This is a genomic window from Arthrobacter sp. 05T444, from assembly GCF_056395905.1.
On sequence record NZ_JBFTKK010000004.1, the window covers coordinates 1 to 112584 of the forward strand.

Sequence of the window (112584 nt, forward strand, 5' to 3'; positions counted from 1 at the left end):
AGGAGGTTCTTGGTCTGCTGGTAGTGGTCCAGCATCATGGCGTGGTTTTCACGTCCGATGCCGGAGGACTTGTAGCCGCCGAACGCGGCGCCGGCCGGGTAGGCGTGGTAGTTGTTGACCCACACGCGGCCGGCCTGGATCTCGCGGCCAGCGCGGTAGGCGACGTTGCCGTTGCGGGACCAGACGCCGGCGCCGAGCCCGTAGAGGGTGTCGTTGGCGATGCCCATGGCGTCGTTGTAGTCGCTGAAGCGTGTCACGGAAACGACGGGGCCGAAGATTTCCTCCTGGAAGATCCGCATTTTGTTGTGGCCTTCGAAGATGGTGGGCTGGACGTAGAAGCCGCCGGCCAGGTCACCGTCGAGTTCCGTCTGGTTCCCGCCGGCGAGGACCTTGGCGCCCTCCTGCTTTCCGATGTCGATGTAGGAAAGGATTTTCTCCATCTGGCCTGTCGAGGCCTGGGCGCCGATCTGGGTTTCGGTGTCCAGCGGGTTGCCCTGGATGATCTTCTGGGTCCGGGCCACGGCGTCGGCCATGAAGGAGTCGTAGATGCCTTCCTGAACCAGCGCGCGGGAGGGACTGCTGCAGACTTCACCCTGGTTGAACGCGTACAGGGTGAACCCCTCGAGCGCCTTGTCGTAGAAAGCGTCATTGGACTCGGCGACGTCGTTGAAGAAGATGTTGGGGCTCTTGCCGCCCAGCTCCAGCGTGACCGGGATCAGGTTGGCGCTGGCGTACTGGCTGATCAGCCGGCCGGTGGTGGTCTCCCCGGTGAAGGCGATCTTGCGGATCCGCGGGCTGGACGCCAGCGGTTTACCCACCTCCGCACCGAATCCGTTGACGATGTTCAGAAGTCCCGCGGGAAGCAGGTCGGCGATGAGTTCGGCGAGGACCAGGATGGAAGCCGGCGTATTCGAAGCGGGCTTGAGGACAACCGCGTTGCCGGCAGCGAGGGCCGGCGCCATTTTCCAGACGGCCATGAGGATGGGGAAGTTCCAAGGGATGATCTGGCCCACCACCCCGAGGGGCTCGTGGAAGTGGTATGCGGTGGTGTCCTCGTCGAGCTGTGACAGCCCGCCTTCCTGGGCGCGGACGGCGGAGGCGAAGTAGCGGAAGTGGTCGGCGGCGAGGGGGATGTCCGCATTCAGGGTTTCGCGGATCGGCTTGCCGTTATCCCAGGTTTCGGCAACGGCCAGCAACTCCAGGTTCGCGTCGATCCGGTCGGCAATTTTGTTCAGGACAGCGGCGCGTTCGGCGGCCGAAGCCTTGCCCCACGCCGGGGCGGCCTTGTGGGCTGCGTCCAGTGCCAGCTCTACGTCCGCTGCTGCGCCGCGGGCCACCTCCGTGAATTGCTTGCCGTTCACGGGTGAGACGTTCTCGATGTATTGGCCGGTAGTGGGAGCCACCCATTCGCCGCCGATCCAGTTCTCGTAGCGGTCCTTGAACTGGACCTTGGATCCTTCTTGGCCGGGCTGTACATAAACAGTCATGGTTACTCCTCTGGAAAATCAGACGTCTTCGTCCTGCCCCCACGCTAGGGGACCAGAGGTTGCGACCAGGCTGCAAGGGCGCCTGACGGCTGCTATTCAGACCGCCATAAAGGGGCAAAACGCAAGCGAACGACGGCGGGAAGTCCCGCCGTCGTTCGCTTGCGTTTTGCGTTACTGACCGTCCGTGATGAACCGGGGTCAGGCTTGGGACTTTTCGGTGAGGATGGACCGGTAAATTCCAGTATGGTCCAGGTCGCCGTCACCTGCCGCGATCATGACTTCGAACGCATCCCGGACGCTTGTGGAGAGCGGCAGCTCCAGGCCGGCGTCCTTCGCAATCTCCGCAATGAAGCTGAGGTCCTTGAGCTGGTTTTTCGCGGATCCTCCGCCTTCAAAGTCCGCGTGGATCCAGCGTCCTCCCTTTTGCCGGAGCACCTCTGAGTTGGCCAATCCGCCCGCCAGGATGGATTGCACCTTCTGGAGGTCAAGGCCGGTGGTGGCGGCCAGGGCCATCGCTTCGGCCAGGGCCGTGACAGTGGCGGCGACAACGATCTGGTTGCACGCCTTCACTGTTGACCCCGCGCCGGTCTTGCCGAACAGGACCACCGTGGAACTGTAGAGCTCGAAGAGCGGCGTAAGGCGGCCCACGACGTCCGGTGGGCCTCCGACCATCGTGCTCAGACGCCCCTCCTCCGCCCCGATGGTTCCGCCGCTGAGGGGTGCGTCGAGGACGGTCAGTCCGTAATCGCGCCGGCAATCCTCGGCAAACTCTGCGACTGCCACCGGCGACACGGTCCCGTGAACCACCAGGACCGGGCTCCCTATTCCGGCAGCCTGCCATCCAGCCAGCAGGCCGTTCTCCCCAGGGAGGAGGGCCGCCACCTGGGGCAGGTCAGGCAACACTGTGAGGACCACCTCGGCGGCGGCCTCCGCCGGGGAATCCGCGACCCTCCCGCCGGAAATGACTCTGGCCTTGGCTGCCGTGCGGTTCCAGAGCGTCAGCGGAACGCCGCCGCTGAGGATGTTCCGGGCGATCGGTGCCCCCATCGGCCCGGTGCCGCACAGCGAGACGGAAAACGGGAAGCCGGGCAACTGCTTCTGGGTGTTGGTCGGTGTCGTCATGTGGCTTAGAAGGGGATGAGTCCGGCGAGGGCGGGCAGGAAGGTGCTGAACCACGGGACGGCGGCAAGCACAAGCAGCCCCAGGAAGACCGCGATGAGGTAGGGCCAGAAGTGTTTGAGGCTCTTTTCCACGGTTTCGTGTGCGGTTGCACAGGCGACGTAGAAGCCGACTCCCGCCGGTGGGGCGAATGAGCCGATGCCCATGGAAATGATCAGCACCATGGCGTACTGCACCGGGTTGACGCCGAAGTCGGTAGCGATCGGCAGGAGCAGCGGCGCGAAGATCAGGACCGCCGGAAGGCCCTCGAGCAGCTGGCCCATGATGATCAGCAGCACAACGGTGAACAGCATGAACAGCACGGGTGAGTCACCAAGGCCGGACATGAGGTCATGGATCTGCTGGGAGACGCCGGCGAGGGCAAGCGTCTGGGCGAGCGGGGACGCGGCGGCGATGATGAACAGGACCATGCCCGCCGTCGTTGTCGTTTCCCGCAGGGTGTCGCCGAGGAGTTTCTTGCTGCCGCGCCGGTAGGCGGCGGCGAGGATGAAGGCGTAGGCGACGGCCACAGAGGACACCTCGGTGGGTGTCGCGAAGCCACTCAGGATTCCGACCACCATGCCGACAGGGAGCAGGAGGGTGGGAATGGCGAAGAACGTCGCCGATCCCCGTGCGCGCCAGGTGGCCTTGGGGCTGGCGACGCCGCCCTGCTTGCGGGCCCGGAAGAATACGAGACCCATGACCACGAGGGCCAGGAAGGCTGCGGGAACGAATCCGGCCAGGAACAGGGTGGTGGTGGAGATGGTGGTGATGGATCCAAGGATGAGGAGCACAATGCTCGGCGGAATGGTTTCGCCCATGATAGCCGAGGCGGAGAGCACAGCGACGACCTCGCCGCGGGGGTACTTGCGTTCCTCGAGCATGCCGCGCATCGTGGTGCCCACGGCGGCAACGTCCGCCACCTTGGAGCCGGAGATGCCGGAGAAGATGTACATGGTCACGACGACCACCTGAAGCAGGCCGCCGCGCAGGTGCCCGATGAGCGCGTCGACGAGTTTGGCCAGCGGAAGCGTAAGGCCGGCGGAGTTCATGACTGTGCCGGCGAGGATGAAGAACGGGATTGCCAGGAGAACGAAGCCCTTGGCCCCTGACGCCATCCCGATCGGGATGGCACTGACCTCGGAGATGCCGCCAAGGTAGAGGTAGATGCCGGACGCCAGCGCCAGGACGAACGCAATCGGCAGGCCAAGAAACAGCAGAACAAAGAGCGCAACGAGCACGACGGCGAGGAGGGCGTTGGGTGAAACGTAGTAGAAAAGGGGCTGGGACACCAGCACGGCTGCGGCCAGGATTGCTGTAATGCCGGCGGCCACGAGAACGGTGCGGCGTTCCTGCCGCCAGAGTTTCAGGACAGCGAACCAGGCGATGAGCACCATGCCGATCGAGAAGGGCAGCGAGACCCAGAAGACCGGCAGCTGAAGGATCGGCGTCTTCTCTTCGACCTGCTGGACGAGAGTCGGCACGAACAGCGCAAACGCTCCCGCGCTCATGACGAAGACGAGGCAGTCGACGAGGGCTGCCAGATACGGCTTCCAGCTCGCCGGCAGGCGCATGATGAGCGCCTGGACGGACATGTGCGCACCCTTGGGATACGCGATGGCACCGCCGATGAAGGCGATGGTCAGCAGGGCGATTTCAGATACTTCCTGGGTCCAGAGCACCGAATCACCGGTGACCACCCGGACCGTGATGTTCAGCAGGATGACGACGAGCTCGGCGAGGATCGCCGCGCCCACAATCCCTTCCAGGGTCTTGTCGAGCCAGACGGCCCCGCTCCAGCGCGGTGCGACGTGCCCGTGGTGGAGGATTTCTTCCGCGTCAGACGGAAGGACCTCTTCGAGTTCCCTGGGGGCGAGTGTGTGTTCCATGTTCTTCCAGACTGTCAACGTTGAGAGCGGGGGTGTTCGGCTGAGGACCGGAGCGCGGGAAGCGCTCCGGCCCTCAAATGCTGTTACTTGGCGGCGGCAATCGCCTGATCGAAGAATTCCTTGCCGATGAGCTCGGAGAACACCGGGTAGAGGCTCTTGGAGACTTCCTTGAACTGCTCCAGCCCCGCGGCGGAGGGCTCGTTGGCCTTCATGCCCTTGGCTGTGAGTTCTGCCAGCTGCTTCTCGGACTGTTCCTTGTCGTAACCGGTCTTGAACGTCGCCGTCTCAGTCGAGGCATCGGAGAGGGCCTTCTTCTGCTCTTCGGTCAGGGAGTCCCATTTCTTGGAGGAAAGAGCGAGGACCCAGGCATCGTTGATGTGGTGCGTCAGCGAAACGTACTTCTGCACCTCGGAGAACTTGTTGGTCCAGGGCACCTCGATCGGGTTTTCCTGGCCGTCGATCGTTCCTGTCTGCAGGCCCGTGAAGACCTCGGAGAACGCCATCGTCGTAGGACTCGCGCCCAGCTTCCCGAAGAAGTCAGTCCACAGCGGGTTGCCGGGGACGCGGATTTTCAGGCCCTTGAGGTCGGACGGCTGTTCAATGGGCCGCTCGGAGTTGGTGATCTGCCGGCCGGTCCGGGTGAGGAAGGACAGCGCGACCGTGTTCTTCTCTTTGAGCTTTTCCTTGAGGACGTCGCCGGGCTTCCCCGTCAGGAACGCCGCTTCCTCAGCCGTGTCGTCGAAGAGGTAGGGGATGCTGATCGCGTTCATTTCCGGCACCACGGACGCATACACGGAGGTCGAGAGGATCAGTGCGTCCAGTGAACCGCCCTGCAGCCTGGTGACTGCCGCGTTCTGGTCTCCGCTGAAGCTCGTTCCGTTGGGAACGACCGTGACCACGACCGAGCCGTTGGATGTCTTCTTCACCTGGTCGGCGAAGTGCTGGGCGGAAACGCCGACGGAGGAGGTGAGCGGATCCGGGATGGAGAGCTGGATCTTCGCCACGGGCCCGCCCCCGCCGGGCGCTCCGGAAGCGCAACCGGCGAGGAGCGAGGCGGCAAGGGTGCATGCCAGTACTCCGGTGAGGGCGCGGGTCTTGGATTTCATGTGATGCCTTTCTTCATTGGAAGGAGTCTGGTTCCAGACGCGTGAAACGACATCGTCATCTCCTGGCCGCGCCCGGATGGTAGAGCAGAGGGGTCAGACGCTGACGGCGGCGTCCGCTACGAGCGCTTCGGTCTCGCGGCGCAGCTCAAGGGCCTGGGACAGCGATTCGTCCATGATGACGTCTTCCCACCGGACAGTTGCGCCCTTGGCGATGTCGGCACGGAGTTCCACGTGGTGGGCGAGGGCCACCGGCAGGGCGCCAATGGCTACGGAGTGTTTAGCGGAGACAAGCTTGCCCCACACCGTGAAGCCGCCTTCGCCGTCGAGGAACTCGCCTGCCTTGAGATCCTTCTTGGCGGTCGCAACGACGTCGCCGAAGAACCCGACCGGGGAACCCGTCGCGATGCCGCGAAGGGCCGCGTTGGCGATGGACATATTCAGTTCGAGGCCCACGTAGTGGTACGGGCGGTACAGCGCTGCGTACTGGCCGGTCGGGTCCGGGTGCCACGGGTATTCATTGAAGCAGCCGGAAACGTACCCGTTGGTGGCCTTGACGACGACGAACACGCCCTCCTGGGTGTTGTGGCTGATCCAGCTGCCGTCGCGGTTGACGCTGGACATGACGTCAACGCTTCCCTCGTGGGCCAGGGCTCCGCCGACGTCGGCCGGGCGGCAGATCGTGGCGATTTCCTCCACGTCACCCGGTGTGAACGACAGCCCGTTGTCAGACGGGGTGAGGCCGGCGCCGTTGGCGACGGCAGCCATCTCGATGGAGGCCTTGGTGCCGTCGCGGAACGAGGTGTGCATGTAGGGATTCAGCTGCCCGGAGTCGGTGAGCTCCTTGGAGAACTCCCAGTTCTCCCAGACGTTGTCCGGGTTCATCTCGTGATAGTGCTCAAGGTACTTTGCTCCCTTGCCTGCACACACGACGTCGAAGCCACTGGTCCGTGCCCAGTCGACGAGTTCCATGATGAGGGCCGGCTGGTCACCGTAGGCCATCGAGTAGACCACACCGGCTTCTTCTGCGCGCTTGGCCAGGGCCGGACCGGCCAGGGCGTCTGCCTCAACGGTGACCATGATGATGTGCTTCTTCGTTTCAATGGCGCGCAGTGCGTGCTTCACCCCGACGATGGGGTTTCCCGTTGCCTCGACGATGACGTCGATGTCGACTTCAAACAATTCATCCGCATTGGCAACGATCGTGGTCGAGCGGTTCTTCAGTGCCGTGGCGATGTCAGGGGCGATCTGGTCCTGGGGCCACCCGACCAGCTCAAATGCGCCTTCAGCGCGCTTCACATTGATGTCGGCGATCGCGACGACGTGGATGCCCGGGATGTTGTTTGCCTGGGCCAGGTACATGGTGCCGTAGCGGCCAGCTCCGATGAGTCCGACTCGAACCGGGCGGCCCTGCTGCTCACGGTCGCTAAGAAGTTTGTGGAGGTTCATGGGGATCTCTCTGGTTGACGTTTCGCGCCGGAGAGGAGCTCTCCACCTCAGGTGGAGCAACTTCTTCGTCGCAGGTTGAGCTGTTTTCGGGACCGAGTGGAACCGGTACCACTTTTGTACCAGTCAGTGTTAGGCTGTGTCAACAGTCACAACGGAACGCAGTCGAAGGTTCCTCCGGCAAGGATCACGGGGCGGATGAACAACCCTCAGTGACCTGCAGCCGCTAGAGGACCTCAAGGAGGAGAAGTGAAGAAGGCCCCAACTATTCGCGATGTCGCAGCGGCGGCGGGAGTATCGGTCTCCGTAGTGTCCCGGGTGCTGAATCCCGAATCTGGGCCCGTCGCGCCGGCGAAGCGCGAACAAGTGTTGCGCGTGATCGGGGATCTTGGCTATCGGCCGCGGGCCGCTGCACGTGAGCTCAGTGCCGGCCACGCCCTCACCGTTGGGCTTGTGGTTGCGGATCTGGCCAACCCCTTCTTCGCTCAACTTGCCGACCGCGTCGTGTGGGAAGCCCGCAGCCATGGGGTGCAGGTGGTGGTTATGACCACCCAGGAAGACCCCCACCTTGAGGCCGAATCCTTGGACACACTGCTGGACCGCTCCGTGGGCGGCGTCATCGCCACCCCGACTGGAGGGAACATCGAGAAGTGGGAACGGCTGCGGGACCTGGGCGTAAACGTCGTTTTCGTCGACCGCACCATCGCGGAACTTGAGGATGTGGACGTCGTCAGCATCGAGAACTCCGACTCAGCCCGCCGCGCCACCGAGCACCTCATCGCCCTCGGCCATACGCGCATCGGCCTCATAACCGGCCCCGCCAGCACGTCGACCGGCCGCGCGCGGATCCACGGCTACCGGACAGCCCACGAAAACGCCTCGATCACGGTCGATCCCATGCTGGTCCGGGACGTGCCGTTCCGCGGGGACGGAGGTGGCGACGCCGTAGGGTCCCTCCTGGCGCTTCCGGACAGTCCCACTGGACTCATCGTGGCGAACACCGCCCAGGTGCAAAGCTCGGTCCGGCGCCTCGTTCAGGTCGGCGTGCGGATACCCGATGACCTGTCGGTCATCGTCTTCGACGACAATCCGTGGACCGAACTGACGAACCCACCGCTGAGCGCGATCCGGCAGCCCATCGACATGCTCGCGGTGCATTCCCTCGAACTCGTCCTCGGACGGATGCAGGGCCGGCTCCCGGCCGGCGCCCGAACCATCGAGGTCAAGGCGGACTTCGTGCCGCGCAACAGCTGTGCCCCACTCATCCGGTCCGTCGCAAGTTAAGGAAACCCCCATGCCCGTCATTGTTACTGCTGTGTTCACGCCGAACGAAGGCGCGTTCGACCACGTCGTCGCGGCCCTCTCCCCCGCCATCGCCGAGGTGCACGACGAACCAGGCTGCCTGCTGTACGCCATCCATGAGGACCCGAACGGCCAGATCCTCATGATTGAAAAATGGGAAACCGCGGAGCTGCTCGACGCCCACGGCGAAGGGGATGCCGTCAAGCGCCTCAACGCTTCGCTCGAGGGGCTCCTGAAGGAGCCGGTAGAAGTGACGCGCCTGGCACCGATCGCGGCCGGAACCGAGCACCAAGGGGCCCTCTAAGTGAGCCCCGTCAGCGTTGTCATGGGAGTCTCGGGCGCAGGAAAGAACTGTCCGTAAGAAAAAGTCACCGGAAACAAATGGCCAGAGGACGACGGCGGGAATTCCCGCCGTCGTCCTCTGGCCTTTTGCTTCGCTGCAGGGAAGTGATGCCCTCCCTTGCACCGTGCCAGCCGCTGGTGTGGTGAACCTCACCAGCGATCCGCTTGAGACGTCAGCGCTCCGCCGTGCATGATGAAAAGGAAGGGCTGAGAGCACGATTTCCCAGCCTGCATAGCCCTGACCCTCGCTCCTGCGGGAAGAGGAGGCAGTGGCTTAGAAGCAAAATTAAACCCAATCTGGTGGACGCAACGAGGCCAAACCAGTGAGCTCGCCGAGCTGAACAAGGTCTCTGAGCGTTCATGGATTGACCCGTTCCGGGTTTCGCGCTGATGCGAAAGCCCGACCGAATTTATGAATGAAGGCACCGAATAATGACGTTCGAAACCACTGACTCTGTAACGCTGAAGATCTGGGACCGGTCAGCACTGGACCACACCCTGGAAAAGGCCGTGCACGACCTGTCGGCAAGGGCCAACGCCCCCAAGCACAGCATCGCGGTCACCTGCAGCGGACCCAACACCTTCACTGTCAGCCTGAACCGCAACGCGGCCCAGGGCGCCGCTCTCTAGGAAGCTCCGCGACCAAACGCCAGAGGACGGCGGCGGGCCCCCCGCCGCCGTCCTCTGGCGTTTGCGTTACTTCCGGTCAGGCGTCCGAGTGCTCGGCGAGAATGCCGTCGATCTGGCCGGCGGCCTCCTTCATGCCTTCTTCCATGCCCATCTCGACCATCTTGTCCATCTGCTCCTCGGACTCGAACCTGGACTTCACGGTCATGCGGGTACGCCCGCCGATGTCCTCGAGCGTGACGGCCGCATGGGTGGTCCCCATGGCTTCGACGGGCGCGCCGTTGTCGTCGGCAAAGCCGTCGTCGAATTCGAGGCGGTGGGGTGCCTCGATGACGGTGATGCGCCACCAGCCGCGGGCCTTCTCGCCGTCGAGCCCGGTCATGTAGTACGCCGCTTCTCCGCCGGGAGAGAACTCGTGCTTCTCGAATGTGGCCGGCCAGGTGGGCGGACCCCACCAGCGCTCGAGCTGCCGCGGGTCTTCCCATATCTGCCAGACGCGTTCGACGCCGGCGTCGAACTCGGCAACGAGGATAAAGCTGAGCGTCTCGGGACTCTTGGTGGAACTGATAACCGTCATTGCGGAACCCTTCCTAATCTTCAGCGAGAATGTCCGCGATCCGCCCGGCGCGCTGCCGCCAGATCGCCTCGTACTCATCAAGCAGCCGCCGGGCTCTCTGCAGGCCTTCGTGATTGCCCCGCACGATCTGCTGCCTTCCGCGCTTCTCCTTGGTGACCAGGGACGCGCGCTCCAACACGGCCACATGCTTTTGAACGGCGGCGAAACTCATGGCGTAGAGGCCCGCCAGGCCGGACACCGAATACTCCCCCACCGCTACACGGCGCAGGATGTCCCGGCGGGTGCCATCCGCGAACGCCTGGAAAAGGCGGTCGAGTCCGGCCTCACTCATCTGATCTACAACCATTTGGTTGTAGAATATGCCCGCGGTGGAGGGGTGTCAATGGGCAGGCCCTGTTAACGTATGAGGGCGACGGCGGAGATTCCCGCCGTCGTCCTCATGCGTTTTCTTTGACCGGCGTGCCGCCTTAACGCTTGACGGCGTCCAGCTTCAGCATCTTGGCGATGACGCCGTCCAGCTCGGAGTCGTCGAAGATCTTCTTCCAGTCGTCCTTGATGATGGTGTCCTTGCCGTACTGGATGGCGATTTCGCACGCCTCGGAGAACGGGTTGGAGCCGCGGAGGGCGTTGGTCAGGGCGATCTGCACGTGGCCGAACAGCATGGCCTTGGCGGCTTCCTCCGGAACCCCGGCCGTGTGCACGGTCTCGTGCAGCGCCTCGTTGAGCAGCGTGCCGATCATGCAGGCCACGGTCTCCACGAGGGTGGGCTCGAGGATGGCGAGCTGCTTCACGGTGACCCAGTGCACGTCGATGACGGGGGCGTAGATCGTACGGATGACGGCCTCGGCCGAATCGCGGGTCGCGGCCGGCGTGTCCTCGTCGATCGCGGCAACCACGTTCTGCGGGGCGCCCTCGCCGCCGAAGGTGTCGGCCCATTCTTCCTTGGTGGTGCGCTCCAGGAACACGGACGGGTGGCACGGGTGCGCGACCGCCTGGACGACGTCGTCGCGCTTGGCCAGCAGCCCGGCGTAGGCGGCGGCCGGGTCCAGGGTGAGCAGGATCGCGCCGGCCTTCATCTGGGGCACCACGCCTTCGGACACGATGCCCAGAACGGTGTCCGGGACGGCGAGGATGACCACGTCGGCGCCCTGGACGGCGTCGTCGGTGGAGGTGATGTCACGGCCTTCGGCGCGGACGCGGTCCTGGCCCGCAGGGGAGTTCTCGCTGTAGAAGACGGTGTGGGCGCTCTTCTGGAGGTTCCGGGAAACGCGCATCCCCATTTTGCCACCGGCTCCGATGACGGCGACGGTCAATTGTTCTGCTGACATTTCACTTGCTCCTTAGAAAATCGATGCTTTGCTGGGTCCACTGGTTTTCGAGGCGGATGGTTTCCGCCTCGGAGTCCTGCCACGGCAGCCAGTGTTCGACGATCTGGTTGATGTTTCTTTCTTTGGGCTGAAACTTCCCGGCCATGTAGTCATAGTCGAGAAGGCCTTCGCCGAGGGCCGCGCCGGAGTACGTGAAGCCGACCCAGCCCTCCTTGCGGCTGAACGCAAAGTCTTTGATGTGCATGTTGAGGACGTAAGGCGCGACGGCGTCAATCACCTCACGCGGCAGCTCCAGCGCCGCGACTGTGTTGGCCGGGTCGCTGCAGATGCCCAAGTACGGACTGTCCACGCGGCGGATCACGTCCAGGATGCGGGAGGTGGGTACCTGCTCGTAGGTTTCCACGGCGATCTTCACCCCGGCTGCCTCGAATTCCGGCAGGACCTCGGTGAAGATTGCTGCCGCCTCGTCCGCCGTCGGGGTGTGGCCCGGGACGTTGAACATGGTCCGCAGCAGCGGCGACCCGAGGATCCCGGCGATGTGCAGGAACTTGCGCAGGTGCTCCGGTCGGATGCCCTTGGTGCCCAGTTCCAGCGCGACGCCAAGGCGGTCCGCGGTGGCACGCACGTCCTTGAGTTCCGGGTCCGTCATGGATTCCAGCGGGGCGTAGTCGCAGATCTGGAACAGTTCCACGCCCAGGGCCGCGGTCCGCTCGAGCGCCTGGTGGATACTGAGCGGCTCAGAGACCTTGTCCGAGAGCTGCCAGAAGAAGGCGTAGCTGCTCAGGCCTATTGTTGAGCCCGGGCCTATGCGGCTCATGCCGCCACCTTCTTCGCGGTGAGCCGTGCCGCGGCCTCATCCAGGATGGTCTTGAGTGCTTTCGGGTCGTGGGCGAAGCGGCCCAGGAAGAGGCCAGCGACCGCGGAGTCCAGCTGGCCGATCAGGCCGGGCCCGGCGCTGCCGCCGTAGATGACCCGGCTGTCGGCCTGTCCGGACAGGGAACGCAGGTGGGCGTCCAGCCCGCCTATTACGGCGCTGATGTACTGCGGGGTGGCAGGTTCCGGGGCGCCGATGGCCCATTGCGGCTCGTACGCCACGATGGTCCGGCTGGCGGGACCGAGGGACTGCGCCCGGTTCAGGGCGGCGTCGATCTCTGCGCTGCAGCGGGTGACGGCTTCCTCCACGGAGCCCTGCTGCAGCTCGCCGACGCACAGCACGGGGGTGAGGCGGTTGCGGTAGGCCGCCGCGGCCTTGAGCCCGATGACCGTGTCGTCCTCGCCGAAGATCCTGCGGCGTTCGGCATGGCCCACCTCTGCGTACCGGCCGCCGAGTTCAGCAACGGTCTTGCCGCCGACCTCGCCGGTGTAGGGCCCTTCATCTTCCCAGAAGATGTCCTGGGCGCCTGCGGCTGCTCCGGCGGTCCCGAGGATCCGGGCCGCTTCGGGCAGTACCGGCAGCGTGGGCAGCACGAACAGCTCGATGTCGCCGCTCTGGACCGCCGGGTGCGCGAACGCGATGGTGGCCACCTCGCGGCAGTATTCGAGGGTGCGTTCGTAGCCGAAGTACATTTTCAGGCTGACGCCGATGATGGCTTTGGGAGGTGCTGTTCCTACGGCGCTGGCCGAAGGATTCTTAGCAGGAAGTGACACCTTCGTAGTCCTTAATCAGGGTGACCTTTTCGGCCGAGGCGGAGGTCTCGTCAAAGGTGTAGGTGAGCCATTCGCGGGCGAGCCGGCGGGCGAGTTCCAGTCCGACGACGCGCTGGCCGAAGGTGAGGACCTGGGCGTTGTTGCTCAGGACGGAGCGTTCCACCGAGAAGCTGTCGTGCGCGGTGACGGCGCGGACACCGGGGACCTTGTTCGCCGCGATGGCCACGCCAAGGCCCGTGCCGCAGACGAGCAGGGCACGGTCGGCCTTGCCGGCTGCGATGAGTTCGGCGGCGGCGATGGCCACGGACGGGTAGGGGGTGTGGCTGGTGGCATCCACCCCGACGTCGGTCACGGATTCGACCAGCTCGGAGGCCTCCAGGTCAGCCTTCAGGGCTTCCTTGTATTCGAATCCAGCGTCGTCGGCTCCGATGACCAGGCGCAGTTTGGCGCTCATGCGTTCTCCTTAATGGTTGTCTGTTCGATGAGGGTGTTGTGTATTGCCCGGACGACCAGTGCCATGGACACCGCTCCGGCGTCCGGCGTGCCAAGGCTCTTCTCGGCGTGCGGGCGGGCTCGGCCCATGAGGGGCAGCAGCCGGGCGGTGTCTTCTGCGGCCTGCTGCGCAACGGTGGCGGCGGCGCCCCAGGCATCGGTGAGGGACTGCCCGGCATTTACGCCGGCTGCCAGTGCGTCGCGGAACGGGACAAGGACATCCACCAGGGTCTTGTCCCCGGGCTTGGCCTTGCCGAAGTCCATGATCGCGGCCGCGGCGCCGGCGACTCCGGCGGCGACAGCTCCGGCGTCGGGCGCGTTGCTGTCTCCGATCGCGTCACCGACGGCCTGCAGGGCCATGCCCCAGAGGGCTCCCGAGGTGCCGCCGGCTTTGTCGGCCCAGGCGTCCGCGGCGAAGTGCAGCGTGGTGGCTGCCCCGGCACCGCGGGCGACGGCGTCGCGGGCTCCGTCAACAGCGGCGCGGACGCCGCGTTCCATGCCGATGCCGTGGTCGCCGTCGCCGGCGATGGCGTCGATCCGGCCCAGTTCATCGGCGTTGGCGTCCACCACGTCCTTCGCGGCGCCGAGCGCGGCGAGGATCCGCACGGCGCCGGCGCGGGACTCCGCGGTTGCGTCAGGGATGGAGAGTTTGACGTCGGCCAGCTCGCCGCCGTCGGACGCCTCCAAGACTTCGGCCATGACTGCGCCGCGGCGGAAGGCCGGGGCGTCCGCGGGGGCGTTCCAGAGTGACTCGAGTTCGTCGTCGAGCCAGAACAGGGTCAGGGAGGTGCCGGCCATGTCGAAGCTGGTGACCAGTTCGCCCACCTGCGGGTCCACGGCCTCCAGGCCCGCTTCGGCCAGAAGCTGGGCGACGCGGCGGTAGACGACGAACAGCTCTTCGTACTTGACGCTGCCCAGGCCGTTGAGGATGGGGACCACGCGGCGCTTACCGGCCGCGGTGCCTGCAGTGGCTGCGTCGGTGGCGCCGTCGGGGATTTCGGTGAGGAGCTTGGCGACCAGCAGTTCGGCGAGGTCATCCGCCGTCGGGATGTCCGTTTCGCCGATGCCCGGCTCGCCGTGGATGCCCATGCCGACGGCCATGCGGCCCTCGGGGACGGAGAACAGCGGGTGGTCGGCGCCGGGAAGGGTGCAGCCGGTGAAGGCCACCCCAAAGGAGCGGGTGCGGTCGTTGGCGCGCTCGGCGATTTCCATGATCCGGTCCATGGTGTAGCCGGCCTCGGCGGCCGCAGCGGCCACCTTGAACACGGTCAGGTCCCCGGCGATGCCGCGGCGCTTGGCGCGTTCGGCCAGCGGAGCGGAGGAGACGTCGTCGGTGACCGCGATGCTGCGGCAGTCGATGCCCTCCTTGCGGAGGCGTTCCTGGGCCTGGGTGAAATGCAGGACGTCGCCGGCGTAGTTGCCGTAGCCCAGCAGCACGCCTGCGCCGTTGTTCGCGGCCTTGGCCACGTTATAGACCTGCTGCGCGGAGGGCGAAGCGAACAGGTTGCCCATGGCCGCGCCGTGGGCCAGACCCTGGCCGACGAGCCCGGCGAAGGCCGGGTAATGGCCGGAGCCGCCGCCGATCACCAGCGCCACGGTGTCCGGGGTGCTCTTCGTGTTGCGGACCACGCCGCCGGAGACGCGCTTCACCCAGCGGCCGTGGGAGGCGACAAAGCCTTCGATCATTTCGTCAGCGAAGGCTGCTGGTTCATTGAACAGGCGGGTCATGGAAAGCTCCTGAAGTGATTGCTCGCCCCGGTGATTGAGCCTGTCGAAATCGGTCTCGACAGGCTCGACCACCGGTTAGTTGAATAATTGCGATTACGGCGTGCTTACGGCTCGGCGTGGTGTCCGGCTCCCGCAGGGTCCAGGGCCTCGGCCGGGATTCCGTCGCTGACCTTGCCGGAGCGGCTCAGCACCAACATCAGGATCGCGGAGAGGAGCATGAAGCCGCCCACCACGAACATCGGTACCGTGTAGCCGCCGGTCCAGTCCTTGAGCCAGCCCGTGATGTAGCCGGCACTGAAGCCCGCCAGGTTGCCCACGGTGTTGATGAGGGCGATGCCTGCCGCGGCTGCGGCGCCGGTCAGGAACTGGGTGGGCACGGTCCAGAAGTTGGGCAGTGCCGCGAAGATGGACATCGCCGTGATGGTGATGACGGCGATGGTGGCGGCGGGTGAACCGGCGAACAGCGCCAGCGGGATGCTCAGCCCGCCGATAAGGGCGGGAAGCGCGATGTGCCAGGTCCTGACGCCGCGCTTGGTGGCGTCCTTGGACCAGAAGTAGAGGGCAGCCGCGGCCGGCAGGTACGGGATCGCGGTGATGAGGCCCTTCTGGAGCACGTCGAACTTAGTGCCGTAGAGGCCTTCGAAGCCGGCGATGATGGTGGGCAGGAAGAAACCGAGGGCGTACAGGCCGTAGATGAAGCCGAAGTAGATAGCGGCGAGCATCCAGACCCGGCCGTTGCCGAAGACAGTGCGGACGCTGACGTGCTTGTTGCTGGCGGCGGTTTCCTTCTTTTCCTTCTGCAGGGCGCCGGTGAGCCAGGTCTTCTCGTCCTGGGTCAGCCACTTGGCCTTGGCCGGGGAATCGGCCAGGTAGAACCAGGCGATGACGCCGATGATAATGGCGGGGATGGCGACACCAAAGAACATGACGCGCCAGCCGGCGAGGCCGAAGAGGCCGTGCTGCTGGATAAGGAGGCCGGCAAGCGGGGCGCCGATAACCGTGGTCAGCGGCTGGGCCAGGTAGAAGAGGGCCAGAATCTTGCTGCGGTGCCGGGAGGGAACCCAGAGGCTGAGGAAGAGGATGGCGCCGGGGAAGAACCCGGCCTCGGCAACGCCAAGAATGAAGCGGAGGATGTAGAGGTGCTCGACGCCGCCCACCCAGGTGAAGAGCAGGGAGACGATGCCCCAGCTGACCATGATGCGGGCGAGCCAGCGGCGGGCACCGAACTTGTGAAGGGCCAGGTTGCTGGGGATCTCCAGCAGGATGTAGCCGATGAAGAAGACGCCGGAGGCGAAACCGAACTGCGCGGCTGAAAGGGCCAGATCCGTGTTCATGCCGTTGGGACCGGCGAAGGAGATGGCCGTGCGGTCCAGATAGTTGATGAAGAACATGAGGGCGACAAACGGCACCAGCCGGATCGCCACTTTTCTGATTGCAGATCTTTCGACCACTGATTGGGTGGTGTCCACATTGACTCCTAGATGTTGGTCTCCCGGCAGCTTCCTGCACTGGATGCCGTTGGGATGTGTCTCAATGCCTAGTTGCGGGAAGCTGGCCGGTATCCGACTAGGCGAGTGATTAAAACCATAGAGCTATTTTGAGAATTGGTCAACCGGTTGACGTGTTGTGGTTTTCGCTTGTTCTTGGCCTTTGCGGTCACGCCTGGTTGCTACGCTTTGACTGTGTCCGCAAACTCCGCCGCCTCGACGGCAAAAATCAGTGCCGCGCTAGGTTCCATGGAGCAGGGCTCGGTAGTGTCCGAGGTCGCTGAACGCCTGCTGGCACATTTCACCAGCGGTGAGATCGCCCCCGGTACGCGGCTCCCGGCAGAACGAACCCTGGCAGCTTCTCTCGGCGTGGGCCGCTCTGCAGTCCGCGAGGCCCTTGCGGCTCTCGAGATCCTGGGAATCGTCATTGTCCGGCCAGGTTCCGGAACCTACCTCCGCGACGGCGTCTCCGAGCTGCTCCCCCGCACCCTCAGCTGGGGTCTGATGCTGGGCGCTCCACGGACGCGCGAACTGGTGGAGCTTCGCAGTGGACTCGAAGTCCAGGCCGTTCAGCTCGCGTCACAGCGGATCACCGATGAAGCACTGGACCGCATGCAGGCCAATCTGGACACTATGGAGCACAACCTGGAGGACCTGCGGGCTTTTGTTGAAGCGGACGCCGCCTTCCACCGCGAGATTGCGACCAGTTCGGGCAACCAGGTCCTTGAGGAGCTCCTCCAAAGCATCCGTTCGCTGCTGCGCATCTGGGTGGACCGCGCCCTGACTGACGAAGGGCACGCGGCCGCGGCTTTGGCCGAGCACACCGCGATCTTCCGCGCGCTGCAGTCCCGGGATGAGGCCGCCGTCACGGCAACCATGCGCTCCCATATGGATACCGCGGCCAAGCGTCTTTTGGCCGGCTACGACGCCGACCGGGCTGAGACCGGAGAGTAGCTCACCCCTACCGCCAAGGCGGGCTACCTTGGGGCGTCCAACTGACGTCTGAGCTCGCAGGAGCCTCATCAAGTGATCGAGCAACACAGACGACGGCGGGCAAGTCCCGCCGTCGTCCGTAGTGTGCCATCCGCGGCAAGGCGCCGCCAGCGAGGTAAGCCGCGAGCGCCGCTAGCTCTGGCCTGAAGACACTGCCGCAGCGAAGGCGGTGATGTCGGCAGCGGCGGCGCTGTTGTCGAAGTCAACCTGGCGGGCATCCTGCCATTGGCAGGAGTTGGCCTGCGCCCCGGCCCAGAAGGTTTCCCAGTTGGCCAGCTTCCATTCGTCCCTCGGGTAGCCCCTGTGTATCAGCCGCTGGCGGAGTGCTTCACCGGCGAGCCTGACATTCACCACCACCAGGTCCGCCGCGGGCCAGTTGTGGCGTACCCGGACCTTGGACAGGTAGTCCTTGTCTGCAAAGAACTTCCCGAAGGGCGCGTCCAGGACCACCGAGTTGCCGGCCATGAGGTTGTCCCGCGTAAGGTCCAGGATGGACTCATACTCAAGGGGCATGATGACGTTCTGGTAGAACTCGTTATTGTCCCGTTCGTTGGGGTCCGAGTTGTTGAGTGTCAGCAGCAACTCGGTGAAACGGATGGTGGCAGTGTCCTTGTCTATGTACGCCGCCCCGTACCGCTGGGCAATGAGCCGGCTGACACTGGACTTTCCGGAGCCAGCCGGGCCGATCACAAAGAACACTTTGGGGGTGGTGGTTTTCAACTGCCTGTTCTTCCTTGAACCTGGGAACCGTGATCATTGCCGGGGCTAGACCCGGGTGACGGCGCGGCGGTCTTTGACGAATATGCCGTATGACAGTGCTCCGACGATCAGCAGCGCGCCACCGATGAGGAACACCAGCGTGTAGTTGCCGCCGGTCTCGTTCAGGATGTAGCCCGTGACGATCGGCGCCACAGCTGCACCGAGGAATCCGCCGAAGTTTTGGATCGCGCCCAGCGAGGCCACCTGGTTGGATTCAGCGATGTCCGCTGCCAGAGTCCACAGCACGCCAATGGGAACCTGGGCCGCGAAGTAGCCCACGGAGAGCAGCACAATCGCCAGAGCCGTGTTCTCCACATAGGCCACCGGCAGGACGGCCGCAGCCGCCAGCAGCGCGCCTCCCACAATAGGAATCTTCCGGGCCGTGATGGCGGGGATGCCGCGTTTGATCAGCTTTCCGGAGAGAATGCCGCCGGCCAGGACACCGATGATGCCGCAGAGGAAGGGCAGACCGGCTAGCCACCCGATCTGGCTCAAGCTGAAGCCGCGAGCCGTCTGAAGGTAGCTCGGCAGCCAGGTGAGGTAGACCCATACCGTGTAGAAAATGCCGAACGCGCCCAGGACCATGAACCAGGTGTTCTTCTGTTTGAGGAGTTCACCCCAGCCGGCCTGCTTCTCCTTGGGCTTTTGCTCATCCTCGAACTCCTGACCCTTGATGATGAACTGTTCCTTCATCGTGGGGTCGCGGTAGATCCGGAGCCAGACGAGCGCAATGACGACGCCGAGGGACCCGATGACAACAAACATGCCCCGCCAGCTCATGGTGAGCATGAGGAAGGTCAGCAGCGGCGGCGCAATCGCGTTGGCAATCTGTGAGCCGGTGTTAACGATTGACACGGGAAGCGCGCGCTCGGTCTTGTTGAACCATTTGTCGGCCACTTTGAGCCCCGAGGTGAAGAACGGGGATTCGGAAATGCCCAGTGCAACGCGTGCAGCGTAGAGGAAGCCGAAGGAGTTAGCCAGCGACGACAGCATGGACACAACGGACCAGAGCCCTGCTGCCCAGGCGAACATCCGCTTGGGCCCAAACTTGTCCACCAGGTAGCCGGCGGGAAGGTTCGCGATGGCGTACGGCCAGGAGAACGCGGACAGCAACAGACCCATCTGCAGGGTGTTGAGCCCGAATTCCTTGGCGATGGTGGTGTTGGCGATGCTGAGGTTGTTGCGGTCCAGGTAGTTGATGATCCCGCCGACGACGAGCAGCGCGATCAGGTACCACCTGATCTTCACGCTCTTCAGCGGCTTCGCCTCGGGCGATTCGGTTTCTGCTGAAGCTTGGCTCATGCAGCTCACTCCTTTGTGTTCTGGTTGACAGGGTGCCGGGCGGCAGTTTCTGTCGGTTTTGGGGTTGGTTGCCCGGCGTTAGCCCCGGGCGTCACTGATTGCTGTGAGGAACGTTCGCGCAGCGCGGGCGACAAGCCCGTAGTCGCCGTCGTTCTGGGCTGCTTTGGTGACAAAGCTTCCGACGCCGACAGCTGTCACGCCCGCCGCGAACCACGCGCCGACATTCTCAGGCGTCACTCCTCCGGACGGCATGATTGGAGCCTGCGGGAGGGGCGCCAGAATTGTTTTCACGTAGGCCGGGCCGCCGAGTTCGGCGGGGAACAGCTTGACGATGTCCGCCCCGGCCTCGAGCGTGTTGAGCACCTCGGTGGGGGTGAACGCGCCGCTGGCGGTGACCGCCTGGTACCGGTTGGCAGTGGCGATCATCTTGGGATTCAGCTGCGGGCTGACGAGCAGCCGCGCCCCTGCCGAAACCGAAGCATAGGCTGCTTCGGCGTCGAGCACGGTGCCGGCTCCCACAACAATTCCCTGGTCGCCGTACTTATCGGCGAGGCGTTCTATGACGCCAAGCGCACCGGGAACGGTCAGCGGGATCTCGACGGCGCGGATGCCGCCGTCGATGGCGGCCTCGGCAACCCGGTAGGCCTCGTCGGCCGAATCCAGCCTGGCGATCAGCAGGGCGCCGGTTCGGACAATGGTCTCTAGGACTTCAAATTTGTTTAACATCAATTAAGAGATTACCCCAAATATTCACAAATCCGAACAGCATGTGAAAACTTGTTAAGATAGTTTCAACGACGTCCCGAAGGAGTTCCGCGTGAGTCCCACAGCACGGCCATTGATCCCCGAGCAGCGCTACCAGGAGATCCTCCGTCTGCTCCGGCGCGAAGGCGTCCTGAGCATCCGCAGCCTCACGGACTACATGAACGTCTCCCACATGACAGTCCGGCGGGACATCACCGCCTTGGAAGATCTGGGCCAGGTGGTCTCCGTTCAGGGCGGCGTGCGCCTGGCGGAATGGACCAGCCAGGAGCCGCCCCGGGAGCGCGAATTCAGGGCACAGCTGGAACTCCCGCGCAAGCAGGCAATCGCAGAACTCGCTGCGCAGTTCGTGGAGGACGACATGGTGGTGTTCCTGGATGCGGGCACCACATGCCAGTCCGTGGTCCCCTACATTGGCGGGCGGAAGAACGTCACGGTGGTCACCAATGACTTCTACGTGGTGACGAGCCTGTTCGCCTATCCGAACATCGAGACGATCCACACCGGCGGCGTGGTGGATCCGTCCAGCGCGTCCAGCTGTGGCCGCATCGCGGCTGAGGCCATCAAGTCCATCAACATTGACCTTTTCTTCCTCAGCACCGGCACCTGGAACATGTCCCGCGGTGTCACCACGCCGTCCATGGACAAGGTGGAGGTGAAGCTCGCCGCGCTGGAGGCGTCGTCGTCGTGCTTCCTGCTGGCCGACAGCTCCAAGTTCGGCACCGTGTCTAAGTTCAACGTGGCCCCCATTGAGAAGCTGGATGCCGTGGTAACGGACGACCAGCTCCCAGGGGAGATGCAGGAGAACATCCGCGACCTGGGGGTTTCCGTGCACGTGGCGGCGCTGCGCAAGGAAGCGACAGCCTAGAACGGAGCCTACGGCGGACCCGCTGAAGCAGAGGACGACGGCGGTGCGCACTGCCGCCGTCTGGTCCGGGTTGGTACGCAGACCAATAAGGTGCCGCTGGATTTAGGCTGGCTTCCATATTATCCGGGGATTGCTCTGGATAGCATTGGGTGTCCGGACAGAGCCGTCCGGACGGACGCCAATGTCAGAAAGAAGCACATGGCCGCAGCTACAGTGGACGACATCCTGTCGGATCTCCCTCTGGGTTTCGCTAGCCTCATTCTTCGGCCCTCCCGCGCCGATTCACCAATCGAACGCTTTCTCATCGTCGACGCCGACGACGAAAAAGCCGAAGGCAGGGGCGCGTTCGTCCTGCTGATCGGGGTTCGCGGGCGCTCTGCTTTGCCGGCGCTGCGGCGCCTGCTGAAAAATCCTCCGCTCGTGCTGGCCGTCAAAGGCAGCCCCGAGGACCTGGGCGAAGCTGAAGAACTGCTCCGGGCGGCAGGAACAGGTCTCCTTCTGGTGGACCCGGCTGCGGACTGGGACCGGCTCCTGTCCATCGCGAAGGACCGGATCCAGCCACCCAGCTACCAGAGCGAAGTGCTGACCCTGCTGGAGGAAGACCTCTTCGCCATCGCCCAGACGACGGCCCGCCTGACCTCGAGCCACGTGGTCATCGAGGACGCCGCCAACAAAGTCCTGGCGTACTCGACGGTGTCCAACGACATCGACGAGCTGCGCAAGGCGTCGATTCTGGCCCGCCGCGGTCCGCGCAAATACGAACTCCTCCTCAAAGATCTTGGCGCCTACCGGGAACTGCATCGGACTCGCCTTCCTGTCAGGGTCCCGGCCAGGCCCCAGGACGGCCTGCGGGAGCGCGTCGCCATCAGCCTGTTCGCAGGCGACCGCATTATGGGGTACATCTGGCTCCAGGAAACCGGCGAAGGATTCGGAGCGGACGTTGACTATGTCCTGACCGGATCAGCCGCCCGGGCGTCAGCCGAGCTGATCCGCTACCGCAACCAGCAGTCCGTGCACATGCGCGAGGACCGGATTGCCCGCGTCCTTTCGGGGGCTGCAGAAGCGGCGGCAACCGCCCACAGCGCGAAAATTCCCGCCGACCACCCAACCGCCCTGATCCTGATAGGAATGTCAGCCGCTGAAGCACAGGCAGACGATGCAGCTCTCAAGCACGGGGAGCTGGCCAATCTCGCGTCCATCCATGCGGCTGCCTATAAACCGTCAGCCATCGTGGGACAGTTCAACGGCGACACCGCCGTGATCATCCCGGCACTTCAGTCCGCCAACGCCGAAGCCGGGCTCCGGAGCCTTGCCGAGGCCATCGTCAGGGACGCCGGGAAGCACCTGGGCATCAGTCCGTACGCGGCAGTCGGACCAATCGCGCCCGATCTTCTGTCGATTCACTCCGTGACCCGCAAAACGGAGGCATTGCTTGGCTGCATGCGGCGGTCAGGGAACGCCCCGGTGGCCACCCTGGACGAATTTGAGGTGGAGGTCCTTTTCCGCGAAGCAGTGGAAAACTTCACAGCCTCGGACTTCCGCCACCGCAGTCTCTGGGCCCTCCTGCGCGGCGATCACGAGCTCGCCGAAACCCTTCGGTCGTACTTCGAGGCGTCGCTGGATGTTGCCGAATGCGCACAGCGGATGAAGCTCCACAAGAACACTGTCTATTACAGAATCAGCAAAGTCAGCCGTGTCACCGGCCTGAACTTCAGCGATCCCCGCCATTCATTGGTCGCTCTCCTTCATATTCAGGAGTGGGCCGGCACACATAAGGAGCACGTGGCCAAGCCATGATGACAGCACTCGATTCGCCGCCTCTTGGCCTGGTACTGGATGAAATTGTCCGCCGCCACCGGCCCCGCAGTGAAGCAGGGTCACTTCCCGCAAATATCCCCCACCTGTCGTCGCTGCCGTTTGACCGTTTCGGGATTGCCGTCGCCACCGTGTCCGGGGACGTGTTCAGTGCCGGCGACGCCGATCTTCCCTTCTCGATCCAGAGCATCTCGAAGGTCTTCACGCTGGCCATGGCGCTGAGCGCCGGTGACCCCGCGGCGCTATGGTCCCGGGTCCTCCGTGAGCCGTCGGGGACGTCGTTCAACTCTCTGGTCCAGCTTGAGGTGGAGCACGGGATACCCCGGAACCCGTTCATCAACTCCGGCGCGCTCGTGGTGACCGACCACCTGATGGGGCGATACCCCGACGCCGCAGGCGAGGTCCTCCGCTTCCTCACCGATCAGGTGGGTCACCAGAGCGGAAGAAAGGGTCCTTTCATCGACGAGGTCGCCGCCAGGAGTGAGCTCTCCAACAGCAGCCGCAACCTGGCCCTCGCCCATTTTCTGAAGGATTTCGGAAACCTGCGCCGGCCCGCCGAGGCAGTTGTGGCGAACTACGTCAGACAGTGCTCCATCATGATGACCTGCGTGGAGATGGCGAAGGCCGGCCTCTTCCTCGCACAGGGCGGACGCGGAGCGTTTGGAGCTGTGGTCTCCCGGAGCGAGGCGAAGCGCATCGGCTCCGTCATGCTGACCTGCGGCATGTATGACGCGGCCGGCGAGTTTGCCTACCGCGTGGGCCTTCCGGGGAAAAGCGGCGTGGGCGGCGGGATTCTGGCGATCGTCCCCGGAGAGTGCTGCATCTGCGTCTGGAGTCCCAGGCTGGACTCCAAGGGCAATTCCCTGGCCGGAACGGCTGCCCTCGCCGACCTGTCCGACCGCACTGGGTGGTCTGTTTTCTGATTCGGCCTGATTTCCGGTCTCGATCCTGATTTTGTCTCTTCCGCTAAGGCCTGTGGGCTTCTTCGCGCCTACCCGCCGGAACCTTCCTTCCATTCTCGACAGCTCGAAAGGAACCAAATGTCCAACAATCCCACTGCCCCGGCTGGTCTGCACGAGGCCGACGGCGGCCACGCGCACGCCACCGAAAAGCTTCTCCACGCGGAGGACAAGGGCTACCACAAGAGCCTGAAGCCCCGGCAGATCCAGATGATCGCGATCGGCGGCGCCATCGGCACCGGCCTGTTCCTCGGCGCCGGCGGCCGGCTCAACGCCGCCGGCCCTCGTGGACATCACCGCCGCGGCCCTCTACATGAACTTCTTCGGCAAATACATCCCCTGGATGGCCGACGTGCCACAGTGGGCCTGGGCCCTGATGGCCCTCATCGTCGTCCTCGCCCTGAACCTCGTCTCCGTCAAGGTCTTCGGTGAAATGGAATTCTGGTTCGCCATCATCAAGGTCGCCGCCCTGGTCGCCTTCCTCCTGGTCGGCACCTACTTCGTCATCTTCGGCACCCCCGTCCCCGGCCAGGAAACCGGCTTCAGCCTCCTGTCCGATAACGGCGGCATCTTCCCCAACGGCCTGCTGCCCATGATCATCCTGATGCAGGGCGTCCTGTTCGCCTACGCCTCCATCGAACTCGTCGGCACCGCAGCCGGCGAAACCGAAAACCCCGAAAAAATCATGCCCAAGGCCATCAACTCCGTGGTCTTCCGCATCGCCGTGTTCTACGTCGGCTCCGTCATCCTGCTCGCCCTCCTGCTGCCCTACACCTCCTACCAGAAGGGCGTCAGCCCCTTCGTGACGTTCTTCGGCTCCATCGGCATCCAGGGCGTGGACGTCATCATGAACCTCGTCGTCCTCACCGCCGCGCTCTCCTCACTCAACGCCGGCCTCTACTCCACCGGCCGGATCCTGCGCTCCATGTCCGTCGCCGGCTCCGCCCCGAAATTCGCCCAACGCATGAACAAAGCCGGCGTCCCCTACGGCGGCATCGCCATCACCGCCGGCGTCTCACTCCTCGGCGTCCCACTGAACTACCTCGTCCCCACCCAAGCCTTCGAGATCGTCCTGAACGTCGCCTCCGTAGGCATCATCGTCACCTGGGCCACCATCGTCCTGTGCCAGATGCAACTCAAACGCTGGGCCGACAAAGGCTGGCTCAAACGCCCCTCCTTCCGCATGYTCGGCGCCCCCTACACCGGCTACCTCTCCCTCCTCTTCCTCCTCGGCGTCCTCATCATGGTCTTCATCGACTCCCCCCTCACCCTCCTGGTCACCCTCGTCGCCTGCGCCCTCATGGTCGCCGGCTGGTACGCCTGCCGCAAACAAATCCACGAAATCGCCGAAGCCCGCGACGGCTTCACCGGCATGTCCCCCGTCATCGCCAACCGGACGGGCGTAACTTACGACTAGCCGGGCAGCCTAATGATGTGCTGACACCGGCATCCCGCCCGCCGGCAGCCCGACGGGCAACCGTTTGCAATCACGCCGGGGCAGGCGAGCGCCAGGGCAGGCGCGGCGCTCCGGTGCATCCGGTCTCCGCCGCTGCAGACATGCACCATCTGCGGATCTCTCCGCGGACCCATCCGCGTACTGCGCCGGCTGCACACTAGTCGTCAGGCACGGCCGCCGAGTGCCGCGCCCAGACCTGATCATGCAAGCATGATCAGGGCGCATTGGAGTTCACCATGGACAACAGCTCGTTCCAGGCCCTGCAGGACAAAGTGCGGGGCCAAGTCATCACTTCTGACCACGCAGATTATGACGCCGCCCGGGCCGTGTACAACGGCATGATCGACAAACGTCCGGCAGCCATACTGCGTGTTTCGCAGGTGGCGGATGTCATGGCGGCAGTGAATTTTGCCCGAGACGAGGGCCTCGACCTCGCACTCCGCGGCGGTGGTCACAGCGCTCCCGGCTTCGGCACCTGCGACGGCGGCCTGGTGGTCGATTTCGCGGACTGCCGTGGCGTGCGCGTGGATCCGGCCGGCGCCACGGCCCGGGCCGAAGCCGGTACCACGTGGGCCGACTTCAACCACGCCACCGGCGCGTTCGGGCTCGCCACCACCGGTGGCATCATCGGTTCGACGGGCGTCGCCGGGCTGACGCTTGGCGGCGGCGTCGGTTACCTCGCAAGAAAGTACGGGCTGTCCTGCGACAACCTGAAGTCCGCTGACGTGGTCACGGCGGACGGGAAGTTCCTGGTCGCGAGCGCCACCGAGAACGACGACCTTTTCTGGGCCCTGCGCGGAGGCACCGGCAACTTCGGCGCAGTGACCTCCCTGGAGTTCAACCTGCATCCTGTTGATGTGGTCTACGGCGGCGTGGTCATTTACCTGCTGGAGCACGCCGAAGCCGTCGCCCAGCTGTACCGGGACTACATCGCCACTGCCCCCGAGGAAATGGGCCTGTTCCTCGGGTTCCACCAGGGCCCGCCGGTCCCGTTCCTGCCCGAGGAGTACCACGGGAAGCCAGTGGTGGTGCTGGTGGGCGGCTGGACTGGCCCTCACAGCGAGGGCGAGCGGCAGTGGCAGCAGTTCCTGGATGTGGCACCCGTGGCCGGCTCCTTCGTGGGGCCCATCCCCTATCCGGTGCTGAACACGCTCTTCGACCCCATGCTGCCGAAAGGCCTCCAGGCCTACTGGAAGGCCGAGTTCCTGGCCCGGCTGAGTGATGACGCCATCAGGGTCGCGCAGAAATTTGGCGAAGGCATCCCAAGCCTTCAGACCGCAAACCACTACTACCCCATTAACGGCGCCGTCCACCGCGTCGGGCAGGACGAGACCGCGTTTCCATACAGGGACGTCAACTTCGCCGTGGCCATCGCCGGGATGTGGGAGGATCCCGCCGACAACGTGGCGAACACCAAGTGGGTGCGCGACTACTATGCCGAGCTCCACCCCCTCGGTTCCGGCGCGGGCTACGTGAACTTCCTTGACGCCGACGACCAGCCACATATCGAAGAAAATTACGCGGGCAACTATGCCCGGCTCGCCCAAGTCAAGGCCAAGTACGATCCTGGCAACCTGTTCCACGTCAACCAGAACATCAAGCCGGCCGCCTGATTCCTGCCCCTGGCTCACGTGTCCGCCGAACCTGCGGGGTTTAAAAGCCTTCTGCGGCCGATCGGCCTACGATTGAGGCATCCGGGGCACGGCGGGCGACCGGCCGGCGCCGCCCGGGAATGTCGAAGGACCGGCTCATGGACGTTGTCGTCATCGAGACCCCGCAGCTCGGGGACCGCAGCTACCTGATCCATGACGGCAGCGTGGCCCTGGTGATCGACGCCCAGCGCGACACCGACCGCATCGAGGACGCCGCTCGAAGGGCCGGCGTGCGCATCACCCACGTGGCCGAAACCCACGTGCACAACGACTACCTCACCGGCGGCCTGATTCTTGCCCGCGCCCACGGCGCAAAATACCTGGTCAATGCAGAGGATTCGGTGGCGTTCGAACGGGATCCGATTGCTGATGGCCAGACCGTGCAGATCGGCGGGCTCTCACTCCGTGCCGTGGCCACCCCCGGGCACACTCACACCCACCTGTCCTACATCGTCACGACCCCTGAGGGGGAACAGGCTGTGTTCTCGGGGGGAAGCCTGCTCTACGGTTCGGTGGGACGGACCGATCTGCTGGGCCCCGCAGACACCGTCGGGCTGACGCGCGACCAGTATGCCTCGGTCCGCCGACTGGCTGATGAAGCGGGTCCCCGGGCCGGGCTGTTCCCGACGCACGGCTTCGGATCGTTCTGCTCGGCAGGACCCTCCACCGGCGCGGGCTCCTCGACCATCGGCGAACAGCTCGCCACCAACCATGCGCTGACCGACCCTGATCCGGAGCACTTTCTCGCTGAACTCATGGCCAGCCTCTCGGCCTTCCCGTCCTACTACGCGCACATGGCACCAATCAACCTGACGGGCCCCGGGCCTGCGGACCTGAGCCTGCCGGAACCTATGGATGCCGGTGAGCTGGCCGCACGGCTGTCGAACGGCGAATGGGTAGTGGACCTCCGCCGCCGCATGGCCTTCGCCAGCAGCCACCTGCGGGGTAGCGTCAGCTTCGAATACGGGTCCGGGTCGAGCTTCAGTTCGTATCTTGGCTGGGTCCTGCCCTGGGGTGAGAAGCTGACGCTCGTCGGCAGCCGGGACGATCTGAAAAACGCCGTCCGCGACCTCTCGCGGATCGGCATCGACGGCCCGGACGCCGCCGTCGGCACCGAGCCGGACGCGCTTGCTCCCGGCGCCCCCGTGGCCTCCTACCCGCGGGCCGGCTGGGCCGCCGTCGTGCATGAAAAGCCCGCCAATGAACCGGTGCTGGACGTGCGGCGCACGGACGAGTTCGCCGCGTCGCACCTCGCTGGGGCGGTGAACGTGCCGCTGCATGAGCTGCTGGCACGGCTCGGCGAGCTTCCGGCCGGGAAAATCTGGGTGCACTGCGCCACGGGATACCGCGCCGGCGTAGCGGCCAGCCTGCTGCAGAGGGCCGGGCGGGACGTGGTGCAGATCGACGCCCGGTTCCGCGATGCCGGGCCGGCGGGTGTAGCGCTGCACAAGCCCTCGCCGCACTGACGCGCACAGTCAAGGATCCACTTTTCAAAGGAGAACAATGATGGATACAGAAGGCCAAGTAGTCGTCGGCGTCGACGGCTCGGACTCCTCGATAGAGGCGCTGCGCCTCGCAGCCCGGCTTGCCCCTGCACTGGACGCCCGGGTGCACGCAGTAGCGTGCTGGGATTTCCCGCAAATGTACGCCGGCTATGTGCCGCCGGACTTCGCCGCGTTCGAGGCGGCTGCCGCCAAGACCCTGCAGGAAGCTCTCGACAAGGCCTTCGGGGCGAACGCCCCTGACGGCCTGAGCCAGGACCTGATTCGCGGCCCGGCGGCGGAAAAACTGGTGGAGGCAGGCACAGGCGCGCGCATGATGGTGGTTGGACGGCGCGGCCATGGCGGTTTCATGGGCATGCACCTGGGATCAGTCAGTTCAGCCTGTGTTTCGCACGCTGACTGCCCGGTCCTGGTGGTGCATTCCGAGCGCGGCCACCGCACCCACCATCTCTGGAAGGGTTCCAAGGGAAAGGGCGAGACAAAGGCCTAGTCCTACGGCCTGCTCAGCCGCGTCGCCGTAACGCAACGCCGCCGCAACCTCCTGCGGGGCCGGTTCGCATATGCTCAGCAGACAAGCTCAACCTGGCTCAGCGACGAACCACACGGGAGACACCTCATGACCAACTGGCGGATCAGGGATTTCCATTCAGCGGACCTGGACGGCATCCTGCATCTCTGGGAATCGCTCAAGGCCACCAACGTCGAACCCGTCTACGCGCTCTCCGAGGTGCTTGCGTCCTGCGAAAAAGACCACGCCGTCGTGGCAGTGCAGGGCGACCAGGTGGTGGGCGCCGCAGTCGGACGCGCCGCGCACGACCAGGGCTGGATCGTCTTCCTGGCCACGCTGCCCGAGTACCGCGGCCGCGGGATCGGCACCTCGCTGCTGGCCGCCGTCGAAAACCGCATGGCGCCGCACGGGCTGAACAAGCTGTCCGCCCTCATGCCCGAATCCGAAACGCGGGTGGAGGCGTTCCTGAGCCGGGGGTTCGTGCTTAAGAAGAACCTGCGCTACTTCGAACGGACCATTCCCGTCCAGCGCCAGGAGCTCGAGCCGCTCAGCCTGCTCGGCGGACGCGTCCTGGCCCGGGACCTGTGGGAGAACGTGGCCGGCATGCGGCGCGAGAAGGAACTGCTGGAGCGGCGTCTGGTCCTCCCCCTGGCCGAGGCCGACCTCGCCGATGAATACGGCGTGGTCCCGCCGCGCGCCGTCGTGCTTTTCGGCCCGCCGGGCACCGGCAAAACGACCTTTGCGAAGGCGATCGCCTCCCGGTTGGAGTGGCCGTTCGTGGAAGTGTTCCCCTCCCGGCTGGCGTCCGATCCCAAAGGCCTCGCCGGCGCGCTGCGCGAGACGTTCCTGGAGATCGCCGAGCTGGAGCACGCCGTGGTGTTCATCGACGAGGTGGAGGAGATCGCCTCCCAGCGTTCGGGTGAGCCGCCGTCGCCGCTGCAGGGTGTCACCAACGAGCTTCTCAAGATCATCCCGGCCTTCCGCGAACAGCCCGGCCGCCTGCTGGTCTGCGCCACCAACTTCATCCGCGCCCTGGACACCGCGTTCCTGCGCCACGGCCGGTTCGACTACGTGATCCCGATCGGCCTGCCGGACCGCCAGGCCCGCGAAGCCATGTGGCAGCGCTTCATTCCCGCCGCTGTGGTGGACGACGTGGACGTGGAACTCCTCGTGGACCGCACCGAAGGCTTCTCCCCCGCGGACATCGAGTACGCGGCCCGCAGCGCCTCCCAGCGTGCCCTGGAAAAAGCAGTGTACGACGACGGCGGGCTGGCGTCCGGGGGCACCGTTTCCGTCCGCGAGGCCGTCCGGAAGGGGCCGGCTACGGAGGACTACCTGGACGCGATTGGCGAGACGCGCACCACGGTGAGCCAGGAGGTCCACGAGCTGTTCCTTGAGGACATAGACGCCCTGGGCCGGGTGTAGGGGGCGAAGTGATCCTGTTCCTGACGATCCTGAGCGGGCTGGCCTGGACCGTGGTCTACGTTGACGCCATCCGGATCGGGTTCAGGGACCGGAGCTATGCCATTCCGGCAGCGGCGCTGGGGCTGAACTTCGCCTGGGAAGTCATCCATGCGTCGCATTCCGTGGCCACAGGAATCACCGCGCAAGGCGTCTTCAACATCGTCTGGGGCCTGGCCGACGTCCTGATCCTGTACACCTTCTTCAAGTTTGGCAGGTCCGAACTGCCGCCCTGGGTTTCGCAAAAGCTCTTTGTCGGATGGACCGTACTGCTCGGCATCGCGTCATTCGCCGTGCAGTGGCTCTTCGTTGTCGAATTCGGCTGGGAGGACGCCGCCCGCTACGCCGCCTTCCTCCAGAACCTCCTGATGTCCGGGCTGTTCATCGCCATGTTCGTTTCCCGGGGCGGGCCAAGGGCCCAGTCCCTGCTGATCGCCGTGGCCAAGTGGATCGGGACGCTGGCGCCCACCATCGTCTTCGGCTGGTTTGGGAATTCACCCCTGGTCCTCGGTGTCGGGGCCCTCTGCAGCGTCTTCGACCTCGTCTACATCGGCCTGCTCTGGCGCGCCGGAGTCCGGTTCGGGCCCGCTGCCGCCCTTCAGCCCTCCTGATTGTCCGGCGCGGCCGGGCTTGTCTGGAGCGGCTGGCGTCCCTGGCGTGCTCTTTGAGCCATGTCCCTAACCGCCTGCGGCATGCGGTGGCCCGGATGGGCGGCCGCGACCCCCACGAGCTGCACAGGACCGGGACGCCCCTGGAGCTGTTCTTCGACCTGACGTTTGTCATTGCCTTCGGCGTGGCCGGCAGCCAGTTCGCCCACGAGATCAGCTCCGCCATCGCCGTCGCAGCGGGCGTCGTGGTGGTGTTCGCCGGCACCGTGGCCCTTGCCGCCGCCGGGGTTTCCGTGCCCGTTGCCTGCTCGTGATTGTCCTGGCGCTGGGCGCCTCGATTGTGATTGATGAGCGCCGCGGCACCGAACGGCTCCAGGAGGCAATGGACACGCTGGAGCAGCAGGCCAAGGCACCGCACCCGTCCTCCTGAGCCTTGCTTCAGTCCCTGCGGGTCTCCACGGGCTCGACCGGCAGCGTCCCGGACGGCTCAGCCAGCGGTGCGAGCGGTTCCACTGGCTCGATTGGCTCCACTGGTTCCACTGGTTCCACTGCCTCGATTGGCTCCACTGCCGGGACAGTCTCGTAGGACAGCGTCTCGTAGTCGGTGTCGTCCGCCTCGTCCAGCATGTCGTCAAGCTCCGGCAGCAGGAACGGGTTGATGCGTTCGAGGATCTTGCGGATCTCCGGCTCGGCAACGGCCGCGTACAGCACCGGCCGGGCATCGGCGTACCGGGTGACGGGCGGTTTGTCCGGCCATTTTTCCGCCAGTGCCTGCACGCGTTCCGGCAGGGAGTTGTGCGCATTGTCCGCGATTTTCACCAGCGTGGCGTCATGGTCCTCGGCGATGAAGCGGATGCCGGCTTGGTAGTCGTCCGGGTTGTCGTGCAGCCGCTTGGTCACGCGCTCAATGATGCCCACGGCCCGGTCAGAGACGCCCATGTCCAGCAGCGCTTGCCGGGTCATGGGAGTGTCCTCGGCGATGTCGTGCAGGTACCCGGCGATCCGGATGTCGTCGTCGAAATCGGCGAGCGCATCGCCCACGGCAAGCACGTGCTCCCGGTACGGACGCTTGAGCTTGTCCTTCTGGCGGTTGTGCGCCACTTCGGCTAGGACCTTGGCGGTCTCTACGGTGAATCGTGCTTCGAGTGGTCCTTGTTCTGGCATAACCCCAGCGTACCCACTGAAGCCAACTACATGCCCGGCCAGATCCACGGCTGACGCGGCAGGGCGGCCGGGTCGAACTCCGACAGCGCGGAGTCAAGGGAGGCGCCCGGCAGACCCAGGGAATCCAGGATCGTCCGGCGGACATCATCCGCGGGAACGCCAGCCGATGCAAGGTCGGCCAGAGTGACGGCGCCGTCGCGCTTCGCCAGCCGTGCGCCGTCGGCATTCACCACCAGCGGCACATGGGCATATTCCGGCACGGGCATATTCAGGAGGAACGCAAGATATGCCTGCCGGGGCGTCGATGGCAGGAGGTCGTCACCGCGGACCACCTGATCTATGCCCTGCTCGGCATCATCCACGACCACCGCCAGATTGTAGGCGGTCACGCCGTCGTTGCGGCGCAGCACGAAGTCGTCCACAACACCGGTAAAGACGCCGTGCAGGGTGTCCTCCACTGCCCATTCGGTCACGGCCGAACGCAGGCGGACGGCGGCGGGGCGCTCCGACCGCCTGGACTCGAGTTCCGCCGTCGGGAGGTTCCGGCAGGTTCCCGGATAGGCACCCTGGGGGGCATGCGGTGCGGAGGGTGCCTCCTGGATCTCCCGGCGCGTGCAGAAACACTCATAGGTGAGCCCGGCCGCCGCGAGCCGGCTGATGGCTTCCGTGTACAGCGGCCCGCGGTCGGTTTGACGCACGACGGCGCCGTCCCAGCTCACGCCGATGGCCTCCAGATCGCTGAGCTGCTTCGCCTCCGCCCCGGCGCGGGCCCGGTCCAGGTCCTCGACGCGGAGCAGGAACCGCCGTCCGGTGGACCGGGCGAACAGCCAGGCCAACATGGCCGTCCGAAGGTTGCCCACATGCAGTTCGCCGGACGGACTGGGGGCGAAACGGCCGGCGCTACTCATGTCCTCCAGCCTATGCCGGAACACCACAAGAGCCCCTCAGCTACCGCGCACTCCCGGTGAAAGGGGGGGACTCGGTGGCTCAGGGGCTCTTGCCGTGCCGGCTCCGGGCGTCGGAACTCAGTTCCACGAAACCTTGGCACTGCTTGCGGAAAGACGATGCGTGAACAAGTGTCAATCAGCGGCGGCCTCTTTGCGGGAAGCGTCCTCCAGGGGACCGGGTGGTGTGCCGGGGGACCTGTAGCCTGCGGGTTCCGGCGGTAGCCGTCGCCTTGTTGCCACAATTTGAGCAGAAGCCATACAGTAGGCGCAACAGGCTCTCCGCGTAGTGGTCAATCTGACCAAGTTGGGAACAATCCACAGACAGGGAGTGATCAGATTGCAGCAGCTTGACGCCACGGACCGACGGATCCTCGCCGCTCTCGACAACGATCCCAGACTGCCCATCATGGTGCTGGCCCAGCGCCTTGGGCTGGCCCGCGGAACCGTGCAGTCGCGCCTGGAGCGGATGACGGCGTCGGGGGCCCTCCGGCCCAACAGCAGCCGGGTGCTCCCCGCGGCGCTTGGCCGGGGAGTTGCGGCGGCGGTCAGTGCCGAACTCGACCAGAGCCACCTCAATGAAGCCATTGCTGCCCTGCGGAAAATTCCGGAGGTGTTGGAGTGCCATGCGCCGGCCGGCGACACGGACCTGCTGATCCGGGTGGTGGCCACGAGCCCGGACGATCTGTACCGGGTTTCCGAAGAGATCCGGCTCTGCCCCGGGATAGTCCGGACCTCCACCAGCATGTTCCTGCGCGAGGTCATTCCTTACCGGACCACCGGGTTGCTGAGCGGCTGACGGCGCGCCCCCACGCGCCACGCCGATCCTGCGCAAACCATTGGACAAAACTGCGGATAATCTGCCGGTCGTGCTGCGGCGCCGACTGTAGCCTGATTCAGCATTCGCTGTAGCGGTCACAACCGGCAGCCGTTGCACCTCCATCCCAAGGTCTCCGCCAGGGTTCGGTCTCAATAAGGAACTCCATGCGCTCATTTACCCGCTCAATCGCCTCAGTGACGGGCCTCCTGGTCCTGGCTGGGCTCGTGTCGCTTCCGGCTGGCCCCTCGCTCGCCGCAACTGACCCCGCCACCGACGGACCTGCCGCACAGGAAGTGGCCGGAACCCCGCACGGGGACCACATGTACGAGTCGGCACCGGGAGTACCGATGGCCGGCATGCCCACCGGGACTGCCCTCCAGACGGAAGCCGGAGGAACGGCGGCCGCTCCCATGACGGTCAAACTTGTGACGGCCAAGCTGGCCGACAACAAGAACGCCGTATCCATGGCCGCGGCGGACCAGGCGATTGTGGCCACCAGTAACTACTGGAAGGCGATGTCCGGCGGCCGCATCTCCATGACCGTGACGAGCAGGCTGGCGGGGCACCAGTCCGCCGCCACTTCGTCCCAGTCCTACTACGACATCATCAACAAGATCACCGCCGAGCTGAAGTGGACGTACGGCGCCAACACCGCGCTGGTGGTCTTCATCCCGACCGGCACGCTCTCCTACGGCGCACTGGGCGCCGGCTACAGCAGCAACGGCAACAGCGGCCGCGTCCTGATGCCGCAGATCAGCAACTTCACCAACAGCGTGCTCACCCACGAATTCGGCCACGTGCTCGGCTCCATGCATGCGGACGCGCTGCAGTGCGGCAGCGGCATCAACGACGTCAGCACCACCAGCACCGGCCAGTTTGCCGATTCCTCCTGCTACATCCGGGAGTACGGCGACACCACCGACCTCATGGGCGCCTCCCGGTACAGCATGCCGGTGATCAGCTCACCCTTCTGGGATGCCAGGGGACTGGGCCGTGGCGACGAGGTCCGCGACCTTGGCGTGGCATCCGGGGTCAAGAGCTACACCCTGCGGCCCTGGGGCGGGACGCTCGCGAACCGGGCTGTGAAGTTCACCGATCCGGTAAGCCGCGAGGTGTACTACCTTGAGCTTCGGCAGCCCGTGGGCTATGACAGTTACCTGGCTTCCGATTACGCCGGGAACCGGGGCGTGAAAATCGTCCAGCGCGGCGGAGCAACTCCGTCGTCATCCCTGACGCTCATGCCTTCGACCATTCCGTTCAGCGGCTACTACAGCCCGAACCACGCCTGGCAGGCCGGCCGTACCTTCAGAACCCACGCCGGAACGCTGGTGACCGTCAACGCGGTGACGGCCGACTCGGCCACTGTGACCATCAACGCTGACCTAGCACTGAGGACGAAGATCCAGTTTTCCCCCGGCGACTTCAACGGCGACGGCCGGGCGGACGTGGTCTCACGGGAAGCCGACGGCTCACTGTTCCTCCTCGCGGGACAGGCCGGGAACAAAGTGGGAACTCCGGTTAAGATCGGCGTCGGCTGGAACATCTTCAACATGGTTTTGGGCAACGGCGACTTCAACGGCGACGGCAAGACGGACCTCATTGCACGCTCGTCCGACGGCGTGCTGTGGCTGTACCCCGGCACCGGAACGGGCGGCTTCCAGGCCCGAAAGCAGATCGCGAGTGGCTGGGGCAGCCTCAAGCGCATCGTTGCGGCCGGCGACTTCGACGGCGACAAGCGCCCCGACCTGCTGGCCATGCGGACCGACGGATCGTTGTGGCTGTACCCGGGCAATGGAACCGGCGGCTTCCTGCCGGCCAAGCAGGTCGGGGCAGGATGGCAGGGCTTCACGGCCCTCGCAGGGGCCGGCGGACTCCAAGGCACAGCGGGCGTGCTGGCACGCAGCGCTGACGGCACTGTATACCTCTACCCGGGCAACGGAACCGGCGGCTTCCTGCCGCGCAAGACCCTGGCCACCGGATGGGGCAGCGCTTCGGACCTGATCGGCGGCCAGGACTTCACCTCCGATGGGCGCACCGACGTCCTCACCGCGAGCAGCGCCGGCGCCCTGGCGGCGTACCCCGGAAACGGAGCCGGCGCCCTCGCACCCAAGCTGGCCATCGGAACAGCCTGGAACCGGTACACCCAGGTCTGGGAGGCAGGTGACTTCGACGGCGACGGCAAGCCCGATGTCCTGACCCGCACCTCGGACGGCGCGTTGATGCTGCAGCCCGGCAACGGCTCCGGCGGCTTCCGGCCTGCCCGGCAGGTGGGCGTCGGCTGGCAGAGTTTCACCCAGGTGGTGTCCGCGGGAAACTTCAACGGCGCCGGCGGTCCGGATCTGGTGGCGCGGAGGTCGGACGGCTCGCTGTGGCTCTACCCGAGCGACGGAAAGGGATATTTCCAGGCCGCGAAGAAGATCGGAACCGGTTGGAACGTGTTCACCCGGATTCTGGCACCCGGCGACTTCTCGGGTGACGGCCGGAGCGACATCATCGGCCAGTCGGCCGACGGAAAGCTCTGGCTCTACCCCGGCAACGGCACGGGCGGATTCCTGACCAAGAAGCAGATCGGCGTGGGGTGGGGCGGCTTCAACCAGGTGATTGCAGCGAATGACTTCACCGGTGACGGAAAGTCCGACCTGATGGCCCGCACCGCGGACGGCACCCTCTGGCTCTACCCCGGCAGCGGCGCCTCAAGTTTCCTGACCCGGAAGCAGATCGGCACGGGCTGGAACGCGTACCAGTCGCTGGCCAGCGTGGGACGTTTCGCCGGAACGGGCAAGCCGAACGTCATCACCACTTCGGCCGACGGCACCCTCTGGCTTCACACAGGCACTGGAACCGGGGGGTTCCAGAATGTCGTCCTGAACCCGCGCTGACAGATCCTCCTGAGACAGGACTGACAGTAGAGCTGAGGGTTCAACGATGACAGCCGGGCCGGCCGCGGAGGATTCCTTCCGCGGCCGGCCGCTTTTAACCCGGAAAGGCGGCCCGTCGTCAGGCCCGGCCATCTATACGGGCGGGCCGGCATTGGACTTCAGGTTCTTCATCACCAGCGTCGAGGTCAGCCGTTCCACTCCGGGAAGGACAGTCAGCTCGCTATCGTAGAAGCGCTGGTACGACGGAAGGTCCGCGGCGATCACCTTGAGCAGGTAGTCCGGGGACCCAAACAGCCGCTGTGCCTCCACGATGTTCGGGTTCTCAGCAACGCGGTTCTCGAAGATCTCCATCGTTGACTGGTCCACGGTGCGGAGCGTCACGAACACAATCGCCTCAAAACCGAGGCCGACGGCGGCCGGGTCAATGTCCGCCTTGTAGCCGCGGATCACCCCTGATGCCTCCAGATCGCGGAGCCGTCGGTGGCATGGCGCCACCGTCAGTCCCACCTTCGCCGCGAGGGCCGTGGCCGTCATGCGCCCGTCCTCTTTCAGGTGGCGCAAGATATTTCTGTCGATGTGGTCAATCACGCAAGAATCTTACGCCGAGAGCCGGGTTTTGCGCGAAATCAGGGAGCACTTATGGCGGGGATTTGCCTAGGCTTTTCCTGTAACCGCCACTCAGGAGCGCCCCATGAATCTTCAGCTATTTCTGGCCTTTGTGGCCGTCGCCACCGCCCTCGCCTGCACTCCGGGCGTGGACTGGGCCTACTCCATCACGGCGGGGCTGGGGCGCCGGAGCTTTGTGCCCGCCGTAGCCGGCCTGTGCAGCGGTTATCTACTCCACACAGTGCTCATGGTCGCCGGGCTGGCGGCTGTTCTGGCGGGTATGCCGGGAGTGCTCGGCTGGCTCACCATAGCGGGAGCGGCTTACTTGCTGTGGCTCGGAACTGCGACCATCAGGTCCTGGCGCGGTGCAAGCTTCACCGCAGGGGCCGCCGTCGGCAATCCCGGGCAGAACCAGCTCCGGACGTTCCTCCAGGGGATGGGGACCAGCGGCATCAATCCCAAGGGACTGCTGTTCTACCTGGCCCTCGTGCCGCAGTTTGTCAGCGCTGAGGCGCCTCTTCCCGTACCTGTTCAGTCGGGCCTCCTCGGCCTGACGTTCGTGCTGTTGGCCGCGATCGTCTACACCTGCGTTGCACTCCTGTCCCGGAAGCTGCTTCAGTCCCGGCCTGGTGCCGCCCGCACCGTGACCCTCGCCAGCGGCATCATCATGGTGGGCCTTGGCGCAGCACTGCTCTCCGAACAGCTGCTTCCCCTCCTTGCCAGGCTCGCCTAGTTTCCGGCCGGGCAACCACGGGACCTCAGGTCTTACGCTCCATGAACCACTCGGTGAAGGCCGTCGCCCGACCGTCGGGGCCAAGCCGTATCACCCAGAGGTTCTCATAGCTGGTCCTGTCATCGAGATAGGTGGTGCGTCCTTGCACGAAGGCGAGGTCGCCGTCGGCTCCGAGCACGGACCACTCGAACCTCCAGTCCTCGGGCTCGTCCGCAGAGGCAAGCCACCGCTCCACGATCTGCTCACTGCCCCGCCATGCGTCCGGGTCATAGGGTCTGGTCGCGTAAACGGCGTCCTCAGTGAACAGCGCCCGGATGTCGTCGGGAGCATTGCTGGTCCAAGCCGTGATGTACTTTTCCATCCACAGCGTGATTGCGTCGGTCATTTGTCCGTTGTACCGCCGCCGGCCCACGCCCACAAGAGCCAGCCCGCAACCGGCAACGCCGAGGGCCAGCCCGGCGGGCCATCGCATCAGTCCCCGCCGAACTGCTTCCATTCCTGTTCCCACAGCCTGCGCTCCTCGACGTCCTTGCGGATGACCTCGAAGGTTTCGAGCTCGGCACGCCGGCGCCGCCAGTCGCGCGGATTCAGGGACTTGCGGCCGTTGTCCAGCACCAGCAATGCGCGGTCGGTCAGCGCGTCGTTGCGCAGCGCCATGCTGGTCTTGCGCCGCCGCAGGACCTCCTTCAGTGCCTGCTGCGCATGCTCGTGGGCGCCAAGCCGGCGCAGCGAGCGCGCGCGGACCAGCAGCAGGGCGGCGGACAGGTCGTCGGCGTTGAGCAGCCCCTCGGTCCAGACCACCACCTCGTGGTCCCGCCCGAGCGTGTGGGCCAGCGCGCACCTCGCCAGGGCGGTAGGCAGCGACGGCGGCAGCATGCCCAGCGCTTCCAGCGCGGCTTCCGTCTGCCCCGTCTCCCGCAGGGAATGGGACAACGCGAGGAACACCGATTCCTCGCTGAACAGCACGGGGACCTCGATGCGCTCGGCGACTTCCACCCGGGTGACCACGCGCGTCAGGTAGCTTGCCGCGAACTGGTTCGCGTCGTCGTCGTTCTTGGTGGTGAGGCCGCGCTGCAGCAGCTCCACAGCACGGAGGTAGCCGCCCTGCTTGTGGGCGAGCAGGCCAGCCATCACGTAGCAAAGTCCCGACCAGCCAGGGTACTCACGGCCAACCGCAATCAACCGGTTGGGGTCGGTGCTGGCGAAGATGGCGTCGTAGACGGACTTGGCCGCCTTGCCGGCGAGGCGCTTGAGCCTGGGCACGGTGCCGTCCACACTGATCAGGGCCCCGCCCCGGCCGCCCAACACCCCGTGGATCAGGCCGCCGACGCCCTCGGCTATTTCCCGTGCGGGCGTCCGGACCTGGCCGGCGCCGAAGGGGGTGAGGTCGCGGGTGTCGCGGTAGATCGGTCCTGGAATCTGCCCGGCGGTCATTCCTCCATGCTAGTGGCCACGCGAATCTAGCCCGAAGCCACGCCCACCCACACGCCGATCACCCAGGTGCTCGCGGCCAGGCAGGCCAGGCCAAACTCCACGAGGATGCCCAGGCCTGTGGCTTTGAGGGCGGCCCAGCTGGTGGTCAGGGCGGTGCGGAAGTTGCGGGTGCGCTGCATCTCGCTGAGCAACAGTCCGGCGGCGAACCCCACGAACAGGCCCACGACGGGGATGATGAACATGCCCGCGATACCCAGCACGATCCCGGCCGCCACGCTCCGGTTGGGGATTCTGTGTTCCTTGAGCTTGCGTCCCGCCAGCACCGCACTGGCCGCCATGCCCGCCAGCACGAACACCATGCCGATGCTGAAAACCACCCAGCCGGTGGCGCCCTCGCCGCCCCAGATGGCCCAGGCGAGAAGGCTCAGCCCGATCACGAGGCTGCCCGGCAGCACGGGGATGACGGTGCCGGCCACGCCCACCAGGATGGCCAAGCCACACAGGACGGTCACTACGGTCTGGGCGTTCATTCCCCCAGTCTAGGGTTCCGGCTCGTCAGGGCGCTCCCTGACGAACGACGACGGCGGTGCCTCCCCAGCACGGGAGGCACCGCCGTCGGGCTTTCAGTCAGCCGTTGTCAGCTGCCGCCCTGGCAGCCGGTCAGACGGCGTCTTCCGCTGCCGCGGCAGCCACTGCAGCGGTGACGGCCGGTGCCACCCGCGGGTCCAGCGGGCTGGGCACGATGTAGTCGGCGGACAGTCCTTCCTCGGCCAGCTCGGCGATGGCGCGGGCTGCAGCAAGCTTCATGGCGGGGGTGATGCGGCGGGCGCCCGCGTCGAGGGCGCCGCGGAAGATGCCGGGGAAGGCCAGCACGTTGTTGATCTGGTTGGGGAAGTCGCTGCGGCCGGTGGCCACAACGGCGGCGTACTTGGCGGCAACCTCGGGCAGCACTTCGGGGTCCGGGTTGGACAGCGCGAAGACGATGGAGCTGTGGTTCATCAGCTTGAGGTGCTCCTCGTCCAGCTTGGAGGAGGAGACGCCGATGAAGACGTCGGCGCCGAGCAGGGCCTCACCGGGACCGCCCGCAATGCCGCGGGGGTTGCTGCGCTGCGCCATCTGGGACTTCTTGCTGGCGGGGTCCGCGGCAATATCGGCGCGCTCGGCGTTGATGACGCCGCGCGAGTCCAGCAGGACCACGTCCTTGACGCCGGCCGTGAGCAGGATTTCAGCGACGGCGATGCCAGCGGCTCCGGCGCCGGAAACCACGACGCGCAAGCCTTCGAGCTCGCGGCCGGTGACCTTCGCGGCGCCGGTCAGGGCTGCGAGGACCACGACGGCGGTGCCGTGCTGGTCATCGTGCATAACCGGGCAGTCCAGGGCCTCGATGAGCTTTTCTTCGAGTTCGAAACAGCGGGGGGCCGAGACGTCTTCGAGGTTGACGGCACCGAAGCTGGGGCGCAGGCGGACAAGCGTTTCCACGATCTCGTTCACGTCCGTGGTGTTGAGGACCAGCGGAATGGAGTCCAGCTCGCCGAACGCCTTGAACAGGGCGGACTTGCCCTCCATGACAGGAAGGGATGCGCTGGCGCCGATGTTGCCGAGGCCAAGCACGGCGGTTCCGTCGCTGACCACCACCACCAGGCGCTGGGCCCAGGTGTGGGTCTTGGCGAGATCCGGGTTGGCGTGGATGGCGCGGCTGACCTGGGCGACACCCGGTGTGTAGGCGATGGAAAGATCGCGCTTGTTGGCGAGGGGGACGGTGCTGGCGATGGAGAGCTTGCCGCTCTCGTGGGCCGCGAAGATTTCCTGCTCCGTCAGCGCTTCGGCCGCGGTGTTGTCAATGGTGGCGATCGTTTCAGTGGACACGTCGTTGTCTCCTGGGCTAGCCGTGGGCGCACGGCACAGTATGGCTCAAGCATTGGAGCTCAAGATGGTCAGGTGCGTGCTTCGCTGACGGCCCAAAGGGTGGGGGTCCGTCCGGAAGCCCGCGGGTACGGGTTGCTAGCCACTCCGGTCCTGCAATGGTAACCATTGCGCGGCCGCCTGTTTGCCAGCGGAGGGACCACTTGACGTGGTTTGCGGGGTTCTTGTGGCCTAATTCACCGAAATGGTAGCAAAAAGGGGCTACTGGTCTAGACCAGTTACGCCGTGTGGCGCATGGACCGCGGCCGCGGAACCAGCAGCGAGCACGCTTTCTTGAGGTCTTCTTCCGCCTCGAACAGCGACAACCGGCGGCAGCGCACCGACTGGACTAGACCAGTGACGGTCAGCAGCAGCACCCGCGAGACGGCTGCGTCGCCACTGGCACCGGTGACAGCCCGCTCCGACAGGGCATCGATCTCACGCAGCAGCGCCGTGGTGTCCCGGTCGTTGACGTACACGCCCTTGGTCAGGCACTGCTCCACGGCAGGCTGCATCACGCGCATATGAAAAATTTCCATCACCACACCGGACAGGGCATGGATCCGCACCGTTCCGGCACCCGGCCAGCTGCCCACCTTGAGTTCGCTCAGCTGGTGCCGGTACAGCGCCAGCATGAGGTGCGTGGCGGACGGGAAGTAGCGGTACAGCGTGCCAAGGGGAACGTTTGCCTTCGCAGCCACTTCGGACAGGGTCACAGATTTGAGGCCCTTGCGGGCGAAGCCGGCCGCGACGTCCAGGATCCGGGCATAGCGGGCCTGCTGCCGGGGCAGGGACGGAGGGGCGGCCATGGGCGGAAGATCTGGATTTAATTCAAGCATCATCAGTCCGGAGGGTTGAGATTCCTGCGGCAGCCAGGAGAGTCCCCATCCCAGTCCTGCCCGCAATTCGGACTCAACTATACGGCACTGGGGTTTGGGGCTCGCCTGCAGGCCACGGGCGTCAGGTCAGTCGACGCCCTTGATCTTGACCACGAAGACGGCGCCCAGCAGGCCGATCACGGCGGCGGCGACGTAGAGCGACACGTAGCCGCCCCAGAGCGTGACGAACGGCCAGGCGAGGGCCGGGGCGATGACCTGCGGCAGGGAGTTCGCGATGTTGATGACGCCCAGGTCCCTGCCCCGGTCCCCCGCACTGGGCAGGACCTGGGTGATGAGCGCGAAGTCCACCGCGAGGTAGGCGCCGAACCCGATCCCCAGGACGCTGGCGCCCACGATGCCGCCGGTCCACGTCGGAGCGAAGGCGAGGATCAGGGATGCCAGCGCAATGATGACCGAGGACGCGATAACCAGCGGCTTACGCTTGCCCGTGCGGTCGCTGAGCCGCCCGCCGATCACGCTCGTGATGATGACGAACACCGCGTAGAGGCCGGTCAGCACCAGCACGCCGAAGGCAGGCTCAAGCCCCGCTGTCTCCTTCAGGTGTACGGCGTCCGACAGGAAGAACAGCAGGTACAGCGTGACCATATGGTTGCCAATGTTGACCAGCAGCCGGGTGATCCATGCCCACGCGAAGTCGGGGTGGCGCAGCGGGCGGATGAAGCCGAGCAGGAAGTCTGCCCAGTTCAGCTGCGGCCTGGTTCCGGCGGGGAGCGGCGCGTCCTCATTCCTGAAGAGGTACATCACCACGCCGGCCACCAGGGCAGCTGCGCAGACCACGTAGCCGAGTGCGAAGTTTCCGCTGACGACGGCGCCAATCACCGCGCCGATGAGGATACCCACCGTCTGGCCCATTGCGGCCAGCCCTCCCACCGTGGCGCGCTGCGGCACGGGGACGCGGTCGGGAATGGCGGCGGTGATGGCGGCGTAGGCACCGTTGCAGCCAGCCTGCACCAGGCACCAAAGAATGGTCATGATGGCAACGTTGGGCGCTCCGGCCAGGCCGATCAGCGCGCTTGCCCCGAGGACAGCACCCACCAGCACCCACGGCACCCGGCGGCCGAACCGGGAGGTTGTCTTGTCACTGAAGGCACCGAAGAGCGGGTTCGCCACCAGTGACACCGCCGCCCCTGCACCGGTCACGAGGGCCAGGATGGCTTCCTTCTGGCCGGCGTCGAAATGCTCGGCCTGCTGCGCGAGGAGAACCTGGATCGGTCCGAAGAACGCGGCGTTGATGCCCAGGTTGACCAGCACCACGCCGGTCGTCCACAGCGGCCTGACCCGGGCAGTCGGCTCGGCGAGCGCCGTGGCCGCCCTTTGCCCCGCCAATCCAGGCTCGGGAACTGCACCGGGAATGTCGGACAGACTCATGGCAGGCTCCCCTTGTAACGGTTTTGATCGTGTGAAATCAGACTATCGTGGGCATCACAGACCCGCTGCTATGGCCGCGCACGCCGCTATCGAGGAGAACCACAATGACCGCTTCCCCCGCCAGCAATCCCACGGTTAGCCAGGGCCCAGCCGAACCCGCCGCCGTCAACACGGCCGACCTCTACGACGAACGCGGCGAGGAGCTGGCCTCCATCGCCCTGCAATTCCAGTCGCTCGGCGGCCGCACCCATTTCAGCGGTCCCGTCCGGACTGTCCGGTGCTTCGAGGACAACGCGCTGGTCAAATCCACCCTGGCCTCACAGGGCAACGGCGCTGTGCTGGTGGTGGACGGCAGGGGTTCGCTGCGGACGGCGCTGATGGGGGACATGATCGCGGCGAGCGCCGTGGCAAACGGCTGGGCCGGCGTCGTCATCAACGGCGCCATCCGGGACCGCGAGGCGATCGCGGAACTGCCTCTCGGCGTCAAGGCGCTGGGCAGCAACCCGCGCAAGAGCGCGAAGGCCGGCGCCGGCGAGACGGACGTGGACCTGCTGATCGACGGCGTGACCATCCGCACGGGTACCACTATCTGGTGCGACCCGGACGGCATCCTGATCGAGCGGTGATGCGTGAGATCCCGGCACTTACGAGGCGTCTGAGTGCCGGGATCTAACCTCTCGGTGAAGGGTGCGGCAAGAAAATTCAGCCAGCGGGAACAACGCGGGAAGTAATATAGTTACTGAAAGCAACTATCAATCGCGATCCCCCGTTTCTGACCCTGGAGCAGCCATGTCCAAAACCACCGCAGGACCCGCGCCCGGAGAGGCCCTGACCAAGCGCCAGACCATCACCGTCATGGTGGGGCTCATGCTCGGAATGTTCCTGTCTTCGCTGGACCAGACCATCGTGTCCACGTCCATCTACACCATCGCCAACGACCTCGACGGCCTCTCACTGCAGGCCTGGGCCACCACGGCGTACCTCATCACCTCCACGGTGAGCACGCCGCTGTACGGCAAGCTCAGCGACATCTTCGGCCGACGCCCGCTGTACCTGGCCGCGATCGTAATCTTCCTGGCCGGCTCGCTGTATGCAGGCTCGGTGCATTCCATGACCGAACTGGCCGTCGCCCGCGGCATCCAGGGCATGGGCGCCGGCGGCCTGCTGGCACTCGCGCTGACCATCATCGGCGACATCGTTGCGCTCAAGGACCGGGCCAAGTTCCAGGGCTACTTCATGTCCGTCTTCGGCATCTCCTCGGTGCTCGGCCCCGTGGTGGGCGGCGCGTTCGCCGGCTCTGCAAACATCCTCGGCTTCGACGGCTGGCGCTGGGTCTTCTTTATCAACCTCCCGATCGGCCTGGCCGCCCTGGCAGTGGTCTTCCTGTACCTGCACCTGCCGGCGAAGCACATGAAGCAGAAGATCGACTACTGGGGCGCCGCCGCCATCACCCTGGCCATCGTTCCCCTGCTGCTCGTGGCCGAACAGGGCCGCAGCTGGGGCTGGACCTCGACAAGCTCCTTCGTCTGCTACGGCCTGGGCGTCGTCGGCGTCGTCGCGTTCCTGCTGGCCGAGAAGCGCGCCGGCGACTACGCCCTCATCCCGCTCCGCCTGTTCAAGAACATCACGTTCGGACTGTCCTCGCTGCTGAACTTCATCATCGGCATCGGCATGTTCGGCGCCATCGCCATGCTCCCCATGTACCTGCAGCTGGTGAAGGGCCTCACCCCCACCGAGGCGGGCCTCATGATGATCACGTTCACGGTGGGCATCCTGTTCGGCTCCATCACTGCCGGCCGCACCATCTCGTCGTCGGGCACCTACCGGATCTTCCCCATCCTGGGCACCGCCATCCTGACGGCGGCCGCCGTCGTCATGGGCTTCTCGCTCGGCGTGGACACCGGGCTCTGGGTTCCCGGCCTGATCGCGGTGTTCTTCGGCCTGGGCCTGGGTTTCTGCATGCAGCCGCTCACCCTGGCCATGCAGGTCTCCGTCCCGCCTAAGGACATGGGCGTGGGCACCTCGTCGGCTGCGTTCTTCCGCTCCATGGGCGGCGCCGTGGGAACCGCCGTCTTCATTTCCATGCTGTTCAGCCTCGCGGCGGACAAGATCGCCACCGGCATGAAGGACGCCGTGCAGAACGCCGACTACCTCAAGGTCCTCAAGGATCCCGCCGTGGCCGCCGATCCCGCAAACGCCAAGCTTTACGAGTTCTTCAAGAACGGCGCCAGCAATGATTCCCTCAACGACACCAGCTGGCTGCACACGGCCAACCCGGTGCTCACCCGGCCCATCACCGAGGGCTTCGCCCAGTCGATCGACGCCGTCATGCTCACCGCCGCCGTGCTTACCGGGATCGCCTTCCTGATCAGCTTCGCACTGCCGAACAAGAAGCTGACGGACCCGAAGGCGGTCGCTCAGAGAGCAGGATCTGAGTCCGTGCCGGCGCACTAGCCATCTTCGGCGGGCACGCCCCGTAAACACATCGCGGGAGGCAGTCTTTTAGGCTGCCTCCCGTTGTGTTTTCCCGTCAGCACCCCGGTGAAGACGACGACGGCGGGCCGCCCCGCCGCCGTCGTCTTCTGTCCCCAAGTGGAACGGCAAGCGGTGACGTGGCACACTGTTAGGCGCGTGTGCGCCGGCCGTCTGGGCCGGTACCGCAGCCGACGACGTCCGCACCGCATTCACCCATCCCCAAACCCCCGAGGGAGAACCATGCCCACCGCCAAGGAGCAACCAACCGCCAGGATCCCGCAGCGGGTCATTTGGCTCGCGCTCGCCGGCGCCGTGGGCGGCTTCCTGTTCGGTTTCGACTCGTCCGTGGTCAACGGTGCAGTCGACGCCATGAAGGAAGAATTCGCCCTGAGCGAGGGTGTCACCGGCTTCGCCGTGGCCGTGGCCCTGCTGGGCTGCGCGGCCGGTGCGTACATGGCCGGCAAGGTGGCCGACCGCTACGGCCGGATCCCCGCCATGAAACTGGGCTCGCTCCTGTTCCTGATCAGCGCCATCGGCACCGGCTTCTGCTTCGGCGTCTGGGACCTGATCTTCTGGCGGCTCGTGGGCGGCCTGGGCATCGGCCTGGCCTCGGTGATCGCGCCGGCCTACATCTCCGAGATCTCACCGCGGCACGTTCGCGGGCGCCTCGCATCGCTCCAGCAACTGGCCATCACCACCGGCATCTTCGCCGCACTGCTGTCCGATGCACTGTTCGCCACCTCCGCCGGCGGCGCCGACCAGCCGCTCTGGCTGGGCATCGAGGCCTGGCGCTGGATGTTCCTCGCCGCCGCCGTCCCCGCAGTTGTCTACGGCGCCGTCTCCTACACGCTGCCCGAATCCCCGCGCTTCCTGGTCTTCCAGGGCAAGGAGGATCAGGCGCGCAAGGTCTTCGAATCCATCGCCCCGGATGAGGACACCGAGCGCCACCTCCGTGAAATCCGCGAAGCGATCGAGGAAGACCAGCTCGCAGGCAAGAAGGGTTCACTGCGCGGCAAGGTGTTCGGGCTGCAGGCCGTGGTCTGGATCGGCATCACGCTCTCCGTGCTGCAGCAGTTCGTGGGCATCAACGTGATCTTCTACTACTCCACCACGCTGTGGAAGGCCGTGGGCTTCCAGGAGAAGGACTCGCTGACCATCTCAGTGGCCACCTCCATCACCAACATCCTGGTGACCCTGGTGGCCATCGCCCTCGTGGACCGGATCGGCCGCCGGCCCATCCTGCTCGCCGGCTCCATCGGCATGGCGGTATCGCTGGGCGCCATGGCCCTGGCCTTCGCCTCGGCCAAGGGCACCGGTTCTGACATTTCGCTCCCCGGCGCCTGGGGCCCCGTTGCCCTCGTCGCGGCCAACGTCTTCGTGGTCAGCTTCGGCGCCTCCTGGGGCCCGCTCGTCTGGGTGCTGCTGGGCGAGATCTTCCCGTCCCGGATCCGCGCCCGCGCCCTGGGGCTGGCCGCCGCCGCCCAGTGGATCGCCAACTTCGCCATCACCCTGAGCTTCCCCATGATGGCCGCAGGCTCGCTGCCGCTGACGTACGCCATGTACGCACTGTTTGCCGCAGCATCGTTCTTCTTCGTCATGTACAAGGTGCCGGAGACGAACGGCATGTCGCTGGAACAGGCTGAGACCCTGTTTGTTCCCAAGGGGTCCGTTAAGGTCTGACCGGCTCTTGGCTCCCCCGGCATGAAACGGAAGACGCCCACGTTCCTGAGGAACGTGGGCGTCTTTTCCTATATCAGCGCGTCCCATGCCAGCGCAGACGCCTGGCTGCGGACGTCCCGCTCAGACCACGTGGGGCTCGTGGGCCGCCAGGTACCGGCGCCCGCCCAACACAACGGCGATGGCCACCACCATGGCTGCCGCTCCCGCAAAGAACGGCACCTGGGGACCGAAGTGTTCGCCCAGCTGTGCCGCGGCGAACGGGGCCAGCGCGCCGCCCATCCAGCGGACGAAGTTGTAGCCTGCCGAGGCAACCGGCCGCGGCGAGTCCGATACGCCCATCGCGAGTTCGGTGTAGATCGTGTTGTTGATTCCCAGCAGCGCACCCGAGACCACCACCAGCACCACAACCACCGGCACCGAGTGCCCGGCGGCGAGGCCCAGCCCGATCAGGTCAAGCATCAGCACGGCGAGCGTGCCGGTGAGCACCCTGGTTGCGCCGAAGCGGTTCTGGAGCACCGGCGCCACGAAAACGGAGAATACCGCGACGGCGATGCCCCAGCCAAAGAACACTCCGCCGATGCCGTACGCGTCCATGCCCAGGATGAAGGGCGTGAAGGCGAGAACCGTGAAGAAGCCGTAGTTGTAGAACAGGCCGCTGGCCGCGGTCGTCCGCAGTCCCTTGTGGCCCAGGGCGAGCAGCGGGTCACGGAGCCGTACTTTGCGTTCGGGGAGAGGCGTCTTGGGCAGCAGGGCGATGAGGGCAATGAAAGCGGCCGCCATGAGTACGGCGGTGCCGAAGAACGGTGCCCGCCACTGCCAGCCACCAAGGAACGCGCCGAGGAGCGGGCCCAGGGAGATGCCCAGCCCCAGGGCGGCCTCGTACAGGATGATCGCGGTGCCTGCACCGCCGCTGGCCACTCCCACGATGACGGCCAGCGCCGTGGCCACGAAGAGCGCGTTACCCAGGCCCCAGCCGGCGCGGAACCCGATCAGCTCACCCACACTGCCCGACGTTCCGGACAGGGAGGAAAACACCACGATGACGGCCAGGCCGGCCAGCAGGGTCCGCTTGCCGCCGATCCGCGAGGAAACGAAGCCGGTGATCAGCATGGCGACGGCGGTGACCAGGAAGTAGCTGGTGAACAGCAGCGAGACCTGGCTGGGGCTGGCATCCAGGTTCTTGGCGATGGCCGGCAGGATGGGGTCCACGAGGCCTATGCCCATGAACGCGAACACCGCCGCGAGGGCAGTGGCCCACACCGCCTTGGGCTGTTTGAGGATCGAGGCCTTTTCCGCCTCGAGCGTTTCCTGCACCGCGTTTTCCTGCACTGCGTTTTCCTGCACTGCGTTTTCCTGCACTGCCGGCAGAGTCTCTGCGCGCTGGCCGTCCATGGATGGCACTCCTAAGTGTTGGCTGTTTCAGTTCTGAAGTGAGCTGTTGATTTTGTCGATAACGGGCAGCGCGGCGGCGAGGGCCTTCCGGTCGTCCTCCGTGAGCGCCGCCAGGATCCCGGCCATGACGGCGTTGCGGCGCTCATTGGCGGAGTCGACGGCGGCACGGCCTTCCGTGGTCAGCACCACCCGGACGGCACGTGAGTCGTCCGGGTCCGCTTCGCGGCGGGCGAGGCCGGCACGTTCGAGCTTGATGACCTGTTCGGTGGCGCTGGGAACTTTCACGCCGAGGTTGCGGGCGATCTCCCCCACGCGGACGCCGTCGTCGAGCAGCATTTTGAGCGTGCTGAGCTGGGCGGCGCTGAGATCGCCGTCGGCGTCGAGGCGGCGCACGAGGTACACGCTGTGGCGCAGCGCCTCACGGAAGTCCTGGGCGAGGGTCTGCAGCTCGGTTTGTTCGCGTGTGCTCATAGTTAGGTAGCCTAATAGTTAGGCACCCTAACAGTCAAGTGCAGTTAGCCCGAACGAACACTTGGGGCCCCTGGAAGTCGCCGTCTGCCCCCTCGCGAAGACAGGGCGTACAGCCCCCGCCGCTCCGGCGGGCCGGGGATGGGGCAGCTGAGACGGGTGATACGTCGTCCTGCGCGACCAGGATGTAGGTTGGAGACGCTGATTTTGTAACCGCCACCACCCTCGCGGCGGACTTTCCAAAGGATTTTGCACATGTCTGAGCAGACAACCACTGGGCAGAGAACTGCCTCCAGCCGGGACAGCGAGCCCCACCTTTCACGCTCGCTGAGCAACCGGCACATCCAGCTGCTGGCCATCGGCGGCGCCATCGGCACCGGGCTGTTCATGGGCTCCGGCAAGACCATCTCGGTGGCAGGGCCGTCCGTGATCTTCGTATACATGATCATCGGCTTCATGCTGTTCTTCGTGATGCGGGCCATGGGCCAGCTGCTGCTGTCCAACCTCAACTACAAGTCGTTCAGCGACTTCGCCGGGGACCTCCTGGGCCCCTGGGCAGGCTTCTTCACCGGCTGGACCTACTGGTTCTGCTGGGTGGTGACCGGCGTGGCCGACGTGATCGCGATTGCCGGCTACGCCAACGAGTTGTGGCCAGGCATCCAGCTGTGGATCCCCGGCTTGGCCACCATCGTGATCCTGCTGCTGCTGAACCTGCCCACGGTTAAGACCTTCGGCGAGACCGAGTTCTGGTTCGCGCTGATCAAGATCGTGGCCATCGTGGCGCTGATCGCCGTGGGCCTGGTGATGATCTTCACCGGTTTCCAGTCCGACGCCGGCACGGCCACTTTCACGAACCTTTGGAACCACGGCGGTTTCTTCCCGCGCGAGTTCATGGGCTTCGTGGCTGGCTTCCAGATCGCGGTCTTCGCATTCGTGGGCATCGAGCTGGTGGGAACAGCCGCGGCCGAAACCAAGAACCCGGAACACAACCTGCCCCGCGCCATCAACGCTATCCCGCTGCGCGTCATGCTGTTCTATGTCGGCGCACTCGTCATCCTGATGTCCGTCACGCCGTGGACCGAGTTCCAGGCGGGCCACAGCCCGTTCATCGGCATGTTCTCGCTGGCCGGGCTGGGGATCGCGGCAACCGTAGTGAACCTCGTGGTGCTGACATCCGCCATGTCCTCGGCCAACTCCGGGATCTACTCCACCTCGCGCATGGTCTACGGGCTTGCCAACGACGGCGACGCCCCCAAGGTCTTCGGCCGTCTCTCCAGCCGCAAGGTCCCGCAGAACGCCCTGTTCCTCTCCTGCGTGCTGCTGCTCGCCGGCGTGGCACTGCTATATGCAGGCAAGGACGTGGGAGTGGCGTTTGACATGGTGACCACCGTGTCCGCCGTCTGCTTCATGTTCGTCTGGTCCATCATCCTTGCCAGCTACCTCGTGTTCCGGAAACGCCGCCCCGAACTCCACCGGGCCTCAACCTTCAAGATGCCCGGCGGCATTCCCATGGTGTGGGTGGTCTTCGCGTTCTTCGCGTTCCTGGTCTGGGCACTGACGACGCAGCCGGACACGCTCACGGCGCTGCTGGTCACGCCGATCTGGTTCGCCGTCCTTGGCGCGGCCTACGCTGTGGTCCGCCGCTCGCCGCTGCACCAGGCACGCGTGGCGGAATGGAAGGCAATGGCGGCCGCCGAGACGGCGTCAGCCAGCTAGCTCGAATTTCCGAAGGCAGGGACCGGGATCTTCGCCCCGGTCCCTGCCTTTTTTGTCGTCGTTCCAGGGCTCGAGGTTACTGGTGCCCGTACCACTCGAGTACACGCAGCGCCCTGAGCGTGTTCCACCGGCTCGGCCGTCCGTCGCCGACCTCCAGGGCGAAATGCACCCGCCCGGGATGGGTGTTCTCCAGCAGCCAGGTCCCGTCGGACCGCCGCTTCGAGCGCAGCACCCCGACCGCCTCGGCCATGCGTTCATCCGGCGGTCCCCCGACAGCCCGGAAGTACTCAAGTCCGCGGAGCACGTCGTAGAACCAGCGTGTGGGGTACGAGAACTGCAGCCAGTCCCGGTCGATCAGCTCCCCTGTGCTCTTGCGCCGGAGAAGGGCGCGCTCCAGCAGATACTCCTCGCCACGCCGCCGGGCCGCGACCGACGCCGGCGTCCCCCCGGTGGCCCGTTCATGTTCCAGAAGCCCTTCGAGTACGTTGATCGTCGTCGCGAATGACGACCGCGTGGAGCCTCGTTCCGCCTCGCAGTTCCAGCCGCCGTCGGTAAGCTGCTCACCGAGCAGGCGCGCAACCACACCGTCGACGTTCTCCCCGAAGTAGGCGCCGAGGGCGACGGCCTTGCCGTTGATGCACGGCTCCACCTCGCCTTCGAAGAACGGCTGGCCACCCTCTTCCCAGCGGCTGTTCTCCCGGACGAGCTCGACGGCGCGGCGGGACGCATCGCTGCGGGGATCCAGGCCGAGGTCGCGCAGGAGCAGCAGGCTATAGGTCGTGGCGGTCCAGGGCTGGCCATTCTCGGAGCCATCGTAGGATGACGGGAAGAACGTGCCCCCGTCCCATTGGCCGTCCTCGCCTTGCAGCTCGAGCATGCGGGCACCCCAGCCTTCTGAAGAAATGCGGGCCCGCTCGGCGAGTACATCCTCCTCCGGCGCGTCGGTGAGGTCACGCAAGACCTGCCAGCGGACCGAGGGGTCAGAGTCGAGCAGCCAGTCGAGGACCTCCATCCCCTCAACCTATGGCGTCGGACCATCCCTGGTCCAGCTTCGCCCTCTTCGAGGTCCAGTCCTGGTGATGAAGTCGCTCAAAGCCGTCAAGGAGCAGATCGAGGGCGAACTCAAACTCAAACTGGTCGTCACAGCCCTGCCCAACCACTTGGCCGTCATCGTGTGTGGCCGCCATGGCGACCTGCAATATGCTCGGATAGCGTGCAGCCATCTCCCGGTACATTGCGGCCTGCACCTCCGGGTGCATCTCGGCCTGGCCACCCGCCGCCTGGCCTGCCGGATCGTCGAACAGCTCCTGGGTAAAGCCCCACATGCGGCTGCCGAGGGCATGCATGACGTGGTGGGTGAGATCGACAGAGAAACCGCCGGCCAGGAACATCGCGATAAACGAGTCCATGTACCCAAGCACGGCCGGCGTCCTGTTGGTACGGGATTCCAGCACCGGGCGGCCCCAGGGATGCCTGAGGAGCGCCCGCCTCGCCGAGAGCACCCTCAGCTTGACCGCAGTTTTCCAGCCTGCATCGCCGACTGGAGGATCGATCTCGCCGACCAGCGTGCCCACCATCCCGTCGAGAAGTTCCTCTTTATTCGCCACGTGCTTGTACAGCGCCATGGGCACCACGCCGAGCTCCTGCGCCAGCCTGCGCATGCTGACCAGCTCGATGCCCACCTCATCGGCAAGCCGGACGGCGGCCTCCAGCACGCGGTCCCGACTCAGGGGGACCCGGCGCGCAGTCTCCATCTGCTGAGTCATGTGCGCACCTTCCCTTTGCCGTTTTCCATTGACAAGTGTACACCGTACACCTATGGTCAGGCATGAGGTGTACACCGTACACCGGGAAGCGGAGGATTCGACATGCCAACTGAAATCATCGGTGCCCCGACGCTCGTCAGGCTCCCCCGAGCCCAGTGGCCCGTGCCTGCCGGGCTGATCCTCCTCAGCCTGATCCCCGTGATTTTCGGGGCCCTGCGCCTGACCGAGTTGACGGCCGGGGCTACCATCACGCCGCAGAACGCGCGGTTTTTCGCGTCACCAGTCCCGGTGGTGACGCACATTGCGAGCGTCACCGTGTACTCCCTGCTCGGAGCGTTTCAGTTCGTTCCCTCACTGCGACGCCGGCATGGCTGGCACCGCATCGCCGGCCGCATCCTGATACCAGCCGGCCTGCTCGCCGCCCTCTCCGGCCTGTGGATGTCTGTCTTCTACGCCCTCCCGGACGGCCACACCGACGTCCCGCTCCGGCTGTTCTTCGGGACGGCAATGCTGGTGAGCATCGTCCTGGGCCTCGTCGCGATCTGGCGCCGTGACTTCGTACGGCACAGCGCCTGGATGACGCGCGCCTATGCGATCGCCGTCGGCGCGGGAACCCAAGCCCTGGTCAGCATCCCCTGGCTACTGCTGGTGGGCCCAACCGACGTTCCGACCCGCGCGGTGCTCCTGGGGGCGGGCTGGGTGATCAACGTCGCGGCGGCGGAGTACGTCATCCGTCGGCGCTCTCAGCTGTCCGCGCGGGCGTCCCGGCAGGCTGCTTAGCTTCGAACGGCTTTAGAGGCCGGCCCAGAATCCGCGGAACCCGGCCGAGGGTTGACGATCCCGTCCGCGTGCTCGGCAATCCAAGCGACCAGGGGCAGCATCAGCGAGGCAAGGTCATGGCCGCTGGCGCTGAGGCTGTAGTCGACCCGGGGAGGAATGATCGGCTGGGCGTCGCGGCGCACGAACCCGTCGCCTTCGAGGGTCTTCAGGGTTTGTGCCAGCATCTTCTCGCTGATGCCTTCGGCGCGCCGGCGCAGGTCACTCCAGCGCTGCGGCCCCTCGGACAGGGCGACCAGAATCAGGACGCCCCACTTGCTCGTGACATGGTCGAGAACAGTCCTGCTGGGACAGCCCGCGGGGAAAATACCGTCAGCAAAGGGAAATACAGGCTCGCTGACCTGGGCACTAACCTTCATGCAGGTACCTTACCTTAAAGTGCGTACTCTCTTCTGGGAAGTATCCAACCGGGCGGACGGTTTGCATCAGTGACACTCACTCCACTGGTGAAAGGCAATAAACCATGACCATCGTCGTTACCGGCGCCACCGGCCAGCTCGGCCGCCTCGTCGTCGAAGCACTTCTCAACCGCAACGTTCCCGCGGAACAGATCGTGGCCGCCGGCCGGAATCTTGCCAAGATCGCCGACTTCGCCGAGCAAGGCGTCCAGGTCCTCCCCATCGATTACAACGACGCCGATTCCCTGCATCAGGCGTTCAAGGACGCCGAGAAGGTGCTGCTGGTCTCCGGCAGCGAGGTCGGCCAGCGTATTGAGCAGCACCGGAAGGCCATCGACGCCGCCCGTGAGGCGGGCGTCGGACTGATCGCCTACACCAGCATCGCCAACGCTGACAGGACCGGCATGCAACTGGCCGCCGAACATCAGGCCACGGAACAGGCCCTCCGTGATTCGGGCCTGCCCTTCACTTTGCTCCGCAACAGCTGGTACCTGGAGAACTATACCGACCAGCTTGCCGTGCAGCTCCAGTACGGCTCCGTGCTCGGCAGCGCCGGGGATGGCAAGGTCAGCGCCGCCACCCGGGCCGACTACGCCCAGGCCGCTGCAGAGGTGCTGCTCAGGGACGACCAGGCCGGCAAGGTCTACGAGCTCGGGGGTGACGAGCCGTTTACCCTCAGCGATCTCGCCGGAGAGGTCAGCGCCGCCACGGGCACGCCGGTGAAGTACCAGGACCTGCCGGCGGAACAGTACGCGCAGGTGCTCGTCGATGCCGGGCTGCCTGAGGCCTACGCCGCCATCCTTGCGGACAGCGACCTCGGCATCGCCCGGGGCGATCTGCTCGTGACCAGCGGTGATCTGAGCTCGCTGATCGGCCGGCCCGCGACTCCCATGCGCGAGGCCGTGCAGGCAGCGGCCGGCACCGTGTCCGCCGGCTAGCGCACGACGCAAACGCACGGCGCAAACGCACGGCGCAAACGCACGACGCCGGAACTCACCTGAGCTCCGGCGTCGTGCCTTGTGCCGGTGGCTGGGTACGCCTATGCCGGCGCCGTGACGCCCTCTGCTTTGCGCTCCTCTACGAGCCCGCAGACGGCGGCGAACAGCGGGTGGTCGGCCGTCAGCCCGGTGATCTGCTCGGTCGCGTCGGCCGGCTCGGTGGAGGCCAGAATCTGACCGAGTTCCACCGCTTCGGTGTCGGCGGGGTCGTTGAAGCGCAGGGCCGCCGCGATGGCCCCAAGGAGCGCCTCCGGGACAATTCCGCGCTCCGCGAGTTCCGCGGCCGGACCAATGAACCGCTCGTTCCGGCTGAGCTTTCGCAGCGGCGCCCGCCCCACGCGGTTCACGGTGTCCGGCAGGTGCGGGTTGGAGAACCGGCCCAGGATCTTCTGGACGTAGGCTTCCTGCTCCTCGTGGTTGAACCCGTGCTTGGAAACGAGCAGCTGCTTGGTTTCGTCGAGCACTGCCCGGACATCGGCCGCCACGTCCTGGTCCGCCATGGCGTCGGAAATCTTCTCCAGTCCGGCCTCGAACCCGAAGTACGCCGCAGAGGCGTGTCCCGTGTTGACCGTGAACAGCTTGCGCTCGATGTAAGGCCCGAGTTCGTCCACAAACGTCGCCCCGGGGATGACCGGCGCGGAGCCGCCGAAGGGCGTGCGGTCGATGACCCACTCGTAGAACGTCTCCACCGTCACGTCCAGCCCCTGGCCCGCCTCCTGGTTGGGCACGATCCGGTCCACGGCGGTGTTGGCGAACACGGCCACGTCCTCCAGCGGCCCGGCGGCGTCGTCCCATGACGAGACGATCGCCTCACGCAGGATGTCCGTGGCGTTGATGGCGTTCTCGCAAGCCATCACCTGCAGCGGCGCCAGGTCGGCGGCACGGGCCGCAATCCCCTTCGCGATTGCCGGGGCCACGAACTTCAGGATGTGCGGCCCAACAGCGGTGGTGACGATATCCGCCGTCGCGATCTCCGAGATCAGCTGCTGCTCCTGCGTGCCCGAGTTGACCGCCCGGAAGTTGTCCACGGTGCGCACCGTGGGGTTCTCCCCCACCTCGTGCACGTCGTAGCTGTCCGCGGCCGCTAACTGGGAGATGAGGGCTTCCGCCACGTCCGCGAAGACCACCTCGTACCCGGCCTGGTGCAGCAGCAGCCCCACGAACCCGCGGCCGATGTTCCCGGCTCCGAAATGTACAGCCTTCACTATGCGTTGACCTTTCCGAACAGATCCAGCACTTCCTCCACTGACGTTGCGGCCTCAAGCTGCGCCACCTGCGCCTTGTTCGTGAAAACCTTCGCGATGGAGGAAAGGATGTGGAGGTGTTCGTTGTTGATGCCGGCAACGCCCACCACGAACTTGACCTGCTTGCCGTTCCAGTCGATGCCGTCCGGGTAGCGGATCACGGAAACTGCAGACTTCTTGATGTGGTCCTTGGCGGCGTTGGTGCCGTGCGGGATCGCCAGGAAGCTGCCCATGTATGTGGAAACGGATTCCTCGCGCTCGTGCATGGCGAGGATGTAGTCGTTGTCCACGGCGCCGCGCGCCAGCAGCAGCTGGCCCGCCTCGTCGATCGCGGCGTCTCGGGTTGCGGCGGAGCCGTTGAGGACCACGCTGTCAGCCACAAGGATGTCCGACGGCGGGGCGCCGGCTTCCGCGGGCATCTCGCCAGCGGCGGCGCCAGCCGCAGCAGCGGGGGCGGCGGGTGCCGCAGCATCCCCGCCGGCAGATTCCGGTGCGTTGCTGCTCTTGACCAGTTCCACGATCTCGTCGTAGCGCGGGCTGTTCATGAAGTTGTCCACGGAGTAGTGGACGGCGCTGGACGTGACGGGCTTGGCCCGCTCGGTGAGGTCCTGGTGCGTGACCACCACGTCGTAGGTGTCGTTGAGGCTGGCGATGGACGCGTTGGTGACCTTGACGCCCGGGAAGCCCGCCGCCTTGATCTTGTTCCGCAGCACGGAGGCGCCCATGGCACTGGAGCCCATGCCGGCGTCGCACGCGAACACGATGTTCTCGACGGGACGCGTCAGGACCGCGGTTCCGCCGGCGCCCGCACCCGTGAGGACGGAGGAGACGGAGCTCTTCTTGCCCTTCATGCCCTCCATGCGGCTGGTAGCGGCGCTGAGGTCGCCCTCGTCACTGTGGCGAGTGGTCTTCAGAATCACCGAGGCGACCAGGAATGACACGGTGGCGGCAAGCAGAACCGAGAGGATTACGCCCACATAGCTGTCCCTGGAGGTTTGGGCGATCACGGCGATGATGGAGCCCGGGGCCGCCGGAGCGACGAGGCCGGAGCCGGTGACTGCCAGGGTGGCGATACCCGTCATGCCACCTGCGATCGCTGCCAGGATCAGCAGCGGGCGCATCAGGACGTACGGGAAGTAGATTTCGTGGATGCCACCAAAGAAGTGGATGAGGGCGGCGCCGGGGGCTGAGGCCTTCGCCGCGCCACGGCCGAAGAACATGTAGGCAAGGAGGATGCCCAAGCCCGGACCCGGGTTGGCCTCGAGCAGGAACAGGATGGATTTGCCCTGCGCAAGCGACTGTTGGATGCCCAACGGGGTCAGCACGCCGTGGTTGATGGCGTTGTTGAGGAAGAGGACCTTGGCGGGTTCGATGAAGATGCTGGTCAGCGGCAGGAGGCCATTGTTGACCAGGAACTGGACCACATTGCCGGCGGCCGTGCTGAAGGCCTGAACCAACGGGGAAATGCCGTAGAAGCCGAGCATGGCCAGTAATGCGCCCCAAATGCCAGCGGAAAAGTTGTTCACGAGCATCTCGAAGCCGGGCCTGATCTTGCCGTCCCAGAGGGCATCGAGCTTCTTGATGGTCCAGCCGCCGAGGGGACCCATGATCATGGCGCCAATGAACATGGGGATACCGGCGCCGACGATCACGCCCATGGTGCCGATGGCGCCAACCACGCCACCGCGGACGTCGTAGACCATCTTGCCGCCGGTGTAGGCGATCAGGAGCGGCAGCAGGTAGGTGATCATGGGGCCGACAAGGCCGACGTTAGGCGCGCCCGCTGCGTTGGTGCCAAAGCCGCCAAGTTGAGGGACGGGTATCCAGCCCTTTTCAATGAAGAGCGCCGTGATGATGCCCCAGGCTATGAACGCCCCGATGTTCGGCATGATCATGCCGGACAGGAACGTCCCGAACTTCTGGACGTGAACGCGCGCACTGGTACGGGGTTTTGCAACTGTCTCTGTTGCCATGTGATTTCCTAACCGTGATCCCTGCTGCACCGCAGGATGGTCCGATATTTTCGACGACTAGCTGGTGGAACTGGTGGAGATCCTGTGGAGCCATTCGAGAAAGAGCTTGAGTTCCGAGCTGGAGAGCTGGTCTGAGTGGGATGCCTGCAGCGCCGCGTTCAGCGCTATGGCAGCCACCACCACTGAGGACTTTCCGGAATCCTCCGGGCCGGCTTCCCGGCCCTGGTCGGCGGCCACCGCGAAGATCATGGCGTCCCGGGTCATGGTGGACAGTTCGAGGTTGCGCTCCGCCACCGGTTCCGCGATCAGCATGAGCGTCACGCCTACGTTGGCGGCCAGGATGCTTCTTGCCGCTTCCCGCGGCTGGACGTTCAGCTGCCCGGCCGCGGCGGCCTTGTTCAGCATTTCCTCCATGAGGGCCTCGGCATCGGCAACGATGGACGGGCGACTCTCGGGGCGGATGTTACCGAACATGACCAGATACAGTTCCGGCTGGTTGAGCCCGAACTGCACGTGGTTGTCCCACATCCGCCGGATGTCTTCCAGCGGATGTCCGGACGGGGCGAAATCGCGTTCGCCCGCCACATATTCTTCGAATCCCGCGGCAACTACCGCGTCAAACAGGCCCTCCTTGTCACCAAAGTGGTGGTACAGGGTGGGCGCTGTAACCCCTGCCAGCTGTGTGATCTGGCGGGTTGATACGGCTGCTCCCGAGGACTTGGCCAGCAATTCGGCCGCCGCACGCAACAACCTCATCTTTGGCGGAAGCTGGCCATCGAAACTCATAACCGCTACCCTATCACCTATAGCAACGCTATATGAACTGCATCACATACAATTTTTTCAGGCACCGCACACAACATCGGACGCAGCCGTTCCGAACCGCCCGGACCAGTCCGGGCAGGGACCGGCGGGCCTGGCTACCGGCAGAGAACGAGGACCTTCAGTGCAGAACTTCCCAGGAGTTGGCGTCAGCCCAGGCCGCATCATCGGCACCGTCCGGCAGATGCCCAAGCCCATCAGCGAACCCCCGGCCAGCGAACAGCTGCCGGCCGGCACGTCCCCGGAGGACGCGACGGCGGCGCTGAAGGCAGCAGCGAATGCCGTGCACGATGAGCTCAAGGCCCGCGCAGACCACGCCACCGGAGACGGCAAAGCCGTCCTTGAAGCGACGGCCCTGATGGCCAAGGACACCATGCTGATCAAGGGCGCGGCGAAGCTGATCGCCCGTGGCATGTCCGGGCAGCGCGCAATCTGGGAATCGGGCTCATCGGTCGCGGAAATGCTCCACAATCTCGGCGGCTACATGGCGGAACGGGCAACCGACATCCTCGACGTCCGCGCCCGCATCGTGGCCCAGCTCCGCGGCGTAGCTGCCCCGGGCATTCCCACCTCAGAGTCTCCGTTCATCCTCGTGGCCGAAGATCTTGCGCCCGCCGATACCGCAACCCTGGACCCGAACAAGGTGCTCGCGCTGGTGACGGCCGGCGGCGGCCCGCAGTCACACACCGCCATCATTGCGCGTTCGCTCGGGCTGCCGGCCGTGGTGGCCGCGGTGGGCGTGGACGAACTGCCGGACGGCACCGAGGTCTATGTGGACGGCGCGGCAGGCTCCATCACCGCCAACCCTGACGATTCGCTGCGCGCTGCAGCCGAGACCTGGGCGGCCACCGCCTCCCTTCTCGCCGAGTTCAGCGGCACGGGCGCGACGGCGGACGGGCACCTGGTCCCGCTGCTCGCCAATGTGGGAGGTGCCAAGGACGCCGAGGCCGCAGCCAAGCTCGGAGCGCAGGGCGTGGGTCTGTTCCGGACCGAATTTTGTTTCCTGGAGCGCGACACCGAGCCCTCGGTTGAGGAGCAGGCTGCCGCCTACAAGGGTGTTTTTGATGCCTTCCCCGGCAAGAAGGTGGTCCTCCGAACCCTCGACGCCGGCGCTGACAAGCCGCTCCCGTTCCTGACAGACTCCACCGAGCCCAACCCGGCTCTGGGCGTCCGCGGCTACCGGACGGACTTCACCACTCCGGGCGTCCTGGAGCGCCAGCTGGAGGCGATCGCCCTCGCCGAGAAGCAGTCAGCGGCCGATGTCTGGGTCATGGCCCCGATGATTTCCACGGCCGAGGAGGCTGCCCGGTTCGCCACGATGTGCGCCGAAGCCGGAATCGAGACCCCAGGCGTGATGGTGGAGGTTCCGTCCGCCGCCCTCACCGCCGACACCATCCTGCGAGAAGTGGGCTTCGCCAGCCTGGGCACCAATGACCTCACGCAATACGCGATGGCCGCCGACCGCCAGCTCGGTCCGCTGGCCGGCCTGAACACGCCCTGGCAGCCGGCAGTACTGCGACTGGTGGGGCTGACAGTGGAAGGGGCGGCAATCGAGGGCCACAACAAGCCCGTGGGCGTCTGCGGTGAGGCAGCGGCCGACCCCGCCCTCGCCGTCGTCCTGACCGGCCTCGGCGTGACCACCCTGTCCATGACGGCCCGTTCACTGGCTGCCGTGGCCGCGGTCCTCAAGACCGTCACACTGGCCGAGGCGCAGGAGCTTGCCAAACTGGCGCTGTCCGCGCCCAGTGCCACCGAAGCGCGAGCCTGGGTACGGGAGAAGCTCCCGGTCCTCGAAGAGCTCGGCCTGTAGCCGAGGTGACTGTTCTGCCTAGGCTGTGATGCCGTCGGCGGCTGTGCTGGCCCAGTGGACAATGGCCTGGGCCACGGCCGCCGGCGCGCTGTCCTGAACCACGTGCCCGAAGCCGGGCACTTCCACAAATGTCCCCTGCGGCGCCTGGCGTGCGAGGAATTCGCACCAGGGACGGCGGGCAATGGGGTCCCTGCCGCCGCGGAGCACCAGCACGGGCTGGGTTATGCCGCACACCCTCGTGTCCAACGGGTACTCCATCATCACGGGCAGCTGCGTCAGGTACCAGCGGAGCCCGGTCTTGAAATAGTCGGTGAAGACCACAACGTTGGTGGACGGGCTTTCGCTGAACAGTGAGTCACGGGTCAGGGCAAGCGAGTGCCAGACGGCGCTCTTCCGCGCTCGATCCACCACCGGGCCCATGAGCACCACGCGGCTTACGAGGCCCGGTTCCTGGAGGGCGAGCTCCGCGGCGAACTGCGTCCCCATGGAATGGCCCACCACCACACAGGACTGGACGCCGGCGTCGGCGAGGACCGCCGCGACGAAGGCTGCATATTCGCCCACCGTCACCTGGCGGCCCGGCCGCGGCGTTTCGCTGAAACCGGGCAGGTCGAAGGAGTAGACGACGGCGCCGCGCGCCTGCCGGCCGCCCGCCAACCCGCTGCCCCCAGCCAATTCCAGGTGAAGTTTGGCCAGGTAGCGGTGCGAGACCCCGATGCCGTGGAGCAGCACGAAGACCTGAGGCCCTGCGGTCGAAGGCTCGCCCGCGCGCCCCATACCGGACGCCTGTTCCCCCATACCGGCCGCCTGTTCTGGGCCGGTTTGCCCCATGCCGGTTGCCTGTCCCGGGCCGGCCGGGGACACGTAAAGGCGGCCGGTCAGGCCGTTCGCCGTAACATCCACTCCGTCGTCCAGTTTCATCCGCTGAGCATACCCGCCGCTGGCACAGCCCGGGGCCATCGCCATGGCAGCGGTTAGGCTTCTGCCATGGCATTGATAGCTCCCAGGGTGGCGGCCGCACTTCCCGCCGAGGATGCACAGAAACTCCATCATGCGCTTGACGGCGGCACCGACATCACCGTGTTCGTGGACGGCACTGTCCACCGCCTGCCACCCGCGGCGAGGGACGCCGTCGTCGACCTCCTGGCGCGGTTCAGCCGCGGCGAGGCTGTGACGGTGAGCAGCGTGGAAGAAGTGCTCACCACGTCCCAGGCCGCGGAACTCGCCGGAATTTCCCACACGTACCTGCGGAACATGACGGACCGGGGTGAGATAGCCGTGGAATACCGCGGAACGCACCGCCGGATCCGTCTGGCGGCGATCATGGCTTGGCTGGAAGGGCAGAAGAAGCAACAGGCCGCCGCGGAACGCGCCGACGGCTCCTGACAATGTTTGCGGGACGCAAAATGACGTGCCTCCACTCCCCGGTGACGGCGTGATAAGGATCAAGCAACGATCCCGCCAAACCAGGGAATCGAGCCACTGGGCGGGGTTACTCTTTACTCGTGTTGAGATTCCGGGGGTTGCACATCGTGGCGGGCATTGCCGCCATGAGTGTGGCAGCCGTACTCGGAATGATCGTGGAACTGAACAACACGGCCATCTTCACGTCCAGCTGCGTAGCCTATGTGGCCGTCTCAATGTGGGCGGAAAGCAGGATTTCCCGGCGCCGCGGCCAGCTGCAGGGCCTGCTGCCGCAGATCCCGGACGCCACGGCGCTGGAGCACCCGCCTGAGCAGCTTGTGAAGGAACACTTCCCGGGCGAGCAGCCCGGCGGGGAGCAGCGCCCGGTGGAACAGCGGCCGCTGCTGGACGGAAATGCCGCCTGACGGCTGGATCCGACGGCTGGACGCAGGAACGGACCCGCGGCCTAGATCCGCGGCCGCGCCGCCCACCGCCGCGCTTTGAGTGCGGCGTGCAGCTCCAGCCGGACCATGCCCTTCAGCGGATCCACCCCCAGCAGCTGCCGGATCCGGCCCAGCCGGTTGTAAATGCTGCTGCGGTGCAGATGGAGCTTCTCCGCGACATCCTGCACGGAACCGTCGTTGTCGTAGAGCAGCTCAAGAACGGGCAGCAGTTCCCCGTTGCGGTCGTGGTCCTCCAGCGCCCGGAAGTTCACGGACCCCGCATCGCCCCAGACGCCGGCGCCTCCGCCGGCTGAGGCAAGGAGTTGGTAGACGCCCGTCGCCCGGCAATCCACGAGTTCCCCCAGCTGGGCGTCCACCGCCGCGGCCTGGGCGGCCACCCGCGACTGCCGGTAGGCCTCGGCGAAGTCCTTGGTCCGGGTGAAGCCCTCGCTGATTCCGAGGATGATGCGGTGCACGTGTCGGCCCGAACGTTTAGCGAGCTCCAGCTGGTAGTGGACCAGCACCTGGGCGTGGTTGGCGCGGCCCGTGGATTCCCGGAACAGCACCACGGCATGGGTTTCGGCGCCGGCACTGAACAGGGCCGCGTCCACGCCGATGGTTGCCTGCAGCGCCGCGGACCTGTGAATGAGCGTGGAGGCGATCGGATCAGGCGCCGCCCAGCCGTCGGCGTCGAGGACCGTCACCAGCTGCCAGGGGCCGCGGTCCTGCACTTCCTTCCAGCCTGCCACCGCGGCCACAGCGTTGGCCTCCCCGGCACAAGCGGCCAGGAACTCGCGTTCGCGGCTGCGCCGGAACTCGGATTCAGCCGTGTTGGAGTCCAGGAGCAGCCCGGAAAGCAGCTCAAGCTCGTTCCGGACGTCGGGCAGCTGGGTGAGAATCGCCGTCGCGCTTTCCTCCTCAAGGTCCTGCTGCACCCAGAGGTAACCGACGCGGAAACCGCGGACCATCAGCGGGACGCAGACGCGTCCCAGCATTCCCAGCTCCTGGTTGGCAGGAACCACGACGGGGCGCACCGCCGTGGCGATCCCGTGCGCGAGCTGCCACGCCTTGACGTCGACCGGCACGCGCTTGCTGAGCAGGAAGTTCACCCGGACCCGGTCGGCGTGCGACTGGTTGGAACTGTAGGCGAGCAAGAGCCCGTCCAGGTCCTCAAGCGACAGGCCGCGGCCCAGCTTCTGCGCCACGCGCTCCACGAGCTCCTCCACGTCCTGCTGCATGCAGCAAGACTACGTCCCGGAAGGCATTCCGGGCGAACGGACAGCAGGCGACACTTGACGCCCGCATGCTCGACAAACGTCTAGCCGCGGACTCCAAAAATCGCGGAAAGTCGCGGTTCTCGCTGCGGTCAGCCTCGGCTCAACCTGTCGTGTACCTCACAGCCGGATCTATTCTGGAAGCACAACTCCCCCGCAACTTCCGGCCTACAAAGCCATAGAACATGGAGCCCAGAAAATGATCATCGGTGTCCCCAAAGAGATCAAGAACAACGAATTCCGAGTCGCCATCACCGCTGCCGGCGTTCACGAGTTCCGCACCCACGGCCACACGGTCCTTCTTGAGCGCGGCGCCGGCCTGGGCTCGGGCATCACGGACGAGGAATACGCCATCGCCGGCGCCGAAATCGTCACCGACGCCGACGAGGTCTGGGCCCGCGCGGACATGGTCATGAAGGTCAAGGAACCCATCGCCGCGGAATACCACCGCTTCCGCAAGGACCTGATCCTCTTCACCTACCTCCACCTCGCCGCCGAACCTGAACTCACCGCCGAGCTCATCAACTCCGGCGTCACCGCCATCGCCTACGAGACCGTCCAGGAAGGCCGCACCCTTCCGCTGCTCGCCCCGATGTCCGAGGTCGCAGGCCGGCTCTCAGTCCAGGTCGGCGCCACCTCCCTCATGGCCCCCGCCGGCGGCAAGGGCGTGCTCCTGGGCGGCGTCCCGGGCGTCCGCCCGGCCAAGGTCGTCGTCCTCGGCGCCGGCGTGGCCGGCACCAACGCCGCCGCCATGGCCCTGGGCCTGGGCGCGGACGTCACCATCCTGGACATCAACATCAACCGACTGCGGGAACTCGATGCCCAGTACCAGGGCCGCCTGAAGACCGTCGCATCCAACAAGTACGAGATCGAAAAGTCCGTCGTCGACGCCGACCTGGTCATCGGCTCCGTCCTGATCCCCGGCGCCAAGGCCCCCAAGCTCGTCACCAACGAACTCGTCGCCCGCATGAAGCCCGGCTCCGTGCTAGTCGACATCGCCGTGGACCAGGGCGGCTGCTTCGAAGACACCCACCCCACCACGCACCAGGAACCCACGTACAAGGTCCACAACACGATCTTTTACTGCGTGGCCAACATGCCCGGCGCCGTCCCGAACACCTCCACCTACGCCCTGACCAACGTCACGCTCCGCTACGGCGTCGCCCTGGCCAATCTCGGCGTCCGTGCAGCGTTCGACCGCGATCCCGCCCTGGCCGCAGGCCTGAACATCGCCGCAGGACACGTGGCACACCACTCGGTCTCCGAGGCCCACGACCTGCCCCTGGTATCCGACTGGCACGAGCTGGTCTCCGCGTAGCCCGCCGGAGTTAGCATCGGCTGCTCCATAGCCGCCCTTTTGGACCCCCAGAACGGCAGTTACGGAGCAGCCGATCGCTGTTTAAGCCCGCCTTAAGCCAAGGCCCGGGCTTGCTCAATCAGTTTCAGCACGTCGACCGGGCCGGCCGGATCGACCGGAACCGGCAGCGGCGAGGATGCGCCGCCGTCGGAAATCTTGTCCGCAAGGATCCGGTAGAACTCCGGGTAGGCGCCGCGCTCTGTGGACAGCCGGTCGAGGTGCCCGTCGCGGCCCAGCTTCCCGGCCCACTCGGGCGCTTCGACACCGTACTCTTCGTCCAGCGGTCCCCCGCCGGCAACAATGTAGGGCTCCTGCGGGTCCACGCCGTGCTTGGTGAAGGCCCCCTCGGATCCGAGCACCCGGTAGCGGGGACCCTGCTGGGCGCACAGCATGTTCATCCAGAGGTGGCTCAGCACGCCGGACTCGTGCCGCACCGCCAGGAAGCAGTCGTCGTCCACCCTCTCGCCGGGGCGCCGCGCCAGGAGCTCCGCGTGCACCACCTCGCCCGGCCCGAAGAGCACGAGTGCCTGGTCCAGCAGGTGCGTGCCAAGGTCGAACAGGACGCCACCGCCGTCGGCCGCCGTGGCCTCCGCCTTCCAGGCCTTGGACACCTCCGGGGACCACCGCTCGAACCGGGATTCGAACCGCGTTACCTTCCCCAGTGAACCTTCAGCCAACAGCTCCTTGACGGTGAGGTAATCGCCGTCCCAGCGGCGGTTCTGGAACACTGTCAGCACCCTGCCCAGACGGGCTGCCAGTTCGATCAGTTCCTGACCCTGCCCGCTGGTCACCGCGAAGGGCTTGTCCACCACGACGTCGAGCCCCGCCTCCAGGGCGGCCTTCGCCAAGGGGTAGTGGGTGGCCGGAGGCGTCCCCAGGACCACGAGGTCAAGGTCGGCCGCCAGCGCGAGGACGGCCTCTCCGTCGGCCACTGTTTTCACACCCGGATAACGTCCCAGCGCGGCCGTCTGGCGTCCGGCATCGGACGTTGCGATAACGTCCAGCGAGTACCGGGAATTGGCCGCGATCAGCGGCGCGTGGAAGACGCTTCCGGACAGGCCGTAACCCATCACGGCGGTGCGAATGGGCTGGCCGGCGTCAGCCGGCTCGGGCCGGGAGGCCGCGGACAGGGGCGAGGAGGAGGAGTCGGTGCTCATGGTGCAACGCTACTCCGCAGGCCCCACCACACGCGTGACAAGCTGGCGCCATGACTCCTCGAGGCGCCCCGGGGAAACCCCGTGCACCCGTACCGCATGGAGCAGCCGCTCCGGATCCAGGGTAGCGCTGAGGGACACCGCCATAAGCCACGGGTCCGCGTCGAAGCCGGCGGCGCGCAGCAGATGCTCAATGTGCCGGTGCCACAGGACAGCGGCCGGCACCTCAAACCGGTTGTACGGCGAGTGGTCCGCGGCCCGGGCCAGGTCGCCGTACTCCAGGACGTAGCCGATGCGCCCGGCACCAAAGGCGATGAGCCGCTCAAGGGGCGGAGCCCCCGGGCCCAGCGGCGGCGGCCCGAACATGAAACGGCTCTGGAACTCGGCCTCGGCGGCACTGAGCAGGGTCATCATGAGCCCGGCCCTGCTGCCGAAGCGGCGGAAAACGGTCCCCTTACCCACGCCGGCGCGTTCGGCCAGCTTGTCCATCGTGAGGCCGTCCACGCCGCATTCGTCGATCAGTTCCCGGGCGGCGCAGAGGAGCAGTTCCCGGTTCCGGGCGGCATCGCTGCGTTCCTGGCCGGACCCGAAGGGGGTTCCGGAGCGGATTGGGATGAGGCTCACACAAAACATTCTAGACCGGGGAATAATATCCGGACCGTAGTCCGTTTAGTATCGGTGAAGGCCTAAGACGCCTCCAGCAACCAACCAGCCGGCGGAGCGTTCCGCGGCCTGATATCAAGGAGTTCACATGTCCAAGAGCACCGTACTCGCCCTGGTCGGCAGCCTCCGCGCCGATTCCACCAACCGCAAGCTCGCCGAGGCCATCCAGCTGAACGCCCCGGAGAACCTTGAAATCGTGATCCACGAAACCCTGGGCAACCTCCCCTTCTACAACGAGGACGTCGACGTCGAAGGCCAGGTGCCCGAAGCTGCCGCTGCCCTGCGAGCCGCAGCCAATGACGCCGACGCCCTGCTTCTGGTCACCCCGGAGCACAACGGCACCATGCCCGCCTCGCTGAAGAACGCCATTGACTGGCTGTCCCGCCCGTTCGGCGCCGGCGCCCTCGCAGGCAAGCCCACCGCCGTCGTCGGTACCGCCTTCGGCCAGTTCGGTGGCGTCTGGGCCCAGGACGAGGCCCGCAAGGCCGCCGGCATCGCCGGTGCCCGCATCCTTGAGGACGTCAAGCTGGCCGTACCCGGTTCCGTGGTCCGCTTCGCGGAGACCCACCCGAAGGACGACGCCGAGGTTGTTGAGCAGATCAAGGGCATCTTCGGCGCCCTCGCCGCTGCCGAGAAGGCCGAGGCAGCAGCCTAGTCCAGGCTCTTTCAGCAAACGCCCCCGGCACGTCACCGTTGCCGGGGGCGTTTGCCTTTCCGCTTCTCGCCCGGCATGGCAGCCCGGTTGGCGGTCCACCGGCGCAACCATTCCGTGACTGAGCTGCGGCCGAACTGTCACCGCCACTCCGTTCCCCGCCGACTTCCGCCGCCGTAACGTTGAGTTACCGGACGTACCGGAGCAGGAAGTGCGGTGCAGTCATGACGAGCAGCCAGGGCGGAAGGGCGCGTACGACGGCGTCTGCCGCCTTTTGCCTGTTGCTTCCGTTGTGGCTGGGGTCCTGCGCTGCTCCGCCGGCATTTTCCGAAAATGCCGGCGCCGGACACACCCCCGCGGCTGCGCCGGGCCCCGCGGCCCCCGCCCCCCAGCCGGCTCCGCCGCCAAGGGCGCCCGAGGACATTTCCGTTCCGGGGCTGCCCCCGAACCAGGGATCCGGCACGGAGCCGGGTTTGGGGGCCGGCTCAGGGTCCAGCGTCGGCTCAGGCACGGCAGCCGTCCCGTCGCGGGGATCTGCTGGCGGTTCACCGCCGGCCGGCACGCCGCCTGCAGCGTCGGCTCCAGCCGGGCCCGCCGAGGGACCCGCCGTCCAGGCGCAGCCCGGCGCCGGAACGCCGGAATCTCCCGCACCGTCAGCCTCGGCTGGCACGGGGACCGGAGGCACCACCGCTAACACCGGCGCCCGGCCAGGCGCCGGCGGGCCCGCGGCCAGCGTAACGGGAACAGCGGTGTACTACGTTGCCCTGGACGACGGCGGCAGTTCGGGCGTGCGGTTCGGCTGCAACGACAGCCTGGTGGCTGTCCACGATGCCGACCCCTCGATCCTGGAGCCGCTTCAGGCCGCCATGAGCCAGCTGCTGTCCGGACGCGGCGCACCGCCGCCATCAGGCCTGTACAACTCCCTGGCCGCGTCCACGCTGCAATACGTTTCCGGATACTTTGACGGCACCACGGTGGTGGTCAACCTGACCGGCTCGGTACAGCCTGGCGGCGTCTGTGACATTCCGCGGATTGAGGCCCAACTGACCCACACTGCCGTGACAGCGGTCGGCGCCATCCGGGCGGAGATCTACGTCAACGGCGTCAGCCTGGCCCAGGTCCTGAGTCTGCGCTAGCACGCGCGTCACTCCCGGGCTCTTGCCCGGGCAAACAGTGCGTCCATCTCTGCATGGCTGCGGGCTCCGGCCAGTTCCGACCAGTTGCCGTCGCCCAGGACTTCAGCGGCCACCCGGGACACCGTTGCATAAGCGGCCTTCGCGGTGTTGCCGCCGATGCTGATCCGCCGCACCCCGGCGTCGTGCAGTTCCCCGACGGAGGGTGCCCCCACACCGGCCAGGGCGTTCAGCGGTGCCGGGATCCTGCGTGAGAGCTCGTGCAGGACGTGCAGATCCGTCACGCCGGGAACGAAGATGCCGTCGGCGCCGGCGGCCAGGTACGCCGGGACCCGACGCAGGGTTTCTTCGAAGGCCCGCTCCCGAAAGCGGCCCGAGAGATAGGTGTCCGTCCGCGCGTTGATAAAGAGCCGCACACCGGACTCCTCCGCCATGGTCCTGATAATGCCGATCCGGCGGGCCTGCTCGTCCACATCTGTCAGCGGTACCCCGCCGGAATCCTCGATGTTCACGCCCACGGCCCCCGCCTCCAGCACCGCTGTGACCGTCTGTCGCAGCAGGGCATCGTCGAAGACGCCATCCGCGCCTGCGTACCCCGTTTCGATGTCTGCCGTCACCGGAAGGTCGGTGGCCGTGGCGATCCTGCCCAGCGCCGCCATGGCCAGGGCACGGGGCAGCTGGTTGCCGTCGGGAAAGCCCAGACTCCAGGAGATGGCCGAGCTTGAGGTGGCCAGCGCATGCGCTCCGGCCTCCTCCACCAGCCGTGCCGAGGCCGCGTCCCACACGTTTACCAGCACCAGGGGCACCGACCCCTCCGCATGGAGTCCTCGGAAGGCAGCTGCCTTGGCCGACTGGACAGGAACGAACTGGGGTGTGGTCATGGCTCCATTCCATGCCCTGCGCGGACGGAGGTAAAGCCCCCAGCGCCGGACAGATCTTCGGGCAACAAATGTTGCCTTCCTGGCAACACTTGGATGTATCCTAGGAACTGTGACCCACGAAACACTTGACGCCGCCGCAGCCGTCCTTCCCGCCGAAGCCATTGATGCGATTGAACGGGCGGCAACGTCCGCCCACCGCCACGATGAACTCTTCTCGGAGCGCGCAGCGAACATCAAGCAGTCGGCCGTCCGGGACGTTTTCGACATCTCGATGCGACCCGGGCTCGTCTCCCTAGCGGGCGGCAGCCCCTACCTGCAGTCCCTTCCCCTGGACAGACTCGCCAAGACGGCTGCGAGGATCATCGCCGAAGATGGACTGACAGCCCTCCAGTACGGCGGCGGCCAGGGCACGGAAGAGCTCCGCACGCAGATCTGCGAAGTCATGGCCGCTGAGGGCATCCTGGACGCCCTACCTGAGAACGTGGTGATCACCGCCGGCTCCCAGTCTGCCCAGGACGTGGCCACCAAGGTCTTCTGCGACCCGGGAGACGTCGTCCTCGTGGAGGAACCCACCTACGTGGGTGCCCTCAACACGTTCGAGGCGTACCAGGTTCAGGTTGAGGCGGTGGAAATGGACGACGACGGCCTGGTACCGGAGCTTCTCGAGGCCAGGATCGCCGCACTCCAGACCGCCGGAAAGAACATCAAGTTCCTCTACACGATCCCCAACTTCAACAATCCCTCCGGCATCACCCTGGCGCAGGAGCGGCGCCAACAGATCGTCGATATCTGCCGCCGGGCCAACATCCTGGTTCTGGAGGACAACCCGTACGGCCTGCTCCGTTTTGACGGGGAACCGCTGGAGCCGCTGCGCGCGGCCAACCCGGACGACGTCATCTACATGGGATCGTTCTCCAAGATCTTCGCGCCGGGACTGCGCATCGGCTGGGCACTCGTCCCGGCACACCTGCTGCGGCGCTACTACCTTGCCTCCGAGGCCGTAACGCTGTGCCCGCCCACACTGAACCAGATGCTGGTCTCGGCCTATCTTCGGGACTACGACTGGAAGGGCCAGATCCAGACGTACCGGGGTCTGTACGCGGAGCGCTGCCACGCCATGCTGGCAGCGCTGGAGCAGTACATGCCGGAGGGGCTTACCTGGACACGTCCCGAGGGCGGCTTCTTCGTGTGGGTCACGCTGCCGCACGGCGTGGACACCTATCCGCTGCTGCGCAAGGCGATCGACTGTGGCGTCGTGTTCATTCCGGGCGCCGCCTTCAGCCACTCGGACGAACCGTCAAACAAGCTGCGCCTGGCATTCAGTGCCGTGCCGCCCGACGCCATCGCGGAGGGTGTGCGGCGGCTCGCGCCGGTGCTGCAGGAAGCCATTGATGCGGTCGCCGGAAGGCACGCGGGAACCTGACCTGCGCTGTGTCCCGGCTGCGCTGTAGCCTGAGGATGGGCGCGGCCGGGCTGACGCAGGATGCGATGATGCGTCCCGCACCCGGACGCGGAAAATGAAGAGGAGCGGGACCATGAGCGGAATCATTGTTGTGGGCGTGGACGGTAGCGGAACCGCCCGCAAGGCTGCGGAGACAGCGAGGGACCTGGCCGTGTCGCTGGGGGCGACGCTGCACGTCGTATCGGCCTTCGACACGGACCGGACCGAGGTGTATGGCAGCGGCAGCGATAAATGGATCGTTTCGGATGCCGGCGAAGCCGAGAAGGTGGCCAAGGACGTCGCGGCAAGCCTCGCCGGCACGGACCTCAAGGTCACCTATTCGTCAGCGCGCGGCAAGCCGGCCGAAGCCCTCATCAAAGAGGCAGAACGCTTCGACGCACGGATGATTGTGGTGGGCAACCGACGCATGCGCGGCCTGGGTCGCGTGCTGGGAAGCGTGGCCAACAGCGTTGCCCACACCGCCTCCTGCGACGTCTACATCGCCAACACCTACGGCGCCGACTAGGAAACTGCTGCGTCCGGCAGGGTTCTCAGCATCCCGCTAAACCTTCAGCATGCGGCGCAGAATCTTGCCGGACGCCGACTTCGGGACAGTGTCGATGAACTCCACCCGCCGGACCTTCTTGAACGGTGCCACCGCCGCAGCAACAAAGTCCATCACGGCGGCCTCATCGAGCGATGCCCCACCCTCCCCCGGCTGACGGACGACGAAGGCCATCGGGACCTCCTGGCCGTCGGCGTCGCTTGTTCCGATCACGGCGGCGTCGGCGATGCCCGGATGCGTCAGCAGCAGCGCCTCAAGCTCTGCCGGGGCAATCTGGTAGCCCTTATATTTGATCAGCTCCTTCAGCCTGTCCACGATCGTCACCACGCCGTCGGCCCGGACGGTGGCCACGTCACCGGTGCGCAGGTAGCCATCTGCATCCAGGCATGCGTCCGTCTCCTCGGCGCGGTTGAGATACCCGAGCATGACATTGGGGCCGCGGCACAGCAGGTGGCCCGGGCCGCTGGTGCCCTCGGCCGGAATGTCGATGTCCTCGCCCGTAGCCGGGTCCACGAGCCGGCATTCCATGTTGGGTACGGTGAAGCCCACCGAACTCACGGGAACATCCGTCGCGTCCCGTGGGATCAGATGCGAGACGGGGCTCAGCTCTGTCATGCCGTAGCCCTGCAGGACGCGGCAGTGCAGGCGCTGGGCGAGTTTGGTGCCCAGTTCACCATCCAGCGGCGCCGCGCCGGACAGCATGGTGTGGACGGAGCTGAGATCGTACTCATCCACCAGCGGTTGCTTGGCCAGGGCCACCGCCACGGGCGGTGCAATAAACAGGTAGGTGCACCTGTGGTCCTGGATCATTCGGAGGAACTCGGCAAGGTCGAACCGCGGGATAGTGACCAGGCTGGCCCGTTCCCGCAGGGCAAGATTCAGCAGGACGGTCAGGCCGTAGATGTGAAAGAACGGCAGCAGCGCAAGAAGCCTGTCGTCCGGCGTGACACCCAGGAGCCCCCGGGCCTGCTGTACGTTGGCCACAAGGTTCCGGTGGCTGAGCCTCACCCCCTTGGGCCGCCCCGTGGTCCCCGATGAATACGGCAGCACGGCCACGTGGGTGGCCGGGTCAAACGTGACGTCCGGAGCCGGCGCGCCTGCGGTGAGCAGGTCACGGAGCGAAAGGTGACCTTCGGCGCCGTCGAGCACCACGAGCCGCTCGGCGGGAATCCCGGCACGCTCGGCCGCTTCCTTGGCTCCCGGAAGCAGCGCGGACACCGTGAACAGCCACGTAGCGCCGGCGTCCTGGAGCTGGAGGGTCAGTTCGTCCGCGGTGTAGAGCGAATTGACGGTGGTGATCGTGGCGCCGGCCCGGAGGAGCCCGTGGAAGACTGCCGCGAAGGCCGGAACGTTGGGGCAGAGCATCGCCGCAACACCATGCGGACCAAGCCCCTGCGCGGCCACAGCGCCCGCAACTGCATTAATCTGCCCGAGCAGCTGCCCGTAGCTTGTCTGCGCGCCGCTGACGCCGTCCACCAATGCGATGCGGTCCAGATCCCCGGCCGCAAGACCGCTGAAGAGGTAGTCGTAGATGCTTTGGTCCGGAACATCCACATCCGGGAAGGGACTTGAGAACACGCCGTATCTCCTTTGATCCGCACCCGCCTTGCCGGCGGCAGTTGGTGCCACTCTAGTACGGCCCACCCCGCGCCGGGGGACCCGGCGAAACCCGCCCGACTTGACCCGGGTCACGCGCCCTGGTGGGCAGTCTCACCCGTATTTCCGGAGGTCAGCCCCAGTTCAAACGGTAAAATTGAAGGTGCCCCCGATGGTGCGGACAAGCCAGCACCTACTACCGCCAGGGACTAAATGCTTACGCTTCAGCGACGCCAGCTCGTCGGCCACGACATCCTCCTCGCCCGCCACGGGAACCACATCTGCTCCATGCGGCTGGACCGCAGCGCGGGCCGCGTCATTGCGCTGCTGGACGACGGCTCCGTGGACAGCGCCCCAAACCTCATCTCCCCGGACCTCCGCCTGCCGGACACCCTGCAGAGTGTCATCCGCGATGACTGGAAGTTCCTGACCGCCGTGTCCGGCGGCATTGCAGCCCTGGCCGGGGTGATGATTGCCGCCGCGGTCAACCTGCCCAGCCTCGCCTCCGATCCCGCCCTGGCGCAGCTGCTGACCGCCTACCCGGCCTACTGAGGCCCGCTTACCGCCGTCTTTGCTGTTGTCGTCTTACGTTCGCGGCCGCCGGCCTCAGCCGGTGCGGACCAGCAGTTCCCTCAGCAACCACCACAATCCTGTGGTGACCCCGCCGCCAATCAGCGCACCCACAACAACCTGGGCAACGGTGTGCGCCCGCAGGACCACGCGGGACCAGCCGACGGCGGGGATCAGCAGCAGCAGCGGAATCCATGGGGCGCCCAGCATGATGACGGCGATGGCCGTCGACAGGGCGATCGCCCCTGCATGCCCGCTGATTTTCCAGAAGAGGCTGATGACGGCGAGCACCACAACCCCGCTGACAATCGCCAGAACCATGACAATCACGCTCCGCGGGGCGTGAATCGCTGTCAGCAGTCCCAGCCCGGCCAGCAGCGACACCACAGCCATGGCCAGAACCGGTGCCCGCTGCCTGCGGTCACTGACGTGGTGGTCCGTGACCTTGCCGAGCCGCACCAGCAGCAGCACGAGGGCGAACGGCAGCACGCACACAAACAGCACGGCCAGCGCTCCGAACCAGACCGTACCGGGGAACCCGGGTTCAATCGCGGGGCTGAACAGGAGCAGGAGACCCACCGTGACGGGCGGCTGGAAGGCCTCCGAGAGGAACCATGCCACACGGTTCCTGGCACGGATGCTCATGAGGTTCCGCTCTTCGTGCATGGCCGGCCCTCCGTCATCCTGTGGCCCCCGGTGACGTCAGTCTAAGGTGCCGCCAGAACGCTGTCAGTCAAGCAGCAGCGCAGGCTCTTCAAGGATCGCGGCAACGTCGGCCATGAAGCGGGCGGACAGGTCGCCGTCCACCACACGGTGGTCAAAGGACCCGCCGAGCGTGGTGATCCAGCGCGGAATGACCTCGCCGTCCAGGACCCAGGGCTTCTGCTTGATGGTTCCGAAGGCGACGATGGCCACTTCGCCCGGGTTGATGATGGGCGTGCCGGTGTCGATGCCCAGGGCGCCGATGTTGGTGATGGTGAGCGAGCCGCCCTGCATCTGGGAAGGCTGGGTCTTGCCGGCACGGGCGGTGGTGGCGAGATCGTTCAGCGCCAGCGCCAGCTCCTTGAGGGAAAGGTCCTGGGCGTTCTTGATGTTCGGGACCATCAGGCCCCGCGGCGTGGCCGCCGCGATGCCCAGGTTCATGAAGTGCTTGACCTGGATCTCGGCAGAATCGCTGCCGTCCGGGTTGTCCACCCACGTGGCGTTCACGCTGGGGTTGCGTGCTGCCGCCCAGATGACTGCCTTGGAAAGGATCAGCAGCGGGGACACCTTGATGCCCTCGAAGTCGCGGGAGGCCTTGAGTCGTTTGACGAACTCCATGGTGCGGCTAGCGTCGACGTCCACGAAGATGCTGACGTGCGGTGCGGCGAACGCGGACTCCACCATCGCCTTCGCTGTGGCCTTGCGGACGCCCTTGACCGGGATCCGCTCGATCCGCTGGTCCTGGGGCCGTCCGGACTTGCCCCAGAAGGTGTCGGCCTGGTCCAGTTCCGCGTCCCGCTGGGCCTGGTAGCTGACCAGGTCCTCCCGGGTCACCTCGCCCCGGGCGCCGGTAGGAACCACATCGGCCAGGTCGATCCCCAAGTCCCGGGCGATCTTGCGCACCGGAGGCTTGGCAAGGACCTTGTTCATCAGCCCGGTGATGGTCCCGCCGAAAGTGGGCTTGTCCGGGCCGGTGATGGATCCTGTCGAAGTCGCGGGAGCATGAGCGGTGAAGGAGCCTGTCGAAATCGCGGAACCGCGGGTCTCGAGAGGCTGGACCGTCGGAGCTGTCGAAAGCACCGGCCCGGCCTGCGGGACGGAAGCCTTCCGCGGGCGGCGCCTGACGGCATCGGCCTTCGGACCGGAGCCAACCAGCGGACCGCCGGCCAGGCCGCCGGCCGCTGCACCGCCGTCGGATACTCCCTGCCCGCCAGAAACGGCGGCGCCAGCCCCGGCGGCCGCATCCTCGGCGTCGTCCGGAAGTTTTCCGTACATGAGTGGAGCCGGCTCGGCCGCCTGCAGGGCAGGCGCCGGGACGTCGGCAGGGGTGGGGTCGCCGGAGACAGCGTCGGAAACGCTGATGATGGCTGTTCCGACGTCGATGGTCACACCTTCCGGCACCAGCAGTTCCGTGACGGTGCCGGCGAAAGGCGACGGCAGTTCCACGAGGGACTTGGCCGTCTCGATCTCGCAGAGGACATCGTTGATGGCCACAGTGTCGCCCGGCTTGACCTTCCAGGAGACGATCTCTGCCTCGGTCAGGCCCTCGCCCACGTCGGGGAGGTTGAACTTGTTAAGCGTCATGGGGTCCTCGGGTTTCGAAAGCTCAGGCTTGCCGGCCGGCGCCCGGAGGCGGCCGGAGGCGGAAACGTCAGTAGGCGAAAGCGTCAGCGGGTGACAGCGTCAGTAGGCGAAAGCCCGGTCCAGCGCCTCAAGAATGCGGTCGATGTCCGGAAGGTAATCCTCTTCCACCTTGGCCACGGGGTAGGGCATGTGGAAGCCTCCCACGCGGATGACCGGAGCCTCGAGCGAGTGGAAGGCGCGTTCACCGATCCGGGCCGCGATTTCTCCGCCGATGCCCCCGAAGGTGGGCGCCTCATGGGACACGATCAGTCGTCCGGTTTTCTTCACCGACGCTTCGATCGTGTCGAAGTCGATCGGCGAAATGGAACGGAGGTCGATGACTTCGATGCTGCGCCCGTCTTCCGCGGCGGCGTTGGCCGCCGCGAGAGCCACGGGAACCAGCGGACCGTAGACCACTACGGTGGCGTCGGTGCCTTCCCGCACAACGTGCGCCTTGAAGGGGTCCTCGGCGAGGCCTGCCGTCTGGGTGTCCACCTCACCCTTGAGCCAATAGCGGCGCTTGGGTTCGAAGACGATCACAGGGTCCTGGCAGTCCACGGCCTGCTGGATCATCCAGTAGGCGTCATGCGGATTGGAGGGGGTGATGATGCGGATTCCGGCGGTGTGCGCGAACAGCGCCTCCGGCGACTCCGAGTGGTGCTCGATCGAGCCGATGCCGCCGCCGTAGGGGATGCGGATGACGACAGGGACGGTCAGGTTCCCGTTGCTGCGTGAGTGCATCTTGGCGAGCTGTGTGGTGATCTGGTTGAAGCCGGGGAACACGAAACCGTCGAACTGGATCTCGCAGACGGGCAGGTAACCGCGCAGGGCCAGGCCGATCGCGGTGCCGATGATGCCGGATTCCGCCAGCGGGGTGTCCACCACGCGGTCGGCACCGAACTCGCCGATCAGGCCGTCGGTGACGCGGTAGACGCCGCCTAGCGGCCCGATGTCCTCGCCCATCAGCAGGGTCTTGGGGTTGTTGCTGAGAGTGGCGCGCAGGCCCTCGTTGATGGCCTTGGCAATGGTCATGGTGGTCATCAGTGGCCAGCCCCTTCTGCGGCGTCCTCGCTGGCGAATCCGGCGGTGTATTCCTCGAACCAGGCCAGTTCCTCGGCTACGAGCGGGTGGGCCTCCACGTAGGTATTGGCGAAGGCAGTCCTGATGTCCGGGGTCTCGGAATCGTACGTGGACTTGCGGATGTAAGCGGCGAGTTCGTCGCCGTCAGCCGCGACCTTCGCGAAGAAGGAGTCATCGGCCATGTCCTCGGAGCGAAGGTATTTCTCGAGTCGCTCCAGTGGGTCCTTGGCCCGCCACAGCGCTTCCTCGGAGGACTCCCGGTACTTGGTGGGGTCGTCCGCTGTGGTGTGGGCGCCGACGCGGTAGGTAAAGGCCTCGATCAGCACCGGGCCGTTGCCCTGGCGCGCATGCTCGAGGGCCCATTCGGTGACGGCGTGCACGGCGATGACGTCGTTGCCGTCCACGCGGATGCCCGGGAAGCCGTAACCCTTGGCACGGTTGGACAGCGGGATCCGCGTCTGCACCGCAGTGGGCACTGAGATGGCCCAGTGGTTGTTTTGGCAGAAGAAAACCACCGGCGCTTTATAGGAGGAGGCAAACACCATGGATTCGTGGACGTCGCCCTCGGAACTGGCACCGTCGCCGAAATAGACCATGACGGCGGCCTTAGGTTCAGCCGGCTGGGAGTCAGCCAGGCCGTTCGCCTCTGCCAACCGCTGGTCGCGCTGGATTCCCATGGCGTATCCCACGGCGTGCGGCGTCTGCGCAGCCAGGACCAGCGTGTACAAGTGGAAGTTGGTGTCCTTGGGGTTCCAGCCGCCGTTGGAGATGCCGCGGAACTGCCGCAAAAGCTCCGCCAGGTCCACGTTCCGCGTGAGGGCAACACCGTGCTCGCGGTACGTGGGGAAGATGTAGTCCTGCGGCTGGCTCGCGCGTCCAGACCCGATCTGCGCGGCCTCCTGCCCCGTCAGCGGAACCCAAAGGGCCAGCTGGCCCTGGCGCTGCAGGGCCGTGGCCTCCTGGTCAAAGCGCCGGATGGCCGCCATGTCGGCATAGAAGCCGCGAAGCTTTTCGGCGTCCAGCCTTTCGGCGTACTCGGAGAATACGGAGTCCGTCCCGAGTGTGCCGTCCGGCCCAAGCAGCTGGACCATTTCGGTCCGGGGCTCGCCCAAGGCAGCCTCGGCTTCGGCCTCTAGCTGGTCGTCCACCTCGGTTCCGTCGAACTCGGTGGAGGGCAGATGTGTGGCGCCCATGCCGTCTCCTTGCTTGCCGCATCCGGATGCGTTGCAATGTCGCTGGGATATATGCCGCATCGGGAATGCATTCCGGATGCGGCATATATTTTTGGCTTACTGTTCCTTACTTTATCCGGCGTAGGTAGGCCCGGACGTTTGTTAAGCGCTAGGAACGCCGTGGCGGTTTTGTATAGATTGCACAGAGTTCCAAGAAGCGGGTGTTTGCCTCGGGCTCGCCGATGCTGACTCGTACGCCCTCGGTGCCGAAAGCGCGCACGGAAAGCGCCCGTTCCCCCGCCAACTGGGAGAATTCAGCACTGTTCTCGCCCAGATCCAGCCACACGAAGTTCCCCTGGGCTTCCGGCACAAACCAGCCCAGGGCTCGCAGACCGGCCGTCACACGGTCCCGCTCATCCACGAGGCTTTGTACCCTTTCTACAACCTGGTCGAAATTCTGCAACGACACCACCGCGGCCTGCTCGGCGATCTGGGACACCGCGAAGGGGGTGGCAGCGACCCGCAGGTGCTGGGTCAGCTCAGGCTGCGAAATGCTGTAGCCGACGCGCAGGCCCGCGAGTCCGTGCGCCTTGGAGAAGGTCCTGAGCACCACGACGTTGGGGTATTTCCGGTACATCCGGATCCCGTCCACGGCGTTCTCCGCCCGGACGAACTCCTGGTAAGCCTCGTCGATGACCACCAGGACATCTGAGGGAACGGCGTTGATGAAGCGCTCGGTTTCCTCAGCCGTCAGGATGGGACCGGTGGGGTTGTTCGGTGTGCAGAGCAGGATCACCTTGGTGCGCACCGTGACGGCCGCGGCCATGGCATCGAGATCGTGCCTGCCATCCGCCGTGAGGGGAATCCGGACGCTCTCGGCACCTGCCAGACCTACACAGATGGGATAGGCCTCAAACGACCGCCAGGCGTAGATGACTTCGTCGGCCTTGCCGTCGTCGTTCTGGCCCGCAAAAGTGGTCAGCAACTGGTTAAGGGCGCCGAGGCTGCCCGCGCCGGTGACGATGTCCTCGGCGGGCACGTCCAGGAATTCGGCGAGCGCGGTCCGGAGCTTCGTGCTGAGCGGGTCCGGGTAGCGGTTGAAGTCGGTCTGGGCCGCAATGGCCTCGACGACGGCCGGAATGGGCGGCAACGGGTTTTCGTTGGACGACAGTTTGTAGCTGGCCAGCCCGTCGACGGCGACGGGCGGCTTGCCTGCGGCGTAGCGGGGCAGCCGGTCAACTACCGGTCTCGGCCTGACGCCGCCCGCCATGGTCTCTGATGAAGTCATGCCAACTAGCCTACTTCGCCCTTTCTGTGACCCGGCTCCGGCCGGACCCGGGGCACCGTCCGGACCCCAGTCCTGCGACCCGAGGCGGAGGGTCTCCGCCCGCGGACCCGTTCCAAGCTCGATGTGACAGCATGGGCGCATGCGATCTTTCATCGTGCGGGTGCTCATCAACGGACTGGCGCTGTGGATTGCCAGCTGGATTCTGCCCGGACTGGACATCTCCACTGCGGCCACCACCGAGGCCGTGGCCAAGACGGGTGTCAGCCAGGGCACCAACGCCATCGGCATCATCCTGGCCTACCTGTTCATTGGGCTGATTTTCGGCGTGGTCAACGCCTTCGTCCGGCCCGTCATCAGCTTCCTGTCCCTGCCCATCACCATCCTCACGCTCGGGCTGTTCACGATCGTGATCAATGCGGCCATGCTGTACCTGACGTCCTGGATCAGCAGCTACACGCCGGTGCATTTCACGATTGACTCCTTCTTCTGGACGGCCGTGCTGGCGGCGATCGTCATCACCATCATTTCCCTGGTGGCCGACAGGATCCCCGGGGCGCGCCGCCGGTAAAAGCGCAATGACAGGGGTTCATCGGCCGCCGGTGGGCCGGATGTCCGCTTGCCTGGGCAATCGCCGGTCCACGTACCGCCGTGTGGCTACCGGCGCTTGCGGTGCGCGGACCAGCTGGAAGCGAGTGGCGGTTGCCGCTCCGCCGGCGCCCACGACGCCCGCAAGCGCGGCGGTGGACGCCACGAGCGACGCGTCGCCGCTCTCCGAGATGGCCCTGGCGCCGGCTTCATAGTTGGCCAGTCTGTGGCCCGGTCCCAGACCGGGCTCCTCCCCCAGAGGCGTCAGCACCCGGTTTTGGACTGTCACCGTAACGCGGTCCCGCGTGTCGGGGCTGGGCACCCCGTCCGCTCCCGGAACCCAGTCCTGACGATGTTCGAGATGCAGCGTGCTAATGCCCGGCTCGGGGTTGATGCCGCCTACCGGTGATCCTGCCGTCAGCACGTACTTGAGGTCATATTCCGCGAGGAAAGCCTTATCTTGGCTGAGGTTCATGGCGTGAATTCCGCCCTGGCTGTAGCCGACGGCCACGACTTGGGCACCAGCCTCCGCGCCGGCCTGCCGCAGCGCGTCCCGGATCGCGGCCCCCGTGTGTTCAGAGCCATACCCCAGGCCTTCGGCGATGCCGTACTCGTCGAAGGGGTTGGAACCGCCTGCGGCACCCGGCTGCGTGCCGGGAATGATGACGATGAAAGCCTCGTGACCGCCCTGTTCCGTCCGGATGATCTCGATCTTGCCGAGGCCGTCCTCATCCACGGTCTCGGCCCTGACCAGAAGGCCGGCAGGCGAAGCGTCAAGGGTGATCGCCGACGTGGATGCTGCTGTTGCAGTGACAGGGCGAGGCCTGAGTTGCGGCATCACACCGCCGGCAAGCATGCGGATGACATCGGGGACGCCGGATCCCTTCATCCCGGTGGCCGCCGCCATAGTGACGGCTCCGAGGAGGGCCGGAGAATTCACCCCCAATAGGGCAAGGAGGACCGCGTAGTTGCCCGCCACCTCCTCCATGCTGTCCCGGTTCAGCAGCCTGCTAAAGTCCGCGCGGAGGGGATCGCCCAGGCCTCCGAGATGCAGATCCATTATTTGAGCCGGCAGGAGCCTCAGCGCATCGATGCCGGAGCGGAGGCTGGCCAGGCTTCGCTGTTCGGCGGCTTCATAGTCGCGCTTGCACGCCTGAACCTGGCTGGCGATGTCCTGCAGTTCCTCGCGCACGGCCGCGACGGCACGCCGTCCTTCCCAGACGCCCGTGACTGCTTCCATCCCGCTGGACGGCGAATCATTCTGGTACGGGCCCAGTGCCGTCCAGACCCTATGCGCATCCAGTTCCACGGCAGCCAGATCCCGGGCAAGGGCGTTGAGCTCGGTCGCCCCTGCCGAGAGTTCCTCGAGTTGGAACGCGATTCCGCCTGCACCGCCGCGTACCAAAAGGAATCCGTCCGAGGCCGGCTCGACCGGCAGCAGCGGGCCTCCACTTTCAGACGGCGTAAGTTCGGCCATCAGAACCCGCCAGCCGCAGTCCGCGGGGAGGACAAGGACACATTGTTGGCGTGCCTTCGCACGGACGCAGCGGCCGAGTCCATCCGCTCTCGGGCCCGGCGCAGGGCTCCGGCCTGCAGTCCTGCGCTTTCCCGGAACGCCCTGCCCGCCGGTGACTGCCAGCCAGACAGCTGCAGGCGCGACAGCCGTGAAAGCGCCTCCTCAACCTGTCCTGCGCACTCCTCCAAACGCCGCGCCAGCAATTGGACTTCAAAGCTGCGTGATGAACACGCCGCGGCGTCAGCCGCGCTGATGCTGGCACTCATCCGGTTACTCCTCCTTCTTCTGCCGCACCCGGCACCCGCGGTTTTCCCTCCTGCCTCCGACGCTACGGAGCGTGGCTGCGCTCCGGAACACCCGCCGTCGGCTATGTGGACAGACGTCGGGGGTGCGTCCTGTTGGGGAGAAGTCACAACGAACCGCGCGCTTTAGCCGGCGCAGAAGTTCGTGAAAGAATCAGGGCATGCCTGAAACTGCCGCCACAGCTGATACCCGTACGCCCTCCGGACGCCTGGCCCTCGCCGCGTCTCCGGAACAGATTGCGCTCGGCCCGCTGGACGGCCGCTACCAGTCCGCCGTCGCGCCCCTCGTTGACTACCTGTCCGAGGCCGCCCTCAACCGCGACCGCGTGGCCGTCGAGGTGGAGTGGCTCATCCACCTGACCAGCAACAACGTCCTTCCCGGCGCTGGTCCTCTCACCGCGGACCAGCAGGACCGGCTCCGCAAGATCGTCACCGAATTCGACGCCGCCTCCGTCTCCGAACTAGCCGAAATCGAGGCCGTCACGGTCCACGACGTCAAGGCCGTGGAATACTACATCGGCCGCCGCCTTCCCGCGATCGGCATCGAGAACCTGACCGCCATGGTGCACTTCGGCTGCACCTCCGAGGACATCAACAACCTCTCCTATGCGCTCGGCGTCAAGGGTGCTGTGGAGGACGTGTGGCTGCCGGCCGCGCGGGCCCTCGTGGCCCAGATCAGCAAGATGGCCGAGGACAACCGCGCCGTCCCCATGCTGTCCCGCACCCACGGCCAGCCGGCCACGCCCACCACGCTGGGCAAGGAACTCGCGGTCATCGCGCACCGCCTGACCCGCCAGCTGGACCGGATCGCCAAGACCGAGTATCTCGGCAAGATCAACGGTGCCACCGGCACCTACGCCGCCCACGTCGCCTCCGTTCCCGGTGCCGACTGGCAGCAGGTCTCCAAGTCGTTCGTCCAGGGCCTGGGCCTGACCTGGAACCCGCTGACCACCCAGATCGAAAGCCACGACTGGCAGGCCGAGCTCTACGCCGACGTCGCCCGCTTCAACCGGATCCTGCACAACGTGTGCACGGACATCTGGAGCTACATCTCGATCGGCTACTTCGCGCAGATCCCCGTGGCGGGCGCCACCGGCTCCTCCACGATGCCGCACAAGGTCAACCCGATCCGCTTTGAAAACGCCGAGGCCAACCTGGAGATCTCCTCCGGGCTCCTGGACGTGCTGGGCTCAACCCTCGTGACCTCCCGTTGGCAGCGCGACCTCACGGACTCCTCCAGCCAGCGCAACATCGGCGTGGCATTCGGCCACTCACTGCTGGCGATCTCCAACGTGGCCAAGGGCCTTGACCGCCTTGACGTGGCAGAGGACGTGCTCGCCGGGGACCTCGACACCAACTGGGAAGTCCTGGGCGAAGCGATCCAGATGGTCATGCGCGCCGAGGCGATTGCCGGCGTCGAAGGCATGGAAAACCCGTACGAGCGGCTCAAGGACCTCACCCGCGGGCAGCGCGTGGACGCCGCCCGGATGCAGGAATTCGTCCAGAGCCTCGGGCTGTCGGCGGATGCCGAGGCCCGCCTGCTCGCGCTGACGCCGGGCAAGTACACGGGCATCGCGGACCAGCTGGTGGACCACCTGAAATAAAGTACGACGGCGGTGCCGGGCCTCGCTGCCCGGCACCGCCGCCGTTTCCGGCCGCGTTTCCAGCGTGTCCCGCTCACCTTCACGACGACGAAAAGGAATGCGAACCATGAGGCTCCTGCTCATCCGCCACGGAGAGACGCCCGGGAACGTGCTGGGGCAGCTGGACACCGCCCACCCCGGACCCGGGCTGACGGAACTTGGAGAACGCCAGGCGGAAGCTCTGCCGAAGGCGCTTGTGAAAGAGCCGATCAGTGCGCTATACGCCTCCACGCTGCTCCGGACCCAGATCACCGCGGCGCCGTTGGGCCGCGAACTCGGGCTGGACGTCAAGGTGCTGGACGGAATCCATGAAATCGAGGCCGGCGCCCTTGAAAAGCTCACGGACCACGAGGCTCACCGGCGGTACATGACAACGGTCTTCGCCTGGGCCAACAAAGACTTCGGCAAGCGGATGCCTGCCGGCCCGAACGGACACGAGTTCTTCGAGCGCTACGATGCCGCGATCGCCAAAGTGACCGCCGGAGCCTCGGACCCCGGTGCCGTGGCCATCGTCAGCCACGGGGCCGCCATCCGCGTCTGGGCAGGCCTCCGGGCGGACAACATCGACATGGAATTTGCGGCGCGGCACGTGCTCGCGAACACCGGCATTGTGGCACTGGAAGGCGATCCCGACGCCGGCTGGACCCTGATCCATTGGGATGCCAGCCCCGTGGGCGGCCTGGCCCTGGCTGACCCCACTGCCGAAGACCCGATGGGACGCTCGGCAGGGTAGCCGGCGGCCTGGTTGCGGCACTGTTCTCTGGACGCTTACGCACGGGAAACACGGCGGAAACGGCGGCCACCTAGGCTTGATATGCATAACCCTTCGGCGAATCGAGGCAGAGATGCAGACCAATCCCAGGCTCAACATTCGGAAAGTCAGCTGGTCCAACCCGGTGGGTGCCGATCTGCGGGCGGCGCAGCAGGCGGAACTCGATGCCCGCTTCGGCTGCACCGACCACGAGCCCGGGCCGAAGCCGTCGGAGGTGGACACCGCCGTCTTCCTGGTGGCGTACGACAAGGGATCGGGCCAGCCGGTGGGCTGTGGAGGGTTGCGGCTACTCGATTCGAACACCGCCGAAATCAAGCGCCTCTACGTTCTGCCCTACACCCGGGGCTCCGGCGTGGCCAGCTCCATCCTGGCGGCCCTCGAGGCGGAGGCCCACGCCCAGGGCATCACCCGCGTCACGGCCGAAGCCGGCTCGGCCCAGCCGGACGGCCGGAACTTCTACGAGAACTCCGGCTTCGAACCGGTGTCCAACTTCGGCCCCTACATCGGCGTCGAGCACTCCTACTGCTACGCCAAGTCCATCGACTCCCACAGCGCGGCGCACACGGCCATGGCTTGACCCGCCCTCATGCCCACAACCGGCCCTGGCCCGCAAGACCGGCCCGGGGCAAGGCCGCGGCCGTCACACTCGGAGCCGGCCGGCCGCCGTCGGCTAATCTCGCTGTATGGCAACCGCAGACATCACTTTCCGCACGCGCAAATGGGTGCGCCCCGAGGACCTCAACGCCAACGGCACGCTGTTCGGCGGAAGCCTGCTGAAGTGGATCGACGAGGAGGCGGCGATCTACGCCATCCTCCAGCTGGGCAACGGCCGTGCGGTCACCAAATACATCTCCGAGATCAACTTCGTCAGCTCCGCGGTGCAGGGCGACCTGATCGAAATGGGCCTGACCGCCACGCGTTTCGGGCGCACCTCGCTGACCATGCGCGCCGAGGTGCGCAACATGATCACGCGCCAGAGCATTCTCACCATCGAGGAGATTGTGTTCGTGAACCTCAGTGCGCACGGCAAACCAGAGCCGCACGGCTACACCGAGATCACCTACGACCGCGACCGGATCCCCACGCACCACCTCACGGAGACGCTGGAGCAGGACTAGGGCACCGCCGTCGGGCATCCACTCTGTAACCGGCCCTTGCCCGTCCGTCCGGGACCAGGGCCGCCTGTGCGGGCCGGGACCGTCCGTCCGGGTCAGGAACGCCCGACGGCGCCTGCCGGGCTTTGCTGGGTGGCGAGCCTAAGCAGCCGGTCGCGGACGGGCTGCGCACGTTCGGCGAGCGCGAGGCGCGTCATGCCGGAGGAGCCCAGGCGCAGCAGCTGCGTCCGCAGGACCCGCTTCCTGTTGTAGGCCCTGAGCGCCTCAGCAACGGACCGCGAGTTCAGCAGCTCGGCCAGGGTGACGGCGTCCACCAGCGCCTCGCAGGCGCCCCGCCCAAGGTTCGGCGTCATGCCGTGCGCGGCGTCGCCCACCAGCACAGCACCCGGCCGTTCATAGCTGCCGAGGATTGGAACCGTCCAGATCCGCTGGGCGAGGGACGTCGCCGGAGTGGCCGTTTCCAGCACCTGCCTGATGGCGGGCGCGCTTCCCGCAAACCGGCCCCGGGTCTGCTGCAGCGCCTCGGCAACGTCGACGCCTGACGGTCCAAGGTCCGAACGGAATGAGGCGTACCAGTAGGTCCTGCCGCCCGAGGCCGGCGTAATGCCGAACAGCTTCCCCCGGCCCCAGTATTCGCCGCCGGAATCCGCGGCGACCGGATCGGCAAGGACACCTCGCAACGCCAGGTAGGGCGACTGCGTGGCTTCCGAGCGTCCACCCCAGAAGGCGCGCCGGACCACGCTGTGGACACCGTCGGCACCCACCAGCAGGCCTGACGCCAGCGGCCCCGACGCCGGTATGTCCTCCACCCGCGTCGCCACCCGGCGCACGCTGCGGGGAACCGCGGCCCCGAGCAGCCCGAGGAGGTCGGCCCGGGACACGCCCAGCACTCCGCGCACTTCCGGCGAGATCCAGGAATTGCCTGCCGCATCCCGCAGGGCCATCCCGCCGAACGTAGCGGCCACGCCCCTGATGTGCGGCAGGATCCCGAGCAGCGCCAGCGCACTCTGCGCCTCCGGCCACATGGCGAGAGACGATTCCACCGTGGGCGGACCGGGCCGCTGCTCGTGGATAGTGACGTCGAAGCGCTGAGGGTCCAGGCCCGCGGCGAGCGCCAGGCCGGCAACGCCGCCCCCGATGATGGTTATGGCTTCCATGGACCGATGTTAATCCCCGACGGCGGCCTGCAGCTTGACCGGCCCTGGCCGGGGCCGGTTGTGCGGAGAGAGGGATGCGGACCGAGCTAGGCGGAAGGCCAGCCCGTGTAGGCCTCGGCAAGGTAGGCCTGCCCGTGCCGGGACGACACCACCGAGTTGAGCTCGCCCAGCTGGCGCGCCCGGGAGAAATCATCGGCGTCCGCCGGGGTGTGCAGCATGGACGTCATCCAGTACGAGAACTGCTGCGCCTTCCACACGCGGTCCAGGGCGCGGTCGCTGTACGAATCCAGCAGGACCGACGAGCCGGTCCTGTAGAAGCTGTCGAGGCCCTCGAACAGCACTTTGACGTCGTGGATCGCCAGGTTCAGGCCCTTGGCGCCGGTGGGCGGCACGGTGTGCGCGGCATCCCCGGCCAGGAAGAGCTTGCCGTGGCGCATTGGCGTGTGGACGAAACTGCGGAACTTCAGGACCATCTTATCGATCACTGGCCCTTCCTTAAGCTCGAAACCGTTGCCATTGACCCGGCTCCGGAAGGCCTCCCAGATCCGCTCCTCGCTCCAGTTGTTCACGTCCTCGTTCGGGTCGCACTGGAAGTACATCCGCTGGACGGTTTCCGTGCGCTGGCTGATCAGTGCGAAACCCTTCTCAGAGTTGGCATAGATGAGTTCGTCGGAGCTGCGGGGCGCCTCGGCCAAGATGCCGAACCAGGCGAAGGGGTACTCGTGGAAGTACCACTGGCGGTGCGCTTCGGGGATCTGGAACCGGCAATGGCTGCGGGAACCGTCCGCGCCGGCGATGAAGTCTGCCTGCAGTTCGTACTCAACCCCGTCGGCGTCCGTGAACCACACCCTGGGATTGCCCTCGATGTCGTGCACCGTGGTGTCCGTGACGCTGTAGCGGACGTCTCCGGCGTCGGCCTCCCTGCGGGCAGCGAGGTCCATGAAAACGTCAGTCTGCGGGTAGAGCCAGACACTCTCCCCCACCAGGTCCTTGAAGTCGATGCGGTGGCTCTCACCGTTGAAGCGCAGTTCGATGCCATCGTGCCTGTCGCCGTCGCGGAGCACCCGGTCGGAGACTCCGCTGTCCACGAGCATGTTGACCGTGCCGTGTTCCAGGATGCCGGCGCGAACGGTCTCGGAGATCTCCTGGCGGCTGCGGATCTCGATCACAGTGGATTCGATGCCCGCCGTCGCCAGCAGATGGGAAAGCATGAGGCCGGCGGGGCCTGCGCCCATGATGGCCACCTGGGTGGTGATGATTTTGCGTGCTGCCATGTCGTTCCTCGCTTCGTCGCGGGGCCCTCTGCTGGATCACTCTGGACCACTGGGCCGTAAGTTCTTGTGGCTAACAGTGTGCGCCGGGGAGTGTGTTCGGCGTTACAAGGATTCCGTTGATCGGAATTGAGTCAACGTGCCGGCGTCACCAAGCCGCCGCCCGATGCCGCGGGCCGCGGTCTGCAACGCCGGGACCAGGGCCTGGAGCCGCACCTCCCGCAGGGGAACAACTACGCCGAGCGCGGCGACCGCCAGTTTCCGGCCGTCCAGCACGGGGACCGCAATGCCCCACGTATCGGGGTCGATCACACCGGCCAGCTGGGCATAACCCTGATGGGCGGCCTCGCTGAGCAGTGCCCGGAGTTCCTCCGCCGTCACCTTTCCGGCCGGATCAGTGAACTGCTCAAGGTATTCCGTCTGGACGGACCGGGGCTGGTGCGACATCAGCGCCAGCCCGGCCGAGGACACGTGCACGGCCAGGCGCCCGGCGATCTGGGCACGGTTTGCCACGGAACCACGGTGGGACAGGCGCTCCACAAAGAGCGCCTCCCAGCCGTCGAGCACGGCGAGGTTCACGTTTTGGTTGAGCACATGCTGGATGTCTTCCATGAACGGCATTGCCGCCTGGCGCAGCGCCAGGGTGGGCGAATTGCGGTTGACCAGCTCCCACAGCCGCAGGCCCAACCGCACCGAGCCGCCGGCCCCGGCCTCGAGCAGGCCGTGCTGTGCCAGCTGCCGGACCAGCCGGTGGGCCGTGGTGAGGGGCAGCCCCGCCCGCTCGGCCAGCTCCGAGAGTTGCAGGACGCTGACACCCTCGGGAAAGGCTGCGATGACGCGGACCACCCGGTCCACCACCGAGTCTCCGGAAACTGAGTTGGCCAAGGCGTTCTGCTTCCATTCAACGGTATAAATTGTCCCAGATTACACCCGTGGGTGATACAACTCTCATGTCGGACGACGCCGCGGCCTGCGCGGCCGCCCGACCAGTTGCGCAGTTTCCGCTGCCGGACAGTCACTCGAGACCACTACTCGGACCTATGGCTCGAAGCAGTGGCTCCGGACAGCCCCCACAGACAGGCTCCACCCGAACAACTCAACCCGAACAACGAGGTTCCGATGTCAACGCTCTCAGTCGCCCGCCGTTCACAGTGGCCCGTTTGGCTTTGCTGGCTGGCCATGATGCTGGACGGATTCGACCTGGTGGTGCTGGGCACCGTCATTCCCACCCTGATCAAGACCCACGAACTCGGCTTCGACGCCGTGGGAGCCACTTATGCAGCCACCATCTCCCTCGTTGGCGTGGGCATCGGCGCGCTGTTCATTGCTCCCCTCTCCGACCGGTTCGGACGCCGCCGCCTGCTCGTGGCGTGCGTAGCCTGGTTCTCCCTCTTCACCATCGCCGTGGTGTTCGCCCCCAACGTGGCTATGTTCGGCGTTTTCCGGCTCCTCGCCGGCGTGGGCCTCGGCGCCTGCCTGCCGGCTGCACTGGCGTACATGAACGACTACGCCCCGGCCGGCACCGCCGGGAAGTCCACTACCCGGACCATGACCGGCTACCACGTGGGCGCCGTGGCCACTGCGTTTCTAGCCATCATGGTGGTGCCGGACTGGCGCATCATGTTCGTGGTGGGCGGACTTGCCGGCTTCGTTCTGGTGCCGTTCCTCTGGTTCCGGCTCCCGGAAACACTGCCCCCTGTACATGCGCAGGAGGGCGCCGAACTCCAGGACGCGGAAGTCCGCCCGCCCCAGACGAACGCCCGCACACACCGCCCGATCGCAGTCCCCGCCGCCGAGCCCGAGGCTGCGCCTGCGTCCCTGCTGCCCGCCGATCCGGCCGGCCAACGCGCCAGCTTCCGCGACCTCACAAAGAAGCCCTATCCGCTGGTGGCACTCGGCATTGCAGTGGCATCGTTCATGGGGCTCCTCCTCGTGTACGGCCTGAATACCTGGCTGCCGCAACTCATGTCCGCTGCCGGATACACCGTAAGCACCGGGCTGGTCCTGCTGCTCGTGCTCAACGTCGGCGCCGTGGTGGGCCTGATCGTGGCCGGCATCCTGGCGGACAAGCACGGCACCAAGAAGATCGTCCTGCTCTGGTTTGGCCTCTCCGCCGTTTTCCTCGCCGTGCTCAGCGTCAAAATCCAGAGCGAGTTCCTCCTCAACGCCGCCGTCTTTGTCACAGGCGTCTTCGTCTTCAGCTCGCAGGTCCTGGTCTATGCCTGGGTCAGCCAGCTCTTCCCGGCCCGGCTCCGCGGGACCGCCCTCGGCTTCGCCGCCGGCGTGGGACGCTTTGGCGCCATCATGGGCCCTGCCGTGACCGGGACGCTGGTGGCGGCAGGCATCGCGTACCCGTGGGGCTTCTACGTCTTCGGCGCTGCGGCCCTCCTGGCCGTCGTCGCACTGGCGACCGTCCCCCACGCGATCACTGCGGCACGAACCTGATCTCCGTTTGACCGGCCCTTGAGCGCATGACCGGCCCCGCCAGGGCCGGTCGTGCGGGCCAGGGCCGGTCAAACGCGCGAGGGCGGCGAGTACTCTAGGAACACCAAGCGCACTTACCATCGCTGGAGGGTGAACCGATGACGGACCGGATTACGGAGATCTGGGGCGAGCGAACACCTTATGGGAGCGGCCAGGACTGGCCCGAGCGGGTGGACCAGTTCCTGGCGGAGGGGCTGACCGGGGACGACGTGGACCAGTGGGTGCAGTCGGCCTGCGTCCTGTGCAGCAACGGCTGCGGGTGTGACATCGCCGTCAAGGACGGCCGCATGGTGGGCATCCGCGGCCGCGTGCAGGACCGGGTGAACCGCGGCCGGTTGGGGCCCAAGGGGCTGTACGGAAGCTGGCAGGGCGAGACTCACAAGGACCGGCTGACCCGCCCGCTGATCCGGGTGGACGGCCAGCTCGTGGAGACGGACTGGGACACCGCCATGGGCCGGATCGTGGACCGGAGCAAGGACCTGCTGGCCAGCAAGGGACCGCTCAGCCACGGCTTCTACACCAGCGGCCAGCTGTTCCTGGAGGAGTACTACGCCCTGGGAATCCTTGGCAAGGCCGGGATCGGAACGCCGCACATGGACGGCAACACGCGGCTGTGCACCGCCACTGCCGCCGCGGCCTTGAAGGAATCCTTCGGCGCGGACGGCCAGCCGGGCAGCTACACGGACATAGACCACTGCAGCGCCATGTTCCTGTACGGCCACAACATGGCCGAGACGCAGACGGTTCTCTGGTCACGGGTGCTGGACCGGCTGGACGGCCCCAACCCGCCGCGGCTGGTGTGCGTGGATCCGCGCGACACGGAGGTGGCCCGCCGCGCCGAGGTGCACCTGCCGGTTCATCCGGGGACGAACCTTGCGCTGATGAACGGCCTGATCCGCGAACTCTTCACCAACGGTTGGATCGACGAGGACTACATTGAGCGGCACACGGCCAACGTGGAGCAGCTGCGCAGCGTGGTGGACCCCTGGACGCCGGAAAGGGTTGCCGAAACGTGCGGTGTGGACGCTGCGGACGTCCGCCGCGCCGCCGAAATTTTCGGTACGAGCGACAGGGTGCTCTCCACGGTGCTTCAGGGCTTCTACCAGTCGGCCCACGCCACGGCATCGGCCTGCCAGGTCAATAACCTGCATCTGCTCCGCGGCATGCTGGGCTCCCCCGGCCGCGGCGTCCTGCAGATGAACGGCCAGCCCACCGCGCAGAACAACCGGGAATGCGGCGCCGACGGCGATCTGCCCGCCTTCCGCAACTGGGAGAACGAGGAGCACGTCCGGGAGCTGGCCGGTATCTGGAACGTGGACCCCGGCATCATCCCGCACTGGGCATCTCCCACCCATGCCCTGCAGATCTTCCGCTACGCCGAGCAGGGATCGATCGGGCTGCTGTGGATCTCGGCGACGAATCCGGCAGTGTCGATGCCGCAGCTGAGCCGGATCCGGGACATCCTCCGGAAGGACAGCCTCTTCCTGGTGGTGCAGGACATCTATCTTTCCGAGACCGCCCAGTGCGCCGACGTCGTCCTCCCATGCGCGGCCTGGGGCGAGAAGACCGGAACGTTCACGAACGTGGACCGCACCGTCCATCTGTCCGAAAAGGCCGTGGATCCGCCGGGCGAGGCGAAGAGTGATCTTGATGTCTTCCTCGACTATGCGCGCCGGATGGAGTTCAAAGACAAGGACGGCCGGCCGCTGCTTGACTGGTCGGGCCCGGAAGACGGCTTTGAAGCATGGAAGGAGTGCTCCCGCGGCCGGCCCTGCGATTACACCGGGCTCAGCTACGCGAAACTGAAGGGCGGCAGCGGCATCCAGTGGCCCTGCACCGATGCGCATCCGGACGGCATCGAGCGCCTTTACACCGACGGCGAATTCCCCACCACCCCGCAGTATTGCGAGTCCTACGGGCACGATCTCCTCACCGGCGCCACCACCGGCGAAACCGTCTACAAGGCAACGGTCCAGCCCGGAAAGGCGTGGTTCAAGGCACTGGACTACAGTCCGCCGCACGAGGAGCCCGACGCCGACTACCCGCTGCGATACACCACCGGCCGGACGGTTTATCACTTCCACACACGCACCAAGACCGGCCGCAGCCGCCGCCTGAACGACGCCGCCCCCGAGCCGTGGATCGAAATGTCCGTCCAGGACGCGGCAAGCGCCGGCTGCAAGGAAGGGGACATCGTCCGGGTCACCTCGCGCCGTGGCCGCCTCGAAGTGCCCGTGCGGGTCGGGGACATCCGCCCGGGTACCGTTTTCGCACCGTTCCACTACGGGTACTGGGACACGCCCGACGGCGGAACGTCCGAGGGTGGTTCGCCCGCCAGCCCCACCCGGGCGGCCAACGAACTCACCATCACCGAATGGGATCCGGTGTCCAAGCAGCCGGTCTTCAAGAATGCCGCGGTCCGGGTCGAAAGGTTGCGTGCCGGCGACGGGCCGTCCAAGGCGCCGGACACCGCGGCATCCCGCCCTGCCACAGGAGGCCAGCCGTGAAACTGCCTGTCTACATCGGTATGCTCGACGAGGCGGAGGCGACCCTGGCGGCATCGTTCCGGGTGGTCGCCGAGGGCCACGTGGACGAGCCCGACGTGCACTTAATCCTTCAGACGCTGGCCAAGAAGTGCGACGTCCACCGCGAAGCCCTGAAGCCGGTCATCGAACGCTACGGCGAAGATGTCGAGGGCGAAGAGGAGCACCGCCTGACGGCCAACGGCGTGACGGAGGTCCGCTCGGGGCCCCTCGCCCTGCTGCTGGATCTGCAGGACCTGTACGTGCTGGTCCATCACATCGATGTCACCTGGATGTTGGTGGGCCAGGCCGCCCAGGGGGACCGGGACGAGGAACTCCAGCGCATAGTGAAGCAATGCGAGGGAGACACTGACCTGCAGATCGGGTGGCTCAAGACGCGGATGAAACAGGCGGCACCGCAGGCCCTCCTCGTGGCCGAATGAGGCTCGGCCGCATGAGGGCTAGCGCCGCAGCCGCGCCCAGGCGGTAGGCGCGAGCACCACGGCAATACCGACGGCGGCGCCAATCACCGTTTCCACGATCCGGTCCCGGAGCAGGAGATCCGGGTGAGCCGGAGCCGCCAACAGGGTCGAGATCAGCGCGAGCGGCGTCACGAAGACCTGCGCCAGGACGTAGTTGCGGGCGATAAACAGCTCGGCGCCGAACTGGCAGAGTGCGATCACGAGGACGGTCTGCCATGGCACGGGATGCAGCAGCAGGATGCCCGCGAGCAGGATGAGGCCAAGCACTGTGCCGATGATTCTCTGGACGCCGCGCGCGACGCGGTGCCGCGTAGTGCGGCCCACCAGGGGAACCACGGCCGCCACCATGGCCCAGTAGTTGTGGCCAAACCCAAGCCACTGCCCCACGAGGGTTGCCAGGGACCCGGCCAGGCCTGCCGCGACCAGGTAGCCCACGGCCTCAAGCCACGCGGACCGCCGCTCGTCCGGCGTGATCCTCACGGGCGGAGGCATGTCCCACGGCGTCCGGCGGCTGCGCAGCACCCGGGAGGACAGGCCCAGCAGCAGGCAGAAGACCGTGGTCAGAAGGGCCACCAGCATGCATTGCCACAGCGGCGGCTGGTTGGGGATGGAGGCGATCGCGGCGAAGGCGAAGATGTGAAAGAGGGAGCCGGCCGGCCGGTGCCGCCACCTGGCGATGACCAAGGAGCAGGCACCGGCAACCAGCGTGGTGGCCAGGACCAGGAGCCAGCTGCTCGCGGACGCCGAGAGCCCCAGCGCGTCGCTGCTCCGGGCCGACAACGTGGCCAGGAGCATGACCAGGAGCATGAGCGACCCGGCCCGCACCTGGATGAACAGACGCTTCCTGTGCAGCTCACCGCGGCCGTAAATCCCTGTGAACGCACCGAATGACGCAAAGATTGCCAAGTCCAGGCGGTCCAGCAGCACGAGGGTGATCAGCGGGACGAAGACCCCCACTGCGCACCGGATGGCGACGCGATGGTCCTTGTTTGCCGGAGCAACGGTGAACATCTCGGCCAGCAGCTTCACGGTGGATTGGCGCCTTTCGTAGCGGTTAGGAACTCACGACGGCGGCGCTGGCGTCCGATTGTAAGTTTACTTGGCTGCTACCCTCCCTCCCGGTGAAACGGGGAGTCGATGGTGTTGCGTTTGTCTCCGTCAGTCGAGCGAGCGGCCCCGCGCGTCCACCACGACAACCTCGAAGGTCTTCGCGTTCGGAACCCCGAACTTGGCGTTGACGGCGGCGAGGTCATCGCCGAAGAGTGCAACCGTCGTCGGGACGTTGAAGTGCTGGCTCTTAATGACCCCGCGCAACTTTGCGGTTGATTCGTGGAAGTTCACGCGGAGGCGGCTGATCTGGTTGGAGGCGTTCTGCACAGCCCAGACCGTGCTGCCCTTCACCAGGATGCCGTCGACATTCGGCAGTTTCACGCCCTTGATTTCGGCACTCGCCCCGGTCCGTGGGCTGACCGTGTACAGCGCCTTGTTGTCGGAGTGGGAAACCACCAGTCGGCGCGCGTCACTGGAATAGGCGATGCCGTTGAGGTTGAAGCCTTTCGTGAGCGCGGCTGCCGGCCCTGTCAGCTTCAGAGTCCGGAGTTTGCCAAGGCCACCGTCGTGACCAACGGGGACGAAGTACAGCTCAGCCGCCTGGGAGTTGGTGAACCAGGCGCCATCGGAGGTCAGAGCCACGTCGTTGATGAAAGACGCCTTCTTCGTTAGTTGGTACGTCTTGACCGTCTTCTTGGTCTCGGTGCTGTACACATAGGCCTGACCGGTGGGCCCGCCGGCAACGAAGAGAAGGTCGTTCCGGGTATCGGCCTTCATGCCCACCGCCACCCGGCCGTCAGGCACGTCGATGAACTTCTTCGCGGTGCCCTTGTGGATGTCGCCGCGGAATATGTCCCCAGTGACAAGGTCGCCCGCGAAAAAGGTGTTGTCTTCGCCGGCCGCGATGCCTTCAGCACCTTTGGCGCCGGGAAGGACGATGACCGAGTGTCCGTCCTCTGACTGCGGCTGGCTGGCGGCCATGACGGGTGCCGGGACCAGCAGCGACGCCAGGGCGATCAGCCCGATGGCGGCACGGCGGCGTGCAGAACCAGAATTTCCTGTGCTGTGGCGCATTTTGCTCTCCGGAGTTGGCTGTGTTCCGTGCGAGCTGGCCGGTGCACGGGAGCTCCGCACGATGGTCTCTTCAGTGTAGATTCGGCCGTTATGGCTGGCCAGAGCGCGACGCAACAGGAAACCCCTGTCCGGCCGGAAATTCTTCCCGAGATCGGAACCCCCGGGCAATGCTCCCGTAACAGCAGCCAGACACGATGAAGGCATGAAGCCTAAAGCACCGATTCCTGCCGCGGCTGAATTGAGCTGCGAAGTGTGCGGCCAGATGCCCGAGCCTCCCAAGACCCGCCTCACGGTGGCCAATGTCGCCGTCATGCTCCCCATCGAACTGCTGGTCCATGCCCTGGTGGTGCAGACACACCTGCCCTACCTGGCAAAGGTCCTGGTCCTCACGCTCACGGCCACCGTCCTGGTGATCTGGGTGGCGGAACCGTCGGCGGCGCGGATCCTGCGGCGCTGGCTTCACGCGCCCGCGCTGCGGCACCGGCGCCGGCTTGGCGCCGCTCCTGCCCTGTGGCGGGCCAGGACCGTTCTGCGGGACCAGCCCGGCTCCCTGAAGAAAATCACCCGGTCGCTGGCGCTGCTGGACACCAATATCCTGAGCATTCATGTCCATCCCGTCCGCGGCGGCGTGATGGACGAATTCGTACTGTCGGCACCCGGGGAACTTGGCGAGCGCGAGCTGCTCGACGCGCTTGAAGACGGCGGCGGCAGGCATCCGCAGGTGTGGCCGACCACCGCCCTGGCGATGGCTGACGGGCAGACCAAGGCGCTGAGCCTCGCTGCGCGCATCGCCGCGACTCCCGGGGAGCTTCCGCTGGCTGTCGCCGAGCTGCTGTCCGCACGGATCCTCGATCCCGGTGCCGAATCCGCCCAGCTTCCGGGGGAAACGAACGACGCCGGGACCCTCCTTAAGATTCCGACGGCATGGCACGGACCCATCACCTTCTACCGCCCGGGCGAGCCTTTCACGCCCGCCGAATCGGCCCGGGCGCACCGGCTCGCGGAACTCGCCGAGATCCTGGCGCATGTGCCGGCGACTGAGGAAGGGATCCGTCCGGCGACCGCGCAGTCAAGTTAGACGGCGTAGCCAGGCCAGAGACAAGCCGCCGGCGGAAGCCGGCGGCTTGTTCCCTTGCGTCCGGGCATTTCAAGCGCGTCCGGGTCTTGGCCAGTCACAATCGGTAAATAGGGCCGGCGGCGGCCATCTGTCCCGAAACCCTTGACAGTGGGCCGCATCACTTCTACCTTGGATTTTGGGATCCCAAAACGGGATCCCAAATGAGATCCGAACAGGATCCCAGGAACATCAGGTATCGCCAGTGCTTCCGCCACTCAGACTTTGCCCTCCAGAATTCCCGCCGCCCACCCCGCGGCCGCACGTCTCCACCAGCATCACCCCCCAACAAATTTCAGATTCATCCAGCTCGATTCCCTGTCCGTAAACTTCCCCGTGAAGGAGAAGCTGTGTCCATTCCCAATACCGAAACAGTGACCGCAGAGGCTCAAGGCACCACCGGCCCCTCAGCCAACGGCAAGCCCGGCAAGGACGGCGTGCAACGGCGCACCAACGTCCGCTGGAAAATGTTCCTGCTCCTGCTCGTCCTGGTTTCCGTCAACTACATCGACCGGGGCTCCATCTCGGTAGCCCTGCCCATCATCCAAAAGGAGTTCAATCTCGCCCCTGAGCTTGTGGGCCTGCTGCTCTCCGCATTCTTCTGGACCTACGCCCTCATGCAGATCCCGGTCGGCCTGCTGATCGACAAGTTCGGTCCCCGCAAGGTGATGACCGCCTCCTGCGTTGGCTGGGGCGCCGCGACGGCCGCCTCGGGCATGGCCGGCGGCTTCCTGAGCATGTTCATCGCCCGCCTCGGCATCGGCATCACCGAAGCCGGCGTCATGCCGGCCGGCGGCAAGCTCAACGCCATCTGGATGCACAAGTCGGAGCGCGGCCGCGGTGCCACCATCCTGGACGCCGGTGCCCCGCTGGGTGCAGGCTTGGGCGGCATCCTCATCGCCGGCCTGATCGCCTCCACCGGCAGCTGGCGCAGTTCGTTCGTCATTGCCGGTGCCGCAACGGTCCTGATGGGCCTGGCCGTCTGGTGGTACGTCCGCGACAATCCGCGGCAGCACCGCGGCGTCAATGCCGCCGAAGCCGAGTACATCGAAGCCTCGCACGCTGCCGAGGATGCCGAAGCCGAGCTCGACGGCAGCAAGGGCAAGCGCGCCCTGCTGCCTTACCTGAAGTTCCGTTCCTTCTGGGCCATGTGCTTCGGCTGGCTCGGCTTCAACGGAGTGTTCTACGGCCTGCTGACCTGGGGCCCGCTCTACCTCGCCCAGGCCAAGGGCTTTGACTTGAAGACCATTGGCTGGTCCACGTTCGTGATCTTCGGGGCCGGCTTCGTGGGTGAAATCCTGGGCGGCACCATCGCGGACAAATGGCGGGCAACCGGCGCCTCGGCCAACCTCGTGATGCGCACACTCCTGGGCATCTCCAGTGTCGTGGTCATCGGCGGACTGGTAGGCGTCACGGTGGTCGCAGATCCCACGACGGCGGTTGTCCTGCTGTCCGTGGTCATGTTCTTCCTCCGCTGGGTGGGCCTCTTCTGGAGCATCCCCTCCATCCTGGGCGGCCGGACCAACGCCGGCGTGCTGGGCGGCGCCATGAACTTCAGCGGCAACATCTCCGGCTTCGTCACCCCGATCGCCGTGGGACTGATTGTCGGCGCCACCGGCTCCTACACCTGGGCACTGCTTTACTTCGTCGGATCCGCCATCATCATGGGCGTCTCCGTCCTCACCCTGAACTACAACAAGCGGCTTCCTGTCTAGGCCAGCCAGCCTAAGCTAGGCACCGCAGCACCTCCTCCCGCCGCCGGGAGCGCAACGTCACCCGAGAATCCGAATGGAGCACCATGCTTACCGCAGAAGAGACCCAGGACAAGGAACGCCCCCTCCGCGAGGCCGTCCGGGATACCCTCCGCACCCGGATTTTTGAAGGGCACTACGCTCCCGGCACGCGGCTGGTGGAACGCGATCTCGCCACAGAATTCAATGTGTCACGGCTCCCCGTCCGGGAAGCCCTGCGCATGCTCCGCATGGAAGGCCTCATCAGCGACCGCGGTGCCCGGGGCGCAGAAGTCAGCAGCCTCAGCTCCAAGGACGTCGAGGATCTGTTCGACGTCCGGGAGTCGCTCGAGGTGCTGGCCTGCCGGCTGGCAGCCGTCCGCGCCACCGGGGAGGACCTCGCCCGCCTCAAGGGCCTGCTCGATGAGGCGGAGCGCTGCCTCACCAAAGGTGCCGTGATGGAGGCGCACCGCGCCAACAGCGAATTCCATGACGCCATCACCGGCATCGCCGACAACAACTTCCTCAAATCGGCGCTGGAACCCCTCCAGGGCCGCATGCACTGGCTTTTCCGCCACGTCAGCGACCTGCCGGAACTGATCCAGGAACACCGGGAACTTTACGGTGCGATCGCCAGCGGCGACCCGGACCGGGCGGCTGCCCAGTCAGCGTCGCACATCGGCAAGTACCGCGAGCAGTTCCCCGAGGACTTCCAGAAAACCGAACCCACGCTGCATCGGAAGAAAAAATGAAACTGCTCGTCATCAACCCCAACATCAGCGACGACGTCACCGCCCTCATCGAGTCCGAGGCCCTGCGCTCCGCCTCGCCGGATACCGAGCTGGTGGTCCGCACCGCCGGGCGCAGCGTGGAGTACATCGAAACCCGCTTTGAGTCCCTGATAGCCGCCTGTGCCGTCGCCGAGATCATTGCCGAGCACGCCGGCGAAGTCGACGGCGTCGTGGTGGCCGCGTTCGGCGATCCCGGCATGCCGGCTCTGAAGGAACTCGCCGACGTGCCCGTCATCGGCATCACCGAGGCAGCCCTCTGCGCGGCCGCCCTGCAGGGGCACCGGTTCTCCATCATCGCCATTTCGGACCGGATCCGGCCGTGGTATCTGGACTGCGTGGAGCGCTTCGGCCTCGGGGGCCGGCTGGCATCCATCCGTTCCATCAATGAATCCCTGAACGCCATCGGCTCCGTGCAGCAGGACTTCAAGGAAACGCTGCTGGCACTCAGCCGGCAGGCCGTCGCAGCGGACGGGGCCGACGTCGTCATCCTGGCAGGTGCGCCGCTCGCCGGACTTGCCCGCGAACTCCGGGGGCAGATCCCCGTCCCCGTGGTGGACGGCATCTCCGCCGGCATCCGCATGGCGGAGGCCGTGGTGGGGCTCCAGTCCGGACACCACCGCGCCGGCGCCTTCGCACCGCCGCCCGTCAAGGCCCGCAGGGGGCTCTCGGAAAACCTCGACGCCGCCCTCACCACAGCGCAGAACGCCGCCCAGAGCACAGCCCACGCCGCCGCGGCCCCGTCCCACTAGTCCAACCGGCCCCACCAGCTTCCCCTACCGGCTTCGTCCCAAGGAGGACAAAGATGTCCCGCACTCCAGAACTCGTCATCGCCAACGGCACCGTGGTCAACAGCTTTGGCCGCCAGAACGCCCACATTATCGTCCAGCACGGCAGGATCTCCCGGCTGGTCGATGCCTCCGAGCCCGCCCCCGCCGCTGCCCGCACCATCGACGCCACGGGCCGGCTCGTCATCCCCGGTGGCGTGGACGGCCACTGCCACGTGGCCCAGGTAACCGGACGCTTCCGGACCCTGGACGACTACCGCACCACCTCCACGGCAGCGCTGTGGGGCGGCACCACCACCATCATCGACTTCGGCATACCCCGCGACGCCCAGGAAACCCCGCTGGCAGCAGTGCTCAACAAGAAGGAGCTGGCGCGGGATTCCCGCTGCGACGTCGCCCTCCACGGCTCGGTGGTCAGCTGGGACGAGACGGTGCCGTGGCAGCTCGAACAGCTCGCCGCCAGGGGCGTCCGCTCGGTCAAGATGTACACCACCAACCGCGGCACCACCATGGCCGACGGGGACACCATCCTGAAGGTGATGCGCGAGATGGTCCGGCTGGACGGCCTCACCTATATCCACGCCGAACACGACCCCATCATCAGCGACTGCACGCAGCAGCATGCCGACGACGGCAGGATCGGCATCGAGCACCTGCACCGGACGCGCCCGGAGCTGGCCGAGGAAATCTCCGTCAAGGAAACGCTGGCCATGGCCGAATACACGGGCGCTCCCGTTTATTTCGTGCACCAGTCCACGCCCGGTGCCGTGGACCTGGTCAGCGAGGCCCGCGCCCGCGGCCAGGAGGCCTACTCGGAGACCTGCCCGCACTACCTCACCCTCGATGACTCCGTATACGGGGCGGCGTTTCCGGAGTGGTACGCCTGTTGCCCGCCGATTCGCAGCGCCGAAACCGTTGCCGCCCTGAAGGAACGGCTTGCCGCTGGCGCCATTCACACGGTCTCCTCGGACCATTCCTGCTACGACCTCTCCCAGAAGCGCGAGCGCACGGACGACATCCGTGCCATGCCGCACGGCCTGCCCGGCGTGGAAACACGGATGCCCGTCACGTTCAGCGCGATGATGGAATCCGCCGGGAACACCGTGGAGGACTTCGTTGAGGTCTTCTCCGCCGGACCGGCCCGGATCAACGCCGTCCCCCGCAAGGGGACCATCGCCGAGGGCTTCGACGCCGATCTCGTGGTCTTCGATCCCGCCGAACAACGCACCGTCGATGGCGCTAACCTGCACATGGGCACGGACTTCTCCCCGTTCGACGGCGTGGCACTCACCGGCTGGCCCGCGGTGGTGGTGTCAGCCGGACGCGTGGTGGTGGACGGCGACGGCTTCCACGATCCGGGACCCGTAGGCCGCTTCGTGGCCCGCAACGGCTTCCGCGAACACACCGCGGCAGCACCGGAACCGACCCCCGCGACCCTCTCTGCAGCACAGTAGGAGCATCCATGCCGTCCACAACTCGTAAGACCCGCATCGGCATGATCGTGCCGTCCTCCAACACCTGCCTGGAGCCGCAGAGCTACCGCATCCTGGGCGACCGGGATGACGTCACCATCCACTTCACGCGTATTCCCGTCACGCGGATCGCCCTCGACGATTCCTCGGACAAGCAGTTCGATCCGGCCGTCATGCGCGAAGCGGCCCGGCTGCTCGCGACGGCGGACGTGGACGTCATCGCCTGGAACGGCACCTCGGGCTCGTGGCTGGGAGCCGGCCATGACCGTGAGCTCGTTCGGGAAATTGCCGATGCCACCGGCGTTGCGGCCACGACGTCCACACTCGCCTATCTCGAGGCGTTCCGGTCCTTCGGCACCGAGCGGATCGGGCTGTTCACGCCGTACACGGAGGACGTCAACCACGCCATCATGGCGTCCTACGAGCGGGACGGCATCAAGACCCTCGGCCACCGGGCCCTGGGCCTGAGCGACAACGAGTCCTTCGGGCGGGTCACCGACCAGGAAATGCGGCCGGGCTCGCTGGACCTAGCGGCAGCCGCACCGGACGCCCTTATCTACCTGTGCACCAACCTTTACGGCGCCAACATCGCGGCGGAGATCGAGGCGGAAACCGGCGTTCCGGTGCTGGACTCGGTGGCCGTGACCCTGTGGCACTGCCTCAAACTTGCCGGGTCCCCCTTGCTCGCACCAAGGTGGGGCAGGCTGCTCGCGGACTGACCCCAGCCCGCTGGATTACAGCAGCCCGGACAAGGCAGACGGCGGCGGCCCGCCCACTGGGAGCGGCCCGCCGCCGTCGACATTTGACGCTGCAGCACGGCGCTGCCGTGCCGCTGCCACGCCGGGCGGGCTACATGCGGATCTTGAGTGCGCCGGGATCCAGCCTGATGGCCAGGTGCTTTCCGGCTCCCACGTGGTCACCGTCCAGCTGGAACTCCTGCTCGTGCTCCAGGGTCACCTCTGCGGACTTCCCCTGGAAGTACTCGGCCGATTCGGTCTCGTTCTTCCGCCGGCCAAAGATCCCGGCCGCCACGCCAAGCCAGCCGAGCCTGCCGCGGGGGGCAAGAATGAGCAGATCGAGGACACCGTCGTCGATCTTGGCCTCCGGAAAAATTTCGATTCCGCCCATGATCCGGCCGCAGTTGCCGATCATCACGCTGCGGATGCGGCGCTTGACCGGGTGTTTGCCGTCCACCTGAATGGTGGCCTTGACCGGCTTGCCGGGCAGCTTCCGGATTCCCGCCTCAACGTAGGCGAGCCAGCCCATGCGATCCTTGAGGACATCCACGGTGTCCGCCATGATCGCGGCGTCATAGCCCACGCCGGCCATCACCAGGAACACATTCTCGTCCTCGGAGTGGTCGAAGCTGCTCCTGACCACGTCCACGGTGCGTTCGGTGCCGTTCAGCACGTCGTACGCGGCTGCGACGGGGTCGCTGATGTCCACACCCATGTTGCGGGCCAGCAGATTCCCGGTCCCCAGGGGGATGAGCCCCAGCGGAGTGCCGGTTCCGGCGAGCACCTCGGCAACGCAGCGCACGGTTCCGTCGCCGCCGGCGGCGATGACGACGTCGACGCCCGCCTCCAGTGCCTCGCGCGCCTGCCCGACGCCGGGGTCCTCCTCCGTGGTTTCCAGCCAGAGCGGCTCCGCCCAGCCCTGTGTGTCACAGAGGCGGACCAGCGAGGCGCGGAGGTCGGAACCGACGGCCTTGACGGGGTTGATAACCACGGCTGCCCGTTGGGGTGAGGAGGCTTTGTTGGTTGTCATGGTGTCCTTCGACTTCAGTAAGGGCGGTTAGGCTGCGGAACTCAAATCGTAACCGCGTTGGCTGGAAATCCGCTGCAGCTGCCTACAGCGCTTTCACCGCCCCGAGCACCTTGGTAAGGGATTCCTTCGCGTCGCCGAACAGCAGCGTGGTCTGCGGCTCGTACATAAGATCGTTCTCGATCCCGGCGAATCCTGGCCGCAGTGAGCGCTTCAGGAAGACCACCTGCCGCGCGTCGGCGACTTCGAGGATGGGCATGCCATAGATCGGCGATCCGGAGGACGTCTTCGCGGCGGGGTTGACGACGTCGTTTGCGCCCACCACCAGCGCGACGTCGGCTGTCTTGAATTCGGAGTTGATCTCGCCCATCTCCTTAAGCGACTCATACGGCACATTGGCCTCGGCCAGCAGCACGTTCATGTGCCCGGGCATGCGCCCCGCCACCGGATGGATGGCGAAGTCCACCTTGATGCCGCGGGACTCCAGGGCCTGCGCCAGTTCGGCCGCGGTGTGCTGCCCCTGAGCCACGGCGAGGCCGTACCCGGGCACGATGATCACCCGCTGCGCGTAGCCCAGGAGCACCGCAACGTCCTCAGCGCTGGAGGAGCGCACGGGGCGGTCGCTCACCGCCGTCGACCCCGCCGTCGAACCTCCACGGAAGGCCCCGAACAGGATGCCGGCGACGCTGCGGCCCATGGCCGCCGCCATGGCCCGGGTGAGGATGGTGCCCGAGGCGCCCACCAGGGTGCCCGCCACCACCAGCAGCACGTTGCCCAGCACCAGGCCGGAGGCCGCGACCGCCAGGCCGGTGAAGGCGTTCAGCAGCGAGATCACAATGGGCACGTCCGCCCCGCCCACGGGCAGCACCAGCAGCACACCGGCCAGCAGCCCCAGCAGCAGGAGCACCAGCGCGAGCGCCAGGGAACCGCCAAGAACCACCGCGACGGCGGCGCCCACCGCCAGGAGCAGCACGCCGCCCATGAGCACCGGCAGGCCCGGGAACACCACCGGGCGGGTGGTCATCAGCTCCTGCAATTTAGCGAACGTGATGCCGGAGCCCGCGAAGGACACGGCTCCGACCAGCAGGGTGAAGACGATGGCCAGGCGCACCCAGGGATCGTCGGCTTCCGGGAGCTCGAGCAAGGCCACGAGCGCGGCCGCGCCGCCACCCACGCCGTTGAAGAGCGCCACGAGCTGCGGCATCTGGGTCATCTTGACGCGCCGGGCCACCGGTGCGGCAACCCCGGATCCCACCGCGATGGCACCCAGGATCCACGGGACGTTGTCCAGCCTGGCGGAGAAGAAGACAGTCACGACGGCGATCAGGGCGCCGAATGCGCCGATGAGGTTGCCGCGGCGTGCGGTTCGCGGCGAGTTGAGGCCCTTGAGGGCCAGGATGAAGCACGCGGCCGCGGCAAGGTACAGCAGCCCGGTGAGGGTGGGGTCGAGGAGTGTCACCGGGCGCCGTCCTTGCTGTCGGACGCTTCCGACCGCGGCCGGTGGCCATCCGGCGGGACCGGCCTGCCACCGTTGCCCCTGCGGCCCCGGAACATCTCCAACATCCGGTCCGTCACCACGAAGCCGCCCACCAGGTTGGCGGTCGCGAGAACCACTGCGAGCAGGGCCACGGCCAGCACCCAGGGATGCGCGGCCTGGCCGGCGACGATGATGGCGCCCACGAGGATGATGCCGTGGATGGCGTTGGCGCCGGACATCAGCGGCGTGTGCAGGGTGCTGGAAACCTTGGAAACCACCTCGAAGCCCACGAAGACCGCCAGCACGGTGATCGTCAGCAGGCTGATGCCGTCCATCACACCACCCCCTTGTTCTCGGACGCCTTCTCGGCCTCGTCTCCCTGGCCGAGCGCCGCGAGTGCCTCTGCCGTCTGCGCATGCCGCACCACGCCGTCGTGCGTCAGGCAGGCACCGGCCACCACGTCGTCGTCGAACTCCGGGGCCACCGTGCCGTCGCAGGTCATCAGTGCCAGGAGGTTGGCCACGTTCTTCGCGTAGAGCCGCGAAGCGTCTGCGGGCATGGCGGACGGGGCGTCCTTCAGCCCTACGAGGGTGACGGCACCTCTTCCGTCGGCGGTCGGAATGTGCACGTCCCTGCCCGGCAGGGAGCCCTCCACGTTGCCGCCGGACTCCGCGGCGAGATCGACGACGACGGATCCCGCGCGCATGCCCTGCACCATCTCCCTGGTCACCAGGAGCGGTGCCCGCCTGCCGGGGATGGCCGCCGTCGTGATCAGCACGTCCGCTTCGGCGACATGCGGAGCCAGGAGCTGGCGCTGCAGCGCGCCGCGGTCCGCGCTGAGCTCCCGCGCGTAACCGCCGGACGCCTCGGCCGTTTCAAGGTCCAGTTTGATGAAGGTGCCGCCCATCGACGTCACCTCTTCCGCAGAGGAGGGCCTGATGTCGTTGGCCGAGACGCGCGCGCCGAGCCTCTTGGCCGTGCCGATGGCCTGCAGGCCGGCCACGCCGACGCCGAGGACCAGCACCCGCGCCGGCGGGACGGTTCCGGCCGCGGTCATGAAGAGGGGGAAAAACCGGGGCAACCGGATGGCCGCCTCGAGCACACAGCGGTAGCCGGCCACGAGGGCCTGCGAGGACAGGGCGTCCATGGACTGGGCACGGGAGATCCGCGGCACGAGCTCCAGGGCGAACGAGGTGATGCCACCCTCGGCCAGCGCCCGGACGGTGGCCAGCTCGGACGATGGCGAGGCCAGGCCCACGGTGACGGCCCCCCGGCGCAAGGCCGCCGCCGTCGGAGGCTCAAGCGGGTGGACATGGGCGTACACGTCGAGGTCCCCGATGTCGAGGTCCTGCACAATCTGGGCGCCCGCCTGGCGGTAGTCGTCGTCACCGTGCCCGGCGAAGACCCCCGCCCGGGACTCAACCAGCACCTCGAGGCCCAGTCCCGCCAGCTGCTTCACGGTCTCCGGCGTGGCGGCAACCCGCCGCTCGCCCTCCCGGCGTTCCCGCGCTATGCCCAGCTTCACCCGCCACTCCCCTTCCAACGGGTGCAGCGGCTCCCGCGTCGTGCGCTCTTCCCCTCGGGGCTCTTGCCTTGGGGCGGAACTCGCAAAGCGGCGCTGCTGCACGTAGTTGGCTAGAGTCTATGGCCCAGCGGAGCTGCGCGGCAGTAGCGGGGGGCGTTACGGCTGGTGAACTCTTGGACCCGCCCGGGTCAGGCGTTCAGTGTCCGGTGGAGAAGTCCGAGGAAATCTTTTCCGCGGTGGCCACGATTTCCTTGCGCACGGAGTCCAGGAACGCCTCAGGGTCGGGCTGGGCCGCGACGGACTGGGCTTGGAGCGACACGTTGACCGCGGCCACGGCTTTGCTGCCGTGGTAGACCGGTGCGGCCACCGACATCAGGCCGAGTTCGAGCTCCTGGTCCAGCAGGCACCAGCCCTGGGCGCGCACGGTGTCCAGGACGGCCAGGAGGTCCTTCACGGTGCCGATGGCGCGGGGCGTGAGCGGCTTGATCTCGGCAGTCGACAGGTATTCCTTCAGCTGCTCGGGCGGGAGGGCGGCGAGGAGCACCCTGCCCATGGACGTGGCGTAGGCCGGGAAACGAGTGCCCACGGTGATGCCGATGTTCATGATCCGGCGCGTGGTGACGCGGGCGATGTACGCGATGTCCGTGCCGTCCAGCACCGCGGCCGAGGTGGATTCCCCCAGCTTGAGGGACAGCTCTTCGAGGTGCGGCTGGGCAAGCTGCGGAAGGGAGAGCCCGGAGAGGTAGGCGTACCCGAGCTGCAGCACCTGGGCCGTGAGCGCGAAGGTCTTGCCGTCGGTGCGGACGTAGCCGAGCTCCACGAGCGTGTGCAGGAAACGGCGGGCGGTGGCGCGGGTCAGGTCGGTGCGGGCGGCCACCTCGGTGAGGGTCATGACGGCGTGGTCGGTGTCGAACGAGCGGATCACGGCCAGGCCGCGCGCCAGCGACTGCACGTACTGGTCGCTGGCCGTGGGCGCAGCATCAGCTTTCGGCGTGCGGCGTGCCTTCGGTGCGGTCCCTGCTGCTGCGTCGGTCATGGTTATCTATCCTATTGGCGCGAACGAACACTTGCGGCCCCCTCCCCCTGGGCGCGAACGGGGATGAGGGGGTCGGGTTTCGACCGGCTCAACCAGCGACGGCGGGGGCTGCTGTGAGGGGCACCGGCACCAGGGCCTGAAGCTCCTCGAGGGTGCAGCCGAAAGTTTCGCGGACGGTGACGCCGTCGGGTCCCGTGAGGAACACCGCCTTGTCGGTGTACACCCGGGTCACGCAGCCCACGCCGGTGAGCGGGTAGGTGCACGCCTCGACGATCTTGGATGCGCCCTCGCGGGTCAGGAGCGTCATCATCACGAACACGTCCTTGGCGCCGGTGGCCAGGTCCATCGCTCCGCCCACGGCAGGAATCGCGTTCGGGGCGCCGGTATGCCAGTTTGCGAGGTCACCGGTCGCCGAGACCTGGAACGCGCCCAGGACGCAGATGTCCAGGTGCCCGCCGCGCATGATCGCGAACGAGTCGGCGTGGTGGAAGTAGGACGCCCCGGGCTGTTCGGTGACGGGGATCTTGCCTGCATTGATGAGGTCGCCGTCGATCTCGTCGCCCTCGGCGACCGGGCCCATGCCCAGCATGCCGTTCTCGGTGTGGAGCGTGATGTTCTGCTCCGGCTGAAGGTAGTTGGAGACCAGGGTGGGCTGGCCGATGCCAAGGTTCACGAAGGAGCCGGGCTTGATGTCCCGCGCCACCAGGCGCGCGAGGTCATCGCGGCCCATCGGCTTGTCCGAAGTCTGCAGGGTTTGGCTTGCTGTCTGTGCGTTCATCTCAGGCCACCTGTTCTGTCTTGCCGGCGGCGGTGTTCACGCGGACAATGCTGTTGACGTAAATGCCGGGGGTCACGACGTTCTCCGGGTCCAGGCCGCCCGTGGGGACGATCTCGGAGACCTGGACGATCGTGTGCTTGGCCGCTGCGGCCATGATCGGGCCGAAGTTCCGTGCGGTCTTGCGGTACACCAGGTTTCCGACGCCGTCGGCCTTGAGTGCCTTGATGAGGGCGACGTCGGCGTGGATGGGGGTCTCGAAGACCTGGCCGCGGCCGTCGATGATCCGGGTTTCCTTGCCCTCGGCCAGCATGGTGCCGTAGCCGGTGGGCGTAAAGAAACCGCCGATGCCCGCGCCGGCGGCCCGGATGCGCTCGGCCAGGTTGCCCTGCGGCACCAGCTCCAGCTCAATCTCGCCAGCCTTGTACTTGGCGTCGAAGTGCCAGGAGTCGGACTGCCGCGGGAACGAGCAGATCATCTTGCGCACCCGCCCTTCCTTGATCAGCAGGGCCAGGCCCTGGTCGCCCTGGCCGGCGTTGTTGTTCACCACGGTCAGGTCAGTCGCGCCGCCCTCCAGCAGCGCGTCGATCAGTTCAAACGGCTGGCCGGCGTTGCCGAACCCGCCGATCATCACCGTGGAGCCGTCCTTGATGCCGGCAACGGCCTCGCCGACGGTGTCAATGAAATGCAGCATGGTCAGCCCTTAACTCCCGAAGTAACGTTCTCAAGCACCACGGCGAGGCCCTGCCCGACGCCGATGCAGATCGCAGCGACGCCCCAGCGCTCACCGGACGCTTGCAGGCTGCGGGCGAGCGTGCCGAGGATCCGGGCGCCGGAGGCGCCCAGCGGGTGGCCCATCGCAATGGCGCCGCCGTGCCGGTTCACCATCGAATGGTCGATGCCCCAGGCGTTGATGCACGCCAGGGACTGCGCGGCGAACGCTTCGTTAAGTTCGACGGCGCCCACCTGGCCCCAGCCGATGCCCGCCTTCTCGAGGGCCTTATTCGCCGCCTCCACCGGGGCGTAGCCGAAGTACTGCGGATCGTTGGCATGCGCGCCGCGGCCCGCGATCCGGGCCAAAGGCTCCATGTTCAGCAGCCCGGCGGCGTTCTCGGATCCGATCCAGGCCGCAGACGCGCCGTCGGACAGCGGGGACGCGTTCCCGGCGGTGACGGTGCCGTTCTCGGCGCGGAACACGGTCTTGAGCCCGGCGAGCTTCTCCACCGAGGACCCGGCACGGATGCCTTCGTCCCGGACCAGGTCCGTGCCCGGCACCGGCGCCACGAGGTTGTCATAGAACCCCTCGTCCCAGGCCGCAGCCGACAGGTTGTGGGAGTTCGCGGCGAACTCGTCCTGCTGCTCACGGGTCACGCCGCACTTCTCGGCCAGCCGCTCGGTGGCCTCGCCCAGGGAAATGGTCCACTCCTTCGGCATCGCCTTGTTCACCAGGCGCCAGCCCAGCGTGGTGGACGCCAGGGTCATGTCGCCGGCCGGGTATGGTTTTTCGGTCTTGGGCAGCACCCAGGGTGCCCGGGACATGGATTCGGCGCCGCCGATGAGCATCAGCTCGGCGTCCCCTGCGTTGATCTGGCGGGAGGCGATGATCGCCGCATCCAGGGATGAGCCGCAGAGCCGGTTGACCGTGGTGCCCGGAATCGAGACCGGTAAACCGGCCAGCAGCGTGCCCATCCTGGCGATGTTGCGGTTCTCCTCACCGGCGCCGTTGGCGTTGCCGAAGACGACCTCGTCGATCCGCTCCACGTCGAGCTGCGGCGCGCGCTTTACGGACTCGCTGATCACATGCGCGGCAAGGTCATCCGGACGGACCCCGGCAAGGCCGGAGCCGAACTTACCGAAAGGGGTGCGTACGGCGTCGTACACAAAAGCCTGATTCATGCGTTGTCCATTTCTGTGTTGTCCATTGCTGCGTTGTCCATTGCTGCGTTTTCCATTGCTGCGTTGTCCATTGCATGGAAGACCTGCTGGGCGGTCTTGAAGGCGGTGTTGGCGGAGGGGACTCCGCAGTAGATGGCGGTCTGAAGCAGGATTTCCTTGATTTCGTCCCTGCTCAGGCCGTTGGTGATGGCGGCGCGGATGTGCATGGCCAGTTCTTCCCAGTGCCCGTGCGCCACCATGGCGGTGATGGTGACGGCGGAGCGCATCTGGCGCGGGAGGCCGGGACGGGTCCAGATCCCGCCCCACGCGATGCGGGTGATCATGTCCTGGAAGTCCTCGGTGAAGGAGTCCTTGTTGGCGTTGGCGCGGTCCACGTGCGCGGCGCCGAGCACCTCGCGCCGGACCACCATGCCGCCGTCGTAAATTTCCTGGCTGGTGGCGTCCGGCTGGACTACACCGTTGCGTTCTGGCCCGTTGCGTTCGGGGGCGTTGCGTTCGGGGGCGGTCACTTGGCTTCCCCCCGTGATTCGCTCCAGGTGATGAGGCTCCGGAGCAGCTCGGCAACGTGGGCGGGCGCCTCGGCCGGAGCCAGGTGCGCCACGCCTTCAAGGGTGACGGCCGAGGCCGTGCCGCCCCCTGCCGTAATTCCTGCCGCCACTTCTTCGGCCAACGCCGGCGTCGCCACACCGTCCTCGGCGCCCGCGACGGCCTGGGTGGGGACGGTGATGCTGCCGAGCTGGTCCCGGACGTCGAAGCCGGCCAGGGCCTCGCAGCAGAAAGCGTAGCTGAACCGGTCGGCGTCGCGGAGGGCGTGCAGGAGGCGGCTGCTGAGCTCCGGTTCGCGGTCCATGAACCCCGGGCCGAACCAGCGCTCGGCCGAACCCTGGATCATCACGGGAGTTCCCTGCGTCCTGACTGTTTCAGCACGTTCCAGCCAGCCCTCCGGTGTGCCGAGCTTGGCGCCCGAGCACTGCACGGACAGACTCTTGAGGCGGTCGCCGTGCTTGATGCCGAGCTGCAGGCCGGTGGCTCCGCCGAGGGAGACGCCTGCGTAGTGGAATCTCTCGCCGGGGGCGAGCGAGTCGACAAGCCCGACGACGGCGTCGGCGAGGTCCGCGACGCTGAACGTTTCCGACGCGGCAGGCGACACACCATGCCCGGGCAGATCCCAGGCCACGATGTCAAAGTCGCCGCCCAGCAGGGAGCCGGCCTGGGTCCAGAGCACCGAGGAGGTGCCGAGCGACGGCCCCACCACCAGGAGCGGTTTCCCGCCCAGAGCGCGCTGGGGCGAAAGCAGCACTGCCTTCACTGTTGGTCTAGCCACGGGAGTCTCCGTTTCGGTCTGTTTCGGTTGGGGTTGGCGCATAGTCGGGGAAGGCGGCCAGGATCCGGCGGGAAATTTCGGCGGCCTGGCCGAGGTAGCTCGCGGGGTCCAGCAGTTCGTCCAGCCTTGCGTCGGAGAGCCGGTCAGCCGGAACCGCTTCCCGAAGGAGCCGGCGGTACGTGGCGCCCTGTTCGGCGGCCGGCACCTCCAGGGTTCTGTCCACCACCGACTGAAGCTGCTGCTTTCCGTCACCACCGGCCCCGCCCTCACCCAGCAGGGGCGCCACTGCTGCGGACACGCCCTCGCTCAGGAGCAACGGCCCGGACAGGTCCAGGTTG

Annotated in this window: 105 protein-coding genes and 3 pseudogenes (1 of these 108 only partly in view); 46 read left to right on the forward strand and 62 right to left on the reverse strand. The window is 66.3% G+C overall.

Going from position 1 to position 112584, the window contains the following annotated elements:
• The 5 genes from exaC to AC1DD3_RS05240 all read right to left on the reverse strand — a co-directional run.
• Positions 1 to 1487, reverse strand: a 1487-nt coding sequence (gene exaC / locus AC1DD3_RS05220) for an acetaldehyde dehydrogenase ExaC (protein WP_476881131.1), incomplete at its 3' end; no start/stop codon positions are given.
• Positions 1488 to 1685: 198 nt separating this feature from the next.
• A complete protein-coding gene (locus AC1DD3_RS05225) occupies positions 1686 to 2609 on the reverse strand; it encodes an NAD(P)-dependent oxidoreductase (RefSeq protein ID WP_476876316.1) in 924 nt (307 codons plus the stop codon).
• 5 nt (positions 2610 to 2614) lie between these two features.
• Positions 2615 to 4534 (reverse strand): TRAP transporter large permease, encoded by a 1920-nt coding sequence (locus tag AC1DD3_RS05230; protein WP_476876317.1) that lies wholly within the window; start codon positions 4532 to 4534, stop codon positions 2615 to 2617.
• Between the two features lie 83 nt (positions 4535 to 4617).
• Positions 4618 to 5640, reverse strand: a complete 1023-nt coding sequence (locus AC1DD3_RS05235; protein WP_476876318.1) for a DctP family TRAP transporter solute-binding subunit — start codon at positions 5638 to 5640, stop codon at positions 4618 to 4620.
• A 93-nt stretch (positions 5641 to 5733) separates the two neighbouring features.
• On the reverse strand, positions 5734 to 7086 hold the full coding sequence (locus AC1DD3_RS05240) for an NAD(P)H-dependent oxidoreductase (protein ID WP_476876319.1): 1353 nt from the start codon (positions 7084 to 7086) through the stop codon (positions 5734 to 5736).
• 246 nt (positions 7087 to 7332) lie between these two features.
• Here AC1DD3_RS05240 and AC1DD3_RS05245 point away from each other — a divergent pair, with 246 nt between their 5' ends.
• From AC1DD3_RS05245 to AC1DD3_RS05255, 3 genes are all read left to right on the forward strand, one after another.
• Positions 7333 to 8367, forward strand: coding sequence for a LacI family DNA-binding transcriptional regulator (locus tag AC1DD3_RS05245; RefSeq protein WP_230118541.1), 1035 nt, complete (start codon positions 7333 to 7335; stop codon positions 8365 to 8367).
• Positions 8368 to 8377: 10 nt separating this feature from the next.
• Positions 8378 to 8689, forward strand: coding sequence for a putative quinol monooxygenase (locus AC1DD3_RS05250; protein WP_230118539.1), 312 nt, complete (start codon positions 8378 to 8380; stop codon positions 8687 to 8689).
• A gap of 470 nt (positions 8690 to 9159) precedes the next feature.
• Positions 9160 to 9357, forward strand: a complete 198-nt coding sequence (locus AC1DD3_RS05255; protein WP_230118537.1) for a hypothetical protein — start codon at positions 9160 to 9162, stop codon at positions 9355 to 9357.
• A 76-nt stretch (positions 9358 to 9433) separates the two neighbouring features.
• Here AC1DD3_RS05255 and AC1DD3_RS05260 read toward each other — a convergent pair whose 3' ends face one another.
• The 8 genes from AC1DD3_RS05260 to AC1DD3_RS05295 all read right to left on the reverse strand — a co-directional run bounded on the left by AC1DD3_RS05260 (position 9434) and on the right by AC1DD3_RS05295 (position 16595).
• Positions 9434 to 9931 carry an SRPBCC family protein gene (locus tag AC1DD3_RS05260; RefSeq protein ID WP_476881132.1) on the reverse strand — a complete coding sequence of 166 codons (498 nt, stop codon included), beginning with the start codon at positions 9929 to 9931 and terminating at the stop codon, positions 9434 to 9436.
• Positions 9932 to 9944: 13 nt separating this feature from the next.
• Positions 9945 to 10277, reverse strand: coding sequence for an ArsR/SmtB family transcription factor (locus AC1DD3_RS05265; RefSeq protein WP_476881133.1), 333 nt, complete (start codon positions 10275 to 10277; stop codon positions 9945 to 9947).
• A gap of 121 nt (positions 10278 to 10398) precedes the next feature.
• Positions 10399 to 11259, reverse strand: coding sequence for a phosphogluconate dehydrogenase C-terminal domain-containing protein (locus tag AC1DD3_RS05270; RefSeq protein ID WP_230118531.1), 861 nt, complete (start codon positions 11257 to 11259; stop codon positions 10399 to 10401).
• A 1-nt stretch (position 11260) separates the two neighbouring features.
• Positions 11261 to 12076 carry a sugar phosphate isomerase/epimerase family protein gene (locus AC1DD3_RS05275; RefSeq protein WP_230118529.1) on the reverse strand — a complete coding sequence of 272 codons (816 nt, stop codon included), beginning with the start codon at positions 12074 to 12076 and terminating at the stop codon, positions 11261 to 11263.
• Entirely contained in the window at positions 12073 to 12906 is an 834-nt protein-coding gene (locus AC1DD3_RS05280) for a triose-phosphate isomerase family protein (RefSeq protein WP_476881134.1), read from the reverse strand. The genes AC1DD3_RS05275 and AC1DD3_RS05280 overlap by 4 nt, the downstream gene beginning before the upstream one ends.
• Positions 12890 to 13360, reverse strand: coding sequence for a ribose-5-phosphate isomerase (locus AC1DD3_RS05285; protein ID WP_028270688.1), 471 nt, complete (start codon positions 13358 to 13360; stop codon positions 12890 to 12892). The genes AC1DD3_RS05280 and AC1DD3_RS05285 overlap by 17 nt, the downstream gene beginning before the upstream one ends.
• Positions 13357 to 15126, reverse strand: coding sequence for a dihydroxyacetone kinase family protein (locus AC1DD3_RS05290; protein ID WP_476881135.1), 1770 nt, complete (start codon positions 15124 to 15126; stop codon positions 13357 to 13359). The genes AC1DD3_RS05285 and AC1DD3_RS05290 overlap by 4 nt, the downstream gene beginning before the upstream one ends.
• 104 nt (positions 15127 to 15230) lie before the next feature.
• On the reverse strand, positions 15231 to 16595 hold the full coding sequence (locus AC1DD3_RS05295) for an MFS transporter (protein WP_476881136.1): 1365 nt from the start codon (positions 16593 to 16595) through the stop codon (positions 15231 to 15233).
• 213 nt (positions 16596 to 16808) lie between these two features.
• On the opposite strand from AC1DD3_RS05295, the gene AC1DD3_RS05300 reads away from it, so the two are divergent.
• Positions 16809 to 17567 carry a FadR/GntR family transcriptional regulator gene (locus AC1DD3_RS05300; RefSeq protein WP_230118522.1) on the forward strand — a complete coding sequence of 253 codons (759 nt, stop codon included), beginning with the start codon at positions 16809 to 16811 and terminating at the stop codon, positions 17565 to 17567.
• 171 nt (positions 17568 to 17738) lie between these two features.
• Here the strand turns inward: AC1DD3_RS05300 and AC1DD3_RS05305 are convergent, their stop codons facing one another.
• The 3 genes from AC1DD3_RS05305 to AC1DD3_RS05315 all read right to left on the reverse strand — a co-directional run bounded on the left by AC1DD3_RS05305 (position 17739) and on the right by AC1DD3_RS05315 (position 20393).
• Positions 17739 to 18326 carry a P-loop nucleotide/nucleoside kinase family protein gene (locus AC1DD3_RS05305; protein ID WP_230118518.1) on the reverse strand — a complete coding sequence of 196 codons (588 nt, stop codon included), beginning with the start codon at positions 18324 to 18326 and terminating at the stop codon, positions 17739 to 17741.
• Positions 18327 to 18371: 45 nt separating this feature from the next.
• Positions 18372 to 19667, reverse strand: coding sequence for an MFS transporter (locus AC1DD3_RS05310; RefSeq protein ID WP_230118516.1), 1296 nt, complete (start codon positions 19665 to 19667; stop codon positions 18372 to 18374).
• Between the two features lie 78 nt (positions 19668 to 19745).
• Positions 19746 to 20393: a bifunctional 4-hydroxy-2-oxoglutarate aldolase/2-dehydro-3-deoxy-phosphogluconate aldolase gene (locus AC1DD3_RS05315; RefSeq protein ID WP_230118514.1), complete on the reverse strand. Its 648-nt coding sequence runs from the start codon at positions 20391 to 20393 to the stop codon at positions 19746 to 19748.
• 91 nt (positions 20394 to 20484) lie between these two features.
• On the opposite strand from AC1DD3_RS05315, the gene AC1DD3_RS05320 reads away from it, so the two are divergent.
• From AC1DD3_RS05320 to AC1DD3_RS05365, 10 genes and pseudogenes are all read left to right on the forward strand, one after another.
• Entirely contained in the window at positions 20485 to 21297 is an 813-nt protein-coding gene (locus tag AC1DD3_RS05320; protein WP_230118512.1) for a DeoR/GlpR family DNA-binding transcription regulator, read from the forward strand.
• Between the two features lie 198 nt (positions 21298 to 21495).
• Entirely contained in the window at positions 21496 to 23094 is a 1599-nt protein-coding gene (locus tag AC1DD3_RS05325; RefSeq protein ID WP_476881137.1) for a PucR family transcriptional regulator, read from the forward strand.
• The gene (locus AC1DD3_RS05330; protein WP_476881138.1) at positions 23091 to 24035 is read left to right on the forward strand and encodes a glutaminase; all 945 of its coding nucleotides are present in this window, start codon (positions 23091 to 23093) and stop codon (positions 24033 to 24035) included. The genes AC1DD3_RS05325 and AC1DD3_RS05330 overlap by 4 nt, the downstream gene beginning before the upstream one ends.
• A 117-nt stretch (positions 24036 to 24152) precedes the next feature.
• A pseudogene (locus AC1DD3_RS05335) lies at positions 24153 to 25488 on the forward strand (amino acid permease).
• 275 nt (positions 25489 to 25763) lie between these two features.
• Positions 25764 to 27140: an FAD-binding oxidoreductase gene (locus AC1DD3_RS05340; RefSeq protein ID WP_230119860.1), complete on the forward strand. Its 1377-nt coding sequence runs from the start codon at positions 25764 to 25766 to the stop codon at positions 27138 to 27140.
• A gap of 137 nt (positions 27141 to 27277) precedes the next feature.
• Positions 27278 to 28645, forward strand: coding sequence for an MBL fold metallo-hydrolase (locus AC1DD3_RS05345; RefSeq protein WP_476881139.1), 1368 nt, complete (start codon positions 27278 to 27280; stop codon positions 28643 to 28645).
• 37 nt (positions 28646 to 28682) lie between these two features.
• Positions 28683 to 29171 carry a universal stress protein gene (locus AC1DD3_RS05350; RefSeq protein ID WP_354962169.1) on the forward strand — a complete coding sequence of 163 codons (489 nt, stop codon included), beginning with the start codon at positions 28683 to 28685 and terminating at the stop codon, positions 29169 to 29171.
• A 126-nt stretch (positions 29172 to 29297) separates the two neighbouring features.
• The gene (locus AC1DD3_RS05355; RefSeq protein ID WP_230119862.1) at positions 29298 to 30614 is read left to right on the forward strand and encodes an ATP-binding protein; all 1317 of its coding nucleotides are present in this window, start codon (positions 29298 to 29300) and stop codon (positions 30612 to 30614) included.
• Between the two features lie 8 nt (positions 30615 to 30622).
• A complete protein-coding gene (locus tag AC1DD3_RS05360) occupies positions 30623 to 31261 on the forward strand; it encodes a transmembrane-type terpene cyclase (RefSeq protein ID WP_230119863.1) in 639 nt (212 codons plus the stop codon).
• A gap of 95 nt (positions 31262 to 31356) precedes the next feature.
• Positions 31357 to 31482: pseudogene (locus AC1DD3_RS05365) on the forward strand (low temperature requirement protein A); the annotation flags it as partial.
• Positions 31483 to 31834: 352 nt separating this feature from the next.
• On the opposite strand, the pseudogene AC1DD3_RS05370 reads toward AC1DD3_RS05365, so the two are convergent.
• A pseudogene (locus tag AC1DD3_RS05370) lies at positions 31835 to 32422 on the reverse strand (HD domain-containing protein); the annotation flags it as partial.
• Positions 32423 to 32448: 26 nt separating this feature from the next.
• Positions 32449 to 33330 (reverse strand): tRNA glutamyl-Q(34) synthetase GluQRS, encoded by an 882-nt coding sequence (gluQRS, locus tag AC1DD3_RS05375; protein WP_476881140.1) that lies wholly within the window; start codon positions 33328 to 33330, stop codon positions 32449 to 32451.
• A gap of 376 nt (positions 33331 to 33706) precedes the next feature.
• Here gluQRS and AC1DD3_RS05380 point away from each other — a divergent pair, with 376 nt between their 5' ends.
• Together AC1DD3_RS05380 and AC1DD3_RS05385 are read left to right on the forward strand one after the other, a co-directional pair.
• The gene (locus AC1DD3_RS05380; protein WP_476881218.1) at positions 33707 to 34165 is read left to right on the forward strand and encodes an Lrp/AsnC family transcriptional regulator; all 459 of its coding nucleotides are present in this window, start codon (positions 33707 to 33709) and stop codon (positions 34163 to 34165) included.
• 185 nt (positions 34166 to 34350) lie between these two features.
• On the forward strand, positions 34351 to 37065 hold the full coding sequence (locus AC1DD3_RS05385) for an FG-GAP repeat domain-containing protein (protein WP_476881141.1): 2715 nt from the start codon (positions 34351 to 34353) through the stop codon (positions 37063 to 37065).
• Between the two features lie 132 nt (positions 37066 to 37197).
• On the opposite strand, the gene AC1DD3_RS05390 is transcribed toward AC1DD3_RS05385, so the two are convergent.
• Entirely contained in the window at positions 37198 to 37653 is a 456-nt protein-coding gene (locus AC1DD3_RS05390) for an Lrp/AsnC family transcriptional regulator (protein ID WP_230119868.1), read from the reverse strand.
• A 103-nt stretch (positions 37654 to 37756) separates the two neighbouring features.
• Here AC1DD3_RS05390 and AC1DD3_RS05395 point away from each other — a divergent pair, with 103 nt between their 5' ends.
• A complete protein-coding gene (locus AC1DD3_RS05395) occupies positions 37757 to 38404 on the forward strand; it encodes a LysE family translocator (RefSeq protein ID WP_230119869.1) in 648 nt (215 codons plus the stop codon).
• 25 nt (positions 38405 to 38429) lie between these two features.
• Here AC1DD3_RS05395 and AC1DD3_RS05400 read toward each other — a convergent pair whose 3' ends face one another.
• The 6 genes from AC1DD3_RS05400 to AC1DD3_RS05425 form a co-directional block, all read right to left on the reverse strand.
• A complete protein-coding gene (locus tag AC1DD3_RS05400) occupies positions 38430 to 38789 on the reverse strand; it encodes a nuclear transport factor 2 family protein (RefSeq protein ID WP_230119870.1) in 360 nt (119 codons plus the stop codon).
• Positions 38790 to 38875: 86 nt separating this feature from the next.
• Positions 38876 to 39838 carry a tetratricopeptide repeat protein gene (locus AC1DD3_RS05405; RefSeq protein ID WP_230119871.1) on the reverse strand — a complete coding sequence of 321 codons (963 nt, stop codon included), beginning with the start codon at positions 39836 to 39838 and terminating at the stop codon, positions 38876 to 38878.
• A 26-nt stretch (positions 39839 to 39864) separates the two neighbouring features.
• A complete protein-coding gene (locus AC1DD3_RS05410) occupies positions 39865 to 40368 on the reverse strand; it encodes a DUF456 domain-containing protein (protein ID WP_230119872.1) in 504 nt (167 codons plus the stop codon).
• 130 nt (positions 40369 to 40498) lie between these two features.
• Positions 40499 to 41704, reverse strand: a complete 1206-nt coding sequence (locus tag AC1DD3_RS05415) for an NAD(P)-dependent malic enzyme (RefSeq protein ID WP_476881142.1) — start codon at positions 41702 to 41704, stop codon at positions 40499 to 40501.
• Positions 41705 to 41979: 275 nt separating this feature from the next.
• Positions 41980 to 42579, reverse strand: coding sequence for a TetR/AcrR family transcriptional regulator (locus AC1DD3_RS05420; RefSeq protein ID WP_230119898.1), 600 nt, complete (start codon positions 42577 to 42579; stop codon positions 41980 to 41982).
• Positions 42580 to 42705: 126 nt separating this feature from the next.
• Entirely contained in the window at positions 42706 to 44007 is a 1302-nt protein-coding gene (locus AC1DD3_RS05425; protein WP_476881143.1) for an MFS transporter, read from the reverse strand.
• A 104-nt stretch (positions 44008 to 44111) separates the two neighbouring features.
• Here AC1DD3_RS05425 and rraA point away from each other — a divergent pair, with 104 nt between their 5' ends.
• The 3 genes from rraA (at position 44112) to AC1DD3_RS05440 (ending at position 48162) form a co-directional block, all read left to right on the forward strand.
• Positions 44112 to 44633 (forward strand): ribonuclease E activity regulator RraA, encoded by a 522-nt coding sequence (gene rraA / locus AC1DD3_RS05430; protein WP_476881144.1) that lies wholly within the window; start codon positions 44112 to 44114, stop codon positions 44631 to 44633.
• Between the two features lie 163 nt (positions 44634 to 44796).
• Positions 44797 to 46461, forward strand: coding sequence for an MDR family MFS transporter (locus tag AC1DD3_RS05435; protein ID WP_230119876.1), 1665 nt, complete (start codon positions 44797 to 44799; stop codon positions 46459 to 46461).
• A gap of 261 nt (positions 46462 to 46722) precedes the next feature.
• The gene (locus AC1DD3_RS05440; RefSeq protein ID WP_230119877.1) at positions 46723 to 48162 is read left to right on the forward strand and encodes a sugar porter family MFS transporter; all 1440 of its coding nucleotides are present in this window, start codon (positions 46723 to 46725) and stop codon (positions 48160 to 48162) included.
• A 120-nt stretch (positions 48163 to 48282) separates the two neighbouring features.
• Here the strand turns inward: AC1DD3_RS05440 and AC1DD3_RS05445 are convergent, their stop codons facing one another.
• Positions 48283 to 49554, reverse strand: coding sequence for an MFS transporter (locus tag AC1DD3_RS05445; RefSeq protein WP_476881145.1), 1272 nt, complete (start codon positions 49552 to 49554; stop codon positions 48283 to 48285).
• 27 nt (positions 49555 to 49581) lie between these two features.
• Complete coding sequence (locus tag AC1DD3_RS05450; RefSeq protein WP_230119879.1) at positions 49582 to 50025, reverse strand: MarR family winged helix-turn-helix transcriptional regulator; 444 nt, start codon at positions 50023 to 50025, stop codon at positions 49582 to 49584.
• 252 nt (positions 50026 to 50277) lie between these two features.
• Here AC1DD3_RS05450 and cycA point away from each other — a divergent pair, with 252 nt between their 5' ends.
• Complete coding sequence (gene cycA / locus AC1DD3_RS05455) at positions 50278 to 51738, forward strand: D-serine/D-alanine/glycine transporter (protein ID WP_476881146.1); 1461 nt, start codon at positions 50278 to 50280, stop codon at positions 51736 to 51738.
• A 76-nt stretch (positions 51739 to 51814) separates the two neighbouring features.
• Here the strand turns inward: cycA and AC1DD3_RS05460 are convergent, their stop codons facing one another.
• Both AC1DD3_RS05460 and AC1DD3_RS05465 read right to left on the reverse strand, forming a co-directional pair.
• Positions 51815 to 52750 carry a hypothetical protein gene (locus AC1DD3_RS05460; RefSeq protein WP_476881147.1) on the reverse strand — a complete coding sequence of 312 codons (936 nt, stop codon included), beginning with the start codon at positions 52748 to 52750 and terminating at the stop codon, positions 51815 to 51817.
• Positions 52751 to 52754: 4 nt separating this feature from the next.
• Positions 52755 to 53504, reverse strand: coding sequence for a TetR/AcrR family transcriptional regulator (locus tag AC1DD3_RS05465; RefSeq protein ID WP_230119882.1), 750 nt, complete (start codon positions 53502 to 53504; stop codon positions 52755 to 52757).
• Between the two features lie 102 nt (positions 53505 to 53606).
• Here AC1DD3_RS05465 and AC1DD3_RS05470 point away from each other — a divergent pair, with 102 nt between their 5' ends.
• A complete protein-coding gene (locus tag AC1DD3_RS05470; RefSeq protein ID WP_230119883.1) occupies positions 53607 to 54284 on the forward strand; it encodes a DUF2306 domain-containing protein in 678 nt (225 codons plus the stop codon).
• Here the strand turns inward: AC1DD3_RS05470 and AC1DD3_RS05475 are convergent.
• Entirely contained in the window at positions 54281 to 54700 is a 420-nt protein-coding gene (locus tag AC1DD3_RS05475; protein ID WP_230119884.1) for a winged helix-turn-helix transcriptional regulator, read from the reverse strand. The two genes, AC1DD3_RS05470 and AC1DD3_RS05475, sit on opposite strands and share 4 nt — an antisense overlap.
• 104 nt (positions 54701 to 54804) lie before the next feature.
• On the opposite strand from AC1DD3_RS05475, the gene AC1DD3_RS05480 reads away from it, so the two are divergent.
• Positions 54805 to 55677 carry an SDR family oxidoreductase gene (locus AC1DD3_RS05480; RefSeq protein ID WP_230119885.1) on the forward strand — a complete coding sequence of 291 codons (873 nt, stop codon included), beginning with the start codon at positions 54805 to 54807 and terminating at the stop codon, positions 55675 to 55677.
• A 101-nt stretch (positions 55678 to 55778) separates the two neighbouring features.
• Here AC1DD3_RS05480 and AC1DD3_RS05485 read toward each other — a convergent pair whose 3' ends face one another.
• From AC1DD3_RS05485 to AC1DD3_RS05495, 3 genes are read right to left on the reverse strand one after another with little or no spacing between them, the layout of a single operon-like run.
• Positions 55779 to 56942 (reverse strand): mannitol-1-phosphate 5-dehydrogenase, encoded by a 1164-nt coding sequence (locus tag AC1DD3_RS05485; protein ID WP_230119886.1) that lies wholly within the window; start codon positions 56940 to 56942, stop codon positions 55779 to 55781.
• Positions 56942 to 58954 carry a PTS mannitol transporter subunit IICBA gene (locus tag AC1DD3_RS05490; RefSeq protein ID WP_230119887.1) on the reverse strand — a complete coding sequence of 671 codons (2013 nt, stop codon included), beginning with the start codon at positions 58952 to 58954 and terminating at the stop codon, positions 56942 to 56944. Before AC1DD3_RS05490 ends, AC1DD3_RS05485 begins: the two co-directional genes overlap by 1 nt.
• 57 nt (positions 58955 to 59011) lie before the next feature.
• Complete coding sequence (locus AC1DD3_RS05495; RefSeq protein WP_230119888.1) at positions 59012 to 59740, reverse strand: TetR/AcrR family transcriptional regulator; 729 nt, start codon at positions 59738 to 59740, stop codon at positions 59012 to 59014.
• Between the two features lie 160 nt (positions 59741 to 59900).
• On the opposite strand from AC1DD3_RS05495, the gene ptsP reads away from it, so the two are divergent.
• Positions 59901 to 61586, forward strand: a complete 1686-nt coding sequence (ptsP, locus tag AC1DD3_RS05500; RefSeq protein ID WP_230119889.1) for a phosphoenolpyruvate--protein phosphotransferase — start codon at positions 59901 to 59903, stop codon at positions 61584 to 61586.
• Positions 61587 to 61604: 18 nt separating this feature from the next.
• On the opposite strand, the gene AC1DD3_RS05505 is transcribed toward ptsP, so the two are convergent.
• Entirely contained in the window at positions 61605 to 62507 is a 903-nt protein-coding gene (locus tag AC1DD3_RS05505; protein WP_230119890.1) for an alpha/beta fold hydrolase, read from the reverse strand.
• A gap of 66 nt (positions 62508 to 62573) precedes the next feature.
• Between AC1DD3_RS05505 and AC1DD3_RS05510 the strand changes: the two genes are divergently transcribed.
• The gene (locus AC1DD3_RS05510) at positions 62574 to 62972 is read left to right on the forward strand and encodes a helix-turn-helix domain-containing protein (protein WP_230119891.1); all 399 of its coding nucleotides are present in this window, start codon (positions 62574 to 62576) and stop codon (positions 62970 to 62972) included.
• A gap of 119 nt (positions 62973 to 63091) precedes the next feature.
• The gene (locus AC1DD3_RS05515) at positions 63092 to 63415 is read left to right on the forward strand and encodes a hypothetical protein (protein ID WP_230119892.1); all 324 of its coding nucleotides are present in this window, start codon (positions 63092 to 63094) and stop codon (positions 63413 to 63415) included.
• A 41-nt stretch (positions 63416 to 63456) separates the two neighbouring features.
• Here AC1DD3_RS05515 and AC1DD3_RS05520 read toward each other — a convergent pair whose 3' ends face one another.
• Positions 63457 to 64671, reverse strand: coding sequence for a PucR family transcriptional regulator (locus tag AC1DD3_RS05520; protein ID WP_476881148.1), 1215 nt, complete (start codon positions 64669 to 64671; stop codon positions 63457 to 63459).
• Positions 64672 to 64906: 235 nt separating this feature from the next.
• On the opposite strand from AC1DD3_RS05520, the gene ald reads away from it, so the two are divergent.
• On the forward strand, positions 64907 to 66025 hold the full coding sequence (gene ald, locus AC1DD3_RS05525) for an alanine dehydrogenase (protein WP_230119894.1): 1119 nt from the start codon (positions 64907 to 64909) through the stop codon (positions 66023 to 66025).
• A 92-nt stretch (positions 66026 to 66117) separates the two neighbouring features.
• Here the strand turns inward: ald and AC1DD3_RS05530 are convergent, their stop codons facing one another.
• Entirely contained in the window at positions 66118 to 67221 is a 1104-nt protein-coding gene (locus tag AC1DD3_RS05530; protein WP_290369785.1) for a Gfo/Idh/MocA family protein, read from the reverse strand.
• A gap of 9 nt (positions 67222 to 67230) precedes the next feature.
• Positions 67231 to 67842, reverse strand: coding sequence for a TetR/AcrR family transcriptional regulator (locus AC1DD3_RS05535; RefSeq protein WP_230119895.1), 612 nt, complete (start codon positions 67840 to 67842; stop codon positions 67231 to 67233).
• Positions 67843 to 67969: 127 nt separating this feature from the next.
• On the opposite strand from AC1DD3_RS05535, the gene AC1DD3_RS05540 reads away from it, so the two are divergent.
• A complete protein-coding gene (locus tag AC1DD3_RS05540; protein WP_476881149.1) occupies positions 67970 to 68536 on the forward strand; it encodes an NAD(P)H-dependent oxidoreductase in 567 nt (188 codons plus the stop codon).
• Between the two features lie 184 nt (positions 68537 to 68720).
• On the opposite strand, the gene AC1DD3_RS05545 is transcribed toward AC1DD3_RS05540, so the two are convergent.
• Positions 68721 to 69203 (reverse strand): hypothetical protein, encoded by a 483-nt coding sequence (locus tag AC1DD3_RS05545; protein WP_476881150.1) that lies wholly within the window; start codon positions 69201 to 69203, stop codon positions 68721 to 68723.
• 79 nt (positions 69204 to 69282) lie between these two features.
• Between AC1DD3_RS05545 and AC1DD3_RS05550 the strand changes: the two genes are divergently transcribed.
• Entirely contained in the window at positions 69283 to 69669 is a 387-nt protein-coding gene (locus AC1DD3_RS05550) for a GerMN domain-containing protein (RefSeq protein WP_476881151.1), read from the forward strand.
• An 8-nt stretch (positions 69670 to 69677) separates the two neighbouring features.
• Here the strand turns inward: AC1DD3_RS05550 and AC1DD3_RS05555 are convergent, their stop codons facing one another.
• Positions 69678 to 70547, reverse strand: coding sequence for an isocitrate lyase/PEP mutase family protein (locus AC1DD3_RS05555; RefSeq protein ID WP_476881152.1), 870 nt, complete (start codon positions 70545 to 70547; stop codon positions 69678 to 69680).
• Positions 70548 to 70656: 109 nt separating this feature from the next.
• On the opposite strand from AC1DD3_RS05555, the gene AC1DD3_RS05560 reads away from it, so the two are divergent.
• Positions 70657 to 71970 carry an aminotransferase-like domain-containing protein gene (locus AC1DD3_RS05560; RefSeq protein WP_230121494.1) on the forward strand — a complete coding sequence of 438 codons (1314 nt, stop codon included), beginning with the start codon at positions 70657 to 70659 and terminating at the stop codon, positions 71968 to 71970.
• A 112-nt stretch (positions 71971 to 72082) separates the two neighbouring features.
• Entirely contained in the window at positions 72083 to 72514 is a 432-nt protein-coding gene (locus AC1DD3_RS05565) for a universal stress protein (RefSeq protein WP_230121493.1), read from the forward strand.
• Between the two features lie 36 nt (positions 72515 to 72550).
• Here the strand turns inward: AC1DD3_RS05565 and AC1DD3_RS05570 are convergent, their stop codons facing one another.
• Positions 72551 to 74131 carry an AMP-binding protein gene (locus tag AC1DD3_RS05570; protein WP_476881153.1) on the reverse strand — a complete coding sequence of 527 codons (1581 nt, stop codon included), beginning with the start codon at positions 74129 to 74131 and terminating at the stop codon, positions 72551 to 72553.
• 231 nt (positions 74132 to 74362) lie between these two features.
• On the opposite strand from AC1DD3_RS05570, the gene AC1DD3_RS05575 reads away from it, so the two are divergent.
• Positions 74363 to 74701 (forward strand): hypothetical protein, encoded by a 339-nt coding sequence (locus AC1DD3_RS05575; RefSeq protein ID WP_476881154.1) that lies wholly within the window; start codon positions 74363 to 74365, stop codon positions 74699 to 74701.
• A gap of 54 nt (positions 74702 to 74755) precedes the next feature.
• On the opposite strand, the gene AC1DD3_RS05580 is transcribed toward AC1DD3_RS05575, so the two are convergent.
• The 5 genes from AC1DD3_RS05580 to hisC form a co-directional block, all read right to left on the reverse strand.
• Complete coding sequence (locus AC1DD3_RS05580) at positions 74756 to 75385, reverse strand: phosphatase PAP2 family protein (protein ID WP_230120844.1); 630 nt, start codon at positions 75383 to 75385, stop codon at positions 74756 to 74758.
• A 63-nt stretch (positions 75386 to 75448) separates the two neighbouring features.
• Positions 75449 to 77005 carry a dihydrolipoamide acetyltransferase family protein gene (locus AC1DD3_RS05585; RefSeq protein ID WP_230120842.1) on the reverse strand — a complete coding sequence of 519 codons (1557 nt, stop codon included), beginning with the start codon at positions 77003 to 77005 and terminating at the stop codon, positions 75449 to 75451.
• 99 nt (positions 77006 to 77104) lie between these two features.
• A complete protein-coding gene (locus AC1DD3_RS05590; RefSeq protein WP_230120840.1) occupies positions 77105 to 78085 on the reverse strand; it encodes an alpha-ketoacid dehydrogenase subunit beta in 981 nt (326 codons plus the stop codon).
• Positions 78085 to 79317 (reverse strand): thiamine pyrophosphate-dependent dehydrogenase E1 component subunit alpha, encoded by a 1233-nt coding sequence (locus tag AC1DD3_RS05595; RefSeq protein WP_230120839.1) that lies wholly within the window; start codon positions 79315 to 79317, stop codon positions 78085 to 78087. Before AC1DD3_RS05595 ends, AC1DD3_RS05590 begins: the two co-directional genes overlap by 1 nt.
• Positions 79318 to 79465: 148 nt before the next feature.
• Positions 79466 to 80584 carry a histidinol-phosphate transaminase gene (gene hisC / locus AC1DD3_RS05600; protein WP_476881155.1) on the reverse strand — a complete coding sequence of 373 codons (1119 nt, stop codon included), beginning with the start codon at positions 80582 to 80584 and terminating at the stop codon, positions 79466 to 79468.
• Between the two features lie 139 nt (positions 80585 to 80723).
• On the opposite strand from hisC, the gene AC1DD3_RS05605 reads away from it, so the two are divergent.
• Positions 80724 to 81152, forward strand: coding sequence for a phage holin family protein (locus AC1DD3_RS05605; RefSeq protein WP_230120835.1), 429 nt, complete (start codon positions 80724 to 80726; stop codon positions 81150 to 81152).
• Positions 81153 to 81170: 18 nt separating this feature from the next.
• Here the strand turns inward: AC1DD3_RS05605 and AC1DD3_RS05610 are convergent, their stop codons facing one another.
• Positions 81171 to 82646, reverse strand: a complete 1476-nt coding sequence (locus AC1DD3_RS05610) for a hypothetical protein (RefSeq protein WP_476881156.1) — start codon at positions 82644 to 82646, stop codon at positions 81171 to 81173.
• Between the two features lie 502 nt (positions 82647 to 83148).
• Between AC1DD3_RS05610 and purB the strand changes: the two genes are divergently transcribed.
• From purB to AC1DD3_RS05630, 4 genes are all read left to right on the forward strand, one after another.
• Positions 83149 to 84591, forward strand: coding sequence for an adenylosuccinate lyase (gene purB / locus AC1DD3_RS05615; protein WP_230120831.1), 1443 nt, complete (start codon positions 83149 to 83151; stop codon positions 84589 to 84591).
• 106 nt (positions 84592 to 84697) lie between these two features.
• A complete protein-coding gene (locus tag AC1DD3_RS05620; protein ID WP_230120829.1) occupies positions 84698 to 85363 on the forward strand; it encodes a histidine phosphatase family protein in 666 nt (221 codons plus the stop codon).
• 112 nt (positions 85364 to 85475) lie between these two features.
• Positions 85476 to 85979: a GNAT family N-acetyltransferase gene (locus tag AC1DD3_RS05625; protein WP_230120827.1), complete on the forward strand. Its 504-nt coding sequence runs from the start codon at positions 85476 to 85478 to the stop codon at positions 85977 to 85979.
• A gap of 106 nt (positions 85980 to 86085) precedes the next feature.
• Positions 86086 to 86520 carry an acyl-CoA thioesterase gene (locus tag AC1DD3_RS05630; RefSeq protein WP_476877701.1) on the forward strand — a complete coding sequence of 145 codons (435 nt, stop codon included), beginning with the start codon at positions 86086 to 86088 and terminating at the stop codon, positions 86518 to 86520.
• 92 nt (positions 86521 to 86612) lie between these two features.
• Here AC1DD3_RS05630 and AC1DD3_RS05635 read toward each other — a convergent pair whose 3' ends face one another.
• The 3 genes from AC1DD3_RS05635 to AC1DD3_RS05645 all read right to left on the reverse strand — a co-directional run bounded on the left by AC1DD3_RS05635 (position 86613) and on the right by AC1DD3_RS05645 (position 89830).
• Complete coding sequence (locus AC1DD3_RS05635; RefSeq protein ID WP_230120823.1) at positions 86613 to 87674, reverse strand: FAD-dependent monooxygenase; 1062 nt, start codon at positions 87672 to 87674, stop codon at positions 86613 to 86615.
• A gap of 86 nt (positions 87675 to 87760) precedes the next feature.
• Positions 87761 to 88948: a 4-hydroxybenzoate 3-monooxygenase gene (locus tag AC1DD3_RS05640; protein WP_230120821.1), complete on the reverse strand. Its 1188-nt coding sequence runs from the start codon at positions 88946 to 88948 to the stop codon at positions 87761 to 87763.
• Positions 88949 to 89050: 102 nt separating this feature from the next.
• Entirely contained in the window at positions 89051 to 89830 is a 780-nt protein-coding gene (locus AC1DD3_RS05645; RefSeq protein WP_476881157.1) for an IclR family transcriptional regulator, read from the reverse strand.
• 234 nt (positions 89831 to 90064) lie between these two features.
• On the opposite strand from AC1DD3_RS05645, the gene AC1DD3_RS05650 reads away from it, so the two are divergent.
• The 3 genes from AC1DD3_RS05650 to AC1DD3_RS05660 all read left to right on the forward strand — a co-directional run bounded on the left by AC1DD3_RS05650 (position 90065) and on the right by AC1DD3_RS05660 (position 94394).
• Positions 90065 to 91390: an MFS transporter gene (locus tag AC1DD3_RS05650; RefSeq protein ID WP_230120818.1), complete on the forward strand. Its 1326-nt coding sequence runs from the start codon at positions 90065 to 90067 to the stop codon at positions 91388 to 91390.
• 137 nt (positions 91391 to 91527) lie between these two features.
• A complete protein-coding gene (locus AC1DD3_RS05655; protein ID WP_476881158.1) occupies positions 91528 to 93936 on the forward strand; it encodes a molybdopterin oxidoreductase family protein in 2409 nt (802 codons plus the stop codon).
• Positions 93933 to 94394 (forward strand): hypothetical protein, encoded by a 462-nt coding sequence (locus AC1DD3_RS05660; protein ID WP_476881159.1) that lies wholly within the window; start codon positions 93933 to 93935, stop codon positions 94392 to 94394. Before AC1DD3_RS05655 ends, AC1DD3_RS05660 begins: the two co-directional genes overlap by 4 nt.
• A gap of 18 nt (positions 94395 to 94412) precedes the next feature.
• On the opposite strand, the gene AC1DD3_RS05665 is transcribed toward AC1DD3_RS05660, so the two are convergent.
• A complete protein-coding gene (locus tag AC1DD3_RS05665) occupies positions 94413 to 95462 on the reverse strand; it encodes an FUSC family protein (RefSeq protein ID WP_476881160.1) in 1050 nt (349 codons plus the stop codon).
• 129 nt (positions 95463 to 95591) lie between these two features.
• Positions 95592 to 96557 (reverse strand): SMP-30/gluconolactonase/LRE family protein, encoded by a 966-nt coding sequence (locus tag AC1DD3_RS05670; RefSeq protein WP_476881161.1) that lies wholly within the window; start codon positions 96555 to 96557, stop codon positions 95592 to 95594.
• Positions 96558 to 96759: 202 nt separating this feature from the next.
• Between AC1DD3_RS05670 and AC1DD3_RS05675 the strand changes: the two genes are divergently transcribed.
• From AC1DD3_RS05675 to AC1DD3_RS05700, 6 genes are all read left to right on the forward strand, one after another.
• Positions 96760 to 97635, forward strand: a complete 876-nt coding sequence (locus AC1DD3_RS05675) for an amino acid-binding protein (protein WP_476881162.1) — start codon at positions 96760 to 96762, stop codon at positions 97633 to 97635.
• 386 nt (positions 97636 to 98021) lie between these two features.
• Positions 98022 to 99386, forward strand: coding sequence for an MFS transporter (locus tag AC1DD3_RS05680; RefSeq protein ID WP_230120002.1), 1365 nt, complete (start codon positions 98022 to 98024; stop codon positions 99384 to 99386).
• Between the two features lie 83 nt (positions 99387 to 99469).
• Positions 99470 to 100153, forward strand: a complete 684-nt coding sequence (locus AC1DD3_RS05685; RefSeq protein WP_230120003.1) for a GntR family transcriptional regulator — start codon at positions 99470 to 99472, stop codon at positions 100151 to 100153.
• Entirely contained in the window at positions 100150 to 100941 is a 792-nt protein-coding gene (locus AC1DD3_RS05690) for an aspartate/glutamate racemase family protein (RefSeq protein ID WP_476881163.1), read from the forward strand. Before AC1DD3_RS05685 ends, AC1DD3_RS05690 begins: the two co-directional genes overlap by 4 nt.
• Before the next feature lie 53 nt (positions 100942 to 100994).
• On the forward strand, positions 100995 to 102431 hold the full coding sequence (locus AC1DD3_RS05695) for an amidohydrolase family protein (RefSeq protein WP_476881164.1): 1437 nt from the start codon (positions 100995 to 100997) through the stop codon (positions 102429 to 102431).
• Positions 102432 to 102439: 8 nt separating this feature from the next.
• Entirely contained in the window at positions 102440 to 103168 is a 729-nt protein-coding gene (locus AC1DD3_RS05700; protein ID WP_476881165.1) for a maleate cis-trans isomerase family protein, read from the forward strand.
• A gap of 130 nt (positions 103169 to 103298) precedes the next feature.
• Here AC1DD3_RS05700 and AC1DD3_RS05705 read toward each other — a convergent pair whose 3' ends face one another.
• The 11 genes from AC1DD3_RS05705 to AC1DD3_RS05755 all read right to left on the reverse strand — a co-directional run.
• Positions 103299 to 104216 carry a diacylglycerol/lipid kinase family protein gene (locus tag AC1DD3_RS05705; RefSeq protein WP_230120007.1) on the reverse strand — a complete coding sequence of 306 codons (918 nt, stop codon included), beginning with the start codon at positions 104214 to 104216 and terminating at the stop codon, positions 103299 to 103301.
• An 82-nt stretch (positions 104217 to 104298) separates the two neighbouring features.
• Positions 104299 to 105672, reverse strand: coding sequence for an NAD(P)(+) transhydrogenase (Re/Si-specific) subunit beta (locus AC1DD3_RS05710; RefSeq protein ID WP_230120008.1), 1374 nt, complete (start codon positions 105670 to 105672; stop codon positions 104299 to 104301).
• Positions 105669 to 106025 (reverse strand): NAD(P) transhydrogenase subunit alpha part 2, encoded by a 357-nt coding sequence (locus AC1DD3_RS05715; protein ID WP_230120009.1) that lies wholly within the window; start codon positions 106023 to 106025, stop codon positions 105669 to 105671. Before AC1DD3_RS05715 ends, AC1DD3_RS05710 begins: the two co-directional genes overlap by 4 nt.
• The gene (locus AC1DD3_RS05720; RefSeq protein ID WP_476881166.1) at positions 106025 to 107215 is read right to left on the reverse strand and encodes a Re/Si-specific NAD(P)(+) transhydrogenase subunit alpha; all 1191 of its coding nucleotides are present in this window, start codon (positions 107213 to 107215) and stop codon (positions 106025 to 106027) included. Before AC1DD3_RS05720 ends, AC1DD3_RS05715 begins: the two co-directional genes overlap by 1 nt.
• A 196-nt stretch (positions 107216 to 107411) precedes the next feature.
• Positions 107412 to 108251, reverse strand: coding sequence for an IclR family transcriptional regulator domain-containing protein (locus tag AC1DD3_RS05725; RefSeq protein WP_230120011.1), 840 nt, complete (start codon positions 108249 to 108251; stop codon positions 107412 to 107414).
• Between the two features lie 88 nt (positions 108252 to 108339).
• Positions 108340 to 109029 (reverse strand): 3-oxoacid CoA-transferase subunit B, encoded by a 690-nt coding sequence (locus AC1DD3_RS05730; protein WP_476881167.1) that lies wholly within the window; start codon positions 109027 to 109029, stop codon positions 108340 to 108342.
• Position 109030: 1 nt separating this feature from the next.
• A complete protein-coding gene (locus AC1DD3_RS05735; protein ID WP_230120013.1) occupies positions 109031 to 109720 on the reverse strand; it encodes a 3-oxoacid CoA-transferase subunit A in 690 nt (229 codons plus the stop codon).
• Between the two features lie 2 nt (positions 109721 to 109722).
• Complete coding sequence (locus AC1DD3_RS05740; protein ID WP_476881168.1) at positions 109723 to 110922, reverse strand: thiolase family protein; 1200 nt, start codon at positions 110920 to 110922, stop codon at positions 109723 to 109725.
• On the reverse strand, positions 110919 to 111431 hold the full coding sequence (pcaC, locus tag AC1DD3_RS05745; protein WP_476881169.1) for a 4-carboxymuconolactone decarboxylase: 513 nt from the start codon (positions 111429 to 111431) through the stop codon (positions 110919 to 110921). The genes AC1DD3_RS05740 and pcaC overlap by 4 nt, the downstream gene beginning before the upstream one ends.
• On the reverse strand, positions 111428 to 112246 hold the full coding sequence (locus AC1DD3_RS05750) for an alpha/beta fold hydrolase (protein ID WP_476881170.1): 819 nt from the start codon (positions 112244 to 112246) through the stop codon (positions 111428 to 111430). Before AC1DD3_RS05750 ends, pcaC begins: the two co-directional genes overlap by 4 nt.
• Positions 112239 to 112584: the 3' portion of a lyase family protein gene (locus AC1DD3_RS05755; protein ID WP_476881171.1), read on the reverse strand. The gene runs 1124 nt beyond the window's last position; only the last 346 of its 1470 coding nucleotides appear in the window; its start codon lies beyond the right edge, outside the window; its stop codon occupies positions 112239 to 112241. Before AC1DD3_RS05755 ends, AC1DD3_RS05750 begins: the two co-directional genes overlap by 8 nt.

Excerpts from the sequence above, each read along its gene's own strand:
- AC1DD3_RS05225 (WP_476876316.1), bottom strand. The coding sequence starts at position 2,609 with ATGACGACACCGACCAACACCCAGAAGCAGTTGCCCGGCTTCCCGTTT.
- AC1DD3_RS05230 (WP_476876317.1), bottom strand. The coding sequence starts at position 4,534 with ATGGAACACACACTCGCCCCCAGGGAACTCGAAGAGGTCCTTCCGTCT.
- AC1DD3_RS05235 (WP_476876318.1), bottom strand. The coding sequence starts at position 5,640 with ATGAAATCCAAGACCCGCGCCCTCACCGGAGTACTGGCATGCACCCTT.
- AC1DD3_RS05240 (WP_476876319.1), bottom strand. The coding sequence starts at position 7,086 with ATGAACCTCCACAAACTTCTTAGCGACCGTGAGCAGCAGGGCCGCCCG.
- AC1DD3_RS05250 (WP_230118539.1), top strand. The coding sequence starts at position 8,378 with ATGCCCGTCATTGTTACTGCTGTGTTCACGCCGAACGAAGGCGCGTTC.
- AC1DD3_RS05255 (WP_230118537.1), top strand. The coding sequence starts at position 9,160 with ATGACGTTCGAAACCACTGACTCTGTAACGCTGAAGATCTGGGACCGG.
- AC1DD3_RS05260 (WP_476881132.1), bottom strand. The coding sequence starts at position 9,931 with ATGACGGTTATCAGTTCCACCAAGAGTCCCGAGACGCTCAGCTTTATC.
- AC1DD3_RS05265 (WP_476881133.1), bottom strand. The coding sequence starts at position 10,277 with ATGGTTGTAGATCAGATGAGTGAGGCCGGACTCGACCGCCTTTTCCAG.
- AC1DD3_RS05270 (WP_230118531.1), bottom strand. The coding sequence starts at position 11,259 with ATGTCAGCAGAACAATTGACCGTCGCCGTCATCGGAGCCGGTGGCAAA.
- AC1DD3_RS05275 (WP_230118529.1), bottom strand. The coding sequence starts at position 12,076 with ATGAGCCGCATAGGCCCGGGCTCAACAATAGGCCTGAGCAGCTACGCC.
- AC1DD3_RS05285 (WP_028270688.1), bottom strand. The coding sequence starts at position 13,360 with ATGAGCGCCAAACTGCGCCTGGTCATCGGAGCCGACGACGCTGGATTC.
- AC1DD3_RS05290 (WP_476881135.1), bottom strand. The coding sequence starts at position 15,126 with ATGACCCGCCTGTTCAATGAACCAGCAGCCTTCGCTGACGAAATGATC.
- AC1DD3_RS05310 (WP_230118516.1), bottom strand. The coding sequence starts at position 19,667 with ATGAGCCAAGCTTCAGCAGAAACCGAATCGCCCGAGGCGAAGCCGCTG.
- AC1DD3_RS05315 (WP_230118514.1), bottom strand. The coding sequence starts at position 20,393 with ATGTTAAACAAATTTGAAGTCCTAGAGACCATTGTCCGAACCGGCGCC.
- AC1DD3_RS05325 (WP_476881137.1), top strand. The coding sequence starts at position 21,496 with ATGGCCGCAGCTACAGTGGACGACATCCTGTCGGATCTCCCTCTGGGT.
- AC1DD3_RS05330 (WP_476881138.1), top strand. The coding sequence starts at position 23,091 with ATGATGACAGCACTCGATTCGCCGCCTCTTGGCCTGGTACTGGATGAA.
- AC1DD3_RS05340 (WP_230119860.1), top strand. The coding sequence starts at position 25,764 with ATGGACAACAGCTCGTTCCAGGCCCTGCAGGACAAAGTGCGGGGCCAA.
- AC1DD3_RS05345 (WP_476881139.1), top strand. The coding sequence starts at position 27,278 with ATGGACGTTGTCGTCATCGAGACCCCGCAGCTCGGGGACCGCAGCTAC.
- AC1DD3_RS05350 (WP_354962169.1), top strand. The coding sequence starts at position 28,683 with ATGATGGATACAGAAGGCCAAGTAGTCGTCGGCGTCGACGGCTCGGAC.
- AC1DD3_RS05355 (WP_230119862.1), top strand. The coding sequence starts at position 29,298 with ATGACCAACTGGCGGATCAGGGATTTCCATTCAGCGGACCTGGACGGC.
- gluQRS (WP_476881140.1), bottom strand. The coding sequence starts at position 33,330 with ATGAGTAGCGCCGGCCGTTTCGCCCCCAGTCCGTCCGGCGAACTGCAT.
- AC1DD3_RS05385 (WP_476881141.1), top strand. The coding sequence starts at position 34,351 with ATGCGCTCATTTACCCGCTCAATCGCCTCAGTGACGGGCCTCCTGGTC.
- AC1DD3_RS05395 (WP_230119869.1), top strand. The coding sequence starts at position 37,757 with ATGAATCTTCAGCTATTTCTGGCCTTTGTGGCCGTCGCCACCGCCCTC.
- AC1DD3_RS05400 (WP_230119870.1), bottom strand. The coding sequence starts at position 38,789 with ATGACCGACGCAATCACGCTGTGGATGGAAAAGTACATCACGGCTTGG.
- AC1DD3_RS05405 (WP_230119871.1), bottom strand. The coding sequence starts at position 39,838 with ATGACCGCCGGGCAGATTCCAGGACCGATCTACCGCGACACCCGCGAC.
- AC1DD3_RS05410 (WP_230119872.1), bottom strand. The coding sequence starts at position 40,368 with ATGAACGCCCAGACCGTAGTGACCGTCCTGTGTGGCTTGGCCATCCTG.
- AC1DD3_RS05420 (WP_230119898.1), bottom strand. The coding sequence starts at position 42,579 with ATGCTTGAATTAAATCCAGATCTTCCGCCCATGGCCGCCCCTCCGTCC.
- AC1DD3_RS05425 (WP_476881143.1), bottom strand. The coding sequence starts at position 44,007 with ATGAGTCTGTCCGACATTCCCGGTGCAGTTCCCGAGCCTGGATTGGCG.
- rraA (WP_476881144.1), top strand. The coding sequence starts at position 44,112 with ATGACCGCTTCCCCCGCCAGCAATCCCACGGTTAGCCAGGGCCCAGCC.
- AC1DD3_RS05435 (WP_230119876.1), top strand. The coding sequence starts at position 44,797 with ATGTCCAAAACCACCGCAGGACCCGCGCCCGGAGAGGCCCTGACCAAG.
- AC1DD3_RS05440 (WP_230119877.1), top strand. The coding sequence starts at position 46,723 with ATGCCCACCGCCAAGGAGCAACCAACCGCCAGGATCCCGCAGCGGGTC.
- AC1DD3_RS05445 (WP_476881145.1), bottom strand. The coding sequence starts at position 49,554 with ATGGACGGCCAGCGCGCAGAGACTCTGCCGGCAGTGCAGGAAAACGCA.
- AC1DD3_RS05450 (WP_230119879.1), bottom strand. The coding sequence starts at position 50,025 with ATGAGCACACGCGAACAAACCGAGCTGCAGACCCTCGCCCAGGACTTC.
- cycA (WP_476881146.1), top strand. The coding sequence starts at position 50,278 with ATGTCTGAGCAGACAACCACTGGGCAGAGAACTGCCTCCAGCCGGGAC.
- AC1DD3_RS05460 (WP_476881147.1), bottom strand. The coding sequence starts at position 52,750 with ATGGAGGTCCTCGACTGGCTGCTCGACTCTGACCCCTCGGTCCGCTGG.
- AC1DD3_RS05465 (WP_230119882.1), bottom strand. The coding sequence starts at position 53,504 with ATGACTCAGCAGATGGAGACTGCGCGCCGGGTCCCCCTGAGTCGGGAC.
- AC1DD3_RS05470 (WP_230119883.1), top strand. The coding sequence starts at position 53,607 with ATGCCAACTGAAATCATCGGTGCCCCGACGCTCGTCAGGCTCCCCCGA.
- AC1DD3_RS05475 (WP_230119884.1), bottom strand. The coding sequence starts at position 54,700 with ATGAAGGTTAGTGCCCAGGTCAGCGAGCCTGTATTTCCCTTTGCTGAC.
- AC1DD3_RS05480 (WP_230119885.1), top strand. The coding sequence starts at position 54,805 with ATGACCATCGTCGTTACCGGCGCCACCGGCCAGCTCGGCCGCCTCGTC.
- AC1DD3_RS05490 (WP_230119887.1), bottom strand. The coding sequence starts at position 58,954 with ATGGCAACAGAGACAGTTGCAAAACCCCGTACCAGTGCGCGCGTTCAC.
- AC1DD3_RS05495 (WP_230119888.1), bottom strand. The coding sequence starts at position 59,740 with ATGAGTTTCGATGGCCAGCTTCCGCCAAAGATGAGGTTGTTGCGTGCG.
- AC1DD3_RS05505 (WP_230119890.1), bottom strand. The coding sequence starts at position 62,507 with ATGAAACTGGACGACGGAGTGGATGTTACGGCGAACGGCCTGACCGGC.
- AC1DD3_RS05510 (WP_230119891.1), top strand. The coding sequence starts at position 62,574 with ATGGCATTGATAGCTCCCAGGGTGGCGGCCGCACTTCCCGCCGAGGAT.
- AC1DD3_RS05520 (WP_476881148.1), bottom strand. The coding sequence starts at position 64,671 with ATGCAGCAGGACGTGGAGGAGCTCGTGGAGCGCGTGGCGCAGAAGCTG.
- ald (WP_230119894.1), top strand. The coding sequence starts at position 64,907 with ATGATCATCGGTGTCCCCAAAGAGATCAAGAACAACGAATTCCGAGTC.
- AC1DD3_RS05530 (WP_290369785.1), bottom strand. The coding sequence starts at position 67,221 with ATGAGCACCGACTCCTCCTCCTCGCCCCTGTCCGCGGCCTCCCGGCCC.
- AC1DD3_RS05540 (WP_476881149.1), top strand. The coding sequence starts at position 67,970 with ATGTCCAAGAGCACCGTACTCGCCCTGGTCGGCAGCCTCCGCGCCGAT.
- AC1DD3_RS05555 (WP_476881152.1), bottom strand. The coding sequence starts at position 70,547 with ATGACCACACCCCAGTTCGTTCCTGTCCAGTCGGCCAAGGCAGCTGCC.
- AC1DD3_RS05565 (WP_230121493.1), top strand. The coding sequence starts at position 72,083 with ATGAGCGGAATCATTGTTGTGGGCGTGGACGGTAGCGGAACCGCCCGC.
- AC1DD3_RS05575 (WP_476881154.1), top strand. The coding sequence starts at position 74,363 with ATGCTTACGCTTCAGCGACGCCAGCTCGTCGGCCACGACATCCTCCTC.
- AC1DD3_RS05580 (WP_230120844.1), bottom strand. The coding sequence starts at position 75,385 with ATGCACGAAGAGCGGAACCTCATGAGCATCCGTGCCAGGAACCGTGTG.
- AC1DD3_RS05585 (WP_230120842.1), bottom strand. The coding sequence starts at position 77,005 with ATGACGCTTAACAAGTTCAACCTCCCCGACGTGGGCGAGGGCCTGACC.
- AC1DD3_RS05590 (WP_230120840.1), bottom strand. The coding sequence starts at position 78,085 with ATGACCACCATGACCATTGCCAAGGCCATCAACGAGGGCCTGCGCGCC.
- AC1DD3_RS05595 (WP_230120839.1), bottom strand. The coding sequence starts at position 79,317 with ATGGGCGCCACACATCTGCCCTCCACCGAGTTCGACGGAACCGAGGTG.
- hisC (WP_476881155.1), bottom strand. The coding sequence starts at position 80,584 with ATGACTTCATCAGAGACCATGGCGGGCGGCGTCAGGCCGAGACCGGTA.
- AC1DD3_RS05605 (WP_230120835.1), top strand. The coding sequence starts at position 80,724 with ATGCGATCTTTCATCGTGCGGGTGCTCATCAACGGACTGGCGCTGTGG.
- AC1DD3_RS05610 (WP_476881156.1), bottom strand. The coding sequence starts at position 82,646 with ATGGCCGAACTTACGCCGTCTGAAAGTGGAGGCCCGCTGCTGCCGGTC.
- purB (WP_230120831.1), top strand. The coding sequence starts at position 83,149 with ATGCCTGAAACTGCCGCCACAGCTGATACCCGTACGCCCTCCGGACGC.
- AC1DD3_RS05620 (WP_230120829.1), top strand. The coding sequence starts at position 84,698 with ATGAGGCTCCTGCTCATCCGCCACGGAGAGACGCCCGGGAACGTGCTG.
- AC1DD3_RS05625 (WP_230120827.1), top strand. The coding sequence starts at position 85,476 with ATGCAGACCAATCCCAGGCTCAACATTCGGAAAGTCAGCTGGTCCAAC.
- AC1DD3_RS05630 (WP_476877701.1), top strand. The coding sequence starts at position 86,086 with ATGGCAACCGCAGACATCACTTTCCGCACGCGCAAATGGGTGCGCCCC.
- AC1DD3_RS05635 (WP_230120823.1), bottom strand. The coding sequence starts at position 87,674 with ATGGAAGCCATAACCATCATCGGGGGCGGCGTTGCCGGCCTGGCGCTC.
- AC1DD3_RS05640 (WP_230120821.1), bottom strand. The coding sequence starts at position 88,948 with ATGGCAGCACGCAAAATCATCACCACCCAGGTGGCCATCATGGGCGCA.
- AC1DD3_RS05650 (WP_230120818.1), top strand. The coding sequence starts at position 90,065 with ATGTCAACGCTCTCAGTCGCCCGCCGTTCACAGTGGCCCGTTTGGCTT.
- AC1DD3_RS05655 (WP_476881158.1), top strand. The coding sequence starts at position 91,528 with ATGACGGACCGGATTACGGAGATCTGGGGCGAGCGAACACCTTATGGG.
- AC1DD3_RS05670 (WP_476881161.1), bottom strand. The coding sequence starts at position 96,557 with ATGCGCCACAGCACAGGAAATTCTGGTTCTGCACGCCGCCGTGCCGCC.
- AC1DD3_RS05675 (WP_476881162.1), top strand. The coding sequence starts at position 96,760 with ATGAAGCCTAAAGCACCGATTCCTGCCGCGGCTGAATTGAGCTGCGAA.
- AC1DD3_RS05685 (WP_230120003.1), top strand. The coding sequence starts at position 99,470 with ATGCTTACCGCAGAAGAGACCCAGGACAAGGAACGCCCCCTCCGCGAG.
- AC1DD3_RS05690 (WP_476881163.1), top strand. The coding sequence starts at position 100,150 with ATGAAACTGCTCGTCATCAACCCCAACATCAGCGACGACGTCACCGCC.
- AC1DD3_RS05695 (WP_476881164.1), top strand. The coding sequence starts at position 100,995 with ATGTCCCGCACTCCAGAACTCGTCATCGCCAACGGCACCGTGGTCAAC.
- AC1DD3_RS05700 (WP_476881165.1), top strand. The coding sequence starts at position 102,440 with ATGCCGTCCACAACTCGTAAGACCCGCATCGGCATGATCGTGCCGTCC.
- AC1DD3_RS05705 (WP_230120007.1), bottom strand. The coding sequence starts at position 104,216 with ATGACAACCAACAAAGCCTCCTCACCCCAACGGGCAGCCGTGGTTATC.
- AC1DD3_RS05715 (WP_230120009.1), bottom strand. The coding sequence starts at position 106,025 with ATGGACGGCATCAGCCTGCTGACGATCACCGTGCTGGCGGTCTTCGTG.
- AC1DD3_RS05725 (WP_230120011.1), bottom strand. The coding sequence starts at position 108,251 with ATGACCGACGCAGCAGCAGGGACCGCACCGAAGGCACGCCGCACGCCG.
- AC1DD3_RS05730 (WP_476881167.1), bottom strand. The coding sequence starts at position 109,029 with ATGAACGCACAGACAGCAAGCCAAACCCTGCAGACTTCGGACAAGCCG.
- AC1DD3_RS05735 (WP_230120013.1), bottom strand. The coding sequence starts at position 109,720 with ATGCTGCATTTCATTGACACCGTCGGCGAGGCCGTTGCCGGCATCAAG.
- AC1DD3_RS05740 (WP_476881168.1), bottom strand. The coding sequence starts at position 110,922 with ATGAATCAGGCTTTTGTGTACGACGCCGTACGCACCCCTTTCGGTAAG.